This is a genomic window from Metapseudomonas otitidis, assembly GCF_900111835.1.
In the GTDB taxonomy this organism is placed as follows: domain Bacteria; phylum Pseudomonadota; class Gammaproteobacteria; order Pseudomonadales; family Pseudomonadaceae; genus Metapseudomonas; species Metapseudomonas otitidis.
Map to the genome: position 1 here is coordinate 1 of NZ_FOJP01000019.1, position 109,815 is coordinate 109,815.

At 70.1% G+C, this 109,815-nt stretch carries 103 protein-coding genes, 1 tRNA gene, 1 pseudogene and 3 riboswitches (1 of these 108 only partly in view); of the genes and pseudogenes, 49 read left to right on the plus strand and 56 right to left on the minus strand.

Annotated elements, in window-relative coordinates; all coding sequences use genetic code 11:
• Window positions 1-167 (minus strand): annotated as a pseudogene (locus BM198_RS30560) (outer membrane protein OmpK); the annotation flags it as partial.
• Between the two features lie 309 nt (window positions 168-476).
• On the minus strand, window positions 477-1,889 hold the full coding sequence (pdxR, locus tag BM198_RS22980; RefSeq protein WP_074972713.1) for a MocR-like pyridoxine biosynthesis transcription factor PdxR: 1,413 nt from the start codon (window positions 1,887-1,889) through the stop codon (window positions 477-479).
• Window positions 1,890-1,976: 87 nt separating this feature from the next.
• Between pdxR and BM198_RS22985 the strand changes: the two genes are divergently transcribed.
• Genes BM198_RS22985 through BM198_RS22995 form a run of 3 tightly spaced genes read left to right on the plus strand, consistent with a single transcriptional unit; the run spans window position 1,977 to window position 3,475 of the window.
• The gene (locus BM198_RS22985; protein ID WP_074972715.1) at window positions 1,977-2,420 is read left to right on the plus strand and encodes a GNAT family N-acetyltransferase; all 444 of its coding nucleotides are present in this window, start codon (window positions 1,977-1,979) and stop codon (window positions 2,418-2,420) included.
• Between the two features lie 12 nt (window positions 2,421-2,432).
• Complete coding sequence (locus BM198_RS22990; RefSeq protein ID WP_044411190.1) at window positions 2,433-3,047, plus strand: FMN-dependent NADH-azoreductase; 615 nt, start codon at window positions 2,433-2,435, stop codon at window positions 3,045-3,047.
• Entirely contained in the window at window positions 3,044-3,475 is a 432-nt protein-coding gene (locus tag BM198_RS22995) for a carboxymuconolactone decarboxylase family protein (protein WP_044411193.1), read from the plus strand. Before BM198_RS22990 ends, BM198_RS22995 begins: the two co-directional genes overlap by 4 nt.
• A gap of 4 nt (window positions 3,476-3,479) precedes the next feature.
• Here the strand turns inward: BM198_RS22995 and BM198_RS23000 are convergent, their stop codons facing one another.
• Window positions 3,480-3,935, minus strand: coding sequence for a DUF2214 family protein (locus tag BM198_RS23000; RefSeq protein WP_044411196.1), 456 nt, complete (start codon window positions 3,933-3,935; stop codon window positions 3,480-3,482).
• A gap of 11 nt (window positions 3,936-3,946) precedes the next feature.
• On the minus strand, window positions 3,947-5,326 hold the full coding sequence (locus BM198_RS23005; RefSeq protein ID WP_074972717.1) for an MATE family efflux transporter: 1,380 nt from the start codon (window positions 5,324-5,326) through the stop codon (window positions 3,947-3,949).
• A 200-nt stretch (window positions 5,327-5,526) separates the two neighbouring features.
• Here BM198_RS23005 and BM198_RS23010 point away from each other — a divergent pair, with 200 nt between their 5' ends.
• The 3 genes from BM198_RS23010 to BM198_RS23020 all read left to right on the plus strand — a co-directional run bounded on the left by BM198_RS23010 (window position 5,527) and on the right by BM198_RS23020 (window position 15,100).
• Window positions 5,527-10,443, plus strand: coding sequence for an alpha-2-macroglobulin family protein (locus tag BM198_RS23010; RefSeq protein WP_074972719.1), 4,917 nt, complete (start codon window positions 5,527-5,529; stop codon window positions 10,441-10,443).
• Window positions 10,444-10,580: 137 nt separating this feature from the next.
• Window positions 10,581-12,899, plus strand: a complete 2,319-nt coding sequence (gene pbpC / locus BM198_RS23015) for a peptidoglycan glycosyltransferase PbpC (RefSeq protein WP_394328356.1) — start codon at window positions 10,581-10,583, stop codon at window positions 12,897-12,899.
• Between the two features lie 269 nt (window positions 12,900-13,168).
• On the plus strand, window positions 13,169-15,100 hold the full coding sequence (locus BM198_RS23020) for a methyl-accepting chemotaxis protein (RefSeq protein ID WP_074972725.1): 1,932 nt from the start codon (window positions 13,169-13,171) through the stop codon (window positions 15,098-15,100).
• 21 nt (window positions 15,101-15,121) lie between these two features.
• Here the strand turns inward: BM198_RS23020 and BM198_RS23025 are convergent, their stop codons facing one another.
• The 3 genes from BM198_RS23025 to BM198_RS23035 all read right to left on the minus strand — a co-directional run bounded on the left by BM198_RS23025 (window position 15,122) and on the right by BM198_RS23035 (window position 17,737).
• A complete protein-coding gene (locus tag BM198_RS23025) occupies window positions 15,122-16,243 on the minus strand; it encodes a GGDEF domain-containing protein (RefSeq protein WP_074972727.1) in 1,122 nt (373 codons plus the stop codon).
• A gap of 98 nt (window positions 16,244-16,341) precedes the next feature.
• On the minus strand, window positions 16,342-16,788 hold the full coding sequence (locus BM198_RS23030) for a DMT family transporter (RefSeq protein WP_044411209.1): 447 nt from the start codon (window positions 16,786-16,788) through the stop codon (window positions 16,342-16,344).
• A 64-nt stretch (window positions 16,789-16,852) separates the two neighbouring features.
• Complete coding sequence (locus BM198_RS23035; protein WP_074972728.1) at window positions 16,853-17,737, minus strand: MBL fold metallo-hydrolase; 885 nt, start codon at window positions 17,735-17,737, stop codon at window positions 16,853-16,855.
• 106 nt (window positions 17,738-17,843) lie between these two features.
• Here BM198_RS23035 and BM198_RS23040 point away from each other — a divergent pair, with 106 nt between their 5' ends.
• Complete coding sequence (locus tag BM198_RS23040) at window positions 17,844-18,743, plus strand: LysR family transcriptional regulator (protein WP_044411213.1); 900 nt, start codon at window positions 17,844-17,846, stop codon at window positions 18,741-18,743.
• Between the two features lie 283 nt (window positions 18,744-19,026).
• Here the strand turns inward: BM198_RS23040 and BM198_RS23045 are convergent, their stop codons facing one another.
• Window positions 19,027-21,036 (minus strand): NADPH-dependent 2,4-dienoyl-CoA reductase, encoded by a 2,010-nt coding sequence (locus tag BM198_RS23045; protein WP_074972730.1) that lies wholly within the window; start codon window positions 21,034-21,036, stop codon window positions 19,027-19,029.
• 199 nt (window positions 21,037-21,235) lie between these two features.
• Between BM198_RS23045 and fdnG the strand changes: the two genes are divergently transcribed.
• From fdnG to BM198_RS23085, 7 genes are all read left to right on the plus strand, one after another.
• Entirely contained in the window at window positions 21,236-24,310 is a 3,075-nt protein-coding gene (gene fdnG / locus BM198_RS23055; RefSeq protein ID WP_139233695.1) for a formate dehydrogenase-N subunit alpha, read from the plus strand.
• Window positions 24,311-24,320: 10 nt separating this feature from the next.
• Window positions 24,321-25,247, plus strand: coding sequence for a formate dehydrogenase subunit beta (gene fdxH, locus BM198_RS23060; protein WP_044411222.1), 927 nt, complete (start codon window positions 24,321-24,323; stop codon window positions 25,245-25,247).
• Window positions 25,248-25,322: 75 nt separating this feature from the next.
• Window positions 25,323-25,952, plus strand: a complete 630-nt coding sequence (locus BM198_RS23065; protein WP_074972735.1) for a formate dehydrogenase subunit gamma — start codon at window positions 25,323-25,325, stop codon at window positions 25,950-25,952.
• A 36-nt stretch (window positions 25,953-25,988) separates the two neighbouring features.
• Window positions 25,989-26,918, plus strand: coding sequence for a formate dehydrogenase accessory protein FdhE (fdhE, locus tag BM198_RS23070; protein WP_074972736.1), 930 nt, complete (start codon window positions 25,989-25,991; stop codon window positions 26,916-26,918).
• 167 nt (window positions 26,919-27,085) lie between these two features.
• Window positions 27,086-28,492 carry an L-seryl-tRNA(Sec) selenium transferase gene (selA, locus tag BM198_RS23075; protein ID WP_074972737.1) on the plus strand — a complete coding sequence of 469 codons (1,407 nt, stop codon included), beginning with the start codon at window positions 27,086-27,088 and terminating at the stop codon, window positions 28,490-28,492.
• Window positions 28,489-30,399, plus strand: coding sequence for a selenocysteine-specific translation elongation factor (selB, locus tag BM198_RS23080; RefSeq protein ID WP_074972739.1), 1,911 nt, complete (start codon window positions 28,489-28,491; stop codon window positions 30,397-30,399). The genes selA and selB overlap by 4 nt, the downstream gene beginning before the upstream one ends.
• 114 nt (window positions 30,400-30,513) lie before the next feature.
• Window positions 30,514-30,996 (plus strand): hypothetical protein, encoded by a 483-nt coding sequence (locus tag BM198_RS23085; protein ID WP_074972741.1) that lies wholly within the window; start codon window positions 30,514-30,516, stop codon window positions 30,994-30,996.
• Window positions 30,997-31,045: 49 nt separating this feature from the next.
• Here BM198_RS23085 and BM198_RS23090 read toward each other — a convergent pair whose 3' ends face one another.
• Both BM198_RS23090 and BM198_RS23095 read right to left on the minus strand, forming a co-directional pair.
• Window positions 31,046-31,369 (minus strand): type II toxin-antitoxin system RelE family toxin, encoded by a 324-nt coding sequence (locus tag BM198_RS23090; protein WP_074972742.1) that lies wholly within the window; start codon window positions 31,367-31,369, stop codon window positions 31,046-31,048.
• Complete coding sequence (locus BM198_RS23095) at window positions 31,335-31,607, minus strand: type II toxin-antitoxin system Phd/YefM family antitoxin (RefSeq protein WP_169708322.1); 273 nt, start codon at window positions 31,605-31,607, stop codon at window positions 31,335-31,337. The genes BM198_RS23090 and BM198_RS23095 overlap by 35 nt, the downstream gene beginning before the upstream one ends.
• Window positions 31,608-32,009: 402 nt before the next feature.
• Here BM198_RS23095 and BM198_RS29840 point away from each other — a divergent pair, with 402 nt between their 5' ends.
• The 5 genes from BM198_RS29840 to BM198_RS30320 all read left to right on the plus strand — a co-directional run bounded on the left by BM198_RS29840 (window position 32,010) and on the right by BM198_RS30320 (window position 34,697).
• Window positions 32,010-32,237 (plus strand): hypothetical protein, encoded by a 228-nt coding sequence (locus BM198_RS29840; protein WP_139233696.1) that lies wholly within the window; start codon window positions 32,010-32,012, stop codon window positions 32,235-32,237.
• A 185-nt stretch (window positions 32,238-32,422) separates the two neighbouring features.
• The gene (locus BM198_RS23100; protein ID WP_074972744.1) at window positions 32,423-32,947 is read left to right on the plus strand and encodes a hypothetical protein; all 525 of its coding nucleotides are present in this window, start codon (window positions 32,423-32,425) and stop codon (window positions 32,945-32,947) included.
• Between the two features lie 300 nt (window positions 32,948-33,247).
• Window positions 33,248-33,343, plus strand: a tRNA-Sec gene (locus tag BM198_RS23105).
• 461 nt (window positions 33,344-33,804) lie between these two features.
• On the plus strand, window positions 33,805-34,056 hold the full coding sequence (locus BM198_RS23110; RefSeq protein ID WP_044411235.1) for a hypothetical protein: 252 nt from the start codon (window positions 33,805-33,807) through the stop codon (window positions 34,054-34,056).
• Entirely contained in the window at window positions 34,053-34,697 is a 645-nt protein-coding gene (locus tag BM198_RS30320) for a hypothetical protein (protein ID WP_074972746.1), read from the plus strand. The genes BM198_RS23110 and BM198_RS30320 overlap by 4 nt, the downstream gene beginning before the upstream one ends.
• Window positions 34,698-34,725: 28 nt before the next feature.
• On the opposite strand, the gene BM198_RS29845 is transcribed toward BM198_RS30320, so the two are convergent.
• From BM198_RS29845 to BM198_RS23155, 8 genes are all read right to left on the minus strand, one after another.
• Window positions 34,726-35,190, minus strand: a complete 465-nt coding sequence (locus BM198_RS29845) for a hypothetical protein (protein WP_139233697.1) — start codon at window positions 35,188-35,190, stop codon at window positions 34,726-34,728.
• Window positions 35,191-35,215: 25 nt separating this feature from the next.
• Window positions 35,216-35,716 (minus strand): GNAT family N-acetyltransferase, encoded by a 501-nt coding sequence (locus BM198_RS23125; protein ID WP_074972750.1) that lies wholly within the window; start codon window positions 35,714-35,716, stop codon window positions 35,216-35,218.
• Entirely contained in the window at window positions 35,713-36,207 is a 495-nt protein-coding gene (locus BM198_RS23130; protein ID WP_074972752.1) for a GNAT family N-acetyltransferase, read from the minus strand. Before BM198_RS23130 ends, BM198_RS23125 begins: the two co-directional genes overlap by 4 nt.
• Window positions 36,208-36,215: 8 nt before the next feature.
• A complete protein-coding gene (locus tag BM198_RS23135; RefSeq protein ID WP_074972754.1) occupies window positions 36,216-36,776 on the minus strand; it encodes a DUF4136 domain-containing protein in 561 nt (186 codons plus the stop codon).
• A 95-nt stretch (window positions 36,777-36,871) separates the two neighbouring features.
• The gene (locus BM198_RS23140; protein ID WP_074972756.1) at window positions 36,872-37,471 is read right to left on the minus strand and encodes a DUF4136 domain-containing protein; all 600 of its coding nucleotides are present in this window, start codon (window positions 37,469-37,471) and stop codon (window positions 36,872-36,874) included.
• A 50-nt stretch (window positions 37,472-37,521) separates the two neighbouring features.
• The gene (locus BM198_RS23145) at window positions 37,522-38,274 is read right to left on the minus strand and encodes a methyltransferase domain-containing protein (RefSeq protein ID WP_074972758.1); all 753 of its coding nucleotides are present in this window, start codon (window positions 38,272-38,274) and stop codon (window positions 37,522-37,524) included.
• Window positions 38,271-38,576, minus strand: coding sequence for a nucleotide pyrophosphohydrolase (locus tag BM198_RS23150; RefSeq protein WP_044411248.1), 306 nt, complete (start codon window positions 38,574-38,576; stop codon window positions 38,271-38,273). Before BM198_RS23150 ends, BM198_RS23145 begins: the two co-directional genes overlap by 4 nt.
• A 78-nt stretch (window positions 38,577-38,654) precedes the next feature.
• Window positions 38,655-39,512 (minus strand): MaoC family dehydratase, encoded by an 858-nt coding sequence (locus tag BM198_RS23155; protein WP_074972760.1) that lies wholly within the window; start codon window positions 39,510-39,512, stop codon window positions 38,655-38,657.
• A 183-nt stretch (window positions 39,513-39,695) separates the two neighbouring features.
• Here BM198_RS23155 and BM198_RS23160 point away from each other — a divergent pair, with 183 nt between their 5' ends.
• Window positions 39,696-40,700, plus strand: a complete 1,005-nt coding sequence (locus BM198_RS23160) for an AraC family transcriptional regulator (RefSeq protein WP_044411304.1) — start codon at window positions 39,696-39,698, stop codon at window positions 40,698-40,700.
• Between the two features lie 871 nt (window positions 40,701-41,571).
• Here BM198_RS23160 and cobJ read toward each other — a convergent pair.
• Genes cobJ through cobG form a run of 4 tightly spaced genes read right to left on the minus strand, consistent with a single transcriptional unit; the run spans window position 41,572 to window position 45,900 of the window.
• Window positions 41,572-43,218: a precorrin-3B C(17)-methyltransferase gene (cobJ, locus tag BM198_RS23165; RefSeq protein ID WP_074972762.1), complete on the minus strand. Its 1,647-nt coding sequence runs from the start codon at window positions 43,216-43,218 to the stop codon at window positions 41,572-41,574.
• Window positions 43,218-43,964 (minus strand): precorrin-2 C(20)-methyltransferase, encoded by a 747-nt coding sequence (locus BM198_RS23170; RefSeq protein WP_074972764.1) that lies wholly within the window; start codon window positions 43,962-43,964, stop codon window positions 43,218-43,220. The genes cobJ and BM198_RS23170 overlap by 1 nt, the downstream gene beginning before the upstream one ends.
• Window positions 43,964-44,590, minus strand: coding sequence for a precorrin-8X methylmutase (locus BM198_RS23175; protein WP_074972766.1), 627 nt, complete (start codon window positions 44,588-44,590; stop codon window positions 43,964-43,966). The genes BM198_RS23170 and BM198_RS23175 overlap by 1 nt, the downstream gene beginning before the upstream one ends.
• A complete protein-coding gene (gene cobG / locus BM198_RS23180; RefSeq protein WP_074972768.1) occupies window positions 44,587-45,900 on the minus strand; it encodes a precorrin-3B synthase in 1,314 nt (437 codons plus the stop codon). The genes BM198_RS23175 and cobG overlap by 4 nt, the downstream gene beginning before the upstream one ends.
• An 88-nt stretch (window positions 45,901-45,988) precedes the next feature.
• Window positions 45,989-46,186, minus strand: a riboswitch (cobalamin riboswitch).
• Window positions 46,187-46,418: 232 nt separating this feature from the next.
• Here cobG and cbiE point away from each other — a divergent pair.
• From cbiE to BM198_RS30565, 4 genes are all read left to right on the plus strand, one after another.
• Window positions 46,419-47,621 carry a precorrin-6y C5,15-methyltransferase (decarboxylating) subunit CbiE gene (cbiE, locus tag BM198_RS23185; RefSeq protein WP_074972770.1) on the plus strand — a complete coding sequence of 401 codons (1,203 nt, stop codon included), beginning with the start codon at window positions 46,419-46,421 and terminating at the stop codon, window positions 47,619-47,621.
• Window positions 47,618-48,349 (plus strand): cobalt-precorrin-6A reductase, encoded by a 732-nt coding sequence (locus BM198_RS23190; RefSeq protein WP_074972772.1) that lies wholly within the window; start codon window positions 47,618-47,620, stop codon window positions 48,347-48,349. The genes cbiE and BM198_RS23190 overlap by 4 nt, the downstream gene beginning before the upstream one ends.
• On the plus strand, window positions 48,346-49,053 hold the full coding sequence (locus BM198_RS23195) for a (2Fe-2S) ferredoxin domain-containing protein (protein WP_074972774.1): 708 nt from the start codon (window positions 48,346-48,348) through the stop codon (window positions 49,051-49,053). Before BM198_RS23190 ends, BM198_RS23195 begins: the two co-directional genes overlap by 4 nt.
• Window positions 49,054-49,205: 152 nt before the next feature.
• Window positions 49,206-49,331, plus strand: coding sequence for a type II toxin-antitoxin system CcdA family antitoxin (locus BM198_RS30565; protein ID WP_074972776.1), 126 nt, complete (start codon window positions 49,206-49,208; stop codon window positions 49,329-49,331).
• A gap of 16 nt (window positions 49,332-49,347) precedes the next feature.
• Here the strand turns inward: BM198_RS30565 and BM198_RS23205 are convergent, their stop codons facing one another.
• From BM198_RS23205 to BM198_RS23215, 3 genes are all read right to left on the minus strand, one after another.
• Window positions 49,348-50,490, minus strand: a complete 1,143-nt coding sequence (locus tag BM198_RS23205) for an MFS transporter (RefSeq protein ID WP_074972778.1) — start codon at window positions 50,488-50,490, stop codon at window positions 49,348-49,350.
• 395 nt (window positions 50,491-50,885) lie between these two features.
• The gene (locus BM198_RS23210; protein WP_083422462.1) at window positions 50,886-51,614 is read right to left on the minus strand and encodes a vWA domain-containing protein; all 729 of its coding nucleotides are present in this window, start codon (window positions 51,612-51,614) and stop codon (window positions 50,886-50,888) included.
• Complete coding sequence (locus tag BM198_RS23215; protein ID WP_074972780.1) at window positions 51,539-52,546, minus strand: magnesium chelatase ATPase subunit I; 1,008 nt, start codon at window positions 52,544-52,546, stop codon at window positions 51,539-51,541. The genes BM198_RS23210 and BM198_RS23215 overlap by 76 nt, the downstream gene beginning before the upstream one ends.
• A gap of 513 nt (window positions 52,547-53,059) precedes the next feature.
• Here BM198_RS23215 and BM198_RS23220 point away from each other — a divergent pair.
• A complete protein-coding gene (locus BM198_RS23220) occupies window positions 53,060-54,151 on the plus strand; it encodes a 3-deoxy-7-phosphoheptulonate synthase (RefSeq protein ID WP_074972782.1) in 1,092 nt (363 codons plus the stop codon).
• A 51-nt stretch (window positions 54,152-54,202) separates the two neighbouring features.
• On the opposite strand, the gene BM198_RS23225 is transcribed toward BM198_RS23220, so the two are convergent.
• The gene (locus tag BM198_RS23225; RefSeq protein WP_044402578.1) at window positions 54,203-54,544 is read right to left on the minus strand and encodes a zinc ribbon domain-containing protein YjdM; all 342 of its coding nucleotides are present in this window, start codon (window positions 54,542-54,544) and stop codon (window positions 54,203-54,205) included.
• Between the two features lie 297 nt (window positions 54,545-54,841).
• Between BM198_RS23225 and BM198_RS23230 the strand changes: the two genes are divergently transcribed.
• Together BM198_RS23230 and cysC are read left to right on the plus strand one after the other, a co-directional pair.
• A complete protein-coding gene (locus tag BM198_RS23230) occupies window positions 54,842-55,552 on the plus strand; it encodes a sulfotransferase family 2 domain-containing protein (RefSeq protein WP_074972784.1) in 711 nt (236 codons plus the stop codon).
• Window positions 55,539-56,147 carry an adenylyl-sulfate kinase gene (cysC, locus tag BM198_RS23235; protein ID WP_074972786.1) on the plus strand — a complete coding sequence of 203 codons (609 nt, stop codon included), beginning with the start codon at window positions 55,539-55,541 and terminating at the stop codon, window positions 56,145-56,147. Before BM198_RS23230 ends, cysC begins: the two co-directional genes overlap by 14 nt.
• 102 nt (window positions 56,148-56,249) lie before the next feature.
• On the opposite strand, the gene BM198_RS23240 is transcribed toward cysC, so the two are convergent.
• Window positions 56,250-56,726 (minus strand): LEA/WHy family protein, encoded by a 477-nt coding sequence (locus tag BM198_RS23240; protein WP_373467116.1) that lies wholly within the window; start codon window positions 56,724-56,726, stop codon window positions 56,250-56,252.
• Window positions 56,727-56,959: 233 nt separating this feature from the next.
• Between BM198_RS23240 and BM198_RS23245 the strand changes: the two genes are divergently transcribed.
• Entirely contained in the window at window positions 56,960-57,859 is a 900-nt protein-coding gene (locus BM198_RS23245) for a YihY/virulence factor BrkB family protein (RefSeq protein ID WP_083422463.1), read from the plus strand.
• A gap of 4 nt (window positions 57,860-57,863) precedes the next feature.
• Here BM198_RS23245 and cobN read toward each other — a convergent pair whose 3' ends face one another.
• Both cobN and cobW read right to left on the minus strand, forming a co-directional pair.
• A complete protein-coding gene (cobN, locus tag BM198_RS23250; RefSeq protein ID WP_074972790.1) occupies window positions 57,864-61,598 on the minus strand; it encodes a cobaltochelatase subunit CobN in 3,735 nt (1,244 codons plus the stop codon).
• Window positions 61,599-61,658: 60 nt separating this feature from the next.
• On the minus strand, window positions 61,659-62,711 hold the full coding sequence (gene cobW / locus BM198_RS23255) for a cobalamin biosynthesis protein CobW (RefSeq protein ID WP_074972792.1): 1,053 nt from the start codon (window positions 62,709-62,711) through the stop codon (window positions 61,659-61,661).
• A gap of 91 nt (window positions 62,712-62,802) precedes the next feature.
• Window positions 62,803-62,996: riboswitch (cobalamin riboswitch) on the minus strand.
• 98 nt (window positions 62,997-63,094) lie between these two features.
• On the opposite strand from cobW, the gene BM198_RS23260 reads away from it, so the two are divergent.
• The 4 genes from BM198_RS23260 (at window position 63,095) to BM198_RS23275 (ending at window position 66,299) form a co-directional block, all read left to right on the plus strand.
• A complete protein-coding gene (locus BM198_RS23260; RefSeq protein ID WP_074972794.1) occupies window positions 63,095-63,535 on the plus strand; it encodes a cobalamin biosynthesis protein in 441 nt (146 codons plus the stop codon).
• Window positions 63,532-64,284 (plus strand): precorrin-4 C(11)-methyltransferase, encoded by a 753-nt coding sequence (gene cobM / locus BM198_RS23265; protein WP_074972796.1) that lies wholly within the window; start codon window positions 63,532-63,534, stop codon window positions 64,282-64,284. The genes BM198_RS23260 and cobM overlap by 4 nt, the downstream gene beginning before the upstream one ends.
• A gap of 211 nt (window positions 64,285-64,495) precedes the next feature.
• Complete coding sequence (locus tag BM198_RS23270; RefSeq protein WP_074972798.1) at window positions 64,496-65,380, plus strand: sugar nucleotide-binding protein; 885 nt, start codon at window positions 64,496-64,498, stop codon at window positions 65,378-65,380.
• Window positions 65,373-66,299: an NAD-dependent epimerase/dehydratase family protein gene (locus BM198_RS23275; RefSeq protein ID WP_074972800.1), complete on the plus strand. Its 927-nt coding sequence runs from the start codon at window positions 65,373-65,375 to the stop codon at window positions 66,297-66,299. Before BM198_RS23270 ends, BM198_RS23275 begins: the two co-directional genes overlap by 8 nt.
• Window positions 66,300-66,433: 134 nt before the next feature.
• Here BM198_RS23275 and BM198_RS23280 read toward each other — a convergent pair whose 3' ends face one another.
• The 5 genes from BM198_RS23280 to BM198_RS23300 form a co-directional block, all read right to left on the minus strand.
• Window positions 66,434-67,126: an OmpW/AlkL family protein gene (locus BM198_RS23280; protein WP_074972802.1), complete on the minus strand. Its 693-nt coding sequence runs from the start codon at window positions 67,124-67,126 to the stop codon at window positions 66,434-66,436.
• Window positions 67,127-67,412: 286 nt separating this feature from the next.
• A complete protein-coding gene (locus BM198_RS23285; RefSeq protein ID WP_044402546.1) occupies window positions 67,413-67,934 on the minus strand; it encodes a DUF3299 domain-containing protein in 522 nt (173 codons plus the stop codon).
• A gap of 7 nt (window positions 67,935-67,941) precedes the next feature.
• On the minus strand, window positions 67,942-69,204 hold the full coding sequence (locus BM198_RS23290; protein WP_074972804.1) for an ABC transporter permease: 1,263 nt from the start codon (window positions 69,202-69,204) through the stop codon (window positions 67,942-67,944).
• Window position 69,205: 1 nt separating this feature from the next.
• On the minus strand, window positions 69,206-69,913 hold the full coding sequence (locus tag BM198_RS23295) for an ABC transporter ATP-binding protein (protein WP_074972806.1): 708 nt from the start codon (window positions 69,911-69,913) through the stop codon (window positions 69,206-69,208).
• A gap of 40 nt (window positions 69,914-69,953) precedes the next feature.
• Entirely contained in the window at window positions 69,954-70,550 is a 597-nt protein-coding gene (locus BM198_RS23300) for a DUF2796 domain-containing protein (RefSeq protein ID WP_074972808.1), read from the minus strand.
• A gap of 104 nt (window positions 70,551-70,654) precedes the next feature.
• Between BM198_RS23300 and BM198_RS23305 the strand changes: the two genes are divergently transcribed.
• Window positions 70,655-71,008 carry a hypothetical protein gene (locus BM198_RS23305; protein ID WP_074972810.1) on the plus strand — a complete coding sequence of 118 codons (354 nt, stop codon included), beginning with the start codon at window positions 70,655-70,657 and terminating at the stop codon, window positions 71,006-71,008.
• A gap of 48 nt (window positions 71,009-71,056) precedes the next feature.
• Here BM198_RS23305 and trxA read toward each other — a convergent pair whose 3' ends face one another.
• The 3 genes from trxA to BM198_RS23320 all read right to left on the minus strand — a co-directional run bounded on the left by trxA (window position 71,057) and on the right by BM198_RS23320 (window position 73,108).
• Window positions 71,057-71,926: a thioredoxin gene (gene trxA, locus BM198_RS23310; protein WP_074972812.1), complete on the minus strand. Its 870-nt coding sequence runs from the start codon at window positions 71,924-71,926 to the stop codon at window positions 71,057-71,059.
• Window positions 71,927-72,026: 100 nt separating this feature from the next.
• Window positions 72,027-72,680, minus strand: a complete 654-nt coding sequence (locus tag BM198_RS23315; protein WP_074972814.1) for a class I SAM-dependent methyltransferase — start codon at window positions 72,678-72,680, stop codon at window positions 72,027-72,029.
• Window positions 72,677-73,108 carry a YbaY family lipoprotein gene (locus BM198_RS23320; protein ID WP_232060794.1) on the minus strand — a complete coding sequence of 144 codons (432 nt, stop codon included), beginning with the start codon at window positions 73,106-73,108 and terminating at the stop codon, window positions 72,677-72,679. Before BM198_RS23320 ends, BM198_RS23315 begins: the two co-directional genes overlap by 4 nt.
• Before the next feature lie 128 nt (window positions 73,109-73,236).
• On the opposite strand from BM198_RS23320, the gene nrdR reads away from it, so the two are divergent.
• The 13 genes from nrdR to BM198_RS23385 all read left to right on the plus strand — a co-directional run bounded on the left by nrdR (window position 73,237) and on the right by BM198_RS23385 (window position 82,939).
• A complete protein-coding gene (nrdR, locus tag BM198_RS23325; RefSeq protein ID WP_044402522.1) occupies window positions 73,237-73,701 on the plus strand; it encodes a transcriptional regulator NrdR in 465 nt (154 codons plus the stop codon).
• Between the two features lie 3 nt (window positions 73,702-73,704).
• The gene (ribD, locus tag BM198_RS23330; protein ID WP_044402519.1) at window positions 73,705-74,829 is read left to right on the plus strand and encodes a bifunctional diaminohydroxyphosphoribosylaminopyrimidine deaminase/5-amino-6-(5-phosphoribosylamino)uracil reductase RibD; all 1,125 of its coding nucleotides are present in this window, start codon (window positions 73,705-73,707) and stop codon (window positions 74,827-74,829) included.
• An 85-nt stretch (window positions 74,830-74,914) separates the two neighbouring features.
• Window positions 74,915-75,071, plus strand: a riboswitch (FMN riboswitch).
• Window positions 75,072-75,254: 183 nt separating this feature from the next.
• A complete protein-coding gene (locus BM198_RS23335; RefSeq protein WP_044402516.1) occupies window positions 75,255-75,917 on the plus strand; it encodes a riboflavin synthase in 663 nt (220 codons plus the stop codon).
• A gap of 17 nt (window positions 75,918-75,934) precedes the next feature.
• Window positions 75,935-77,029 (plus strand): bifunctional 3,4-dihydroxy-2-butanone-4-phosphate synthase/GTP cyclohydrolase II, encoded by a 1,095-nt coding sequence (gene ribBA, locus BM198_RS23340; protein ID WP_074972816.1) that lies wholly within the window; start codon window positions 75,935-75,937, stop codon window positions 77,027-77,029.
• A 62-nt stretch (window positions 77,030-77,091) separates the two neighbouring features.
• On the plus strand, window positions 77,092-77,568 hold the full coding sequence (ribH, locus tag BM198_RS23345) for a 6,7-dimethyl-8-ribityllumazine synthase (protein WP_044402509.1): 477 nt from the start codon (window positions 77,092-77,094) through the stop codon (window positions 77,566-77,568).
• Complete coding sequence (gene nusB, locus BM198_RS23350; protein ID WP_044402506.1) at window positions 77,565-78,053, plus strand: transcription antitermination factor NusB; 489 nt, start codon at window positions 77,565-77,567, stop codon at window positions 78,051-78,053. Before ribH ends, nusB begins: the two co-directional genes overlap by 4 nt.
• A 13-nt stretch (window positions 78,054-78,066) precedes the next feature.
• Complete coding sequence (thiL, locus tag BM198_RS23355) at window positions 78,067-79,035, plus strand: thiamine-phosphate kinase (RefSeq protein ID WP_074972818.1); 969 nt, start codon at window positions 78,067-78,069, stop codon at window positions 79,033-79,035.
• The gene (locus BM198_RS23360; RefSeq protein WP_074972820.1) at window positions 79,028-79,543 is read left to right on the plus strand and encodes a phosphatidylglycerophosphatase A family protein; all 516 of its coding nucleotides are present in this window, start codon (window positions 79,028-79,030) and stop codon (window positions 79,541-79,543) included. Before thiL ends, BM198_RS23360 begins: the two co-directional genes overlap by 8 nt.
• A 19-nt stretch (window positions 79,544-79,562) precedes the next feature.
• Complete coding sequence (locus tag BM198_RS23365; RefSeq protein WP_074972822.1) at window positions 79,563-80,318, plus strand: type 2 periplasmic-binding domain-containing protein; 756 nt, start codon at window positions 79,563-79,565, stop codon at window positions 80,316-80,318.
• Window positions 80,305-80,982 (plus strand): retropepsin-like aspartic protease family protein, encoded by a 678-nt coding sequence (locus BM198_RS23370; protein WP_074972824.1) that lies wholly within the window; start codon window positions 80,305-80,307, stop codon window positions 80,980-80,982. The genes BM198_RS23365 and BM198_RS23370 overlap by 14 nt, the downstream gene beginning before the upstream one ends.
• A 120-nt stretch (window positions 80,983-81,102) precedes the next feature.
• Window positions 81,103-81,717 carry a GTP cyclohydrolase II gene (ribA, locus tag BM198_RS23375; protein ID WP_069561510.1) on the plus strand — a complete coding sequence of 205 codons (615 nt, stop codon included), beginning with the start codon at window positions 81,103-81,105 and terminating at the stop codon, window positions 81,715-81,717.
• Window positions 81,714-82,133, plus strand: a complete 420-nt coding sequence (locus tag BM198_RS23380) for an MFS transporter (RefSeq protein WP_074972826.1) — start codon at window positions 81,714-81,716, stop codon at window positions 82,131-82,133. The genes ribA and BM198_RS23380 overlap by 4 nt, the downstream gene beginning before the upstream one ends.
• Window positions 82,133-82,939 (plus strand): cobalamin-binding protein, encoded by an 807-nt coding sequence (locus BM198_RS23385; protein ID WP_083422464.1) that lies wholly within the window; start codon window positions 82,133-82,135, stop codon window positions 82,937-82,939. The genes BM198_RS23380 and BM198_RS23385 overlap by 1 nt, the downstream gene beginning before the upstream one ends.
• Before the next feature lie 12 nt (window positions 82,940-82,951).
• On the opposite strand, the gene BM198_RS23390 is transcribed toward BM198_RS23385, so the two are convergent.
• From BM198_RS23390 to BM198_RS23400, 3 genes are all read right to left on the minus strand, one after another.
• Entirely contained in the window at window positions 82,952-84,919 is a 1,968-nt protein-coding gene (locus BM198_RS23390) for a TonB-dependent receptor plug domain-containing protein (protein WP_074972827.1), read from the minus strand.
• A 165-nt stretch (window positions 84,920-85,084) separates the two neighbouring features.
• On the minus strand, window positions 85,085-87,007 hold the full coding sequence (gene dxs / locus BM198_RS23395; protein ID WP_074972829.1) for a 1-deoxy-D-xylulose-5-phosphate synthase: 1,923 nt from the start codon (window positions 87,005-87,007) through the stop codon (window positions 85,085-85,087).
• 37 nt (window positions 87,008-87,044) lie between these two features.
• On the minus strand, window positions 87,045-88,262 hold the full coding sequence (locus BM198_RS23400) for an MFS transporter (RefSeq protein WP_074972831.1): 1,218 nt from the start codon (window positions 88,260-88,262) through the stop codon (window positions 87,045-87,047).
• Between the two features lie 91 nt (window positions 88,263-88,353).
• Between BM198_RS23400 and BM198_RS23405 the strand changes: the two genes are divergently transcribed.
• Window positions 88,354-88,803 (plus strand): winged helix-turn-helix transcriptional regulator, encoded by a 450-nt coding sequence (locus tag BM198_RS23405; protein ID WP_074972833.1) that lies wholly within the window; start codon window positions 88,354-88,356, stop codon window positions 88,801-88,803.
• An 86-nt stretch (window positions 88,804-88,889) separates the two neighbouring features.
• On the opposite strand, the gene BM198_RS23410 is transcribed toward BM198_RS23405, so the two are convergent.
• From BM198_RS23410 to BM198_RS23420, 3 genes are all read right to left on the minus strand, one after another.
• Window positions 88,890-89,426 (minus strand): hypothetical protein, encoded by a 537-nt coding sequence (locus BM198_RS23410; RefSeq protein ID WP_233473418.1) that lies wholly within the window; start codon window positions 89,424-89,426, stop codon window positions 88,890-88,892.
• A gap of 286 nt (window positions 89,427-89,712) precedes the next feature.
• Entirely contained in the window at window positions 89,713-92,982 is a 3,270-nt protein-coding gene (locus BM198_RS23415; protein ID WP_074972835.1) for a carboxyl transferase domain-containing protein, read from the minus strand.
• Complete coding sequence (locus BM198_RS23420) at window positions 92,979-94,670, minus strand: AMP-binding protein (protein ID WP_074972837.1); 1,692 nt, start codon at window positions 94,668-94,670, stop codon at window positions 92,979-92,981. Before BM198_RS23420 ends, BM198_RS23415 begins: the two co-directional genes overlap by 4 nt.
• A 190-nt stretch (window positions 94,671-94,860) precedes the next feature.
• Here BM198_RS23420 and BM198_RS23425 point away from each other — a divergent pair, with 190 nt between their 5' ends.
• Window positions 94,861-95,808, plus strand: coding sequence for a LysR family transcriptional regulator (locus BM198_RS23425; RefSeq protein ID WP_074972839.1), 948 nt, complete (start codon window positions 94,861-94,863; stop codon window positions 95,806-95,808).
• Between the two features lie 26 nt (window positions 95,809-95,834).
• A complete protein-coding gene (locus BM198_RS23430) occupies window positions 95,835-96,740 on the plus strand; it encodes a phosphatase PAP2 family protein (protein WP_074972841.1) in 906 nt (301 codons plus the stop codon).
• A gap of 4 nt (window positions 96,741-96,744) precedes the next feature.
• Here BM198_RS23430 and BM198_RS23435 read toward each other — a convergent pair whose 3' ends face one another.
• The 13 genes from BM198_RS23435 to BM198_RS23495 form a co-directional block, all read right to left on the minus strand.
• A complete protein-coding gene (locus BM198_RS23435; RefSeq protein ID WP_074972843.1) occupies window positions 96,745-97,131 on the minus strand; it encodes a cupin domain-containing protein in 387 nt (128 codons plus the stop codon).
• 129 nt (window positions 97,132-97,260) lie between these two features.
• Window positions 97,261-98,628, minus strand: coding sequence for an OprD family outer membrane porin (locus BM198_RS23440; protein ID WP_074972845.1), 1,368 nt, complete (start codon window positions 98,626-98,628; stop codon window positions 97,261-97,263).
• A gap of 29 nt (window positions 98,629-98,657) precedes the next feature.
• On the minus strand, window positions 98,658-99,446 hold the full coding sequence (locus tag BM198_RS23445; RefSeq protein WP_074972847.1) for an inositol monophosphatase family protein: 789 nt from the start codon (window positions 99,444-99,446) through the stop codon (window positions 98,658-98,660).
• A 13-nt stretch (window positions 99,447-99,459) separates the two neighbouring features.
• Window positions 99,460-100,452, minus strand: a complete 993-nt coding sequence (locus tag BM198_RS23450; RefSeq protein ID WP_074972849.1) for an extracellular solute-binding protein — start codon at window positions 100,450-100,452, stop codon at window positions 99,460-99,462.
• A gap of 20 nt (window positions 100,453-100,472) precedes the next feature.
• Entirely contained in the window at window positions 100,473-102,104 is a 1,632-nt protein-coding gene (locus BM198_RS23455; protein WP_074972852.1) for an ABC transporter permease, read from the minus strand.
• On the minus strand, window positions 102,101-103,171 hold the full coding sequence (locus BM198_RS23460; protein WP_074972854.1) for an ABC transporter ATP-binding protein: 1,071 nt from the start codon (window positions 103,169-103,171) through the stop codon (window positions 102,101-102,103). The genes BM198_RS23455 and BM198_RS23460 overlap by 4 nt, the downstream gene beginning before the upstream one ends.
• A 175-nt stretch (window positions 103,172-103,346) precedes the next feature.
• The gene (locus BM198_RS23465; protein WP_044402460.1) at window positions 103,347-104,093 is read right to left on the minus strand and encodes an AraC family transcriptional regulator; all 747 of its coding nucleotides are present in this window, start codon (window positions 104,091-104,093) and stop codon (window positions 103,347-103,349) included.
• A gap of 225 nt (window positions 104,094-104,318) precedes the next feature.
• Window positions 104,319-105,206 (minus strand): (2E,6E)-farnesyl diphosphate synthase, encoded by an 888-nt coding sequence (ispA, locus tag BM198_RS23470; RefSeq protein WP_074972856.1) that lies wholly within the window; start codon window positions 105,204-105,206, stop codon window positions 104,319-104,321.
• Window positions 105,203-105,445, minus strand: coding sequence for an exodeoxyribonuclease VII small subunit (locus BM198_RS23475; protein ID WP_044402455.1), 243 nt, complete (start codon window positions 105,443-105,445; stop codon window positions 105,203-105,205). Before BM198_RS23475 ends, ispA begins: the two co-directional genes overlap by 4 nt.
• A gap of 534 nt (window positions 105,446-105,979) precedes the next feature.
• Window positions 105,980-106,738, minus strand: a complete 759-nt coding sequence (locus BM198_RS23480; protein ID WP_074972858.1) for a sulfite exporter TauE/SafE family protein — start codon at window positions 106,736-106,738, stop codon at window positions 105,980-105,982.
• A 59-nt stretch (window positions 106,739-106,797) separates the two neighbouring features.
• Window positions 106,798-107,049: a DUF2790 domain-containing protein gene (locus tag BM198_RS23485; protein ID WP_044402449.1), complete on the minus strand. Its 252-nt coding sequence runs from the start codon at window positions 107,047-107,049 to the stop codon at window positions 106,798-106,800.
• 108 nt (window positions 107,050-107,157) lie between these two features.
• A complete protein-coding gene (locus BM198_RS23490; protein ID WP_074972860.1) occupies window positions 107,158-108,219 on the minus strand; it encodes an HD domain-containing phosphohydrolase in 1,062 nt (353 codons plus the stop codon).
• A 273-nt stretch (window positions 108,220-108,492) separates the two neighbouring features.
• A protein-coding gene (locus BM198_RS23495) for a methyl-accepting chemotaxis protein (RefSeq protein ID WP_074972862.1) crosses the window boundary here: on the minus strand, window positions 108,493-109,815 show its 3' portion. Its footprint extends 291 nt past the window's final position; 1,323 of the gene's 1,614 nt are visible here — the last part of the coding sequence; its start codon lies off the right edge, out of view; its stop codon occupies window positions 108,493-108,495.

Below are 109,815 nucleotides of genomic sequence, written 5' to 3' on the forward strand. Positions count from 1 at the left end.
GCGTGCTCGAAGGTGAAGGTCTGCTGGATCTCGGGGTTGACCTTGAAGTCTTGCCCGTAGAGGTAGGTGACGCTGTTGTTCTGCCACAGCAGGGGACCGTCGGCCAAGGCTTGGCCAGCGGTCAGCAGGCCGCCGGCGAGCGCGAGAGCGGAGAGGGTACGGTTCATTCGGGATGGGCTCCTGGTGCTGGTTTTATTGGCTTCCCTCTGTGTGGAAGCTGTCTGATTGGTCAGGCTTGCCTGCCAGAGCAAGAAAGGAGCCAGTTTTTCGCGACGCCTTCCCCGGGCGCGGGATTATCGGGATAGGCCCCGATGTTTCAAGGGGTTATCGGTGTTTCGAGGTCAAATTCCGACTTGCGGAGGGGCGGGGGCTGCACGGTTATGGGCGGCCGGAGCTGACCGATCGAACAGGCCTGCATCAGTTTGGGGCGACCCAACAAGCCGTCCCGCCGCCCCGTAGGGTGTTCGTTGGTCGGTCTACCCGGTCTCTTCGACGGCGGCCCGCAACCGCTGGGCCAGGTGCCGGGCCTCGTCGGGGGTGGCGATGTTGGTGAAGCCCAGCGCCAGCCCCGGTGCGCCCCGGCTCTCCAGGCGCCAGCGCGACAGCGGCACCACCGCCAGCCCCGCCTGGCGGGCGCGCTGGGCGATGGCGGTGTCGTCCTGGCCGTCCGCCAGGTAGGCCAGCAGGTGCATGCCGCCGGCCTGCTGGTCGATCCGCAGGCCCTCGCCAAACGCGGCCAGCAGCGCCTCCCGCGTGTGGGCGCGGCGCTCGGCATAAAGGCTGCGCATGCGCTTGAGGTGGCGGGCGAAATGCCCCTGCTCGATGAAGTCCGCCAGGGCCGCCTGCATCAGCTCCGGGCAGCCGCTGGGGAACAGCCGCGCACTGTGGCGGAAGGCCTCCACCTGCGCCGCCGGCACCACCAGGTAGGCCATGCGCAGACCGGGGTAGAGCACCTTGCTCAGGGTCCCGGCGTAGAGCACCCGACCGCCCTCGTCCAGGCTCTTCAGCGCCGGCAGCGGGCGGCCGTGGTAGCGGTACTCGCTGTCGTAGTCGTCCTCGATGATCCAGGCCTCGGCCCGGCGCGCCCAGTCCAGCAGGGCCAGGCGGCGGGGCAGGGACAGCGCCACCCCGGTGGGGCTCTGGTGGGTCGGGGTGACCAGGGCGAAGCGCGCGTCGGCGGCCCGCCGGCAACCGGCCTCCACCACCAGCCCCTCGCCGTCCACCGGCACCGGCACGCAGTCCAGCGGCAGCGCCGCGAGCATCTCGCGGGCGTGGTGATAGCCCGGGTCCTCCAGCCAGATGCGGTCCCCCGGGCGCATCAGCGTGCGCTGCACCAGCGCCAGGCTTGCGAGGTGGCCGGTGGTGATGAACACCTGCTCGGGCGAGCAGCGGATCCCCCGGGACACCCCCAGGTACGCCGCCAGGTTTTCCCGCAGCGGGCGGTGGCCCACCGGGTCGGGCGTCATCATCGCCGGGCCGGCCAGGGCCCGCAGGTGGCGTTGCACCAGGCGCGTCCACAGCTTGCGGGGGAAGGCGTCCAGGGCCGGCAGGCCAAGCTGGAACGGCTCCAGCCGGGGTGCCTCGGCTGGCGCCGCCGTGCGGGCCGGCCCCGGCGTGGCCGGGCGCTCCGGCAGGCTGCCGCCCAGGCGTGGCGACACCCGCGTGCCGGCCGGGCCGTGGGCCTCCGCATAGCCCTCGCCGATCAGCATCTGGTACGCCGCCTCCACCGTGCCCCGCGCCAGGTTCAGCTCGCTGGCAAGTGCCCGCAGCGAGGGCAGCCGCGCCCCCGGCGCCAGGCGGCCCTGCTCGATGGCCTCGCGCAGGCGTTGGTAGAGCTGCAGGAACAGCGGCGTATCGAGGGTGCGGTCCAACGACGGGCGGGTGGTCATGGCCTGGTCATTTCCTCGAATCTTGGCTCTGTAGGCTGGGACATGAGCGCCCTAGAGTAGCGCCCAACCACCCAGCGGACAGCCCCCATGAGCGACGCCTCCCTGCAGTTGCACCACCTCGAAGCGGACGAACCCGCCCTGCGCGCGGCCTTCGGCCTGATGCACCAGCTGCGCCCGCGCCTGGTCGACGCCGACGCCTTCGTCCAGCGTGTCGCCCGGCAGCGCCAGCAGGGCTACCGGCTGCTGGCCGCCAGCCAGGACGGCCGCCTGCTGGGGCTGGCCGGCTACCGCACCCTGGACAACCTGATCCACGACCGCTTCGTCTACGTCGACGACCTGGTCACCGCCGAAGGCGCCCGCAGCCAGGGCGTCGGCGCCGCGCTGCTGGCGGAGGTGGAACGGCTGGCACGCGCCGACGGGTGCGCCAAGCTGGTGCTGGACACCGCCTTGGCCAATGCCCTGGCCCAGCGTTTCTACTTCCGCCAGGGCCTGCTCGCCACCGGCCTGCACTTCAGCCGTTTTCTCACCTGACCGGAGGACCCCATGCCCCGAACCCTGCTCATCGACTGCAGCCCCAACGGCGAGGCCTCCCTCGGTGGCCGACTGGCCCGCGAGATGGCCGAGCGCCTGCAACCGCGCAGCGACTTGCAGCTGCGCGACCTGGTGGCCGAACCGCTGCCGCCGCTGACCGGCGACTACGCCCGCGCCCTGATGACCCGCGCCGCGAAGGACGACCCCGCCTTCGCCGTATCGGAAACCCTGGTGCGCGAAGTGGAGGCCGCCGACCACCTGCTGATCGCCACCCCCATGCACAACTACATGGTGCCGGCCTGCCTCAAGCTCTGGCTCGACTACGTGGTGCGCATCCAGCGCACCTTCACCCTGCGCAACGGCACCAAGGAAGGGCTGCTGGAAGACCGGCCCTGCTTCGTGGTCATCAGCTCCGGCGGCACCTACCTGGGGGCGCGGGCCAGCCAGGCCGACTTCCTCACCCCCTACCTGCGCCACATCCTCGGGGTGATCGGCCTGCACCACGTCGAATTCTTCCACCTCCAGGGGCTCGCCCAGGGCCCCGAAGCCGTCGCCCAGGCCGAGCAGCAGATCCGCGCCCGGCTGGACACCCACCCCTACTTCAACCCCATCGGAGTTTTCCCATGAGTGCACTCAGACTGCCGTTCAGCGAACTGTCCCCCCGTGTCTACCAAAGCCTGCTCAGCGCCAAGAACGCCCTGCAGGACAGCCCCCTGGGCAACGCCCTGATCGAACTGGTGTACCTGCGCATCTCGCAGATCAACGGCTGCGCCTTCTGCCTGGAGATGCACAGCCGCGCCCTGCGCGCCGGCGGCGAGCAGCAGGCGCGCCTGGATGCCCTGGCCGGCTGGCGGGTGAGCGGGTTGTACAGCGAGCGCGAGCGTGCCGCGCTGGAATGGGCCGAGTCGCTGACCCGGCTGGAAGGCAGCGGCGCCCCCGACTCGGCCTACGAGCCGCTCAAGGCGCATTTCAGCGACACCGAGATCAGCGACCTCAGCTTCGTCTGCGCCCTGATGAACGCCTTCAACCGGCTGGCCGTGGGGATGCGCCTGTAAGGGCTCAGCCGATCACCCCGAAGCCCCGCGCCATCAGCGCGCCCAGCAGCGGCAGCACCAGCAGCAGGGTCAGCTCGGCGCGCAGGGTGATCACCAGCAGCTTGCCGGTGCGCGGCGACAGCACCGGCACCTGGCCGGCCTTGACGCTGTTGCGCCAGCCGAGGAACACCACCGTGGGGAAGGTGGAGAGCAGCGCCACCAGCACGAACAGCCCGACCTTGGCGTGGAACAGGCTGTTGTGCAGGTAGTAGGCGCTGCCCTTGCCGAACCACAGCACCCGCGCCAGCCCCGTGGCCAGCACCAGGCTGGCGGTGATGCCGTAGGCGATGTCGATGCGCATCAGGCTGCGGGCCCGGTCCAGGTCCAGCGGCAGCTTGAACAGGCGGTGCTCCAGCACCAGCAGCGCGAACAGCAGGAAGATCGACAGGTAATGCAGGTAGGCAGCGATCGCGTCGGCCATGACAGGCTCCTTCAGGGTGCGGGGGAGGGGGAAGCGTTCGAGGGCGCAGGCGCCCCCGCGAACCAGGCGTCGCGCCGCTGCAGGCGCCAGGCCAGGCCCGCCAGGCTGAGGCCGCGCAGCGCCATGAAGCCCAGGAAGGCCAGCCACAGCCCGTGGTTGCCCAGGCCCGCCAGGGCCAGCCCCAGCGGCAGGCTCAGCAGCACCGCCAGCAGCATCGCGTTGCGCATCTCGCGGGCGCGGGTGGCGCCGATGAACAGGCCGTCCAGCAGGTAGCTCCACACCGCCACCAGCGGCAGCAGCGCCAGGTAGGGCAGGTAGCGGTGGGCCACCGCGCGCACCTCGGCGATGTCGCTCTGCAGGTCGATGAACAGCCCGCCGCCGAGCAGGAAGAACAGCGCAAAGCCCAGGCTGGCGATCAGCGACCAGCCCCCCGCCACCACCAGGGCCCGGCGCAGCTCCGCGCGGTTGCCGGCGCCGATGGCGTGGCCGCACAGGGCCTCCACCGCGTGGGCCAGGCCGTCCAGCGCATAGGCGGTCACCAGCAGGCCGTTGAGCAGCAGCGCGTTGGCCGCCACCGTGGCATCGCCCAGCCGCGCGCCCTGCACCGTGAGCAGGAAGAACACCAGCTGCAGCGCCAGGGAACGGATGAAGATGTCGCGGTTCACCGCCAGCAGCGGCCGCCAGCTGGCCCAGCGGCGCAAGGCACCCGCCACGATGCGCCCCGGGTGGCGCCGCAGCGCGCCCCGGGTCAGCGCCAGGCCGATCAGGGCGCCGAACCACTCGGCCGTCACCGCCGCCTTGGCCGCGCCGGCCACGCCCCAGTCCAGGCCGAGCACGAACCACAGCGCCAGGGCGATGTTCGCCAGGTTGGTCCCCAGCAGGATCGCCAGCGGCGCCCGGGCGTTCTGGGTGCCGAGGAACCAGCCCACCAGCGCGTAGTTGGCCAGGGCCGCCGGCAACCCCAGCAGGCGCAGGTGGAAGAATTCGCGGGTCAGCTGGTCCAGCTCCGCCGAGGGCGCCATCAGCCCCAGGGCCAGGTGCCCGAAGGGCAGGGCCAGCAGCCCCAGGCCCAGCGCCAGGACCCCGGCCAGCAGCAGGCCCTGCAGCAGCACCTGGCGCAGCGCACCGCCATCGGCCCGCCCGGCGGCCTGGGCAGCGAAGCCGGTGGTGCCCATGCGCAGGAAGCCGAGCACGCCGATCATCAGCGTGTAGAGCATGCTGCCCACCGCCACGGCGCCCAGCTGGTGGGCATGGGGCAGGTGGCCCACCACTGTGCTGTCCACCAGCGCCACCAGGGGCACGGAAACGTTGGAGAGGATCATCGGTGCGGCCAGTCCCCACACCCGTCGGTGGGTGGGGCGGTGCCGCCAGGCGTCGCGAATCGGGCTCATTCTCGGGCTCCGCAAGGGCAGCACAGTATAGCGGCGCAAGCGCGTGAGGCGTCGACTGGAGGGAACTGCCTGCGTGGATTGAGAGCAGACCCAAGCGGAACATGTACGCCGTCCAAAGCGTGAAGGCGGCGACTTTACTGGCATCACGGCTCGTCTATAGTTGCCGCGCGCGCAGCCGCGCGTCCCGCCCCGGAGTCACCATGTCGTCGTACAAAGGATTGTTACTGGCCCTCTCGCTGGGGCTGCTTGCCGCCTGCGATTCTTCCACCCCCGAACACACCGCCGAGAAGGCCGCCGCCGAACCCGCTGCCCAGGTCCAGGCGCCCCGCGCGCCGGTGGACACCGCGGCGCTGGCCAAGCGCTACGCCGGCCGCGAGCTGAAGGTGGTGGACATCTCCGAAGTCCAGCTCGACGGCGCCAGCGCCCTGTCGGTGACCTTCTCCGTGCCGCTGGACCCGGAGCAGCCCTTCGCCGAACGCCTGCACCTGGTGGACAAGGCCAGCGGCAAGGTGGATGGCGCCTGGGAGCTGGACGACAACCTCATGGAGCTGCGCCTGCGCCACCTGCAGCCCAAGCGTGACCTGGAGCTGACCATCGACGCCGGCCTGCGCGGGGTGAACGACGCCCGCCTGGCCTCCGCCAGCGTCAGCCAGCTGCGCACCCGCGACCTGCAGCCCTCGGTGGGCTTCGCCAGCCAGGGCTCGCTGCTGCCCAGCCGCCTTGCCGAAGGCCTGCCGGTGATCGCCCTCAACGTCGACGCTGTGGACGTCGACTTCTTCCGCGTGCGCCCCGCCGAGCTGCCCAAGCTGCTCGCCCGCTGGGGCCGCCGCAGCCAGATGAGCTACTGGGACAGCGACGCCCTGCTGCGCACCGCCGACCTGGTCTACTCCGGACGCTTCGACCTCAAGCCCGCGCCCAACACCCGCGAGAACCTGCTGCTGCCCATCGCCGGTATCGAGCCGCTGAAACCGGCCGGCGTGTACCTGGCGGTGATGCGCCGCGCCGGCCGCTACAGCTACAGCAACCCCGCCACGCTGTTCACCCTGAGCGACATCGGCCTCTCCGCCCACCGCTTCGGCGGCCGCCTGGATGTGTTCGCCCAGGCCCTGGAGGGCGGCAAGCCCCAGGCCGAGGTGAACCTGCAATTGCTCGACCCCGAAGGCACCGTGCTGGCCGAGGGCAAGACCGACGACAAGGGCCACCTGCAACTGCCGCTGACCGACAAGGGCCGCGTGCTGGTGGGCCACCAGGGCGACCAGATCAGCCTGCTGCGCCTGGACACGCCGGCCCTGGACCTGTCCGAGTTCGACATCGCCGGGCCGGCCCAGCAACCGCTGCAGTTCTTCGTCTTCGGCCCGCGTGACCTCTACCGCCCCGGCGAGACCGTGCTGCTCAACGCCCTGCTGCGTGACCGCGACGGCCACGCCCTGGCGCCCCAGCCGGTGAACGTCGAAGTGCGCCGCCCGGACGACCAGGTCAGCCAGAGCTTCGTCTGGAGCCCCGACGCCAACGGCCTCTACCAGCACCAGCTGGCCCTTTCGGGGGACGCCCCCACCGGTCGCTGGCAATTGCTGATCGACCTCGGCAACGGCCACAAGCAGCTCTACGAATTCCAGGTGGAGGACTTCCTCCCCGAACGCATGGCCCTGGAGATCAAGGGCAGCGACACGCCCCTGGAACCCGGCGACGTCGCCCGCTTCCAGGTGCAGGGGCGCTACCTCTACGGCGCCCCGGCTGCCGGCAACCGCCTCACCGGCCAGCTCTACGTGCGGCCGCTGCGCGAAGCGGTGAAGGCACTGCCCGGCTACCAGTTCGGCTCCGTGACCGAAGAGGAGCTGAGCCAGGACGTGGAGCTGGACGAGGTCAAGCTCGACGAAGCCGGCAAGGGCGCCCTGGAGCTGGAAAGCCGCTGGGCCAGCGCCCGCTCGCCGCTGTCGCTGACCCTGCAGGCCAGCCTGCTGGAGTCCGGCGGTCGCCCCGTCACCCGGCGCCTGGAGCAGCCGGTGTGGCCCGCCGCCCGCCTGCCCGGCCTGCGCGGCGTGTTCACCGACGACCAGGTGGACATGAACGGCATGGCCGAGGTGGAACTGCTGATCGCCGACCCCGAGGGCAACAAGCTGGCTGCCCAGGGCGTCAAGGTGCGCCTGGTGCGCGAGCGCCGCGACTACTACTGGAGCTACGACGACGACGGCGGCTGGAACTACCACTACAACGCGAAATTCCTCATCAGCGACGAACGCCTGGTGGACGTCGCCGCCAACGGCACCACCCGCGTCAGCTTCCCCGTGCAGTGGGGCCCCTACCGGGTCGAGGTGGAAGACCCGCAGACCGGGATGGTCAGCAGCCTGCGCTTCTGGGCCGGCTACCGCTGGCAGGACAACACCGAGGGCGGCGCCGTGCGCCCCGACCAGGTCAAGCTGGCGCTGGACAAGCCCGCCTACAACGAAGGCGACGTGGCACGCATCAGCGTCACCCCGCCGGCGGCCGGCAGCGGCTACCTGCTGGTGGAATCCGCCGACGGCCCGCTGTGGTGGCAGAACATCGACGTGCCCGCCGAAGGCCGCACCTTCGAGGTCCCGGTGGGCCGCGAATGGGCCCGGCATGACCTCTACGTCAGCGCCCTGGTGGTGCGCCCCGGCGAGCGCAAGGAGCGGGTCACCCCCAAGCGCGCCGTCGGCCTGCTGCACCTGCCCCTGGAGCGCGCCCCGCGCAAGCTGGCGCTGACCCTGCGCGCCGCTGAGAAGATGCGCCCCAACCAGCCCCTGGCGGTGCACGTGCAAGCGAAGAACGCCGACGGCACCCCGGCGCGCCAGGCCCATGTGCTGGTGGCGGCGGTGGACGCCGGCATCCTCAGCATCACCGACTACGCCACCCCCGACCCCTTCGCCGCGCTGTTCGGCCGCAAGGCCTACGGCGCCGACCAGTTGGACGTGTACGGCCAACTGATCGAAGCCGGCCAGGGGCGCCTCGCCTCCCTGGCCTTCGGCGGTGACGCCGGCCTCGCCGCCGGTGGCAAGCGCCCGCCGAGCAAGGTGCGCCTGGTGGCCCTGCAGAGCGTGCCGGTGACCCTCGACGAGCAGGGGGAGGGCGACGTTAGCCTGGACATCCCCGACTTCAACGGCGAGCTGCGGCTGATGGCCCAGGTGTGGACTGACGAACGCTACGGCATGGCCGAAGGCAAGACCGTGGTGGCCGCGCCGCTGGTGGCCGAACTGGCCGCCCCGCGCTTCCTCGCAGGCGGTGACGAGACCAGCGTCGCCCTCGACCTGACCAACCTCTCCGGCCAGCCCCAGGCCCTCGACGTGAAGCTGGAGGCCGACGGCCTGCTGCGCCTCGCCGAGGCCCCCGCCGGGCAGACCACCCCGCTGCAACTGGCCGACGGCCAGCGCACCACCCTGCGGGTGCCGGTGCGCGCCCTCAGTGGCTTCGGCCAGGGCAGCATCCGCGTCACGGTCAACGGCTTGGCCCTGCCCGGCGAGGCCCTGGCACCGCTGACCCGTGATTGGACCCTGGGTATCCGCCCGGCCTGGCCGGCGCAGACCCGCAGCTTCCGCGCGGTGCTCAAGGGCGACAGCTGGAGCCTACCCGCCGGCACCCTGGCGGCCTTCGAGACCATCGGCCGCGAGGCCCGGCTGTCGGTGTCCGCGCGTCCGCCGCTGAACATCGCCGAGCACATCCGCGCCCTGCGCGCCTACCCCTATGGTTGCGCCGAGCAGACCACCAGCGGGCTCTACGCCTCGCTCTACCTCGACGCCGCCACCCGCCAGCGCCTGGGCCTGGAGGACGAGCCCGACGAGCAGCGGCGCAAGGCCATCGCCATCGGCATCGAGCGCCTGCTGGGCATGCAGCGCTTCAACGGCAGCTTCGGCCTGTGGAGCAACGAGAGCGACGAGGAACCCTGGCTGACCGCCTACGTCACCGACTTCCTCCAGCGCGCCCGCGAGCAGGGCTTCGACGTGCCCGCCGCCGCCCTCGCCAAGGCCAACGAGCGCCTGCTGCGCTACCTGCAGGACCGCAACCAGATCGACGTGAACTACACCGACAACAGCGACTACAGCCGCTTCGCCGTGCAGGCCTACGCCGGCTACGTGCTGGCCCGCACCCAGCAGGCACCCCTCGGTGCCCTGCGCAGCCTGTTCGAGCGGCGTGCCGAATCGCGCTCGGGCCTGGCCCTGGTGCAACTGGCCGTGGCCCTCAAGGCCATGGGCGACCAGCCCCGCGCCGACCAGGCGCTGGAGGCCGGGCTGGCGGCCCAGGCCGTGCGTGGCGACGGCTGGTACGCCGACTACGGCAGCACCCTGCGGGACGAGGCGCTGATCCTCGCCCTGCTGGAGGAAAGCGGCCTGGCGCCGGATCAGGTCGACGCCCGCCTGTTCCCGCTGTCGGATCGCCTGGCCGGCCGTGACTGGCTGTCGACCCAGGAGCGCAACGCGCTGTTCCTCGCCGGCCGCCACCTGATCGGCAAGCCCGAGCCGGACTGGCAGGCCAGCCTGGACATCGCCGGGCAGGCCCGCACCCTGGACCGCGACCACGCCAACCTGCGCCTCGACGAGCAGGCCCTGGCCGAACCGCTGACCCTCACCAGCCGCAGCCCGGCGCCGCTGTACCAGCGCCTGACCCTGTCCGGCTACCCGACGGAGGCACCGAAGGCGGGCGGCGAGAACCTCTCGATCCAGCGCGACTACCTGGGCCTGGACGGCACGCCCGTGGACATCCGCGACCTGCGCAGCGGCCAGCTGGTGCTGGTGCACCTCAGTGTGCAGGCCCGCGAGCGCACCCCCGACGCCCTGGTGGTGGACCTGCTGCCCGCCGGCCTGGAGCCGGAGAACCAGAACCTGGCCCACAGCGCCGCCAGCCTGCAGGACGCCAGCCAGGAAGTGCGCGGCCTGCAGGAGTCCATGCAGGGGGCGGCCATCAAGCACCAGGAGTTCCGCGACGACCGCTACGTGGCCGCCGTGGACGTCAGCGGCTACGACACCACGCACCTGCTCTACCTGGCCCGCGCCGTGACGCCCGGCACCTACCGCGTGCCGCCGCCCCAGGTGGAGTCCATGTACCGGCCGCAGTGGCAGGCCCTGGGGGATGCGCCGGAGGTGATGGTGATCCACGACCGCTGATGGCCTCGCCCCCGGTCTTGGCGATGCCCTGAAGGCCGGCCCCACCCCTTTGCGGTGGCGGGGCCGGCCGTTGTCCGATGCTGCCTGGAGTGCCGTTCGTGTCGTTGCTTTCCACCTGCCACCGTGGCGCCCGCCGCCTGGCGCGGCGCCGCTGGATCAGCGTGCCGCTCCTGCTGCTGGCGCTGCTGTGGCTGGCCGACCGCCTGTTCCCGCTGCCACTCCCGGCCGACGACCGCGCGCGGGTGGTGCTGGCCGAGGACGGCACCCCGCTGTGGCGCTTCGCCGACGCCGACGGCGTGTGGCGCTACCCGGTGAGCCCGGACCAGGTCTCGCCCTATTACCTGGAGGCATTGCTCACCTACGAGGACCGCTGGTTCTACCGCCACCCCGGGGTCAACCCGCTGGCCCTGGGGCGCGCCGCCTGGCAGAACCTCAGCGGCGGCCGGGTGCTCTCCGGCGGCAGCACCCTGTCGATGCAGGTGGCGCGGCTGCTCGACCCCCACCCGCGGACCTTCACCGGCAAGCTGCGCCAGCTGTGGCGCACCCTGCAGCTGGAATGGCACCTGTCCAAGACGCAGATCCTCACCCTCTACCTGGACCGCGCACCCTTCGGCGGCACCCTGCAGGGGGTCGCGGCGGCCAGCTGGGCCTACCTCGGTAAACCGCCGTCGCAGCTGACCCGCGCCGAGGCCGCCTTGCTCGCAGTGCTGCCCCAGGCCCCCAGCCGCTTGCGCCCGGACCGCCACCCCGAGCGCGCCACCGCCGCGCGGGACAAGGTGCTCAAGCGCCTCGCCGACTACGGCGTGTGGCCCCAGGCGGTGGTGGACGAAGCCCTGCAGGAGCCGGTGCTGCTGGCGCCGCGCCAGGAGCCGAACCTGGCGCCACTGCTGGCGCGGCGGCTGAACCGGCCGGGCAGCCCGCCGCTGATCCGCACCACCGTCGACGCCGCCCTGCAGCGGCGGCTGGAAAGCCTGCTGCTGGGCTGGCGGGCGAAGCTGCCGGAGCGCACCTCGGCGGCGATCCTGGTGGTGGAGCACCCGAGCATGGCGGTGCGCGCCTACCTGGGGTCGGTGGAGCTGGACGACGCCCGCCGCTTCGGCCACGTCGACATGGTCACCTCGCTGCGTTCCCCCGGCTCCACCCTCAAGCCGTTCCTCTATGGCCTGGCCCTGGACGCCGGGCTGATCCATTCCGAATCGCTGCTGCAGGACGTGCCGCGCCGCTACGGCGACTACCGCCCCGGCAACTTCTCCTCCGGCTTCAGCGGGCCGGTGGCGGCCAGCGAGGCCCTGGCCACCTCCCTCAACCTGCCGGCCGTGCAGCTGCTGGAGGCCTACGGGCCGAAGCGCTTCGCCGGTGAGCTGCGCAGCGCCGGCCTGCCCCTGGTGCTGCCGGCCGGCGCCGAGCCGAACCTGGCGCTGGTGCTGGGCGGCGCCGGGGCGCGGCTGGAGGACCTGGTGGGCGCCTACGCCGCCCTGGCCCGCCAGGGCCGTGCCGCCACGCCGCGCCTGCAGCCGGACGAGGGGCTGCGCGAGCGGCGCCTGCTGTCCCCCGGAGCGGCGTGGATCGTGCGACGCATCCTCGCCGGCCAGTCCCGCCCGGACCTGGACCCCCAGGCCCCGGCGCCGCTGGGCCCGCTGCTGGCCCTGAAGACCGGCACCAGCTACGGCTTCCGCGATGCCTGGGCCATGGGCGTGGGGCCGCGTTACCTGGTGGGCGTGTGGATCGGCCGCCCCGACGGCACCCCGGTGCCGGGCCAGTTCGGCCTGGCCTCTGCGGCGCCGCTGCTGATGCAGGTGCACGACGTGCTGCTCAACCGCGACGCCCAGCGCGGCGTGCTGCCCCCGGCGGACCCACGCCCGGACTCGGTGGGCATCGCGGCGATCTGCTGGCCCCTCGGCCAGCCCCTTGCCCGGGACGACCCCAACTGCCGCCGGCCGCGCCTGGCCTGGACCCTCGACGGCACCACCCCGCCGACCCTGCTGGCGGCCGACCAGCCGCTGGGCCTGGGCCTGCGCCAGACCTGGTGGGTGGACGCCCAGGGCCGGCGCACCGCGCCGGGCTGCCCCGGCGCCCAGCCCCGCGAGGTGGCGCTGTGGCCCGCCCCGCTGGAACCCTGGCTGCCCCGGCGCGAACGCCTGGCCGGGCGCCTGCCGCCGCCCTCGCCGACGTGCCCGCCGGTGCTGCTGCCCGGCGCCGCGCCGCTGTCCATCGTCGGCCTGCGCGAAGGCGAGCAGGTGCGCCGCCCGGCAGCCAGCGCGGGCCCGCTGCGGGTGCGCCTGTCGAGCCTGGGGGGCAGTGGCCGGCGTTGGTGGTTCCTCGACGGCGCGCCCCTGGGCGAGAGCAGCCCGCACGGCGCCCTGGACGCATGGCCCGGTGACGTGGGGCGCCATCAGCTGAGCCTGCTGGACGAGGCCGGGGCGACCGCTCGTCTGGAGTTCCGAGTGATCGACTAGCCACCGCTCAAGCAACTTGACCCCGCGGTCGAGAAAACAGGGTGGGCGGGCTGCCGGATTGTCCGGCTTCATGTATACAATCCGCCGTCCCGCCCGGCCCCCGTGCATTCGCGCGCGGTCGGGCCCGTAACCGGACAGGCACGTCCGAACGCCTCGCCCCTCCCAGGAGCCCCACCTGCCCGCCCCGGATCGTGGCGGCTCGCCGGCGCGTGCCGGCGGGGCAGGGCGGTCGCGTGCCTTTCAGCCACCCAGTCCCAGGAGACAGGCCCATGCGCCTCTGGCAACGCAGTATCCAATGGCAGCTGATCCTCAGCATGGGCGCGGCCCTGCTGGTGAGCATCCTCATCGTGGTCGGCCTCTACTCGGCGGTGGTCTTCCGCCTGAGCGACCGCTACCTGGTGGGCGAGGCGTTGCCCAAGAGCACCCTGGCCATCCGCAACGACCTGGAGCGGGTGCTGGCCGAGCCGCTGACGGCGGCGCGCTCCCTGGCGGACAACAGCCTGGTCCATGACTGGCTCGGCGCCGGCGAGGACCCGGCACGTCAGGCGGACTTCGTGCGTTACCTGGGCGGCGTGCAGGCGCAGCACAACGCCCTGGTCACCTTCCTGGTCAGCCAGGACAGCGGGCACTACTACACCGGCAAGGGCCTGGACCGCACCCTGACCCGGGGGCCGGCGGAGAACGCCTGGTTCTACGGCTTCCTCGATGGCGGCAAGCCGCGCTCGCTGGACATCGACGTGGACAAGAGCACCCGCCAGCCGACGCTGTTCATCAACCAGCGGGTCAGTGCCGGTGGCCGCACCCTGGGGGTGGCGGGCCTGGGCTACGGGCTGGGGGCGATGTCGGCGATGATCCGCGACTTCCGCTTCGGCAAGAGCGGGCGGGTGTACCTGGTCAGCGCCGACGGCAAGGTGAAGATCCACCCGCAGTCGGACTACAACGACAGCCGCACCCTGGCCGACCTGACCAGCGGCGACGCCGCCCGCGCGCTGCTGGGCGGCCAGGGCCAGGCGGTGCGCTTCGAGCGTGACGGTCAGCCCTTCCTGGCGCTGGCCCAGCCGCTGCAGTCGGTGGACTGGGTGCTGGTGAGCGAGGTGCCCGAGGGCGAGATCTACGCCGAGGCGCGCCAGGCGCTGATCACCACCTGCCTGGTGGGCATCGGCGTGGCGCTGCTCTCGCTGTTGCTGGTGGTGCTGCTGGCCCGTGGGCTGGTGCGGCCGATCCGCCAGGTGACGGCGGCGCTGGTGGAGATCGGCGGTGGCGGTGGCGACCTGACCCGGCGCCTGGACGACAGCCGCGCCGACGAGCTGGGCGACCTGGCGCGGGGCTTCAACCGCTTCCTGGAGAGCCAGCGCGGGCTGATCGCCGACGTGCTCGGCACCAGCCGCAGCCTGCGCGACGCGGTCGGCCAGGTGACCACCGTGGTGGAGAACACCGCCCAGCGCGCCGGCCGCCAGCAGGAGATGACCGACATGGTGGCCACGGCGGTGCACGAGATGGGCCTGACCGTGCAGGAGATCGCCCGCAACGCCGGCAGCGCCGCGCTCAGCTCGCAGAAGGCGCGGGACGAAGCGGTGCAGGCGCGCCAGGTGGTGGGGGATTCCATCCGCCACATCGAGCGCATGTCCGGGGAGATCGGCGAGGCGGCCACGGCGGTCACCGAGCTGGCCGAGCAGGTGGCGTCCATCGACCAGGTGCTGGCGGTGATCCGTGGCATTTCCGAGCAGACCAACCTGCTGGCATTGAACGCTGCCATCGAAGCGGCGCGGGCCGGCGAAATGGGCCGCGGCTTCGCCGTGGTGGCCGACGAGGTGCGCACCCTGGCCAGCCGCACCCAGGCGTCCACCGACGAGATCCAGCAGATGATCCAGCGCCTGAAGAGCGGTGCGGAGACGGCCGTCAGCTCCATGCGCGCCGGGCAATCGGCCACCGGCACCGGCGTCGAGGCCAGCCAGCGCACCGGCCAGTCGCTGTCGGCGATCACCGACCAGGTGGAGGCCATCAGCGACATGAACCACCAGGTGGCGGCGGCCACCGAAGAGCAGTCCTCGGTCACCGAGGAGATCAACCGCAACGTGCAGGGCATCGCCGACCTGGCCGGTGCCACCGCTGGCGAGGTGCGCGGCTGCCGCGAGGAGTGCCAGGCACTCAGCCGGCTGGCCGACGACCTGGCCGGGCAGATGGGGCGCTTCCGCCTCTGAGGCCGGGCGGCGGGTGGCGGCCTAGGCGGTCTCCACCCGGTCGCGGCCGTGGCTCTTGGCGCGGTACAGGGCATCGTCCACGCGCTTGAAGAAGGCCTCGGCACTGGCGTCGCGCTGCGGGTCGAAGCAGCCGACGCCCAGGCTCGTGGTCATCGGCAGGGTGTGCCCGTCATAGGTCAGGCCCTCGCGGGCCAGGGCGGCGCGGAAGCTCTCGCCCAGCTGCACGGCCTGCTCCCGCGTGGTGCCGGGCATCAGCACGCCGAACTCCTCGCCACCCAGGCGCAGCAGGGCGTCGCTGTCACGGCGGAACACCTGGCGCATGCGCTCGGCGAACTGCTCCAGGCAGCGGTCGCCGGCGGCGTGGCCGTACTCGTCGTTGATGCGCTTGAAGAAGTCGATGTCCAGCAGCACCAGCGACAGCGGCGAGCCCTCGCGGGCGGCGTGGGCGACCATGGCCGGGAACAGGTTGTTGAACTGGTGGCGGTTGCCCAGCAGGGTCAGCCCGTCGGTGCGGCTGAGGGCATCCAGGCGCTGGCGCTGCACCAGCAGCTCCATCTCCAGGTTCAGGGTGCCCTGGTACTCGCGGTGGCTGCGGTTGAGGGCCAGCAGCAGGTAGCTGAGGTAGAAGGCCAGGGTCACCAGCTCGGCGGTGAGCCGCTCGGGGGAAAGCAGCATGGCGGCCAGGCCCGGCAGGTACAGCAGCATCAAGGCGAGGATGGCCCAGGCCCGGCGCATGGCGAAGTTGAAGGCCATGGCGGTGCCGAAGGCGACGGTGCTGAGGGTGCCGATGATGCGGGCGTCCCGGTAGTCGGGCGCGAGGATCATGTAGGCGTGGGCCAGGCCCCAGGCCAGGCAGGTGAGCAGGATCAGCCCCCAGTGGGTGTCCAGCCAGCGCTTGAGCTGCGCCTGCGTGGCGGCCGCGCCCGGGCAGTGGCGGAGGCGCGCCACCAGCAGGGCACCGAACAGCAGGGTGCCGCCCAGGCCCAGCAGCAGGTGCTCGCCGGGTGCGGCGCTGAAGGCCCAGGCAATGGTCCAGGCCAGCAGGTAGTAGAGGCCGCCAAGGCGGGTGCGGGTGCGGGTGTCCTGGATCTCGCGCCAGAGCGGGAAGGTCTCCGGCTGGTGGGGCAGCTCTGTGTCAGTCATGCGTTGTGATCACAAATACGGCTGGTGGGCAGAGCTTACCCGGTTCCGCATTGACATCAACTGGCCACTGTCCTGGCCGACCTTTGTCTGACGGCCGGTCAGCCGCGGCGGATCATCCACACGCCGGCAATGATCAGGCCCAGGCCGGCCAACTTGCCGACGCTGATGGGGGCCTCGCGGTAACCGGCCCAGCCGAAGTGGTCGAGCGCCAGGGCCATGCTCAGTTGCCCGGCGAGCACCAGCACCATGAACAGCAGCGCACCGATGCGTGGCCCGGCGAAGGCGGCGGTGGCGATGAACACGGCCCCCAGTAGGCCGCCGCTCCAGTGCCACCAGGTGAGGCCCTTGAGCGCGGTGAAACTGGGCAGTTCGCGTTGCGCGGCGGCGACGATGAACAGCGCCACCGTGCCCACCAGGAAGGAGATCAGCGCCGCACTCATGACGCTGGAGACCTGCCTGGCCAACTGGCCATTGATGCCCGCCTGGAGCGGGAGGAAGGAACCGGCGACGAAGGGCAGGGCAAGCAGCCACCAGGCATTGGGCATGGGGGAATCTCCTGAAACGAAGGGGGCGGCGATTATGCCGCCGCCCCCTGGTCGCTGTCTCAGATCAGGGCCACTGCATCTCGCCCTTGAGCACCTTGGCGCTCAGTTCCAGGTCTTCCACGCCGTGCAGGTCGGGGTAGCGCTTCTTCATCGCGGCGACCAGGGCCTTGGCGTCCTTGGCGCGGGGCAGTTCCTGCTCCAGGGCCTTGAGGTAGTCGCGGGTGAACTGCAGGTCGCCCAGGCCCTTGGCCGGTTCGCCCAGGTAGTGGCCGGGGACCACGCGTTGCGGTTGCAGCGCTTCCAGGGCGTCCAGTGCGCCGACCCAGTTGCGGCGGGACTCGACGGTCTGCGAGTCGGCGGTCCACACGTGCATGTTGCCGCTGACCAGCACGCCACCCAGCACGGTGCGCAGGGACGGCACCCAGAGGCTGGTGTGGCTCGGGTCCGGACCGTCCAGGCCGATCACGCGGATGCGCTCGCCTTCCAGGGTCAGGCTGTCGCCCTGCAGCGGCTGCGGCACCACCAGGTTGCGCGGCGCGCCGTCCTTGAGGATCGGGCCCCAGTGGGCCAGCTTCAGGTCCTTGGTGGCCTGGATGTGGGCGATGGTCTGCGGGGTGGCCAGCACCTTGGCGTCCGGGAAGGCGCGCAGCAGGGTGTCCAGGCCGAAGTAGAAGTCCGGGTCGCCGTGGCTGATGAAGATGGTGGTCAGGCGGCGGCCGCTGTCCTTGATGCGTTTGACCAGGTCATCGGCCTGGTGGCTGGAGAACTGCGCGTCCACCAGCAGGGCGTCCTTCTCGCCCAGCAGCAGGGAGGAGCTGACCGGGAACACGGCCTGCTCGCCGGGGTTGTAGACCTGCAGTTCCAGGGGTTGCTGGGCCAGGGCGCTGCCGGCGGCGGCGCTGAGCAGGGCGCCGGCCAGCAGGCGGCGGATGAGAGCGAACGGGGCCATGGTGGGCTACCTCGGTGAGTGAGTGACGGCGTGCAGGATAGTTGCGTGATAGACGGCAAAAAACGCCATAATCCGCGCTTCTTTGTTGCACATAGCGAGCATAGACATGGATCGGATCACTGCCATGCGGGTCTTCGTCGAAGTGGTGGAGCGGGGCAGCCAGACCGCCGCTGCCGATGCCCTGGACATGTCGCGGGCGATGATCTCGCGCTACCTCGCCGCGCTGGAGGAGTGGGCCGGCGCGCGCCTGCTGCACCGCAGCACCCGGCGCCTGAGCCTCACCGGCACCGGCGAGCAGATGCTGCCGCAGTGCCGGGAGGTCTGCGCCCTGGCCGAATCCATGCAGAGCCTCGGGCGTGACCACCGCGAGGCGCCCAGCGGCCGCCTGCGGGTCACCTGCAGCCAGTCCTTCGCCCAGGCCTGGCTGGTGCACGAGATCGGCCGCTTCCAGCAGCAGTATCCGGCCGTGGGCATCGACCTGCTGGTGAACAGCCAGGCGGTCAACCTGATCGAGGAACGCATCGACCTGGCCCTGCGCATCACCAACCAGCTCGACCCCAACCTCATCGCCCGGCGCCTCGGCACCTGCCGCTCGGTGGTCTGCGCCACCCCGGCCTACGTCGCCCGCCACGGCCTGCCGCGCACCCCCGAGGACCTGGTGCGCCATGACTGCCTGACCTACTCCTACTTCGGCCGCAGCCTGTGGACCTTCTTCCGCGACGGCGAGCCCAGCGCCGTACCGGTCAGCGGCCGGCTCAGCGCCAACGAATCCATGGTGCTGCTGGAGGCCACGCTGGCGGGGCAGGGCATCAGCCTGCAACCGCGCTACTCGGTGGCCGCCCTGGTGCGCAGCGGCGACCTGGTGCAGCTGCTGCCCGACCACGAACCCCAGGTGCTCGGCATCTACGCCCTCTACGGCAGCCGCCGGCAGATGCCCCACGCCCTGCGCCTGCTCCTCGACCACCTCGCCGAACGCCTGCAGGACGACACCGACTGGGATGCGTGAAGCACCCGGCGGCCTATGAGCGCGGCATCGGTGGATCGATGAAGCGCGATCCACCCTACCGATCCCACATGCCACGCAACCCGATGGACTTCGCACAGCTCAGCCCATCCTACGGACGGAGCGGGGCCGTAGGATGCGGTGAGCTCGGCGAACCGCATCGATGTTGAAAGGCTCCCACAGGGCGCAGCCAAACAGCTTGAGGCAACGGTCGTAGGGTGGGCCGGGCGGCGTTCCGCTTCAGCCCACCGGTTCCTATCCGCATGCCCGGGAATGTCGACGCCCCTCACAACCGCGCCGCCAGCTCGGCGCCTTCGCGGATGGCGCGCTTGGCGTCGAGTTCGCCGGCGCGGCGGGCGCCGCCGATGAGGTGCAGGCGCAGGTGGTCGGAGCCCTGCACCGGGTGCAGGTCGCGCACGGGTTCCTGGCCGGCGCAGATCACCACGTTATCCACAGGCAGCACCTGCTCGCGTCCGTCGTGGCGGATGTGCAGGCCGTCGTTGTCCACGCGCAGGTATTCCACCCCGCCCAGCATCCGCGCGCCCAGGCGTTGCAGGTGGGCGCGGTGGACCCAGCCGCTGGTCTTGCCCAGCCCCCGGCCGAGGGGCGCCGGCTTGCGTTGCAGCAGCCACAGCTCCCGCTGCGGCTGCAGGGCGAGCGGCGGAACCAGCCCGCCGGGCGTGGTGCCTTGCAGGTCGATGCCCCACTCGGCACGCCAGCGTGCCGGGTCCGGCGTGTGCGGCTGCAGCAGGAAGGCCGCCAGGTCGAAGCCGATGCCACCGGCCCCCACCAGCGCCACCCGTTCGCCCACCGGCGCGCCCAGCAGCACCTCGGCGTAGCTGAGCACCTTGGGGTGTTCGCCGCCCGGCAACGCCAGTGCGCGGGGGCGCACCCCGGTGGCCACCACCACCTCGTCGTAATGGCCGCTCAGCTCGCCGGGGCCGATGCGGCGGTTCAGCACCAGCTCCACCCCCAGCTCCGCCAGGCGGGTGCGGAAGTAGCGCAGCGTCTCGTCGAACTCCGCCTTGCCGGGGATACGCCGGGCCAGGTTGAACTGCCCACCGATCTCGGCCGCCGCCTCGAACAGCGTCACCCGGTGCCCGCGCTCGGCGGCCACGCAGGCGGCGGAAAGCCCCGCCGGCCCGGCACCGACCACGGCGATGCGCTTGGGCTGGCGGGTGCGGCGGTAGCGCAGCTCGGTCTCGAAGCCGGCCCGTGGATTGACCAGGCAACTGGCGCGGCGGTTGGCGAAGGCGTGGTCCAGGCAGGCCTGGTTGCAGGCGATGCAGGTGTTGATCGCCTCGGGCCGGCCCGCCGCGGCCTTGGCGACGAACTGCGGGTCGGCCAGCAGCGGCCGGGCCATGGACACCAGGTCCGCCTGGCCGTCGGCGATCAGCGCCTCGGCCAGCTCCGGGGTGTTGATGCGGTTGCTGGCCACCACCGGCACCCGCAGCACGTGCCGCAGCCGTGCGCTGACCTCGGCAAAGGCCCCGCGCGGCACCGAGGTGACGATGGTGGGCACCCGCGACTCGTGCCAGCCGATGCCGGTGTTGAGCAGGTCGATGCCGGCCTCCTGCAGCGCCAGGGCGATCTGCTGCACCTCTTCGGCGGTGTTGCCGCCCTCCACCAGGTCCAGCAGCGACAGGCGGAAGCCGATGGCGAAGCCGTCCCCGGCCATGCGGCGGATGCGCCGGACGATCTCCACCGCCAGGCGCATGCGGTTCTCCAGCGAGCCGCCCCAGCGGTCGCGGCGCTGGTTGGTGCGCGGGCAGAGGAACTGGTTCAGCAGGTAGCCCTCGCTACCCATGATCTCCACCCCGTCGTAGGCCGCCGCCTTGGCCAGCCGCGCGCAGCGCACGAAGGCCCGCAGGGTGCGCTCGATGCCCCGCTCGCTCAGCTCGCGCGGGGCGAACCAGCTGATGGGGGACTTCAGCGGCGATGCCGACACCACCAGCGGGTGATAGCCGTAGCGCCCGGCATGCAGGATCTGCAGCAGGATGCGCCCGCCCTCGGTGTGCACCGCCTGGGTCAGGCGGCGGTGGGCCGGCACTTCCAGGCCGCGGGTCAGGCTGCTGCCGAAGGGCAGCAGCCAGCCTTCCCGGTTGGGCGCGAAGCCGCCGGTGATAATCAGCCCGACGCCGCCCCGCGCCCGCTCCCGGTAGTAGGCCGCCAGCTTGTCGAAGTCCCGCAGGCGGTCTTCCAGGCCGGTGTGCATGGAGCCCATCACCACGCGGTTGCGCAGGTGCAGCGGGCCGACGTGCAGGGGCGAGAGCAGGTGGGGATAGGCTGTGTTCATGGCGGACCGGGGCGGGGAGAAGGGCCTTCACCATAGGAAGTTGCGCCCGGCGGGATAACGGCCCGGTTGACGTGCCGCTCGGGCATTTCGGTCAAACCATTGCTCTGGATCCATGCGCGGTGCGGTTCGCTTGACTAAGCTTCCGGGGCTGAAGAGTCGCCAAAGAGCGACTCCCTTGCCTGATGCAGGAGAACCCACGATGGACATGAACCGTCGACAGTTCTTCAAGGTCTGCGGTGTAGGCCTTGGAGGATCGAGCCTGGCGGCGCTGGGGATGGCACCCCCGGTCGCCTTCGCCGACCAGGTGCGCCATTTCAAGCTGGCGCGAACCGTCGAAACCCGTAACACCTGCCCCTACTGCTCGGTCGGCTGCGGCCTGATCATGTACAGCCAGGGCGATGCGTCGAAGAACGTGGCGCAGAACATCATCCACATCGAGGGCGACGCGGACCACCCGGTCAACCGCGGCACCCTCTGCCCGAAAGGCGCCGGCCTGCTGGACTTCGTCCACAGCCCCAACCGCCTGAAGTACCCCGAGGTCCGCGAAGCCGGCTCCAGCGAGTGGAAACGCATCGAATGGGACGAGGCGCTCGACCGCATCGCCCAGCTGATGAAAGCGGACCGCGACGCCCACTTCGTGGCCAGGAACGACGCCGGACAGACGGTCAACCGCTGGCTCACCACCGGTTTCCTCGCCGCGTCGGCATCCTCCAACGAAGCCGGCTACATCACCCACAAGGTGGTGCGTTCACTGGGCATGCTGGGGTTCGATAACCAAGCACGTGTCTGACATGGCCCGACGGTGGCAGGTCTTGCCCCGACGTTTGGCCGTGGCGCCATGACCAACCACTGGACCGACATCAAGAATGCCGATCTGGTGCTGATCATGGGCGGCAACGCTGCCGAAGCCCACCCCTGTGGCTTCAAATGGGTGACCGAAGCGAAGGCCCACAACAAGGCCCGGCTGATCGTGGTCGACCCGCGTTTCACGCGCTCGGCTTCCGTGGCCGACTACTACGCACCCATCCGTACCGGGACCGACATCGCGTTCCTGGGGGGGCTGATCAACTACCTGATCACCACCAACCAGATCCAGCATGAGTACGTCCGGCACTACACCGATGCGTCGTTCATCGTGAACGAAGGCTTCAGCTTCGAAGACGGCCTGTTCAACGGCTACGACGAGGCCAAGCGCGCCTACCCGGACAAATCCGCCTGGAGCTACGCCAAGGGCGAGGACGGCTACGCCCGCGTCGACCCGACGCTGGAAGACCCGCGCTGCGTGTTCCAGCTGATGAAGAAGCACTACAGCCGCTACACGCCCGAGGTGGTCAGCCGAACCTGCGGCACCCCGCCCGAGCAGTTGCAGAAGGTCTGGAGCCAGATCGCCGAGACCTCCGCGCCCGGCAAGGTCATGACCATCCTGTACGCCCTCGGCTGGACGCAGCACTCGGTGGGCTCGCAGATCATCCGCACCGGCGCCATGGTGCAGTTGCTGCTGGGCAACATCGGCATGCCCGGTGGCGGGATGAACGCCCTGCGCGGCCACTCCAACATCCAGGGCCTGACCGACCTGGGGCTGCTCTCCAACTCCCTGCCGGGCTACCTCACCCTGGCCGGTGACGCCGAGCAGGACTACGCCGCCTACATCGCCAAGCGCGCCGCCAAGCCCGCGCGGCCGGGGCAGCTGTCCTACTGGCAGAACTACGGCAAGTTCCACGTCAGCCTGATGAAGGCCTGGTTCGGCAAGTCCGCCACCGCCGAGAACAACTGGTGCTACGACTGGCTGCCCAAGCTCGACGTGCCGGCCTACGACGTGCTGCGCTACTTCGACCTGATGCACCAGGGCAAGGTCAACGGCTACTTCTGCCAGGGCTTCAACCCCATCGCCTCGTTCCCCAACAAGGGCAAGGTGGTGGAGAGCCTGGCCAAGCTGAAGTACCTGGTGGTGATGGACCCGCTGGCCACCGAGACGTCCGAGTTCTGGCGCAACGCCGGCGAGTACAATGACGTCGACACCGCCAGCATCCAGACCACCGTGTTCCGCCTGCCCACCACCTGCTTCGCCGAAGAGGACGGCTCCCTGGTCAACAGCGGTCGCTGGCTGCAGTGGCACTGGAAGGGCGCCGAGCCGCCGGGCCAGTGCCGCACCGACATCGCCATCATGGGCGCACTGTTCCACCGTCTGCGCGCGGCCTACACCCGCGACGGCGGCGCCTTCCCCGACCCCATCCTGGGGCTGGACTGGAACTACCTGCGCCCCGACGAGCCGGCCCCGGACGAGATCGCCCGCGAGTTCAACGGCAAGGCCCTGGCCGACCTCAACGACCCGGCCACGGGCGCGCCGCTGCTCAAGGCCGGCGAGCAACTGCCCGGCTTCGCCCTGCTGCGGGACGACGGCAGCACCGCCAGCGGCTGCTGGATCTTCGCCGGCTGCTGGACCGCCGCCGGCAACCAGATGGCCCGCCGCGACAACGCCGACCCCTACGCCATGGGCCAGACCCTCGGCTGGGCCTGGGCCTGGCCGGCCAACCGGCGCATCCTCTACAACCGCGCCTCGGCCGATCCCAACGGGCAACCCTGGGACCCGAAGAAGAAGCGCCTGGTGTGGTGGAACGGCAAGGCCTGGGGCGGCACCGACGTGCCCGACTACAAGCCCGACGTGCCGCCGGAGCAGGGCATGAACCCGTTCATCATGAACCCCGAGGGCGTCGCGCGATTCTTCGCCCTCGACAAGATGAACGAAGGGCCCTTCCCCGAGCACTACGAGCCGTTCGAGACGCCCATCGGCCGCAACCCGTTGCACCCGGAGAACCGCAAGGTCACCAGCAACCCCGCCGCCCGCCTGTTCCCGGGGGACCGCGAGATGCTCGGCACCGCCGACGAGTTCCCCTATGCGGCGACCACCTACCGCCTCACCGAGCACTTCCACTTCTGGACCAAGCACTGCCGGCTGAACGCCATCGCCCAGCCCGAGCAGTTCGTCGAGATCGGCGAAGCGCTGGCGCGGGAGCTGGGCATCGTTGCCGGCGAGCGGGTCAAGGTGTCGTCCCAGCGGGGCTACATCAAGGCGGTGGCCGTGGTCACCAAGCGCATCCGCCCGCTCGAGGTGGACGGCAAGACCGTCCACCAGATCGGCATCCCGCTGCACTGGGGCTTCTCCGGCGTGGCGCGCAACGGCTACCTGACCAACACGCTGACGCCCTTCGTCGGGGATGGAAACACCCAGACGCCGGAGTTCAAGTCGTTCCTGGTCAAGCTTGAAAAGGCATAGGAGCAGCGCCATGGCCTCACAAGACATCATTGCCCGCTCCGCCACCACCACGCCCAGCCCGTCCGTACGGCAGCTGGGCGAGGTGGCCAAGCTGATCGACGTGTCCAAGTGCATCGGCTGCAAGGCCTGCCAGGTCGCCTGTTCCGAATGGAACGACCTGCGTGACGAGGTCGGCCACAACCACGGGGTGTACGACAACCCCATGGACCTGACGGCCGACTCCTGGACGGTCATGCGCTTCACCGAGCACGAGCCCGAGGAGAACAAGCTGGAGTGGCTGATCCGCAAGGACGGCTGCATGCACTGCGCCGAACCTGGCTGCCTCGCGGCCTGCCCGAGCCCCGGCGCGATCATCCAGTACGCCAACGGCATCGTCGACTTCAACCAGGACAAGTGCATCGGTTGCGGCTACTGCGTCACCGGCTGCCCCTTCAACATCCCGCGCATCTCGCAGAAGGACCACAAGGCGTACAAGTGCACCCTGTGTTCCGACCGCGTGTCCGTCGGGCTGGAACCGGCCTGCGTGAAGACCTGCCCCACCGGGGCCATCGTCTTCGGCACCAAGGAGGCCATGAAGGAGCACGCCGCCGAGCGCATCGTCGACCTCAAGTCGCGCGGCTACGACAACGCCGGGCTGTACGACCCGCAGGGCGTCGGCGGCACCCACGTCATGTACGTGCTGCACCACGCCGACAAGCCCGCCCTCTACGCCGGCCTGCCCGAGGCGCCAGCCATCAGCCCGCTGGTCGGGCTGTGGAAGGGCATCACCAAGCCCCTTGGCCTGCTGGCCATGGGCGCGGTGGCGCTGTTCGGCTTCTTCCACTACGTGCGGGTCGGCCCCAACCGCGTGGAAGAGGACGAAACGCCCCCCAGCGAGCCGGCGGTGCACAAGGTCGACCCCTCGGTCCACGAGTTCGACCCCAGGGCGCCGCGTTGACAGACAACCCCCTCGCCCAGCGGGCGAGGGCCGGTCAGGGGCGCAGGGACGCGCCCCCGGGTTACGGAGTACGACATGAACAAAGACATCCAGCGCTACACCGCCTCCGAGCGCAGCAACCACTGGGCGGTGGCCATCCTGTTCTTCCTCGCCGGGCTGTCCGGCCTGGCCCTGTTCCACCCCTCGCTGTTCTGGCTCACCCACCTGTTCGGCGGCGGCCCCTGGACGCGCATCCTGCACCCCTTCATGGGCGTGGCGATGTTCCTGTTCTTCAGCGTCCTGGCCCTGCGTTTCGCCCACCACAACCGCTGGGAGAAGGGCGACGGCCAATGGCTGCGGCAGATGAAGGACGTCATCAACAACCGTGAGGACCGGCTCCCCGAAGTCGGCCGCTACAACGCCGGGCAGAAGATCCTCTTCTGGGTCCTGCTGGCCTCCATGATCACCCTGCTGCTCACCGGCATCGTCATCTGGCGCCAGTACTTCAGCCACTTCTTCGGCATCGACCTGATCCGCCTCGCCGCCCTGCTGCACGCCTTCGCCGCCTGGGTGCTGATCCTCAGCATCCTCGTGCACATCTACGCCGGCATCTGGGTCAAAGGCTCCATCGGCGCCATGCTCCACGGCTGGGTCAGCCGGGGCTGGGCGCGCAAGCACCATGGCGGCTGGTTCAAATCCATCGAGAAGGGCGACGGCAAGCACTGACCTCGCCCCATCCAGCACCTTCACAAGGAGTCCTGCGTGTCAGGCCAATTGCTCGAACCGGAACAGATCGCCGCCGCGGCGAACATCCCGCCCTTCCTCCACCTGCCGCAGCGCGACCTCTTCGCCACCCGCGCCGAACGCCTGCGCCAGCTCGCCGACGGCCACCCGCTGGCCGCCTACCTGCTGCTGATCGCCGACCTCTGCGACGCCCAGCAGCGCGTGCTCGACAACCCGCCCGCGCTGCCCGGCCCCGCACCGGAAGCCGTCGCCCGCAGCCGCGAGCACCGCATGCCGCCGCTGCCCTTCGAAACCCTGGTGCGCGCCGACGGCTGGCTGGCCGCCGTGGATGCCCTGCTGGACCAGCTGCCGGCCCCCGGCAACCCCGCCGTCGCCGCCGCCCTCCAGCAGCTGCGCCAGGCCGACGCCGGCCAGCGCAAGGCCTGGGGCATCAGCCTGCTCAGCGGCCAGTTCGACCTGCTGCCGCCCGCCGTCGTCCCCTTCCTCGGGGGCGCCCTGCAGGTCGCCTTCAGCCACTGGCTGCTGGCACTGCCCGCCGGCAGCGTGCAGGACGGCGAAGCCAAGGTAGTCTGCCCCGCCTGCGGCTCCCCACCCGTGGCCGGCATGGTCCGCCACCTCGGCCAGCACAACGGCCTGCGCTACCTCAGCTGCTCCCTGTGCAACTGCGAATGGCACTACGTGCGGGTCAAGTGCAGCCACTGCCAGGAGAGCAAGCGCCTGGCCTACCTCAGCGTCGAACGCGACGACCGCCCGGCCGACAAGGCTCCCCTGCGCGCCGAGACCTGCCCCAGCTGCCAGGGCTACCTCAAGCACTGCTACCTGGAGCACGACAGCCACGCCGACGCCCAGGCCGACGACCTCGCCAGCCTCGACCTCGACCTGCGCCTGGCGGAGGAGGGGTATCTGCGACGTGCGCCGAACCTGTTGCTCGCGCCTGGGAGCGAATGAGCACCTAGACTCAGCAACCAACCCCAATGGACTCGGCCGGCCACGGGAGGGTGCGCGATGACGATGGCGGGACGCGCTCGCAACAGGCATTGCCCCAGCGCAATCCCTTGCCAGCCGCGCTACCGAACCCGCACGTGCTAACCCGGACGCCGCTCAAGGAATCCCCCATGTCAGCCCCCCGCCTACCCTCCGTCGACCGTCTGCTGCGCAGCCCCGCCTGCACGCCGCTGCAGCAGCGCTACGGCCGCGAGCCCCTGTTGAAAACCCTGCGCGACCTGCTCGACGAACTGCGCGAGCCCGCCCGCCAGGGCCAGCTCGCCGCCATCGAACTCAGCGAAGCCGTGCTCGCCGGCCGTGCCGGTGAACGCCTCGCCGCCTGGCACGCCAGCCGCGTGCGCCGGGTGTTCAACCTCACCGGCACCGTGCTGCACACCAACCTCGGCCGCGCCCTGCTGCCCGAGGAGGCCATCGAAGCCATCACCCTGGCCGCGCGCTACCCGCTCAACCTCGAATTCGACCTCGCCAGCGGCAAGCGTGGCGACCGCGACGACCTCATCACCGGCCTCATCCGCGAGCTGACCGGCGCCGAAGCCGTCACCGTGGTCAACAACAACGCCGCCGCCGTGCTGCTCGCCCTCAACAGCCTCGGCGCGCGCAAGGAAGGGGTCATCAGCCGGGGCGAACTGATCGAGATCGGCGGCGCCTTTCGCATCCCCGACATCATGGCCCGCGCCGGTGTGAAGCTCGTCGAGGTGGGCACCACCAACCGCACCCACGCCAAGGACTACGAGGCCGTCATCAGCCCCCGCACCGGCCTGCTCATGCGCGTGCACACCAGCAACTACAGCGTCCAGGGCTTCACCGCCAGCGTCGCCACCCCCGACCTCGCGCGCATCGCCCACGCCCACGGCCTGCCCCTGCTGGAAGACCTCGGCAGCGGCACCCTGGTGGACCTCACCCGCTGGGGCCTGCCCAAGGAACCCACCGTGCAGGAAGCCCTGCGCGACGGCGCCGACATCGTCACCTTCAGCGGCGACAAGCTCCTCGGCGGCCCCCAGGCCGGGCTCATCCTCGGCAGCAAGGAACTCATCGGCCGCATCAAGAAGAACCCCCTCAAGCGCGCCCTGCGGGTAGACAAGCTCACCCTCGCCGCGCTGGAAGCCGTGCTCGCCCTCTACCGCGACCCCGAGCGCCTCGCCGAACGCCTCACCACCCTGCGCCTGCTCAGCCGCCCGCAGCCCGACATCCTCGCCCAGGCCCAGCGCCTCGCCGCGCCCCTGGCCACCCAGCTCGGCGCCACCTGGCAGGTCAGCGTCGAGCCCGCCCTGGGCATGATCGGCAGCGGCGCCCAGCCCGTCGCCCGCCTGCCCAGCGCCGCCCTCTGCCTGCGCCCGCAGCAGCCCAAGCGCCTGCGCGGCCGCGCCCTGCGGCAACTGGAGGAAAGCCTGCGCACCCTGCCCATCCCGGTGATCGGCCGCCTCGACGACGACGCCCTCTGGCTCGACCTGCGCCAGCTCGACGACGAGCCCGCCTTCCTCGCCCAGCTGCCCCACCTCGACGGAGCCCTGCCGTGATCGTCGGAACCGCCGGCCACATCGACCACGGCAAGACCGCCCTGCTCACCGCCCTCACCGGCCAGCAGGGCGACCGCCGGCCCGCCGAGCGCGAGCGCGGCATCACCATCGACCTCGGCTACCTCCACGCCGACCTCGGCGACGGCCAGAGCACCGCCTTCATCGACGTGCCCGGCCACGAACGCTTCGTCCACAACATGCTTGCCGGCGCCTGCGGCATCGACCTGTTGCTGCTGGTGGTAGCCGCCGACGACGGCGTCATGCCGCAAACCCGCGAGCACCTCGCCATCGTCGAACTGCTCGGCATCCACCGCGCCCTGGTGGCCCTCACCAAGATCGACCGCGTCGAGCCCGCGCGCATCGCCCAGGTCCGCGCCGAAATCACCGCCCTGCTGGCCCCCGGCCCCTTTGCCGGCGCCCCGGTGTTCCCGGTGGACAGCCTCGGCGGCCAGGGCATCGACGCCCTGCGCCAGGCCCTGCTGGGCGAATCCCTGCTGGCCGCCACCCGCCGCGACGACGGCTTCTTCCGCCTGCCCATCGACCGCGCCTTCAGCGTCTCCGGCGCCGGCGTGGTCGCCACCGGCACCGCCTTCGCCGGGCAGGTGCGCATCGGCGACGAACTGGTGCTCAGCCCCTCCGGGCGCCTGCTGCGGGTGCGCGGCCTGCACAGCCGCAACCAGCAGGTGGAGAGCGCCCGCGCCGGCCAGCGGGTCGCCATCAACCTTGCCGGCGAGCGCCTCGCCGTCGACGACCTGCACCGGGGCGACTGGCTGCTGGCGCCGGCCCTCGCCGCGCCCACCACCCGCATCGACATCGACCTGCACCTGCTGCCCGGCGAGCCCCATCCGCTCGCCCACTGGACGCCCGTGCACGTCCATCTCGGCGCCCAGGACGTCACCGGCCGCGTCGCCCTGCTGCAAGGCAACAGCCTCGCCCCCGGCCAGCAGGCCTTCGCCCAGCTGCTGCTCAACGCCCCCGCCCACGCCGTGCACGGCGACCGGCTGGTGCTGCGTGACCAGTCCGCCCAGCGCACCCTCGGCGGCGGCCGCGTCCTCGACCCCTTCGCCCCCGCGCGCAACCGCCGCAGCACCGAACGCCTCGCCCAGCTCCAGGCCCTGCGCAGCGCAAGCCTGGAACAGGCACTGCCGGCCCTGCTCGACGCCGCCGACAACGGCCTCTACCCGCAACTGCTCGAACGCCAGTTCAACCGCCCCCGCAGCGGCTGGCAGCTGCCGCCCGACACCCTGCAGATCGACACCCGCCTCGGCCCCCGGCTGTTCACCCGCGCCCGCTGGCAGGCCCTGGAAAACCGCCTGCTGGACGGCCTCGCGCGCTTCCACGCCGAGCAGCCCGACGAACTCGGCCCCGACCGCGACCGCCTGCGCCGCTATGCCCTGTCGGAACTAGAGCGCCCGGTCTTCATCGCCCTGCTGGAACAGCTCATGGTGCGCGAGGCCGTCCAGGCCAGCGGCCCCTGGCTGCACCTGCCCGGCCACCGCGTGCAGCTCAACGACGCCGACGAAGCCCTGCGCCAGCGCATCTGGCCGCTGCTGGAGGCCGGCCGCTACGACCCGCCCTGGGTCCGCGACCTGGCCCGCGAACTGAACGTGGACGAAAGCGCCATGCGCCTGCTGCAACGCAAGCTCGCCCGCCTCGGGCACCTGCACCAGGTGGTGAAAGACCTCTTCTACCCCGACGCCACCCTGCGCGAACTCGCCCAGCACGCCCGCCAGCTGCAGGCCGCCCACGGCACCATCAAGGCCGCCCACTGGCGCGACCGCATCGGCCTCGGCCGCAAGCGCAGCATCCAGCTGCTGGAGCACTTCGACCGCATCGGCTACACCCGCCGCATCGGCGACGAACGCAAGATCCGCGAAGACTCCGCCCTGGCCCTGCTCACCCCCTAGCCCCCGGCGCACCGCGAGCGCCCCGGCCGGCAAGGCCTGTAGGACGCACCGCGCCGGGCACACTGGCGGCCTGATCGGCGACGACGTCGCCCCGCCTGGTGAAGGAGCCAAAAGATGAAACCCTGGATCGTCGGGGCCGTGGATGCGGCCCTGTTCCTGTTCGGCTGGAGCGCCATCGCCCTGGCAGCCGCCCCTGACGCACAGGCCGCGCTGCTGTTCTCCACCTGCTGGCTGCTGCCCGTTTCCGTCGCCGTGTGGGCACTGGGCACCCGCCAGGCCCGCGCCATCCTGGCCGGCCGGGGCGGGCTACGCCGCGCGGCGTGGGAGGGGTTCTGCTGGGGCGCGGGGCTTGGGCTGGCCGTCGTACTGCTCAGCAACGCCCCGGATGCCCTGGCGGCAGGTGGCGCGCTGGAGGGGCAGCCGTTGTTCAGTGGGCATACGGCGCGGTTTCTGCTGGATGGCTGGCCGTTCTATCTGGTGACGGGGGGTTCTGGGTGGTGGTCATGCGGTGGGCTTTCAAGTGCTCAACACATGGCTGCTGCGGCGGTAGGTGCCCTTGGAGAAATGGTCAGGTCTCACCCCGGCAGCAGCGTGTAGGTGCACCGCCGCCCAGGTATGAAGCCACCTGGGTGCGGCGTGTGACGGATCAAGGCGCTTGCAAGCGCTTGACTGCAGCGCCATAGACCTTGCTTCGCTCCCGCTTGCCCACAGCGATCACGGTGACTACCACGCGACTGTCGATCACCTCATATACCAGCCGGTAGCCGATGGCGCGCAGCTTGATCTTGTAGCCGTTGGGCATATCCCGGAGCTTGTCGGCCTCGACTCGGGGACTGTCGAGCCGCTCCTTGAGCTTCCTGGCGAACTGCAACTGAATGGTCTTACCCAGCTTTCCCCACTCCTTGAGCGCTTGAGTGTTGAACTCCAGGGCGTACTTAGTCGGCTCCGCCGGCTTGTGCGATGAGGTCATCGATATCCACTCGTACAGTAGGTTCACCAGCCCGAGCGCGTACGGCTTCAGCCAGCTGCAGATCGTCAATCAGTTCCAGCATGGCTTCGTAGCGTGCCGGGGGTACGGCATAGAACGCCGGTTCATTTCGATTGAGGATCACGACCGTTTCGCCGCCACCTTCACGGATGGTGCCCATAGGGTCTTTTTTCAGTTCTGTCACCGACGCCGCAATGTCAGCCAGAACCACGTAGGTCATCGCCATATCTGCCTGTTCTCCGCTATCTGGGTTTCTAAATGTGCCTGAGCTCATTTCTAAGGGCCGAACCATCAAGCGCCGATGTCTGGGTTCTGTGCTGTGGGCCGAGCTGTCTTGGTTAAGGTCTTTTCTTCAATAAGGTCATGTGTGCGAACAGAAGATCGGCGCACCTTAGCACCTATAAAAGTGCTTTTGAAGGTGCTTTTTTGAGTGTCTGGATGAGCGGTTTCGAGCAAGGTGGGATGTGCTTCGAAAGGGCAGGTGATCTGGCGTCCATCTCCACGGGCGATGACGGATTGTCACGTTTGGCTGGCTTTCAACTGCTGGGGGCGGTGCTCTTGTTTCTGGTTGCGCTCACCTCGTCAGAGGGAAAGGGCATGTCTTCACCTGTTGGGAAAGGTCATGGAGCGTATACGCAGAGGATTAGGCAAACTGCCCCAGCAATTAGAAACCTTCCCTTTGGCAGTACTCAGGCGTGACGTAAAAACCCTCTATGTCGCCCTGATCGATACACACGAAAAGAACCATGGACGGGGTATTCGAATACTCGAAGAGGGTGGCGTCAAAGTCGAAGTTGGCCTGCAAGAGAACGTTGTCGGGGCGTTCCTGAAGCCCTATCTGCTTGGCTGACTCTGCTGGGTTGCGGCTGGCCAGGTATCGGCGGAAATAGATCCTTGTCTAGTTCCGGCAAATGGGGGGAATTCATTTCCTTTTTAGCGAGCCCCGATTTCAGTTGAAAGCGGCTACTGATCTAGCTTGGAGAGCTACGACTGGTAAACTCTACGGCTTTTGATCGGACACTCAGGGAGGACTTGATGACTTTTCGTCTGCTGGGAGTAGCTGCGGCGCTATTGCTGACATCCGCATGCTCTAACTATCAATACAAAACCTATGCTGGGAACGTAGACGATCCCACCGTCCAAATTCTGGACCTATCCGGTGGTGCGACAAATGCTCCTGTCATCTACTTCGATACGGTGCAGTATCGAGCTCTGGGAGTCCCTTACCATCGCCTGCTTCTCGCGGTCCGAGTTGATGGTGAGCCCCTCCCTAATGCCGGAAAGCACTCGATTCTGAATTACTCCGGTTACCAAGCCATTCGGCTGGCTCCAGGGCAGCACTCCTTGGAGTGGTGCTGGGTCTCTATGAATAAATTGGGTACGGGCGGAGGCCAGTGTGGCTTCAATGCCCCCAACCTCAGCCTGGAAGCTGGCAAACGCTATATCGCTACGTGGTCATCCACTACCGATATCAAGGGGGTCAGCGGGCGCGAGCACATGGAAATCAACGTCACCTCTTTCGTACTCGACCGGGATACCAAAAAGCAGATATTTCCCTAATCAGCGAGAAACCCGAACCGGGAGCAGGCTCTAGGGGTAGCCGCTGCTCAGATGCCACGCCGCCCGGTTCCTGCTGGTATTTGTCACGGTTGCGGACGCTTCTGCGACGTTCATGTGTTGGGCTTCCAGGCCCTCAATGCATGGCAGCAGCGGTACCCATCAGCGCCTGACGTTTCACACCTAATTTCGCATCGCGCTTTGCGAACAATGGTGGCAACATCCTGGCCCTGCATAAGCGGTAGCCCAAGTCTGGGCACCGCACGCCCTGTCTCGTTGCTTTTTGACCTGTCGGGCAAACAAGGAAGGCAATCACGCCCGGTGGCGTGGCCGGGCTTCAAACCCGGTGGGGGACGGCAGCCGTTCCTGGGTGGGTTCGACTCCCACTGCCTTCCGCCACGTTCCCTCCCTTCTTCACTGTCCTTACCGGATGCACTGCGCGGATGTCCGACCAGAAGAGTTCTTCCGGGAACATCTGCGAGCCGTTGTATTGGAAGGTGAGGAAGTGCGGGGCGTCGTAGACGCCCTCCATCGCCATCACCACGCCGACGATATGCACGCAGGTGAAGGTGGGCTCCGGGACGTCGGGCCAGTTCAGTTCTATCCAGGCGGTGCGGCCCATCAGCGCGCAGGCGGTATCGAACGTGAAGTCAGCCATGCTCAATCTCCTTTCAAGCGGGTCCATTAGGTACTCCATAGCGCCGCTCGGATTCCTAGCCGTGCAGGAGTAACCCTTCCAGTTCTAGGAGGGTTCCTTCAGTATTCCGGCCGTTCCAGGCGATGCGGCTTATGGACTATTTCCATCGCTGCATTATCCACAGATTTTGATTTATGGCAATGGTCCATATTGGTGTGATTCCATGGCTGAAGGGATGGCTGATCGAGCGCTTCATCTGCTCGAGATAACCAGTTTGAAAGACCTCGCCGAGGTCAACAGCAAGGAATACGTGCGCTGGCAGAGCATCAAGCGCGGCAAGGCACGTTTCGGCGCAGATGAGCTGGAGAAATTGAGTCGGTTTTATCCACAGTTCCGCTGGTGGCTGCTGACCGGGGAGGTGCTGCCCGAGGCCGGCCAGACCAGCCCCATCGACGCCCCCCCGCCGGACGCATGAGCCGCCTTACCCACCTGATCGAAGCCGCCCGTGGTGACCTGCCGCCCTGGGTGTCGACACCGGCCGAGCGCTGGGACGCCATCGCGAGCGAGTGCGGGCCGGATGAGCTGCTGGAGATCGAGCAGCGCCTCTACGCCTTGCGCTTGGAATTGGATGCGGTGGAGGACTGGGACGGCGACACCCGGGACGATATCCACAAGGCCATCGAACAGTTCCGTCGTCTGCTGCAGCTGGCGTTGCTGCGTGTGGGGGCGGCATGGACGTATTCCATTGAAACGCTGGCGGGGCCACTGGAGGGCGACGCTCTGCAGGCTGCAAGGCGCTGGTTGGCGGGGTTGCCCGAAGGCGAGCGGCTAGAGGTGTTGAAGGGCCTCTGGCACCTGCACTTTCGCCGGGCGTTGGCATTGATGCAGGGGGCGCAACTGTCGCGTGCCTCGGCACGGGCGCTGTGCCGCTACTGGCTGCAATACGGCGGTCACAACGCCGCGCAGATGTTGATCAAGGCTTTTGTGCCGGTGCTGGGGGAGGCGCGCTTCTGGCAGTTGGCCGCCGAGGTGCCGCTGCTGCCGGCCATGGCGGAGTTTCTCGACTACGCCAGCAACGGTCGCTTGAGTGAGACCCGGGCGGCTAAACGTACCTAGCGCGGCTGTGGATAAGCCGCTTCCCGCCTTACGACGCGCCCACCATCCCAACCAGACGCGCCAGCACCAACAGCACCAAAGCCCCTGCAAACAGCCCAAGGCTGGGCGCGGGCAACCGCTGGCCATCCCGCAGGCTTTGCAGAAGCCGGCCGCGCACGACTTGCGGGGCGAGGGCGAGCCCGGCGAACAGGCTGCATATGGCAGCGGTTTCGAGCAGGGCCTGTGCGTTGAAGGGCTGGGTAATCAGCAGGCTGAGCGGCATCAGCAGCACGATCAGTGCGGTGCCGCGTTGGCGGGCAGTGAGGGTGGTCCATTCGAGCATGGTGGGGCCGTCCAGAAAATATTCGGTGCGCAGCTTAGCAGGCCGTCGAAAAACTAACTGCGTTGCCGCTGCGGCGTTGAAAACGCCCTCAAAATGCTCATTTACCCCACGTAAACTGCGCTTTTTCGGCCGTTTTCGCCTTGCATCGGCTGCCTCGTCTACGTTTTTCAACAGCCTGCAATCGATGGCTCCGCCCTCAGCCAACAACCCGCCGCATGGCCACGCGCCCGCTGAGGCCGGCTTCACGCTCGGCGGCAAGGTGTGCGGCGAGGGCGCTGTCGCAGGCGGCTTCGGCCAGTACCTGGAAGCCCGCGCGTTCGTAGAAAGGGCGGTTCCAGGGCACGTCAGCGAAGGTGGTGAGGGTGAGGCAGGGCAACCCTTCGGCGCGGGCGCGTTCGGCGGCGGCCTCCAGCAGGGCGCGGCCGTGGCCCTGGCCGCCGTGGTCGGGGTGCACGCTGACTTCGGCGATGTGCAGCCCCTGGCCTTCACGCTCGGCCAGCAGGAAGCCGACGGCGTGCCCGGCGTGCTCCACCACCCACAGCAACCCGGCCTCTAACCCGCGCTGGAGTACGTCGCGCGGCAGTGTGTGGCCGCGCAGGTGCGCGGGCAGGTGGGTGGTGCTGAAGCGTTCGGCGGCGAGCCGTTCGATGTCGCCCAGGGCGGGCAGGTCGGCGGGGTGGGCGAGGCGAAGGGTCATGAAGCGGCATCTACCAAGGGTTTATCCATCTGCACCAGGGCCACGCGCTGGCCGCCCGGTGCCTGGCGCTCGACGATGGCGCGGGGCTGGTAGCCGAGGCGGGTGTAGAGCAGCAGGCCGCCGGTGTTGGCGTTGAAGCAGGAGATTTTCATCAGCCGGGCGTCGTAGCCGGCGCGGGCCTGCTGTTCCATCACGCCGATGAGGTACTGCGCCACGCCCTGGCCTCGGGCCCAGTCGGCCACGAGCATGTTGCCGAGGGCGCAGTAGGCGCCCGGTTCCCATTGGTAGAAGTTGGCGAAGCCGGCGATGCGCCCGTCCAGCAGGGCGACGGTGCTGCCCTGGCGCTGGGCGATGGCGTCGGCCAGTTGCTCGACGCTGAAGGGCCAGGTGGCGCGGGGGTAGGCGAAGAAGAGTTCGTCGGCATCGCGGGGGAAGCGGACGACCTCGGCGAGGTCATCCGCGCCCACGGGGCGGTGGCTGAGTACGGACATGGAGGGACTCATCGGGGCGGGTAGTGGTCGAGGATGCGGCCGATGGTGTCGCGGATGGCAGCTTCGCGCTCGGCGGGGCTGGGTGGGGTGGCGGGGAGGATCTGGGCGGCGCTGCCGCGCCAGACGAGCTTGCCGTCCTTGCTGTCGTAGAGGTCCACCTGCAGGGTGCCCACCTGGTAGTCGTAGGTGCGGGTTTCGGTCAGGCCGGGGCCGCCCCAGTAGTTGCCCCAGCTGCCGCCCCAGTAGCCGCCGTAGTTGGTGCTGACCTGCTGTTGGCGGTCGTCGACGATCAGCCAGCTCTGCACCAAGAGGTCGGCACGGGCGCCGGGTGCGGCGGGGCGCAGGCCGCGCTGGTCGAGCTGCTGGGTGAGGGCGTCGCGCAGGCGTTGTTCGGTGAGGTCGCTCTTCAGGCGCGGGTCGTCGGGGCGGTACTGCAGGGCGGGCTCTTTCCAGGCCCAGCTGCGGTAGGCGCCGAAGTCGCGGGTGCGGTCGTAGTCGCGGTCAATCTCCACGCTCTGGCAGGCGGCCAGCAGCAGGATGGAGGCGAGCAGGAACAGGCGGCGGATCATGGTGGGTCTCCTGGGCCGGGGGGCCTATCCAATCCCATGCCGGGGTGGCCGGCAAGGGTCTGGGTCAAGGTTTTGCACGCGGTCGGGGGTTCGTTTCAGCGCGGGGGGTACTCGCCGAGGGCTTCGGCGGTGGCCTCGCGCAGGGCCTGGTTGCGGTCGCTGCGCTCGCCGCTGGCGTCGGTTTCGGCGCTGCCGGTCCACACCACCTGGCCGTCGCAGGCGTCGCGGAACTCCAGGTAGACCACCGCCACCTGCACCTCGTAGGTGCGCACCAGCGGGGCGCTGGCCCAGCCGCCGTAGCGGTCGCCCCAGGGGTCGTTGCCGTAGTAGACGCCGCTGCGGTCTTCGTATTGGCGCAGGCGTTTCTCGAAGCGCAGGCTGGCGCTCACCCGCAGGTCGGCGCCGGCCGGGTCGTGGGCCTGGCGCAGGCCGCGCTGGTCGAGCCCGGCGTTGACGATCTCGGCCATCTGCTCGGGGGTGACCCAGGTGTTGCCGGCGGGCAGGCGGCCGTCCTGCCAGCTCCAGCTGCGGTAGCGGCCGAAGTCGCGCGGGGCGGCGGGGTAGGCGCTGCGGTCGAAGTGGGTGGCGGCGCCGGGCGGGGCCGGCGGCATGGGCAGGGACTGGGCCTGGTAGGGGTTGGGGCTCTGGCAGGCGCTGAGCACCAGCAGGCTGGCGATGAGGGTGGCGCGGTGCATGGTGGCCTCCGTCGAGGCGGGTTCTGGGTGCCCCGTTTCCGGGGCGCTGCTCATAGCGGGCGGCAGATCCAGTGTAGATAGCGCCCCAGGCCGGCGAAGGCCGGGTGACGCCGGTGGGCCAGTTCCATCTCCAGCAGGTCGGCCAGTTCGGCACGGGCCTGGAACTCGCTGGGCATGTAGTCGTGGAACACGCGGATGCCGCTCTGCGCTTGGACACGCCAGTGCGTGCCGAGTTGCGCGGCCAGCTCGCGCGGGTCCAGCGGGCGCTGGGGGGTGAGGCTCTGGCCTTCGCCGGCGAAGCGGTTGCGCCGCAGCTTGCGGAAATGCCCCTTGAGCAGGTTGCGGTAGATGAGCGCGTCGCGGTTGTAGAACGCCAGGGACAGCCAGCCCTCCGGGGCGGTAAGGGCGTGCAGGGCCGGGAGGATGGCGTGGGGCTCGGCGAGCCATTCGAGCACGGCGTGGCAGATGACCAGGTCGAAGCGGCCGTCGAGCTGCTCCGGCAGGGCCTGCCAGGGGGCCTTGATGAAGGTGGCCTGGCAGCCGGCTTCGGCGAAGCGCTCGCGGGCGCCGTCGAGCATCGGTTCGGCCGGTTCGGCGAGGGTCACCTGGTGGCCGCGCTGGGCCAGCCAGAGGCTCATGTGGCCGAGCCCGGCGCCGACGTCGAGCACCCGCAGGGGGCGTTCGGGCAGGGCTTCGCCGAGGTCGGCCTGGAGCACTGCGAGGCGGATGGCGCCCTTGGCGCCGCCGTAGATCTTCTCCGCGAAGCGCGCGGCGAGGGCGTCGAAATGGCGGTCGTCGGTCATGGCAGGAAGCGCCGTTCGCTGTCGGCCAGCTTGTCCAGCACGGCCTGGTTCATGTCGATGCCCAGTTCGCTGCACATCAGCAGCAGGTAGAGGATCACGTCGCCCACTTCCTGGCCGGCGTGGTGGAGGGTATCGGCGTCGAGCTGGCGGGACTGGTCTTCCGTCAGCCACTGGAAGATTTCCACCAGCTCGGCCATCTCCACGCTGGCGGCCATGGCCAGGTTCTTGGGGCTGTGGAATTGGCGCCAGTCGTTGTGGTCACGAATGGCGTGCAGGCGGCGGGTAATGGCGTCGAGGTTCATGCGGCTCTCCTGGGAGGCCGCATAGCTTGGTGCCGGTGGCGGCGGGGTGCAAGCGCCGCGCAGGGGGCGGCGCTGGTGCTAGTCGGCCAGCGGTGCCCAGCTGCCGGCCATGTGCGGCAGGTCGTCCTTGCCGCGCAGGGCGAACTGGCCGCTGGGGCCAGCGGCGCTGGCCAGCAGGCGAACCTCGGCAGGCAGCAGGACGGGCTTCTGGAAGCGCACCTCCACCTCGTAGCCGGCATCCGGCAGGTGGGCGCCGAGGGCGGCCAGGGTGCGCGCCTTGTTCCACAGGCCGTGGGCGATGGCGCGGGGGAAGCCGAACAGCTTGGCGCTGGGGGCGCTGAGGTGGATGGGGTTGTAGTCGCCGGCGACGCGGGCGTAGCGCCGGCCGATGTCCTTGGCGGCGCGCCAGTGGTCCAGCTCGGTCAGCGGCAGGGCGTCGACCTCCTCGCGGGGGGCGGGGGCGCCGTCCAGGCGCAGGCCCCGGTAGAGGATGCGGCTGTCGCCCTCCCAGAGCAGGCCGAGCTGGTCCTCCAGGCGGGTGATGAGGCTGAAGGTGGCGCCTTTGTCGTGGGAGCGCAGGTCCTGCACGGCGACGCTGACGCGGAACGGCCCGAGGCCGCCGAGGGTGCGCAGCACGCGGATGCGGTTCTCCAGGTGCACCAGGCCGAGAAGCGGGAAGGGGAAGCGCTTGTCGGTCAGCAGTTGCATCTGCAGCGGGAAGGCGAGGATGTGCGGGTAGGTGGCCGGCAGCCGGCCGTTGTCGCCAAAGCCGCAGACCTGGCGATAGCGCGCCAGGTGGCGGGCATCCACCTCCACCTGGGTGCGCAGGCCGAGGTCGGGCAGGGTGCGCCCGCTGGCACCACGGCGCAGGGCGGCACGCAGGAACAGGCCGGGCAGGGCCGGGAGGGTGGGCAGGTCGAGCCAGTCGGTGGCCATGGGCGATCTCCTCGTTGCGAACGCGATGCAGCTTAGCCGCCCCGTCCGGCGGCACATTGGCCGCGCCGCATGGCGTCCTGGCAGGGCAGTCAATCCGTCCGGGCGGCTCAAGCGCGCCTTGAGCGCACGGTAAAAAGCTGCATAAGATGGCCCCCGCCTCGCATGACAAGAATTCGGAAAATGATGCGTGACCTGACCGACGACGTGGCGCTGATGCGCGCGGTGATCGACGCCCTGCGCGCCAGCGGCGCCGACCCTGACAAGGTGTTGGGGCGGCTCGGCCTGCCAGCGGGCGGCCTGCCCGCCGGACGCTTCCCCCATGCTGCCCAGGCCCAGTTCTGGCGGGCCGCGGCGGAAGAGTGCGGGGAGGAGCATGTCGGCCTTTACCTGGCCGGCCACCTGCCGGCCTTCCACGGCCTGCTGCTGGAATACCTCTTCCTCTCCAGCGAAACCTTCGGCGATGGCCTGCGCCACGCCCTGCGCTACGTGCGCCTGCTCTCCGACACCCTCAATGCCCGCCTGGAAGTGGACGGCGACCGCGCCGTGCTGTCCCTGGGCCAGAGCATCGGCAGCAACCGGCACTTCCCGGAGATGCTCGCCGGGGCGGTGATCCGCCTGTTCCATGCGCTGACCGAAGGTGACTTCATCCCCCGCGAGGTGCTGCTGATGCACGCCGAGGGCGCGCCGGCCGAGCGCTACCAGGCGGTCTACGGCTGCCCGGCACGCCTGGGCGCCGAGCGCTACGCGCTGGTGTTCGACGCCGCCGTGCTGGACAAGGCCTCGCGCCATGCCGCGCCGGAACTGCTGCGCATGCACGAGTCCCTGGCCCGTCGACAACTGGCGGAAGTGGAGCGGCTGGACCTGGTGCGCAAGGTGCGCGAGCTGATCGGCGAACTGCTGGTGGACGGCGGCGCCACCCTGGAACAGGTCGCCGCCCGCCTCAACATGCCCGCCCGCCGCCTGCGCGAACGCCTGGCCATGGCCGGCGTGCGCTTCAACGATCTGGTCACCGACTACCGCTGCCGCCTGGCCAAGGAGTTGCTGCTCAAGACCGACGAACGCATCGAAGTGATCGTCGAGCGCACCGGCTTCTCGGAACCCAGCACCTTCTACCGCGCCTTCAAACGCTGGGTCGGCGAAACCCCCGTGGAATTCCGCCGCCGAGGCCGCCCCCAGGCTGACGCCTGACCCGCCCCTGCCAGTCCGTAGGATGCGGTGAGCTCGGCGAACCGCATCAATCCGCCCCCGGCCCACCATGATGGGCTTCGCACAGCTCAGCCCATCCTACGGGGGCCTCGGCGCTACCCGGTGAGCGCCGATCTAGGGGGGGTATCCCCAAGGCCTGGGTGCCGGGAGTTGGTGGATGAAAAGAGCGTCATCCCCCCTACGCGAGCCTGCGCCGGGTGGATCGCACTCCACCGATCCACCGTCTCGACGCCGGAACGGAGTGAGTCCGTAGGATGCGGTGAGCTATGCGAACCGCATCAATCCAAGCCCAGCCCGCCATGATGGGCTTCGCACAGCTCAGCCCATCCTACGGGGGTCTCGGCGCCATCCGGTGAGCGCCGATCTATGGGGTTATCCCCAGGCCTGGGTGCCGGGAGTTGGTGGATGAAAAGAGCGTCATCCCCTCTACGCGAGCCTGCGCCGGGTGGATCGCGCTTCATCGTCTCGACGCCGGAACGGAGTGAGTCCGTAGGATGCGGTGAGCTCGGCGAACCGCATCGATCCACACCCGCCCGCGATGATGGGCTTCGCACAGCTCAGCCCATCCTACGGGTGCCGCCGTGCCATCCGGTGAGAGCCGATCTAATGGGTTATCCCCAGGTCTGGGCGCCGGGAGTTGGTGGATGAGAAGAGCGTCATCCACCCCACGCGAGCTTGCGCTGGGTGGATCGCGCTCCATCGATCCACCGTCTCGACGCCGGAACGGTGTGAGTTCGTAGGATGCGGTGAGCTATGCGAACCGCATCATTCCGCGCCCAGCCCGCGATGCCATCCGGTGACTACCGATCCACCACCGTAGCCCGGGAACTGGGGTTATCCCGAAGGACGAGGCTCAGCGATACCAGCGCGGGGTGTAGACCCATTCGTGGCCGTTGGGGCGGGGGATGCGGCGGGTGAGGGAGGAGCCGATGATCACCAGGGTGCGCATGTCCACCTGGTCGGGGGTGAGGTCGCCGAGGGTCGTCACGGTGAGCTTCTCCGCCGGGCGGCCGATGTCGCGGCCGAGCACCACCAGGGTCTCGGGCGTGCGGTGCTGGCGGACGATCTCCAGGGCGCGGGCCAGTTGCCAGGGGCGGGCCTTGGAGATGGGGTTGTAGAAGGCCATGGCGAAGTCGGCGGCGCCGGCGTGGTCGAGGCGCCGTTCGATCACGTCCCAGGGTTTGAGATTGTCCGAGAGCGAGATCAGGCAGAAGTCATGGCCCAGGGGCGCACCGGCCTTGGCGGCGGTGGCCAGGGCGGCGGAGACGCCCGGCTGGATCTGCAGGTCCACCTGCTGCCAGGCCGGGGCGCGGGAGTCGTCGAGGGCTTCCAGCACGGCGGCGGCCATGGCGAACACGCCCGGATCACCGGACGACACCACCACCACCCGGCGCCCGCTGGCGGCCAGCTCGAAGGCGTGGCGGGCGCGTTGCAGCTCTTCGCGGTTGTCGGTGCAGTGGGCCACCTGGTCGGCGCGCAGCGGGCCGGCCATGCGGATGTAGGTTTCGTAGCCCAGCAGGTCCTGGGCTTCGTCGAGGGCCTGGCGGGTGGCGGGGGTCATGAAGGCCGGGTCTCCGGGGCCGAGGCCGATCACCGTCAGCCGGCCTCGGGCCTGGCCGATGCGGGTCGGGTCCAGGGGCGCGTCGGCGCGGTACAGCTGCAGCGCGCCGAGACGGGCGACCGGCGCGGGCAGGTCGGCGTCATCACGGGCGAAGCGCAGCGGCACGCCCAGTTCGGCGGCCGTGGCGGCCAGCCCGGCGTCGCTCATGCGCGCCGGGTCGGCCACCAGGCAGGCCAGGGCCTGGGGGGCCAGGCCGGCCGTGGCGAGGGCCTGGCGGATGGACTCGGCCGAGGCCTCGCCCTCCACGCGCAGCACCAGCACGCGGGGGTGGATCAGCAGTTCGTCGCGGGCGGCAGGGCGTTGTTCGGGGGTGATGTGCAGGGTCAGCTTGGCGGCGCTGTCGCGGGGCAGGGCGACGGCTTCCAGCCAGGGGGCTTCACCGGCCACGTGCAGTGTCTGGCCGCCGAGCAGGTCGGCGACGAAGCGCTTGCCCTGTTCCAGGTCGGCCAGGGCGTAGCCCTCCGGCGGGTCCAGCAGGCAGGTGCCGAAGCGCAGTTCGCCACTGGTGGTGATGGCCGGGGCCACGTCCAGCCAGGCGGCGATCTCGCGGGCCAGGCTGTTGACCCCGCCCAGGCCGCCGAGCAGGGGCACCACGGCGCTGCCGTCTTCGGCCAGGGCCAGCACCGGCGGTTCGGCGCCCTTGTGGGCGAGCAGCGGCGCGAGGGTGCGGATGACGATGCCGGCGGCGCACAGGGCGATGATCGGGGTGTCGTTGCGGTACAGCTCGCGCAGGGTCTCGCCGAACTCGCTGTAGCGTTCGTCGGCACCGTCGACGCGCCCGGCGAGGCCGAGCACCCGGGCCTGTGGATAAAGCGCCTGGAGTCGACGGGCGACGGCCAGGCCGCCGTTGCCGAGGAGGACGATGGCGGGGGCGTTCATCAGCCCCTCCATTTCTGGCCGGGGACCAGGATCATCGAGAAGTACGGCGAGGCCATCGGGTCCACCTCGTCCAGCGCCACGATGCGCTGGTTGGCCATGGTGGCGCGTTCGACGTAATGGGCGCGGTCGGCCAGGCCCAGCTCGCCCAGCACGCGGCGCACCTTGTCGAAGTTGCGCCCGAGTTTCATCACCACGGCGGCTTCGGCGGTGGCCAGGCGGGCCTTGAGTTCAGCCTCGGGGAGCACCCCGGAGAGCACCGAGAGGCTCTGGTTGCGGTACACCAGCGGCAGGCCGAGCACGGCGGCGCTGCCGAGCATGGAGCAGACGCCGGGCACCACCTCCACCTCGTAGCGGTCGGCCAGGCGGTCGTGCAGGTACATGTAGGAGCCGTAGAAGAACGGGTCGCCTTCGCAGATCACTGCCACGTCGCGGCCGGCGTCGAGGTGCTCGGCCACCTGTTGGGCGGCGGTGTCGTAGAAGTCGCTGATCACCGTTTCATAGGACAGCGGCGGCTCCAGCTTCTCGGTGGTCACCGGGTACACCAGCGGCATGCGCACCTGGGCGTCCGCCAGGTGCTGCTCGATGATGCCGAAGGCGTTGCCGCCCTCGCCGCGATTGGCCTTGGCCTTGGCGACGAAGTAGCCCACCACCTGGGCCGATTGCAGCAGGCGCAGGGCCTTGAGCGTGATCAGTTCCGGATCGCCCGGTCCCACGCCGAGGCCGATCAGCCGTCCCTTGCCACTCATCACTCCACCTCCGTGGCCAGGGCGTTGATGGCGGCGGCGGCCATGGCGCTGCCGCCGCGACGGCCGCGCACCACCACGTAGGGCACGCCGCGGCTGTCGGCGGCGAGCATGTCCTTGGACTCGGCCGCGCCGACGAAGCCCACCGGGAAACCGAGGATCAGCGCCGGTTTCGGGGCGCCGGCGTCGAGCATTTCCAGCAGGTAGAACAGCGCGGTGGGGGCGTTGCCGATCACCACCACGCTGCCTTCCAGGTGCGCGCGCCAGTGCTCCAGGGCCACTGCCGAGCGGGTATTGCCCAGTTCGCGGGCCAGCTCCGGCACGCCGGGGTCGTTGAGGGTGCAGATGACCGGGTTGTTGGCCGGCAGGCGGGCGCGGGTGATGCCTTCGGCCACCATGCGCGCATCGCAGAGGATCGGCGCGCCAGCGGCCAGGGCGGCGCGGCCGGCGGCACCTGCTCCGGGGGAGAAGGCCAGATCCTGCACCACGTCGACCATGCCGCAGGCGTGGATGATGCGCACGGCGAGCTTCTCCAGGTCCGGCGGGATGGCGCTGAGGTCCGCCTCGGCGCGGATGATGGAGAAGGAATGGCGATAGATCTCCTGACCATCGCGGATGTAATCGATCATTCGGTGGAGCTCCAGCTGTCAGGAGTGGCGGCCAGTCGGGCGCTGGCCTGTTCGAGGTCGAGGTCGCTCGCCAGCAGCAGGCCGAAGCCGCTGCGGGCGCGCTGGTAGAGGTCGTAGCGGCCCGGTTCGCGGGCCAGCAGGGTGAAGGGCGCGACGTGGGCGGCGGCGCAGGAGCGCGGGCAGCCGGTCAGGTGCAGCTGCACCCGGGGCGGCAGGTGCGGCGCCAGGGCCAGGGCGTCGGCCTTGGTGTCGGCCAGGCTGCGTGGGCAGCCGCTGGAGCCGGTGCAGGCGATGAGCCGGGCCAGGGGGGCGTCGGGGTCGGTGACCAGGCCCAGGGCGGCGAGGGCGGCGAGGGCACCGTCGAGATCGCGGGGGGCCGGCAGCAGCACCGATTGCCAGGGGGTGAGGCGCAGGTGGCCGTCGCTCTGCTGGTCTGCCAGGTCGGCCAGGGCCATCAGTTGTTCGGCATCGAGCCGGCCGAGGGGGGCGGCGGCGCCGGCATGGCGGCCAGCCACGGCGCCCAGGTGGCCGAGGGCGCCGGCGGTGTCGCGGCGCCAGTCCGGCACGGCATGCAGGGGCGCGCCGAGGCGGGCTTCCAGCTCTGCCAGCAGGGCGGCGGGGCCGAGGTCGGCCAGCAGGTGGCGCATGCGCGTCTGCTCGGGGCGGGCGCGGTCGAGGAACAGATGCAGCAGCGCCTCCACCAAAGCCGGCACCTGGGCGGCGGGCACGGCGCCCAGGGCGGGGGCGTCGTACGCCTGTTGCGGCGGGCACCCTGCCAGGCCGAAGGCGAAGAGGGCGTCGGCCTGCGGCCCGAGGGCGCAGAGCCAAAGGTCGTGGGGATGCTCCAGCATGGCCAGGGCTTCGCCGCCGTCCAGCAGCAGGGCGAACTTGGGCGACAGGGCGTGGAAGCGCGGGGTGTCCTGCAGCAGGGTCAGCAGGCGATCGGCCAGGGCGGCGGTCGTCTCGTGGCCGGGCACCAGGCCCAGCAGCGGGCTGACCATCAGGTTGCGCACGTCGTCGGCGCCCGGCGAGGGGGCGCCCAGGTCGGCGGCCAGCAGCGCGTCGATCAGTGCCGCTTCGGCACCGATCCGAACGCCGCGGATCTGCAGGTTGGCGCGGTTGGTGGCCTCGATCACGCCGCTGGCGTATTGCCGGGCGGCTGCGGCCACGGCGCGGGCCTGGCGGGCCTGGAGGCGGCCGCAGGGCAGCTTGATGCGGCAGATGCCGCCATCGCCGGATTGCACGATGCGCAGCAACCCCGGGCAGGCCGAGGGGCGGACGGTGGCGGCAGCGGATTCGGCCTGTTTCAACGGGTCACCCTGGTTGGCGTCGCGGCGACCGGAATATCCCTAGCCCAGGGACACGTTTGCATCGATACACCCCGCCCGATGCGCTCACACGCGACTGGTTTCACCGGCAGGTCTCCTGGCTGGCAGGTCGTCATCCTCCGCGGCCTTCCCGAGCGCTGCTCAGTGGCCAGGGTGCGTGGACTCGCTGCTTACAGTTGCGGGGGCAGCCACGGTGCGACCGTGTTCCCTCAGTGTCCGGATGGACGCTGGCCAGCGCCGTGTGGGCACCTCTAAAAACGTAGGCGAGGCGGTCAGCGCAAGGCGAAAACAGGCGAAAAAGCGCAGTTTACGTACGGTAAATGAGCATTTTGAGCCTGTTTTTAACGCTGCGATGACAACGCAGGTAGTTTTTAGAGGTGTCCTTGTGGGGCGCCGGCAACCAATGAAGGACGCTATTATGCCCGCTTTGCGCGACATGAGGAAAAGGCTGCCTGTCGGAACGGCAAGCGGCTGACACCTCGCTAGAGACGGGAGTTTCCATGCAGCCCTGGCTGACGGTTGTGGGTATCGGTGAGGACGGCTATGCGGGCCTCGGCAAGGCGGCGCGCCATGCGCTGCTGGGGGCCACTGAAGTGGTGGGGGCGCCGCGTCAGCTGGCGCTGCTGCCGCGCTGCGTCCGTGCCGTGCGTACGCCCTGGCCGAGCCCGTTCTCCCTGGAGCCGGTGCTGGCGCGGCGGGGCACGGCCCTGTGCGTGCTGGCCAGTGGCGATCCGATGCTGTTCGGCGTGGGCGCCAGCCTGGCGCGGCAGGTGCCGGCCGAGGAGATGCAGGTGCTGTCGGCGCCTTCGTCCGCAGCCCTGGCGGCGGCACGGCTGGGCTGGCCGCTGCAGGAGGTGACGCTGCTGTCCACCGTGGCGCGGCCCCTGGCGGTGCTCAACGGCCACCTGCACCCCGGCGCGCGCCTGCTGGTGCTGAGCAACGATGGCCGTACCCCGGCGGCCCTGGCCGCGCTGCTGGCCGAGGGCGGCTTCGGCGCCAGTCGCCTCACCGTGCTGGAGCACCTGGGCGGCCCCTTGGAGCGCCGGCTCGACGGCCTGGCCAACGCCTGGAGCGACGTGGCGGTGGCCGACCTCAACCTGGTGGCGGTGGAGGTGGCGGCCGACCCCGGCACCCGCGCGCTGCCGGTCACCTGCGGCCTGCCCGACGACGCCTATCGCCACGACGGCCAGCTCACCAAGCGTGATGTCCGTGCCGTCACCTTGGCCCGCCTGGCGCCGCGCCCCGGCGAGCTGCTGTGGGATGTGGGCGCCGGCTGCGGTTCCATCGGCATCGAGTGGATGCGCGCCCATCCGGCGTGCCGCGCCCTGGCCATCGAGGCCAACGCCGGGCGCCAGGCGCACATCCAGCACAACCGCGACGCCCTCGGCGTGCCCGGCCTGCAACTGGTGGCCGGCGAAGCCCCGGCCGCGCTGGAGGGCCTGCCGGTGCCGGATGCCATCTTCATCGGCGGCGGCGTCACCGACCCCGGCGTGCTGGCGCAGTGCTGGGCGCGGCTCAAGCCGGGCGGTCGCCTGGTGGCCAACGCCGTGACCCTGCAGAGCGAGGCGACCCTGGTGGCCTTCCGCGCCGAGCACGGCGGCAGCCTGACCCGCATTGCCGTCGCCCAGGCCCAGCCGCTGGGGGACTTCGACACCTGGCGCTCGGCCCTGCCCATCACCCTGCTGGAAGCATTCAAGCCATGAGCCGCCTCCTGCTGCTGGGCGGCGTGACCGAGGCCCTGGCCCTGGCCCGTCGCCTTGGCCCCGCCCATGTGTACAGCCTCGCCGGCCTCGGCAAGGTGCCCCAGGACCTGGCCTGCCAGGTGCGCGTGGGCGGCTTCGGCGGGGCGGACGGGCTGGCGCAGTACCTTCGCGAGGAAGGCATCGACCTGCTGCTGGACGCCACCCACCCCTATGCCGCGCAGATCAGCCACAACGCCGCCCGCGCCGCCGAACTGGCCGGGGTGCCCTGCTGGGCGCTGCGCCGCCCCGGCTGGCAGGCCGGCCCTGGTGACGATTGGCGCGAGGTGGACGACTGGGCCGGCCTGATGGCCGCGCTGGCGCCGTTCCGCCGGCCCTTCTTCACCCTCGGCCGCGAGCCGCTGGAGCACCTGCACAGCGTGCCCGAGCACCAGCACTGGACGGTGCGCTGCCTGCAGGGGCAGGCCCCCGGCGAGCGCTTCGAGGTGATCGGCTCGCGCGGGCCGTTCCACCTGGACGAGGAGCGTGCGCTGTTCGAGCGCCTCGGCACCGACGTGCTGATCAGCAAGAACAGCGGCAGCCAATCCACCGAGCCCAAGCTGCAGGTGGCCCGCGAGCGTGGCCTGCCGGTGCTCATCCTCAAGCGCCCGGCATTGCCGCCGGTGACCCGCGAATTCGACTCGGTCGAGGCCCTCTGGCAGGCCCTCGGCCCCTACCTGGACACACCATGACCGCCACCGTTTACGCCCGCGTGCTGTTCGCCGGGCCCGACCTCGCCGAGGGCGCCTTCGCTGAGCTGTTCCGCCGCCAACTGGTCGCCCTGCGGGGCGAGGCTGCATTGGCCGATGTGATCGATACCGGCACCGGCCTCGACGCCCTGCGCGAGGCCGTACAGGCCAGCCCGCGCCCGCTGCTGGTGATCGACCTCGATCCGCAGAGCACGCCGCCGCACCTGGACTGGCTGCGCAGCGAACTCGGCCAGTACCCGGCGCCGGAGCAGCTGTTCATCGCCAGCCTGCTGGGCCAGTACGACAGCGACCCGGCCGGCGCCGCCTGCGCCCTGGTGGCGCGTACCGAACTGCACCTGGCCTGCGCCGAGGTGCCGGCGTTGCCGGAGAGCCACGCCTGGTCCTGCATTCCGCCCCATGCCCGGCGCCTGCTGCTGTGCAACGGCCCGCGCTGCACCCGCCGGGGCGCGCTGCCGCTGTGGAAAAAGCTGCGGGAGACCCTCAAGGCCGCCGGCAAGCTGGAATGCGCAGGCGGCGTGCACATCACCCGTACCCAGTGCCAATACCCCTGCGACCTCGGCCCCACCGCCAGCCTCTACCCGGAAGGCGAGTGGTACCGCCTGGAGAGCGAAGAGCAGGTGCTGCGCTGGGTGCAGGCGCGCATCGTCGAAGAGCGGGCGGTGCCGGAGTTGTTGATGAAGGGGTGAGTACCTGCGCACGCGCTCATGGAGGTCAACCCATGCCTGTCCTGTATGACCCTCGGGCTCCGAAGAAACCTGTCCGCCTTGGCGTCAACGGCGACCTCCTGGGACAAGCCCGAGCGCTCGGCATCGACCTGCCCACGACCTAGGAGCAGGCCCTGGTCGAGGTTTTGCGGGCGCGCCAGCGTGAGGCCTGGCTGGCGGAAAACGGCGAGGCCATTGCGGCCTACAACCAGCACGTGGAAAACAACGGTGTCTTCAGTGACGGGCTGAGGCGCTTCTGATGCAGGCCGCTCCCGCTCAGCGCACGAACCAGCGCGCCGTCAGCGGGGCCGAGAGCATCAGCACCCCGAGGATCACGAAGGCCGTCACCAGCCCCAGCCCCTGGGCGACGAAGCCCACCAGTGCCGGCCCGGCGAGCACGCCGGCGTAGCCCACGGTGGTCACCGCCGCCACGGCGAGATTGGCCGGCATGGTGCCCTGGCGACCGGCAGCGCTGAACAGCACCGGCACGATGTTGGCCGCGCCCAGCCCCACCAGCAGGAAGCCCGCCAGCGCCAGGACGGTGTGCGGTGCCAGCAGCATCAGCGCGAAGCCGGCCGTGGCCAGCAGGCCGCCGCCCACCAGTACGCGGTATTCCCCCAGCCGGGCGATCACCCGGTCCCCGGTGAGCCGACCGCTGAGCATCGCCAACGAGAACAGTGCGTAGCCGATCCCGGCCTTGGCCGGATCGAACTGGCGCGTCTCCACCAGCAGGATGGCGCCCCAATCCAGCAGCGCGCCTTCGGCCAGGAACATGGCGAAGGTCAGCGCCCCCAGCAGCAGGACCAGCCCGCGCGGCACCACGAACAGCGGCCCGCTGCCGCCCGAGCGGGTGCGCAACAGGCGCGGGGCGGCGAGGGCGAGGCCGGCGATCACCACCAGCAGGGCGACGAGGATCGCCGGCAGCGGTGCCAGGCCGGCCGCCAGCAGGCCGGTCATGCCCAGGGAACCGACGAAGCCACCGAGGCTGAACAGGCCGTGGAAGCCCGACATCAGCGGCACCGGCGCATCGTTCGCTACCTCCACGGCGTGGATGTTCATCGCCACGTCCATGGCGCCCAGGGAGGCGCCGAACAGCGCCAGCGCGAGGGCCAGCAGCAGGCTGGAATCCGCGCCGGCCAGCAGCGGCATGGCGCAGCACAGGCCCACCCCGCCCACCAGGATCACCGGGCGCGCCCCGATCCGCCCCGCCAGCACACCGGCCACCGGCATCGACAGCATTGAGCCGGCACCCAGGCACAGCAGCAACAGCCCCAGCACCGCTTCGCCGATGTCCAGGCGCGCCTTCGCATAGGGCACCAGCGGCGCCCAGCAGGCCATGCCGAAACCGGAGACGAAGAACGCCAGGCGCGTGGCCAGGCGGGTGGCAGGGCTGTCGGCACAGGGCACGGCGTGGGTCATGGGCGCTTCCGAACGGGAAAAAGGGGTGGACCCTATCACGGACGCGCGCGCCTTGTGGCTCCACCAGGCGGTTGATGGACGAGGTCGTGTGGTCGTGAGTGGGGCTCGCCTTGGGGGGATGGAGCTCCTTTCACCCAACCGTTCCGGGCACTCCGGCTTTGGGGATAAACCCGATCCCGGGATGAAGACCGTGCAACGAAAGGTGGATCGGTGGAGCGCGATCCACCCTACGGGGCTGGGGGGCTCGCGTAGGGTGGATGGCGCTCTTTTCATCCACCAATTCCAGGCACGCAGCTTTGGGGATAACTCCGGTCCTGGGCTGAGGCCCGGGCTACGAGCTGGTGGGCTGAAGGCCACCCTACGGGTGGTGTCTCAATCCGTGTACCCCTGATGGATCAATCCGCCAGCGCCTGGTACTCGGCTTCGAGGAGGGTGGCGAGCTGGCGGGCGCGGCCGAGGCGGATGGGGCCGGACTCGATGTCCACCAGCAGGGTGGTGCAGCCCAGGGGTTGCAGGGCTGGCAGGTCCTTGAGGCGGCCGTCGGTGAGGATCAGCACGCGCTGCTCTTCGCCGGGCCGTTGCCGCTGGCGTGTGGCCAGCCAGCGCGCGGCCTGGGCCAGGGCGTCGGGCAGGGGCGTGCCGCCGCCGGCTCCGAGGCCCTGCAGCCAGGGTTGCAGGCGGGCGTCGGCCTTGCGGCCCTGCCAATGCCACTGGGCCTGGCGACCGCTGGCGGCGAGCACGGCGAGGCGTGCGCGTGCCCGGTAGGCGTCATCGAAGAGCTGGGCCAGCAGCCCCTTGGCACGGGACAGGGCGCCGTGGCGGCGGGTGGAGGCAGAGGCGTCGACGATCACCAGCCAGAGCTGTTCCGCTGCGCGGCTGCGGGGTGTGCGGATGAGGTCTTCGGCCCGGCGCGGGCGGCCGCGCAGCAGGGTCGGCAGCCAGGCGATGGCGCCCCCTTGGCCGGGACTGCGGGCGCCGCTGCGGCCTTGGCCGAGGCGCCCTGGCCGGGGCTTGGCACCCGTCCCCTTGGCGTGGTGCGGGCGGGTGCTCAGGGCTTTTTTGGCCAGGCGGGCAGGGCCCTGCGTTCCCCGGTGGGCATGGGTTGGGCGGGCAGTTCGCCCCATTGGCCTTCGCCGCTTGCGTCCTGCTGGGGGCGGGGGGGCTGGGCAGGCGCTTCGCGGGGTGGCTGTGCGGCCGGCGGCGGCGCGTGGTGGCGACGGTGGGCGAGGGCGAAGTGCTCGACGGCGTCGATATCCTCGGGGGCGATGGCGGTCGCGCCGCGCCAGGCGGCGTGGGCGCGGGCGGCGCGCAGCCAGACCAGGTCGGCGCGCAGGCCGTCGACGCCGGCGTCGAAGCAGCGCTGGGCGATGGCGTCCAGGGCGTGGTCGTCCAGCGGGATGGTGGCGAGGTGTTCGCGGGCGTCCTGGCAGCGGTGGGCCAGGGCCTGCTGGTCGGCGCTCCAGCGGGCGATGAAGGCGGTCGGGTCGGCGTCGAAGGCCAGGCGACGGCGGATGATCTCGGCGCGTTCGGCCGGAGCCGGGGCGTGGTCGAGGCTGACCTTGAGGCCGAAGCGGTCCAGCAGCTGCGGGCGCAGGTCGCCTTCTTCGGGGTTCATGGTGCCGATCAGCACGAAGCGCGCCGGGTGGGCGTGGGACAGGCCGTCCCGCTCGACACGGTTGGTGCCGCTGGCGGCGACGTCCAGCAGCAGGTCTACCAGGTGGTCCGGCAGCAGGTTCACTTCGTCCACGTAGAGCACGCCCTCGTGGGCACGGGCCAGCAGGCCGGGGGAGAAGCGTGCGCGGCCTTCGCCGAGGGCGGCGTCCAGGTCCAGGGTGCCGACGATGCGGTCCTCGCTGGCGCCCAGGGGCAGGGTGACGAAGATGCCGCGCGGCAGCAGGTCGGCGATGCCCCGGGCCAGGGTGGACTTGGCCATGCCGCGCGGGCCTTCGATCAGCACGCCGCCGATGGCGGGGTCGATGGCGGCGAGGTAGAGCGCGAGCTTCAACGCGTCGGCGCCGACCACGGCGCTGAGGGGATAGTGACCAGGTTCGGACATGGTGGGTTCCTGCTCAGACATGCCGCGCATGGTAGCGAAAGGCCGATGCAGCCGATAGAAATCCGTGATTGAACGGCGCCACGGGATGCAGTAGGTTAGCCAGCATTCGCTTTGGAGATCGTCATGTCGCACCGTCCGTCCACTTCGCTCATCGCTGCTCCGGCCCTGGCCGTGGCGGGTGCGCGCGTGGCCGCTGCGACCGGCTATTTCTACGGGTATTGGTTTAGCCACGGGCTGACCTGATACCCATCAGGCGGCCCACTCCAGCAGGGTCGCCGCCAAAGCTCCACGAAACCCCCGGTCGGCAACCCGACCGGGGGTTTTTGTTTTCCGACGGTCCACAAGACCACCACGACGTTACCGAGGATCGCACCATGATCAGCTACCGCACCTATCGCTATTACCGCACCGACTGGCGATTTAGCCGCTCCACCCGCACCCCCACACCGACAAGTCGAACACCCAGTTAGTGCGCCGCGCGCGGACCTGCCGCGCCGGCCGAGGAACCCAGCCATGAATTCGTCCGTTTCCGCCCTGTCCACCGCCGCCCAGCCCCTGCACGTCGTTGCCCTGGATGCGCCGGTATCGTCCTCCCGCACCACCCGCCCCCTGCCCACTCCTGCCGAGCTGCGCCGCCGCTTGCCGCTGTCCGTCGAACTGGCCCGCCAGATCCAGGCCCAGCGCGAAGCCGTGCGTGCCGTGCTGGATGGCGAGGACCAGCGCTTGCTGGTGGTGGTCGGCCCCTGCTCGATCCACGACCCGGAGGCCGCCCTGGACTACGCCCGCCGCCTGGCGGCCCTGGCCCCGCTGGTGAGCGACCAGTTGCTGCTGGTGATGCGCGCCTACGTCGAGAAGCCGCGCACCACCGTCGGCTGGAAGGGCCTGGTGTACGACCCGCACCTGGACGGCAGCGGCGACATGGCCGAGGGCCTGGCCCTGAGCCGTCGGCTGATGCTGGAGATCGCCGGGCTCGGCCTGCCGGTGGCCACCGAGCTGCTGCAGCCGCTGGTGGCCGGCTACCTGGACGACGCCCTGAGCTGGGCGGCCATCGGCGCGCGCACCAGCGAGTCACAGATCCACCGCGAGATGGTCAGCGGCCTGGACCTGCCGGTGGGCTTCAAGAACGGCACCGACGGCAGCCTCGGCATCGCCACCGATGCCATGCGCTCGGCGGCCCACGCCCACCAGCACTTCGGCCTCGATGCCCAGGGTCGCCCGGCGCTGGTGGAAACCGCCGGCAACCCGGACACCCACCTGGTGCTGCGCGGTGGCCACAAAGGCCCGAACCATGATGCCGCCAGCGTGCAGGCGGCCCGCGAAGGGCTGGAGAAACTGGGGATCGCGCCGCGCATCCTGGTGGACTGCAGCCACGCCAACAGTGGCAAGGACCCGCTGCGCCAGCCGGCGGTGCTGACGGACGTGATCGATCAGCGCCTGGCCGGCCAGAGTGCCCTGCGCGGGGTGATGATCGAGAGTCACCTGTTCGACGGTGCCCAGTCGCTGTCGTGCGAGCTGCGCTACGGCGTGTCCATCACCGATGGCTGCCTGGGCTGGGAGGGGACGCAGCGGATGCTGCTGGAGGCGGCCGCGCGGCTGCGCGGTTGAAACGAGCCGGGCGCACCGCGAGGGTGCGCCCGTGACGCGGAGGTGCGGGGGTCAGACCTTGCGCACGAACTCCGACTTGAGCTTCATGGCGCCGATGCCGTCGATCTTGCAATCGATGTCGTGGTCGCCGTCCACCAGGCGGATGCCCTTCACCTTGGTGCCCACTTTCACCACCAGGGACGACCCCTTGACCTTCAGGTCCTTGATCACGGTGATGGTGTCGCCGTCCTGCAGCACGTTGCCGACCGAATCCTTGATCACGCGGCCTTCTTCAGCGGCGGCTTCGCCAGCCTCGGCGGACCATTCGTGGGCGCATTCGGGGCAGATCAGCAGCGCGCCGTCTTCGTAGGTGTATTCGGAATTGCACTTGGGGCAGGGTGGCAGGTTGCTCACGGGGTACTCACTGTGTGGCACGAAAAAGGCCGCATAGTGTATAGGGTTTTAGCCCCGGATTGGCGGTGGCTATGCGGGCCGGGCTTTGTATCGGTTTGCTGACACTCTTTACCAACTGGGCATAAGCCGTGGCATCGCGGTTGATAAGGTTTTCGCAGGGAGCATGACTGCTCTTGCGTACAGGGATGTGGCGACCTTAATCACAGAGCACCTCTAAAAACGTCGGCGTTTACAGCGCAGGTCTTTTAAAGAGGTGTCTCACCGGGCCGTGAGGCTCCGCACTACCAGGACCACCCGATGCTGCAACGCTTCCTCTGGAAACTCCTGCCCAAGGCGCAACGGCGCTTCCTGCTGGACCGCCTCTCGGTGGTGGACCGCCAGGCCGTGAACAAGGCGATGTCGGCCAACCTCGCGTTTCCCGAGCCGTTCCAGCAGCGCGCCTGCCTGTTCATCCACGTGCCCAAGTGCGCCGGCAGCAGTGTCTGCCTCAGCCTGTTCGAGGGCTGGTACCCCGGCCACCTGCCGCTGTACTGGTACGAGCGGCAGTTCCCGGAGCAGTACGCCGAAAGCTTCAAGTTCACTTTCGTGCGCGACCCGCTGGAGCGGGCCTATTCGGCCTATGCCTTCCTGCGGGGCAACCCGCTGTCGACCCGCGATGCCGAGGCCCAGCGCCTGGTGCGGAGCTTTCGCGACTTCGACGAGTTCGTCGCCCGCTGGCTGCACCCGGACAATCTCCACCGCCAGCTACACTTTGCGCCGCAGACCGATTTCCTGGTCGATTCGCTCGGGCAACTGGCCGTGGATTTCATTGGCCGCCAGGAAAACATGGCGCATGATTTCCACCGTCTCTGCCAGCGGCTCGGGGTCCAGGCCGACCTGCCCCGCGCCAACGTCTCATGCGAGCGCCAGGCGGCGCCGGTGAGGCAGTTCTGTACCGCTCGAACCCGCCGCCTGGTGCGACGGGCCTATCAACGCGACTACGAGATGCTTGGCTATGCCCAGTCCTGACTCCTCCGCCGTGCCGGCGTGGATCCGCCCCTACAACCTGGCCCTGTCCAAGTCCGCGCGCGCCGCGATCAAGCACCAGCGCCCCTGCTGCATCTGGTTGACCGGCCTTTCCGGTGCCGGCAAGTCGACCCTGGCCAACGCCCTGGAGATGGAGCTGAACGCTCGTGGCCTGCACACCTTCGTGCTGGACGGCGACAACGTGCGCAACGGGCTCTGCCGTGACCTGGGCATGGACGATGCCTCGCGCCGCGAGAACATCCGCCGCATCGCCGAGGTGGCCCGGCTGATGGTGGATGCCGGGCTGGTGGTGATCGTCTCCGCCATCTCGCCGTTCCGAGCCGACCGCGAGGCGGCGCGGGCGCTATTCCAGCTGGGCGAGTTTCACTGCGTGTACGTCAGCACCTCCTTCGAGACCTGCGCCCGGCGCGACCCGAAGGGCCTGTACAAGGCCGCGCAGGAAGGGCGCATCCGCAACTTCACCGGGCTCGACAGCCCCTACGAGCCGCCGCTGGACGCCGAATGCGTGATCGACACCGAGGAGGTGGAGGTGCCGCAGGCGCTGGAGCTACTGGTGGACCTGGCGCTGGGGCGTTAGGCGCTCGGCGGTTCCCGGCGGGGCCGTTCGGCCTCGCCCGCCACCTCGCTCCATGGGGCGCCGCTCCGTCCCGCCCCGCCTGTGCTTCCAGCTACCCACCGCTCAATACACCTGCACCGGTTCGGCCAGGTTCAGCACGCCGCTGTCGTTGAAGCGCACGGTGCCCCAGAACCCGCCGCCGAGTTTGCCGCGCACGCTGTAGGGAATGCCTGCGCGGGTGTTGCGGCTGCTGGTGGCGCCCCAGGCCTGACGCAGGGCGGAGAAGGCCGAGATGGTCACCGGCACGCTCACCACGGTTTCGCTGAAGCGGGGGATTTCCCCGGCCTGGTCGGAGACGCCGCTGGCCAGCGGCTGGTCGTTGATGTCCAGGTCCAGGGCGATGCCGTTGTAGCGGATGGGCGTGTCGTTGGGGTTCTGCACCCGCAGCTTCACCACGAAGCGCATCTCCAGCCCCTGGCCGGGGACCGGCTCCATGCCCACCAGGTCGATGCGCACCGGGTCCCGTGGGGCCAGGTTGGCGCAGCCCGAGAGCGCCAGCAGGAGCAGGGTGCAGAGCAACGCGTGGAGGGGGTGGCGAATCGTGTGCATCGGGGCGGTCCATCGACAACGGGAGCTGTGTGTACAGACCGGTCGTGGCGCCGATCATTCCCCGCCGGCCGCAAAGCGCAGCGCGGCGCAACGCTGCGACCCGCCGGGATGCCGCGGCCCAGGCGCGGCGGCGCCGGGCTGACCGCCGGTCGGAAAATCCCCCTGAACTCCTGCCTCCGCTGCGCCGTCCATTGCCTTGCCAAGGAACTAGAGCGAGCCGAGCCATGATCCGCTACCTGGGCCTGAAGGGCGTCAAAGGGCGCACCCTGCTGGTCAGCACCGTCAACGAGTTCATCGACGATGAGCTGCCGACCTATGCCTCGGCGCTGGCCTTCCAGATGTTCTTTTCCCTGTTCCCGTTCCTGCTGTTGCTGATCGCGCTGATCGGCTTCCTGCACCTGCCGACCTTCTTCGAGTGGTTGCAGACCCAGGCGGCGCTGGTGCTCCCGGTGGAGGCGATGGACCTGGTGCGCCCGGCCATCGAGCAGTTGCAGACGCAGAAGCCGGGGCTGTTCTCCCTGGGTGCGGTGGTGGCGCTGTGGTCCGCCTCGTCGGCGGTGCGTTCGAGCATGGATGCGATGAACCGGGTCTACGACGTGGTGGAGAGCCGCCCGGCCTGGAAGCGCATTCCGCTCTCGGTGCTCTACACCCTGGGCGTGGCGGCCTTCCTGCTGGCGGCGGCGGGCTTGATGATCACCGGGCCGCAGGCCATGGGCTGGCTGGCGCAGCGGGTGGGCATCGAGGAGGCGGTGGTGATCCTGTGGAACTGGCTGCGCATTCCGGCCGCGATCCTGCTGATGATGGCGGTGGTGGCGACCCTCTATTACCTGCTGCCGGACGTGAAGCAGGAGTTCCGCTTCATCACCCCCGGCTCGGTGCTGGCGGTGCTGGCCTGGCTGCTGGCCTCGTTCGGCTTCAGCTACTACGCCCAGCACTTCGCCACCTACAACGCCATGTACGGCAGCATCGGCGCCATCATCATCCTCCTGCTGTACCTCTACCTGTCGGCGGCGGTGCTGCTGCTGGGGGCGGAGCTGAACGCGGTGATCGAACACCACTCCCGCGAGGGCAAGAACCCCGGCGAACGCCGGCCGGGGGAAGACGGCAGCGTGGCGCAGGGCTGAGCCCTCACTGTTCCTCGATGTCCAGCAGCAGGTCTTCGAGGGCCTCGCGGTATTCCCCCGGTTCTTCCCACAGGCCGCGTTGCTGGGCTTCCAGCAGGCGTTCGGTGATGTCACGCAGGGACTCGGGGTTGTGCTGCTGGAGGAAGGCGCGGGTGTCGGCATCCAGCAGGTAGGCGTCGGCCAGCAGGGCGTACTGGTGGTCGTCCACCAGGTGGGTGGTGGCGTCGAAGGCGAACAGGTAGTCCACCGTCGCGGCCAGTTCGAAGGCGCCCTTGTAGCCGTGGCGCTTCATGCCGGCGATCCACTTGGGGTTGGCGGCGCGGGCGCGCACCACCCGGCCCAGTTCCTCCCGCAGGGTGCGGATGCGCGGCAGGTCCGGCTGGCTGTGGTCGCCGTGGTAGCTGGCGACCGCCTGGCCGCGCAGGGTCTCGGCGGTGGCGAGCATGCCGCCCTGGAACTGGTAGTAGTCGTTGGAATCGAGGATGTCGTGCTCGCGGTTGTCCTGGTTCTGCAGCACCGCCTGCAGCCCTTCCAGGCGCTCGCCGAAGCGTTGCCGGGCGGGGGTGCCGGCATCGCTGGCCCCGTAGGCGTAGCCGCCCCAGTTGAGGTAGGCCTCGGCCAGGTCGGTGCGGGTTTCCCAGGTGCGGGCCTCGATCACCCCTTGCACGCCCGCGCCGTAGGCACCGGGCTGGGCGCCGAACACCCGCCAGCCGGCTTCGCGGCGCGCGGCCTCCGCTGGTAGGCCTTCGCCTTCCAGGCGGGCGCGGTCCTGGCGCACGCGGGCGGCGAGGGGGTTGAGGTCGTCGGGCTCGTCCAGCTCGGCGACGGCCTGCACGGCGGCGTCGAACAGGCGGATGAGGTTGGCGAAGGCGTCGCGGAAGAAGCCCGACACCCGCAGCGTCACGTCCACGCGCGGGCGGTCCAGCAACGACAGCGGGAGGATCTCGAAGTCCTCCACGCGCTGGCTGCCGGCCTGCCACACCGGGCGTACGCCCAGCAGGGCCATGGCCTGGGCGATGTCGTCGCCGCCGGTGCGCATGGTGGCGGTGCCCCAGACGGACAGGCCGAGCTGGCGCAGGTGGTCGCCTTCGTCCTGCAGGTGGCGCTCCAGCAGCAGGCTGGCGGACTGGAAGCCCAGGCGCCAGGCGGTGGGCGTGGGCAGGTTGCGCACGTCCACGGTGAAGAAGTTGCGCCCGGTGGGCAGCACGTCGAGGCGCCCGCGGCTGGGAGCACCGCTGGGGCCGGGGGGCACGAAGCGCCCGTCGAGGGCGGCCAGCACGCCGCCGATTTCCGCTGCGCCGCAGGCGTCCAGGGCGGGGGCGATTACCTGCCGCAGGTTGTGGATAACGGCGTCGCTGGCGGGGCCGATGGCTTCGGCGGCCGGGTTGGCGATCAACTGGCGGGCCAGCAGTTCCAGGCGCTCGCGGGTGTCGCCGTTACTGCGCCAGGGCGCGTCGTCGACGCCCTGGAGCACAGCGGGGCGTGGCCCCTCCCAGGGTTCGGCCCAGGCCAGGTCGAGCGGGTCGCGGCCGAGCGCCAGGTCGCGGGCGAGGGCGCGCAGCAGGCTGGCGTTGCCGCCCTTGCCGTCGGCACGGGGGATGCGCACCAGGGACAGCAGGGTGTCGTCGCGCAGGCCCGTCACGGGGGATTCGCCGAACACGTGCAGGCCGTCGCGGATCTGCGATTCCTTGAGGTCGCAGAGGTAGGCGTCCAGCTGCGGCAGCCAGCTGTCGGCGTCGTCGTTGAGGCTGAGGCCCAGCTCGCGGTCGAGGGCGGTGGCCCTGACCAGTTCGAGAATTTCGCCGCGCAGCTGCACGGCCCGGCGCGGGTCGAGCAGGGAGGCGTCGTAGTATTCGTCGGCCAGGCGCTCCAGGTCGCGCAGCGGGCCGTAGGTTTCGGCGCGGGTCAGCGGCGGCATCAGGTGGTCGATGATCACCGCCTGGGCGCGGCGCTTGGCCTGGGCGCCTTCGCCAGGGTCGTTGACGATGAAGGGGTAGATGTTCGGCAGCGGGCCCATCACTGCGTCCGGCCAGCATTCGGCGGACAGGCCGACGCCCTTGCCGGGCAGCCATTCGAGGTTGCCGTGTTTGCCGACGTGCACCAGCGCGTCGGCGCCGAACACCTCGCGCAGCCAGAAGTAGAACGCCAGGTAGCCGTGGGGCGGCACCAGCGACGGGTCGTGGTAGATGGCCGCCGGGTCCAGCTGGTAGCCCCGCGCCGGCTGGATGCCGACGAAGGCGAGGCCGAAGCGCAGGCCGGCGATCATCATCCGTCCGCTGCGGAACATCGGGTCCTGTTGCGGCTCGCCCCAACGCTCCGTCACCGCCCGCTGGTTGGCTTCGGGGAGGCGGGCGAAGCAGGCGAGGTAGTCGTCCAGGGCCAGGCTCTGGGCGCAGGGGCGGGCGTCGAGGCTGTCGAGGTCGTTGCTGACGCCGCCCAGCAGGCTGTGGATAAGGGCGGTGCCGCTCCCCGGCAGGCCGGCCACGGGGTAACCCCGGGATTCCAGGGCGCGGAGGATGTTCAGCGCGCCGGCCGGGGTGTCCAGGCCCACGCCGTTGCCGATGCGGCCGTCACGGGTGGGGTAGTTGGCGAGGATCAGCGCCACGCGCTTGTCGGCGTTGGCCTTGCGCGCCAGCAGCAGCCAGCGCCGTGCCAGTTCGGCGACGAAATCCATGCGCTCGACATGGGGCAGGTAGCAGACCACGTCGCTCTGGCTGCGCTCGCTGCGCCAGGCCAGGCCCTTGAAGCTGATGGCGCGGGTGATGAGGCGGCCGTCCAGTTCCGGCAGGGCGACGTGCATGGCCAGGTCACGGGGGCCCAGGCCCTGGGCGTTGGCCTCCCACTGGGGCTGGTTGTCCAGGCTGCAGATGGCCTGGAACACCGGCACGTCGCGGCGGAACGGGCGCAGGCTGGGGGCCTCCGGCGAGGACTGGGCGAAGCCGGTGGTGTTGATGATCAGCTCGACGCCGGCCTCGTCCAGCCAGTCTTCGAGGGTGGCCAGGCAGGCGGCCTCCTTGAGGCTGGCCACGGCGATGGGCAGCGGGTTGAGGCCCTGGGCGGCGAGGCGTTCGCAGAAGGTGTCGAGGAAGCCGGTGTTCGCCGCCTGCAGGTGGGTGCGGTAGAACACCAGCGCCACCACCGGTTGCTCGGGTTGCCAGTCGGCGCGCCAGTGGGCGAGCCCGGCGTTGGGCTGGCGCGGGTGGTAGACCGCGACGCGGGGCAGTGCCCTGGGGGCCTCCCAGTGCATCGCGTGGCCCAGGCAGCGGCTGGCGAGGCAGGCGAACAGCTGCCGGGCGTTGTCCAGCCCGCCCTGGCGCAGGTAGTGCCAGTAGCGCTCGGCATCCTCTGCGGGAACGGTGCAGAGCCGTGCCAGCTCGGGGTCGGGGCGGTCGTCGCCGGGCACCAGGATCAGCGTGGCGCCGCGCTCGGCCAGCGCCACCAGTTGCTCGATGCCGTAGCGCCAGTAGCCGACGCCGCCGTGCACGGAGATGAGGATGACCTTGGCGTGTTGCAGCACCTCGTCGACGTAGAGGTCCACCGAGGCGTGGTTCTGCAGCTGCATCGGGTTGGCCAGGCGCAGGCTCGGGTAGTCCTCCGGCAGCGTGCGGGCGGCTTCGGCCAGCAGCGCCAGGTGCGAGTCGCCGCTGCAGAGGATGACCAGCTCGGCGGGCGTCTGGGCCAGGTGGGCGATGCCGTCGTCGGGGACGAAGCCGCCGGGCTGGGTGCGCAACAGGTGCATGGCTCGGGCCTCGGCTCGGTGGAGCGGCCCTCTCCCGGGGGAGAGGCGCCGGTTCGGCGGTTACGCCAGGGCGGTGCGCAGTTCGTTGGCGATGGTGGCCTGGTCCAGCTCCTGGCCGATCACCACCAGGCGGGTGGCGCGGGGCTCGTCGCTGCGCCAGGCGCGGTCGAAGTGCTTGTCGAAGCGCTTGCCGACGCCCTGCACCAGCAGGCGCATGGGCTTGCCGGTGACGGCGACGAAGCCCTTGATGCGCAGGATGGCGTGGCGTTCCACCAACTGGCCGAGGGCCGCGAGCAGGGCGCGCTCGTCCACTTCCGGGAGGTCGACGTGGAAGGAGTCGAACTCGTCGTGGTCGTGGTCCTCGTGTTCTTCGTGGTCGTGGTGGGTGGGGCGGCTGTCGATGTGCAGCTCGGCTTCGGCGTTCAGGCCCAGCAGCACGTCCAGCGGCAGCTTGCCGGAGGCGGCCTCGACCACCTTCACCGCCGGCGGCAGCTCTTCGCTGACTTCGGCGCGCACGGCGGCCAGGGCGTCGGCATCCAGCAGGTCGGTCTTGTTGAGGATCACCAGGTCGGCGCTGGCCAGCTGGTCTTCGAAGAGTTCGTGCAGGGGCGATTCGTGGTCGAGGTTCGGGTCCTGCTTGCGCTGCTCGTCCACCTGGTCGGGGAAGGCGGCGAAGGTGCCGGCGGCGACGGCGGGGCTGTCCACCACTGTGATCACCGCGTCCACGGTGCAGGCATTGCGGATCTCGGGCCACTGGAAGGCCTGCACCAGGGGCTTGGGCAGGGCCAGGCCGGAGGTCTCGATGAGGATCTGGTCGAGGTCGCCACGGCGCGCCACCAGCTCGCGCATGACCGGGAAGAACTCTTCCTGCACGGTGCAGCACAGGCAGCCGTTGGCCAGTTCGAAGACGCGGCCCACGGCCTCTTCCTCGCTGCAGCCGATGCTGCATTGCTTGAGGATGTCGCCGTCGATGCCCAGCTCGCCGAACTCGTTGACGATCACCGCAATGCGGCGACCCTGGGCGTTGTCCAGCATGTGGCGGAGGAGGGTGGTCTTACCGGCACCGAGGAAGCCGGTGACGATGGTGACGGGGAGCTTGGCCAGGGTTTTCATGCGCGCCTCTCAGGTGCTCTGTGGCGGGCATGACGAATGCAGCGGGCCGGGCCCGCTGGAGGTATTCGCCACCGGATCACCCCGCCCGGTTGTCTGGAAATTCGCCGAGGCAGGTCTCCTGGCTCGCAGCCTGGCGCGGGGCGCCGCCGGGTCCGCCTTCCCGCCCGTGGGCAGTGGCTGTGGACAGGGCATCAGCTGCTTACAGTTGCGGGGGCAGCCGTGGCTTGGACCACGTTCCCTCTTAGCTCCAGCGCTCGCTGGAGAACCTCGAAAGTACGGAAGGCTACGCAGGGCCCGGGCGGCGGTCAATCGCGTTGGTTGACGCCTCGTCGGGCCCGTGCTGTCCTTGCGCGGATTTTTCCCGCCCGGTCACCTGCCACGCCATGAACCCCGCTGCTCTTTCCCTGACGCCGCCTTCGCTGGTGGCCGGTTTCGGCTGCCGCCAGGGCTGCACGGCGGCGGAGCTGGGGGCCTTGCTGGATGCCTGCCTGGCCGAGGCCGGGGTGCCGCCGGCGCGCCTGGCGGCGTTGGCGACCCGCGAGGACCGCGCCCTGGAGGCGGGTCTGCGGGCGCTGGCGGCGGAGCGCAACCTGCCGTTGCAGGGCGTTTCCCCCGAGGCGCTGAACGCCCTGGAAGCGCGCCTGAGCCAGCCGTCCGAGCGGGTCCGCGCCCTGGCCGGCAGTGCGGGGGTGGCCGAGGCGGCGGCCCTGGCGCTGGCCGATCGGCTGGGGCAGGGGCCTTCGCACCTGCTGCTCGACAAACGCCGCAGTGCCCGCGCGACCTGCGCGCTGGCCTGCATCCACCTGGAGGCTGAACGGCCATGACGGTCTATTTCATTGGCGCCGGCCCGGGCGACCCGGAACTCATCACGGTGAAGGGGCAGCGGCTGATCCACCGTTGCCCGGTGATCCTCTATGCCGGTTCGCTGGTGCCGGAGGCGGTGCTGGAGGGGCACCAGGCGCAGCAGGTGGTGAACACCGCCGAGCTGCACCTGGAGCAGATCGTTGCGCTGCTGGCCGAGGCCCATGCCCGGGGCCAGGACGTGGCGCGGGTGCATTCGGGCGATCCGTCGCTGTATGGCGCCATCGGCGAGCAGATCCGCCACCTGCGCGAGCGCGGCATTCCCTACGAGATCGTGCCGGGCGTCACCGCCACGGCGGCCTGCGCGGCCCTGCTGGGCTGCGAGCTGACGCTGCCGGAGGTGTCGCAGACGCTGATCCTCACCCGCCACGCCAGCAAGACGCGGATGCCCGAGGGCGAGTCCCTGGGGGACCTGGCCCGTCACCGGGCGACCCTGGCGATCCACCTGGGGGTGAGCCGGATCGAGGAAATCGTCGCCGAACTGCTGCCGCACTACGGGTCGGCCTGCCCGGTGGCGGTGATCCACCGCGCCAGCTGGCCGGACCAGGCCCAGGTCACCGGCACCCTCGCCGACATCGCCGAGAAGGTACGGGCCGTGGGCTTCCGTCGGACGGCGCTGATCCTGGTGGGGGAGGTGCTGGCGGCCGAGGGCTTTGCCGACTCGTCGCTGTACCGCGCCGGGCATGCGCACCTGTACCGGCCGGGCGAGTGACGGCCCGGTCGCGGGAGGATCGCTGCATATCGCCGGGTGTTGCCTTCCGGATGCCGGCTTTTTCGCCTGCGTTCGCCTTGCCCGCCCCGACCCGCCCGGGCTTTTCGGCGGGCCTGTAGTGACGTACCGCTGTGAAACCCGCAGAATGCAGCCTTTCCGGCCTTTGGCCGGCCCGTCCGTATGACTTCGGCCTTGAGCGACCTGACTCCTTATGCGAATGCGCTTGATGCTGCTGGGCGGTGGCAATGCCCTTGGACAGGCGCTGATTCGCCTGGGTGCCGAGGATGATGTGGGGTTCCTCGCCCCGCGCCCGCCCGAGCAGGGTTGGGACGCCGCCAGCCTGACGCAGTTGCTCGACGACACCCGCCCCGACGCGGTGGTGAACCTCGCCTACTACTTCGACTGGTTCCAGGCCGAAGACGTGAGCGCTGAGCGCTTCGCGGCCCAGGAGCGGTCGGTGGAGCGCCTCGCCGAGCTGTGCCAGCACCACAACATCGTGCTGCTGCAGCCTTCCAGCTACCGGGTCTTCGATGGCGCCCGCGCCACGGCCTACAGCGAGAAGGACGAGACCATTCCCCTGAGCCTGCGTGGCCAGTCCCTCTGGCGCATCGAACAGAGCGTTCGCGCCCTGTGCCCGCGCCATGTGCTGCTGCGCTTCGGCTGGCTGCTGGACGACAGCCGCGAAGGCACCCTGGGCCGCTTCCTGGTCCGCGCCGAGCGGGACGACGAGATCTGCCTGGCGGACGACCGCCGTGGCAACCCGACCCCGGCCGACGATGCCGCGCGGGTCATGCTGGCGGTGCTCAAGCAGCTGGACTGCGCCGCGCCGCTGTGGGGCACCTACCACTACGGCGCCCACGAAGCGACCACCACCCTGGCCCTGGGCCAGGCGGTGCTCACCGAGGCACGCGCCCTGCACCCGCTGAAGGTGCAGGACATCACTCCGCAGGCCCACGCGGCCCGCCCCGACGCGGCGGACGAACCGCAGCACGCCGTGCTGGCCTGCAAGAAGATCTTCCACACCTTCGGCATCAAGCCGCGCGCCTGGCGTGCGGCCCTGCCGGCCCTGCTGGACCGCTACTACCGACATGGCTGATCCCATCCTCATTACCGGCGGCGCCGGCTTCATCGGTTCGCACCTGGCGGACCAGTTGCTGGCCCGCGGGCACGCCGTGCGCGTGCTGGACAACCTCTCCACCGGCAAGCCCGGCAACCTGGCACTGGACAACCCGCGCCTGGAGCTGATCGAGGGCGATGTGGCCGATGCGGCGGTGGTCGCGCGTGCCATGGCCGGCTGCAAGGCGGTGGCGCACCTGGCCGCCGTGGCCTCGGTACAGGCCTCGGTGGATGACCCGGTGGCGACCCACCAGGCCAACTTCATCGGCACCCTGAACGTCTGCGAAGCCATGCGCACCCACGGGGTGAAGCGTGTGCTGTTCGCCTCCAGCGCGGCGGTCTACGGCCAGAACGGCGAAGGCCAGGCCATCGACGAAGACACTGCCAAGGCACCGCTGACGCCCTACGCGTCGGACAAGCTGGCCAGCGAGCACTACCTGGATTTCTACCGGCGCGAGCACGGCCTGGAGCCGGCGATCTTCCGCTTCTTCAATATCTACGGCCCGCGCCAGGACCCGTCGTCGCCCTACTCGGGGGTGATCAGCATCTTCACCGAGCGGGCGCTGGCCGGTTCGCCCATCACTGTGTTCGGCGATGGCGAGCAGACCCGTGACTTCCTCTACGTCGGCGACCTGGTGCAGGTGCTGGCCGAGGCGCTGGAGATGCCGGCTGTGGAGGTGGGGGCGGTGAACGTCGGCCTGCGCCAGTCCACCAGCCTCAACCAACTGCTGGCGGCCATCAGCGAGGTGGTGGGTGGCCTGCCGGAGATCCGCCATGCGCCCGGGCGTGCGGGGGACATCCGCCACTCCCTGGCCGACAACCAGCGCCTGCTGGCACGCTTCGACTTCCCCGAGCCGACGCCCCTGGCCAAGGGGCTGGCCGAACTGCTCGGCCGCTGAGCCGCTCCATGAGAAAGGCGCCTCCGGGCGCCTTTCTTCTTTCCGCTCGCTTTCACCCTAGGGCTTCACCCCGGGACCGCAGCAGCCCAAACGAAAAAGGCGCCCGAAGGCGCCTTTGTTCTGTGCAGCAGGGCTTAGAACTTGTAGCCCAGGCCGACCATGTAGACCCACGGGTCGACGTCGACGTCGACGTTGGCACGTACGCCCAGGGCGTTGTTGTCCACGTAGGCGCGGGTGTCGATGTCGATGTAGCGGACCTGGGCGTTCAGCATGACGTTGTCGGTCAGCATGTAGTCGGCACCGACCTGCCAGGCCAGGCCCCAGGAGTTCTTCACGTTGAAGTTGTCGAAGCCGGCGGCGGTTGCCTGGCTGCCGACGTGCTCGTCATAGATCCAGGTGTAGTTGATGCCACCGCCCACGTAGGGCTGGAAGGCGGACTTCGGATCCAGCGGGTAGTACACCAGGCTCAGGGTCGGCGGCAGGTGCTTCAGGGTACCCAGCTTGCCGTTGGCGGCGTCGAGGGCGGTGCCCTTGATCTTCACGTCGTGCTCGAACGGGGTGGCCGCCAGCAGTTCGATGGCCAGGTTGTCGGTCAGCATGTAGGCGAAGTTCAGGCCGAGCTGGGTGTCGCTGCTCATGGTGGCCTTGCCGCCCAGGTCAGCGCCGGCCAGGCCGCCGCGATCCACCTTCACGCTGGAGGAATCGGCTTCCGGGTTGACGGTGATGGCGCCGGCGCGGATCAGGATGTCACCGGCCTGGTGGGCCTGGGCCATGGGTGCAGCCACGGCCAGTGCGAGAAGAGAGGCAGCGAGGAACGACTTTTTCATGGAGGGCTCCAGGTCTTGAGCTGTGTTGGCTGTGGCGCAGTTTCAGGGAACCGGCCCCCCATTCGCCTTGATCTAGCTCAATGCCAATGCGGATTCGTTAGCAGGCTTGCTAAACAGGCTGCTGAAAAACGGGCTGCGTTGCCGCTGCGGCGTTGAAAGCACCCTCGTGCGCGAGTCCGATCAAAATGCTCATTTACACCACGTAAACTGCGCTTTTTCGGCCGCTTTCGCCTCGCATCGGCGGCCTCGCCAACGTCTTCAGTGGCCTGTTAGCCACCCTCCGTTTTCACTGGGATTCGTACGGATAGATCTTGCTCGCTTCCATCTGGTAGCCGGCTTCGGCCAGTTCGCTGGTGGAGGCTTTCACCTGCAGCGGGCCTTCGATCCAGAACGGTTGGTAGAGCGCATCCATCAGCACGCCCAGCTCGGTGGTGACGTGGACGATCTGGTTGGACGGCGGCGGCGGGACGTGGATGCAGGCGCCGAAGTAGGGCACCAGCAGGAACTCGGTCACGCGGCCTTCCTCGGTGACGTCCAGCGGGACGATGTAGCCGGGCAGCTTCACCTCCTGGCCGTCCAGTTCCTTGACCACCGGGGCGGCCGGGGATTGCTGGGTGGCCGCCGGGCCGGACTCGCTGGCCAGGGAGTCGGCCAGCTGCGACAGGTCGTGGATCGGAGCGGGCGGCGGAGGTGGCGGGGCGTCGGCGGGGATCATCTCCGACCAGGTCAGTTCACGCACATCCCCCGCCCAGAGGGCGGTGGTGGCCAGCAGCAGGAGGGCCGGCAGGGTCAGCAGGGCACGTTTCATTCGCAGCTCACAGGCGGATGGAGAGGCCGTCGGCCAGGGATTGTCGATAGGCGCGCCAGGCCGGCACGCTGCCCATCAGCAGGGCGGCGGCCAGGATACCGCCCAGCAGTGTCCACTCATAGTTGGAGGGCAGCGCCAGGGGCAGGTAGAGGCCGTAGTTGGCCTGCACGTAGCCCTGGCTGACGGCGATGCCGAGGTACAGCAGGCCGAGCCCGAGTACCGCGCCGGCCACGGCCAGGGCGAAGGCCTCCAGCACCAGCAGGCTGCCGATGTGCCAGGGGCGCGCGCCCACGGAGCGGAGGATGGCCATTTCCCGGCGGCGTTCGTTGAGGCTGGTGAGGATGGCGGTGAGCATGCCGATCAGCCCGGTGAGCACCACGAACAGCGAGACCACGAACAGCGCCTTCTCGGCCGTGCCCATCAGGCTCCACAGTTCCTGCAGGGCGACGCCGGGGAGCACCGCCAGCAGCGGCTCGACCCGGTATTCGTTGATCTGTCGCTGCAGGGCGAAGGTGGCGATCTTGCTGTTGAGCCCCAGCAGGAAGGCGGTAATGGCCTTGGGCTGCAGGTCCATGGCCCGGGCCTGGTCGGCGCTGACCTTGCCGGTACCGCGCGCGGGCACGCCGTTCTGCCAGTCCACGTGCAGCGCTTCCATGCCGGCCAGGGAGATGTGCAGGGTGCGGTCCACCGGGGTGCCGGTGCGTTCGAGGATGCCGACCACGGTGAACGGCTTGTCGTCGTGCTGCACCAGGCTGACGGTGCTGACGCCGTGGGCCAGCACGATGTGATCGCCCAGCTTGTACTTCAGCGCCTCGGCCACTTCGGCGCCGAGCACCACGTCGAACAGGTCGGCGAAGGGCTTGCCTTCGGCCAGCTTCAGCGGCTGGGCGCGGCCGTAGCGGTAGTGCTCGAAGTAGGCCTCGCTGGTGCCCATCACCCGGTAGCCCTTGTGGGAGTCGCCGAGGGAGATCGGGATGGCCCATTTCACCCGCTTGTCCTGGGCGATGGCTTCGAAGCTCTCCCAGCGGATGTTGTTGGTGGCGTTGCCGATGCGGAACACCGAGTAGAGCAGCAGGTTCACCGACCCGGAGCGGGCGCCGACGATCAGGTCGGTGCCGCTGATGGTGCTGGCGAAGCTGGCGCGGGCTTCCGTGCGCACCCGCTCCACCGCCAGCAGCAGGCAGACCGAGAGGGCGATGGCGAAGACCGTGAGCAGGGCGGTGAAGCGACGGTTGGCGAGGCTCGCCAGGGCCAGGCGTAGCAGGTGCATCTCAGGCCTCCAGCGGGCGGGCTGCGCGGTTCAGGTCCAGCAGCGAGAGGCTGCGGTCGAAGAGGGGGGCCAGGCTCTGGTCATGGCTGACGAAGAGCAGGCTGGTGCCGGCGTCGCGGCATTCGTCGAAGAGCAGGCGCAGGAAGCTCTCGCGGGCATCGGCGTCCAGGGCCGAGGTGGGCTCGTCGGCGATCAGCAGCTCCGGCTGGCCGATCAGCGCGCGGGCAGCGGCGACCCGCTGCTGCTGCCCGATCGACAGGGCGTCGGCGCGGCGCTCCAGCAGGGCCTCGCCGAGGCCGAGGTGGCCGAGCAGGGTCACGGCGGCGGCCGACACGCTGCCGTGGCGTTGGCTGGCACGCTGGGCGCGCAGGCGGGAGAAGCGGCAGGGCAGCTCGACGTTCTCGCGCACCGAGAGGAATGGCAGCAGGTTGAACTGTTGGAAGATGTAGCCGGTGTGGTCCACCCGGAAGCGGTCGCGAGCCCCGGAGGAGAGGGCGCCGAGGTCCTGGCCGAGCAGGCGGACATGCCCGCGCCCGGGCGCCTGGACGCCGCCCAGCAGGCCCAGCAGGGTGGTCTTGCCGCTGCCGCTGGGGCCTTTGAGGAAGAGGGTTTCACCGCTGTTGAGGGTGAAGGCGGGGATGTCCAGCAACTCGGCCTGGCCGGGCCAGGCGAATCCCAGGTCGGTGATGTCGATCAGTGTCTGGCTCATGTACGGACGGCCGGGTTGCCCCGGCCGGCTCATCGGGGGATCAGAAGCTCAGGGAGGGGGCTGCGGGGGTCAGTTCGGCGCCCTGCTGGCCCTTCGGGCCGATCAGTTGTACCTGAATTTTCTGGGTGGCGGGGAAGCGCGTGAACAGGCCCTTGAGGTCCAGCCCGGTCAGCTTGGCCGGCGTTGCGCATTCCAGGTGGTAGCGCGCATGGATCTCGCTGTGTTCGTGGTGGTGCTCATCGCCGTCCTCGTGCTTGTGCTCATGCTCGTGGGCCTCTTCCGGGGCGTTGCCGAACAGCGGGCTTTCCAGTTCCTGTTCGGACACCTTGCAACCGGCGGCTTCGGGGAGGGCGAACAGGGCCAGGGGTTTTTCCAGCTCGGCGCGGGCCTTGGCCACGGCGGCCTTGTCGGCATCGCTGCGGGCCTCGTGCTCGAAGCCCACCAGGTTCATGGCCGGGCTTTCCAGTTCCAGCTCCAGGGTGCTGCCGTCCAGGGCGGCGTTGAGGCGGGCCACGCCGTGCTCGTGGGCACCCAGGCTGCCGTGGCCTTCGTGGTCGTGATCGTCGTGTTCATGGGCCTGAACGGAGAAGGCCAGGGGGAGCAGTGCGAAGGGCAGGGCGAGCAGCAGGCGGCGCATGGGAGTCTCCAGATGCGGGTGAAAAGCGGCGTTACGTTATAACAACTGTGGGCCGGCTTCCAGAGGCGTGAGAGCATGGCGCGTCGTTTATCGAGGAACCTTGCATGCTGCGCATTCGCGGACGGATCGGTGATTGGCCGGTGGACCTGACGGTGGAAATGGACGAGGAGGACTGGCAGCGCCTGGGCGCTCAATTGCACGTTGCCCCGGCAGCATCGCCCGAGCCGGTTGCGCCACCGGCAGCCGCCCCTTCCCGGCAGGCGGACCCACGCTGGGAGGCCGCCCTGGGGCTGCTGCGCGAGGCCGGCCGTCTGGAGGGCCCGCGCCTGCTGGCCGACCTGGAGGCCCTGGCGGGCAGTGCGGCAGCCGGCAAGCGCCTGCTGGTGCGCCTGCGCCATTGCGAGCAGGTGCAGCTGGAAGCCGGGGCGGACGCGCCGGTGTATGTCTGGAAGGGCTGAGGCGGGAGAGGCGGCCAGGCAGCCCTGTTGGGCGGCCTGGCAGGGCGATCAGTAGATCGCCTGGTACAGCTTGCGGCGGTAGGTGGTGACCAGCGGGTGGTCGTTGCCCAGCAGGTCGAACACCTGCAGCAGGGTCTTGTGGGGCAGGCCTTCGCCGTAGTTGCGGTTGCGCACGAACAGCCGCAGCAGGGCATCCAGGGCCGGTTCGTACTGCTGGCGGGCCAACTGGTGGATGGCCAACTGGTAGCTGGCTTCGTCGTCGCCCGCGTCCTGGGCCAGGCGGCTCTTCAGGGTGGCGGCCTCGGGCAGGTCGTTCACCTGGCGCAGGAAGGCCAGCTGGGCGCGGGCGCCGGCCAGGGCCTGCTTGTGCTCGTCGCCCTTGACCGCATCCAGCACCAGTTGGGCTTCACCCAGCTCGCCGCGCTCGGCGAGGCAGCGGGCGTAGAGGATCAGTGCCGGGGCGTTGCTGTTGTCTTCGCCCAGCAGTTGCTTGAGCACGGCCTCGGCATCACCGATGCGGCCGTCGTCGAACAGGGCCTGGGCCGCTTCCATCGGGTCGGCGGCTTCCGGTGCCGGTTCGGCAACGTGGGGGGCGAGCATGGCGCGGATCTGGGATTCCGGCTGGGCACCGGCAAAGCCGTCCACCGGCTGGCCGTCCTTGAACAGCACCACGGTGGGCAGGCTGCGGATGCCGAAGCGCATGACGATGTCCTGCTCGACGTCGCAGTTGACCTTGGCCAGCAGCAGCTCGCCCCGGTAGGACTCGGCGATCTGTGCCAGCAGCGGCATGAGGGCTTTGCAGGGGGCACACCACTCGGCCCAGAAATCCACCAGCACGGGTTTGTGGAAGGAGTTCTGGATCACCGACTGGTCGAAGTCGAGGGCGGTGGCATCGAAGATGTAGGGCGTGTCGCTCATCGTGGATTCCGTAAGCGCAGGGAAGAGAGTGGGCGAATCATACGGCCGCTAACGCCGCGCGCCTACCAGGTGGGGCGAGCGGCGTGGCGCATCCGCCGGTTCAGCGGGCGGCGTGGTACAGGCTCACGTGGCGGAATTGCTCGGGCTCGGCCAGGTCCGGCCAGGTGCAGGCTTCCAGCATGGCCAGGCGGCGGTACAGCGGGTGGGCGAAGTCGCGCACGCGGGAGTCGGCCACCAGCGCTTCGCGGCCCCGGCTGAGGAAGTGGTCCAGCAGCGGCAGGTTGGCGCGGTCGTAGAGCACGTCGGCCACCACCACCAGGTCGAAGCGATCGGCCTCGGCGAAGAAGTCGGCGCTGTAGCCGAGCGTCACGCCGTTCAGTGCGGCATTGGCGCGGCAGGCCTCCAGGGCCAGCGGGTCGAGGTCGCAGGCCACCACTTCCGCCGCGCCGGCCTTGGCGGCGGCGATGGCCGCCACACCGGAGCCGGCACCGAAGTCCAGCACGCGCTTGCCGGCGACCCAGTGGGGCTGCTCGGCGAACCAGCGCGCCAGGGCCAGGCCGCTGGCCCAGCAGAAGCACCAATAGGGCGGCTCTTCGAGGATGCGCCGGGTCTCGTCGGCGTCGAAGGCGCGATCCATGTTCTCGGCGTCGATCAGCCAGAGGCGCAGGTCGGTGCCCGGCAGCGTCTCGGCGCGCAATTGGGCATCGCCGAGCAACTGGGCGAGCGGGGCCTGCAGTGTCGAGGGCGGCGTCATGGCACGGTCTCCAGCTGCAGGGCGCCCAGGGACTGGCTTTCCGCCGCCGGGATGCGCCGTGGGGCGAGACGCTGGATCAGCTGGCCGGACTGGCTGACCCGGGCGCGCAATTCCACCCGCAGGTCCCGGGGGAAGGCCTCGGGGTTGAAGGTCAGGCGGAAGGGCAGGGCCGTGCCGGTGCCATCGAGGCGGAGGCTGCCGAGCAGGCGCAGCGGGCGGTCGCGGGTGTCCACCGCCAGCAAGGCCAGCTCCACGTCGCTGCCGGCGGGGGCGCCCAGCAACTGGCCGTCCAGCGCGCGCATGTAGGCGGGCAACGGCTGCTCGGCAGCGGGCTTGGCGACCGGTTTCGCCGGTGCAGGTTCGGCGGGCGGCTCGCCAGCGCAGGCGGCCAGCAGGGCGGCAAGGGAAAGGATGTAGAGCGGACGCATCATGACTCCTGGCCAAGGGGGTACAGGCGGTGTGCGCGGCCTTATAGCTCAAACCCCGGTTGCTTGTCTTGCCAGGGAGATGCGCTCTACCATGTGGCCTTCTTTTCCGCCATAGCCCCCTCCCTGCCATGCACTGTCCCTTCTGCGGCGCCCATGACACCAAGGTGATCGACTCGCGACTGGTCGCGGAAGGCGATCAGGTCCGCCGTCGCCGCGAGTGCCTGGCCTGCGAGGAGCGCTTCACCACCTTCGAGACCGCCGAACTGGTGATGCCACGCCTGATCAAGCAGGACGGCAGCCGCCAGCCCTTCGACGAGGACAAGCTCCGTGCCGGCATGCAGCGGGCGCTGGAGAAGCGCCCGGTGAGCATCGAGCGTCTCGAAGAGGCCATCGCCCACATCAAGCACAAGCTGCGCGCCACCGGCGAGCGCGAGGTGAAGTCGCGGGTGCTGGGCGAGCTGGTGATGGTCGAGCTGCAGAAGCTCGACGAGGTGGCCTACATCCGCTTCGCTTCGGTCTATCGCCGTTTCCAGGACCTCAACGAGTTCCGCGAGGAAATCGAGCGGCTGGCCCGTGAGCCCTCCAAAGACTAAGGCATGACCGCATCCGACCAGGCCTTCATGGCCCGTGCGCTGGAACTGGCTCGCAAGGGCCTCTATTCGACCCACCCCAATCCCCGCGTCGGCTGCGTGATCGTCCGTGACGGCCAGGTGGTCGGCGAAGGCTGGCACGCCCGCGCCGGCGAGCCCCACGCCGAAGTGCACGCCCTGCGCCAGGCCGGTGAGCGCGCCCGGGGGGCTACCGCCTACGTGACCCTGGAGCCGTGCAGCCACCACGGGCGGACCCCGCCCTGCGCCGATGCGCTGGTGAACGCCGGCGTCGCCCGGGTGGTCGCCGCCATGCAGGACCCCAATCCCCAGGTGGCCGGCCGTGGCCTGCTGCGCCTGATGGACGCCGGTATCGCCGTGCAGTCCGGGGTGCTGGAGAGCGAGGCGCGCGCGCTCAATGCCGGCTTCATCAAGCGCATGGAAACCGGGCTGCCCTTCGTCCGCGTCAAGCTCGCCATGAGCCTGGACGGCCGCACCGCCATGGCCAGTGGCGAAAGCCAGTGGATCACCGGCCCGGCCGCCCGTGCCGCCGTGCAGCGCCTGCGGGCGCGGGCCAGCGTGGTGCTGACCGGTGCCGACACCGTGCTCACCGACGGCGCCCGCCTGACCGTGCGCCCCGACGAGCTGGGCCTGAACGCCGAACTGACCGCCCTGGCCGTGACCCGCCCGCCGCTGCGCGTGCTGGTGGACGGCCGCCTGCGGGTGCCGCTCTCCGCGCCTTTCTACCAGGCCGGCAAGGCCCTGGTGGCCACCTGCGCCGTGGCCTCGGCGCGGGATCGCTTCCAGGAGGAGGGCCACGAATTGCTGGCTGTGCCGAGCAGCAACGGCCATGTCGACCTGCGTCGCCTGCTGCTGGAGCTGGGCTCGCGCGGGGCCAACGAGGTGCTGGTGGAGGCCGGGCCGCGCCTGGCCGGTGCCTTCGCCCGGGCGGGCCTGGTGGACGAATTCCAGATCTTCATGGCCGGTCGCCTGCTCGGCTCCAGCGCCCGTCCCCTGCTGGACTGGCCCCTGGCGCGGATGGCCGAGGCGCCGCAGCTGAAGATCACCGACGTGCGTGCCGTCGGTGACGACTGGCGCATCATCGCCGTGCCGCTGCCTCCGGTTGCTCGATAGCTGATCATTTCCATCGAAACGACTGGCTTGGAGCAGGCCGCGCCCTGTGTTAAAAACGCGCTCGGTCTTCTGGAATGGAAGGCCGAAACGTTCTCAGGGCGGGGTGGAAGTCCCCACCGGCGGTAATTGCGCCACGCGCATAGCCCGCGAGCGCTTCCCGGTCGCCACGGCGAGGGGAAGGTCAGCAGACCCGGTGTGATCCCGGGGCCGACGGTCACAGTCCGGATGAAGAGAGAACGGGATTGCCCGCCTGGGTGCGCGTTCGCGCGTCCGCGAAGTCCCATTCGATCCAGAGCCCTGTTTCTCACCAAACAGGAGATCGACATGCTCAACCCCCTTCGACCGAACCGCGCGGCCCTGGCCGTTCGCGTGCCGGTCCTCGCCCAGGCTGCCCATGGCGGCCGCTCCATGACTCGGGAGGCTCCATGTTCACCGGCATAATCGAAGCCATCGGCACCATTCGCGCCATCACCCCCAAGGGCGGTGACGTCCGGGTCCTGGTGGAGACCGGCAAGCTGGACCTGGGCGACGTCAAGCTCGGCGACAGCATCGCCGTCAACGGTGTCTGCCTCACCGCCGTGGAACTGCCTGGCAACGGCTTCTGGGCCGACGTCAGCCGCGAGACCCTGGCGCGCACCGCCTTCGACGACCTCAAGCCGGGCAGCCCGGTGAACCTGGAAAAGGCCCTGACCCCCACCAGCCGCCTTGGCGGCCACCTGGTCAGCGGCCACGTCGACGGCATCGGGGAAGTGATCGCCCGGGAAGACAACGCCCGCGCCGTCCAATTCAGGATCCGCTCGCCGCGTGAACTGGCCAAGTACATCGCCCTGAAGGGGTCGATCACCGTCGACGGCACCAGCCTGACGGTGAACGCGGTCAATGGCGCCGAGTTCGAGCTGACCATCGTCCCGCACACCCTGGCGGAAACCATCATGGTGGATTACCGGCCCGGCCGCCGGGTGAACCTGGAGGTGGACCTGCTGGCCCGCTACCTGGAGCGCCTGCTGCTGGGCGACAAGGCCGCCGAGCCCCAGGCGTCAGGCATCACCGAAGGTTTCCTCGCCGAACACGGCTACCTCAACCGCTGAATTCATAAGGAGGGCCCATGGCTCTCAATACCGTTGACGAACTGATCGAAGACATCCGCCAGGGCAAGATGGTCATCCTCATGGATGACGAGGACCGCGAGAACGAAGGCGACCTGATCATGGCCTCCGAGTGCGTGCAGGCCGAGCACATCAACTTCATGGCGCGCTTCGCCCGTGGCCTGATCTGCATGCCGATGACCCGCGAGCGCTGCGAACTGCTCAAACTGCCGCTGATGGCGCCGCGCAACGGCTCCGGCTTCGGCACCAAGTTCACCGTCTCCATCGAGGCGGCCGAAGGCGTCACCACCGGCATCTCCGCCGCCGACCGCGCGCGCACCGTGCAGGTGGCCGCCGCCAAGGGCGCCAAGGCCGAGGACATCGTCAGCCCCGGCCACATCTTCCCGCTGATGGCCCAGCCCGGCGGCGTGCTGGCCCGTGCCGGCCACACCGAGGCAGCCTGCGACCTGGCGCGCATGGCCGGCTTCGAGGCGTCCGGAGTGATCTGCGAGATCATGAACGACGACGGCACCATGGCCCGCCGCCCCGAGCTGGAGGCCTTCGCCGCCGAGCACGGGATCAAGATCGGCACCATCGCTGACCTCATCCACTACCGCCTGATCCACGAGCGCACCGTCGAGCGCATCGCCGAGCAGCCGCTGGACAGCGAACTGGGGCACTTCAACCTGGTGACCTACCGCGATGCCGTGGAAGGCGACGTGCACATGGCGCTGACCCTGGGCGAGATCAGCCCGGAAGAGCCGACCCTGGTGCGCGTGCACAACATGGATCCGCTGCGCGACCTGTTCATGGTCAACCAGTCCGGTCGCTGGAGCCTGCGTGCGGCGATGAAGGAAGTGGCCGCCTCCGGCAGTGGCGTGGTGCTGCTGCTGGGCAACCCGCTGACCGGCCCGCAGCTGCTGGCGCACCTGGAGCGCCAGCTGGGCACCGAGACCAAGGTCACCACGCCCTCCACCTACAGCACCGTCGGTGCCGGCTCGCAGATTCTCCGCGACCTCGGGGTGCGCAAGATGCGCCTGATGAGTTCGCCGATGAAGTTCAACGCGATATCCGGTTTCGACCTGGAAGTTGTAGAATACCTGCCCGCTGAATGACCCGAAGGGCCCTGGCCGTGAACGGCCGGGGCCTTCGCTCTTTAATTGACGAGAACCCGCCCATGCCCCTGAAGACCATCGAAGGTACCTTCATCGCCCCCAAAGGCCGCTATGCCCTGGTGGTCGGCCGCTTCAACAGCTTTGTCGTGGAAAGCCTGGTAAGTGGCGCCGTAGACGCCCTGGTCCGCCATGGCGTGTCCGAGGACGACATCACCATCATCCGTGCCCCCGGTGCCTTCGAGATCCCCCTGGTCACCCAGAAGGTCGCCCAGCGTGGCGAGTTCGCCGCCATCATCGCCCTGGGCGCCGTCATCCGTGGCGGCACCCCGCACTTCGAATACGTCGCCGGTGAGTGCACCAAGGGCCTGGCCCAGGTGTCCATGGAATTCGGCGTACCGGTCGCCTTCGGTGTCCTGACCGTCGACTCCATCGAGCAGGCCATCGAGCGCTCCGGCACCAAGGCCGGCAACAAAGGCGCCGAAGCCGCACTCTCCGCCCTCGAAATGGTCAGCCTGCTGGCGGCCTTGGAGGCCAAGTGAGTTTCAACAGCGACAACGACGCCCCCGAGGCGCCGAAGAAGCCCGCCAAGGGCAAGATCGCCACGCGTCGCCAGGCCCGCAGCCTGGCCATGCAGGCGCTCTACTCCTGGCACATCGCCGGCCAGCCCCTGAACGAGATCGAGGCGCAGTTCCGCGTCGATAACGATTTCAGCCAGGTGGACGGTGCCTACTTCCACGAGATCCTCCACGGTGTACCGCGCCAGAAGACCGAGATCGACGAGGCCTTCCTGCCCTGCCTGGATCGCCCCCTGGAAGAGGTCGACCCGGTCGAGCTGGCCATCCTGCGCCTCTCCACCTACGAGCTGATGAACCGCGTCGACGTGCCGTACCGCGTGGTCATCAACGAAGGCATCGAGCTGGCCAAGGTCTTCGGTGCCACCGACGGGCACAAGTTCGTCAACGGCGTCCTCGACAAGCTGGCGCCTCGCCTGCGCGCCGCCGAGGTTCGTGGCGGCAAGCGCTGAGCCCCCGCCACGGATGGGTGAGTTCGAGCTGATCCGTCGCTACTTCGCCTCCGCCGCCTGTGCGGCGGGTGGCGAAGGCATCGCCCTCGGCATCGGCGACGATTGCGCCTTGCTGCAGCCCGCACCGGGCGAGCAGCTGGCCGTGTCCACCGACACCCTGGTGGCCGGCGTCCATTTTCCCCGGGTGTGCGATCCCTTCCTGCTGGGCCAGCGCGCCCTTGCCGTGTCCGCCAGCGACCTGGCTGCCATGGGCGCCGCGCCCCTGGGCTTCACCCTGGCCCTGACCCTGCCCGCCGCCGATGCCGACTGGCTGCAACAGCTGGCCGCCGGCCTCGACGCCATGGCCCGTCGTTGCGGCCTGGCCCTGGTGGGTGGCGACACCACCCGTGGTCCCTTGAGCCTGACCCTCACCGTGTTCGGTCGCCTGCCGGCCGGTGCCGCCCTGCGGCGTTCCGGTGCCCGTCCCGGCGACCTGCTCTGCGTGGGCGGCAGCCTGGGCAATGCCGCCGGTGCCCTGCCGCTGGTGCTTGGCCAGCGGTCGGATGAAGGCGCCGAGGCCGCCGCCCTGCTGGATCATTACTGGGCCCCGCCGCCGCAGTTCGCCCTTGGGCTGGCCCTGCGTGGCCGTGCCAGCGCCGCGCTGGACGTGTCCGATGGCCTGCTGGCCGACTGCGGGCACATCGCCGCCGCCTCCGGCGTGGCCCTGTGGCTGGAGGCCGGGCGTGTCCCGCTGTCCCCGGCCCTGCAAGCGCTCTACCCCCACGACCAGGCCCTGGGCCTGGCCCTGTCCGGCGGTGACGATTACCGCCTGGCGTTCACCCTGCCGCCGCACCAGCTCGACGCCGTGCAGGCCGCCTGGCCGGCACTGGCCGTGATCGGCCGTGTCGAAGCCGGCCACGGTGTCCACCTGCTGGATGCCGACGGCCGCGAGCGACCGCAGCCGGCCCAGGGTTACCAACATTTCGGGAGTCACGGTGACTGATCATCCGCAACAAGCGCCGGCTCAGCCGGTCCCGCACTCGGTCTGGCGCAACCCCTGGCACTTCCTCGCCTTTGGTTTCGGCTCCGGCACCCTGCCCAAGGCCCCCGGCACCTGGGGCTCGCTGGTGGCCCTGCCGTTCATCCCGCTGTGGCAGATGCTGCCCGACTGGGGCTACTGGCTGATGCTCGGGCTGACCATGCTGTTCGGCTTCTGGCTGTGCGGCAAGGTCGCCGACGACCTGCGCGTGCACGACCACGAAGGTATCGTCTGGGACGAAATGGTCGGCATGTGGATCACCCTCTGGCTGGTGCCCGAAGGCTGGCACTGGCTGCTGCTAGGCTTCGTGGTGTTCAGGGTCATGGACATCCTCAAGCCCTGGCCGATCCGCTGGATCGATCGCCATGTGCATGGCGGCGTCGGCATCATGCTCGACGACGTGCTGGCCGGCGTCTTCGCCTGGCTGGCCATGCACCTCATCGTCTGGGGCGTCGGCCTGGCAGGCATCTGATCTGAAAGGAGACGGGACGATGCTCCGCAGGTTGCTCGGCATGCTGTCGCTACTGCTGGTTTCTCCCGCCTGGGCGGCGGACGGCCACCCGCCGGTGGCGGAGATCGTCATCGCCTCCGAGGTCTGGGCCGGCCACACCAACGCCGACGGCAGCGGCCTGGGCTGGGACATCCTGCGCAAGGTCTACGAGCCCGTGGGCGTTCGCCTGAAGATCCGCAGCGTCCCCTACACCCGCTCCGTGGGGCTGGTGCAGCGCCAGGAGGCCGATGCCTGGATGGGCGCCTACCACGACGAGATCGCCGGTGCCGTCTACCCCCGCTGGCACTACGACGCCGACCAGATCAGCGCCCTCGGCAAGGCCGGCGCGCCCGCCCCCAGCCTGCAGACCCTCGGTGACTACCGCCTGGTGTGGATCCGCGGCTACGACTACCAGCACCAGTTGCCAAACCTGAAGCACTTCGAAGAAATCCAGCGTCGCGGCGGTATCCTCTCCATGCTCGACCTGGACCATGCGGACTACTACATCGATGCCCGCACCGAGGTTGACGATGTGCTCGCCCAGGCTGCCCATCCGGAGCGTTACCAGGTCACCTTCCTGACCCCGCTCCCGCTCTACGTCGGTTTCGCTGCCAACGAGCGCGGTCGCGAGTTCGCCGCCCTGTTCGACGAGCGCATGACGCGCCTGGTGCAGAGCGGCGAGTTGCGCCCGCTGTACGCCCGCTGGAAGCAGCCCTATCCCTTCGACCCACCGGAGAAGCACCATGCGTCGCCTTGAGCTGCCCTGTCTCGGCCTGTTGCTGATGGCCTGTACCAGCGCCTGGGCCGAGCCCGTGGTGCAGGTGGTGGGGCTGTTCCCCAACGCGGCGGTGATCAGCGTCGACGGCCAGCGCAAGCTGGTGCGGGTCGGCCAGACCGGCCCCGGTGGCGTGCAGGTGGTCAGCGCCGACAGCAAGGGCGCGGTCCTGCGCATCGGCGGCGTCGAGCGGCCCTACGCCCTCAGCCGCGAATACAACAGCGCCGCCCCGCCCCCGGGGAGCACCGACGCCGCCGCATCCGCCCCACGCAAGGCGCAGATGAGCATCGCCCGGGGCAACAACGGGCACTACATGGTGGCCGGCTCCATCAACGGCCACCCGGTGCAGTTCATGGTGGACACCGGCGCCACCAGCGTGGCGATGAACGAGAACCAGGCGCGCATGCTCGGCCTCGACTACCGCGTCGAGGGCAAGCCGATGACCGCCAGCACCGCCGGTGGCAACGTGCGTGCCTGGCGGGTGCGCTTCGACCGGGTCAAGGTTGGCCCGCTGGAAGTGCTCGGTGTCGAAGGCGCGGTGGTCGAGGGCGATGCCCCGGTGGACGTGCTGCTGGGCATGAGCTTCCTCAACCAGGTGCGCTGGCGCGAGGACCAGGGCGTGCTGCGCCTGGAGTCCAAGTTCTAGGGCGTGCGAGCGGAGCCCACCGTCCAAGCCTTTCGATCCTTATCCCCAACTATTCAGTCTGACGGGCCGGCAGACGCTGCTGATACAATGCCGGCCTTTCGCAATCCCAGGAGAACCGTGGTGTCCGTCGTTTTCGTCGCCGCCTCCCAACTGCCCACGCCCTTTGGCCTGTTCACCATGCACGGCTTCCTCGACGAGGAAAGCGGCAAGGAACACGTCGCCCTGACCATGGGCGACATCGCCGACGGCCAGCCCGTGCTGGGGCGCCTGCACTCCGAGTGCCTGACCGGCGATGCCCTGTTCAGCCTGCGTTGCGACTGCGGCTTCCAGCTCGAGGCCGCCCTGCGCGCCATCGCCGAAGCCGGCCGTGGCGTGCTGCTGTACCTGCGCCAGGAAGGCCGTGGCATCGGCCTGTTGAACAAGATCCGCGCCTACGAGCTGCAAGACGGCGGTGCCGACACCGTCGAAGCCAACGAGCGCCTGGGCTTCGGCGCCGACCAGCGCGAGTACGCCTTCTGCCTGCCGATGCTCGAACACCTGGGCATCAGCAGCATCAAGCTGATGACCAACAACCCGCGCAAGGTGAAGGCCCTGGAAGGCTTCGGCATCCGCGTCGCCGAGCGCGTGCCGCTGCAGACCGGCCTCAACCCGCACAACAAGAAGTACCTGGCCACCAAGGCCGGCAAGCTCGGCCACATGCTGGGCAGCCTGCACCAGGGCGAAGTCGAGCTATGACCCGCAGCCAGGTCCGCCGCCTGCTGGCCCTCGAATGGTGGGCACACCTGGGCGCCGCCCTGGGCCCGCTGTTCCTGGTCAACCTGTTGTTCGGCTCCGGCGACCCGGTGTTCCCGGCCCTGGAAATGCCCCTGTTCATCGCCGCGTTGATCTCCATGTTCATCAGCCTGCCGCTGTTCCGGGGCTACAAGCGCGCCCTGATCGCCACCGAAAAGGCGCTGGACGGCGACCACGAGCGCGAAGCCTGGATCGAGCTGCGCCGGGTGCGCCGCGTCGCCCTGCTGGGCGCCGGCCTGCCCGCCTGGGTCGGTGCCGTCGCGGTGTTCGCCGGGCTCAATGCCGTGGCCCTGGTGCTGCTGGCCCTGAGCAGCGCCGTGGTGCTGTCGCTCTACCGCATTCCCCGCCAACTGGCCTGATGCACCGCCTGCTCGGCCTCCTGCTGCTGGGCCTGGTGCTGCCGGCGCTGGCCGATGACGGCGCACGGCGGGTGGTCAGCCTGGCCCCCTCCCTCAGCGAAATCATGCTCGAACTGCATGCCGAGGACCGCCTGGTGGGCGTCCTCGACGGCGGCGAGCGCCCGGCGGCCCTGGCCGCGCTGCCCAGCGTCGGCCACTACGGCCAGGTGCAGCTTGAGCGCGTGGTGGCTCTGGCCCCCGATCTCATCCTGCTCTGGCCCGACAGCGTCGGCGCGCCCATGCAGCAGCGCCTGGAGCAGCTCGGCATCCCCTTGCTGGTGATCGAACCGCGTCGGCTGGACGAGCTGGCGGACGTCTTCGAACAGATCGGCCCCCGGGTCGGCCACGGCGCCGAAGGCCAGGCCCTGGCCCGGCGCTTCCGCGACGGCCTGGCCGAGCTGCGCCAGCGCTACCGTCGCGAGCCGCCGCTGCCGGTGTTCTACCAGGTCTGGGACCACCCGCTGTACACCCTGGGCGGTCGGCAGATCGTCAGCGATGCCCTGGCCCTGTGCGGCGCGCGCAACCTGTTCGCCGACCTCGACCTGCCCGCGCCCCAGGTCGGTATCGAGGCCGTATTGCAGCGCCAGCCCCGCGTCATCCTGGTCAGCGAGCCGGCCCAGGCCGCCGCCTGGCAGGCCTGGCCGCAACTGCCTGCGGTGGCCGCCGGCCAGGTCTGGGCAGTGCCCGACCGGGGCCTGGAACGGCCCAGCTTCCAGATGTTGGGGGCCACCCGCGCGCTGTGCGAACGCCTGGCCCAGGCGCGCTGATGGCCGCGTTCGTCAGAACTGCGGCGACCACTTCAGGCTGACCACCACCCGCCGCCCGGCATCCCGGTAGCCGCCGCGCGCCTCGTAGGTCGGGTCGTCGATGTAGACGTTGTTGTTTTCGTAGGGCAGGGCGTCGCCGTAGGGCGAGCTGGAGAAACCGGACTGGTCGGCGTAGCGCTTCTCCAGGTAGCGGTTGTCCCCCAGGTTCTCCACCCGCGTTTCCACCTTCAGCCCTTCCAGCAGGTCCCAGCCGGCGCGGATGTCGAGGCGGCCGTAGCCGGGGCTGTGCACGGTGTTGTCGGCGTCCTGGTAGCGGCTGGAGACCCCCAGCCAGCTGAAACCGAAGCTGTACTCGCCAAAGCGGCGGTCCACGTCCAGCGCCAGGTTGCGCCGCGAACGGCCCGGCAGGGTGTGCCCGGTCTCGCGGTCGCGCGGGTCGACGAAACCGGCGGAAAGGCGGGTGGTCCAGCCAAGCAGTTCGCGGGACAGGCTGATGTCCAGCCCGTTGATCCGCGCGCGGCCGACGTTGCGCCAGGTGCGCACGTAGTCGGGGTCGAAGGTTTCCACATCGGTGATCAGGTCGCGGATATCGGTGCGGTACACCCCCAGGGACCAGTCGGTGCCCAGGTGGTTGCCGCGCAGCTGGGCTTCCCAGGTGCGCGAGCGTTCGGGTTGCAGGTCCGGGTTGCCGCTGGGGAAGAATTCCTTCGGTACGTAGAGTTCGAGGAAGGTGGGCGTGCGGAAGCCCTCGGCGTAGCTCAGCACCAGTTGCGTCTGGGCGGGCAGGTCGATGTCCAGGGCTGCGTTGAGGCTGTCCTCGTTGCCGAACTGGCGGTCCTGATCATGGCGTAGGCCCAGTTCGGTGCCGAAGGGGGCTGCGCGGTAGCGGTGCTGGATGAACCAGGCCTGGTTGCGGCGCTCGCGCTCCTCCAGCGGCACGTTGGCGCGCAGGCGTTCCTCGGTCCATTCGGCGCCCAGCAGCAGCTGGTTGGCGGCGTCCAGGTGCAGGGTGTTCTGCCAGAGCAGCGAGTCCCGGTAGCTGGCGTACTCCTCGAAGGTGGTGAAGTAGTTGTAGACGGTGTCGACACGGCTCTTGTCTTCGCTGTGGCCAGCCTCCAGGCGGCTGCTCCAGAGTGGGCTCGGGTCCACCTGGAGGAAGGCCGAGGTGCTGCTGAGGGCGAAGCGGTCCCGGGGCTGGTCGGGAAAGGCGCCGCTGTCGCCGTCCAGTTCGCTCTTGCCGCGCTGGTCCAGCAGGTTCAGGCCGGCGCGCCAGGTCTCGGCGAAGCGGTGCTCCAGGCTCAGGTTCAACCCTCGGTTGCGGTAGGCATCCTTGTCCGTGTTGGCGCCGTCGCGGTCGTCGCTGCGGTCCTGGCGCAGCTCCACCAGGCTCATGCCCAGGTCATAGCGGGTGTTCGCGTCGCCACCGGCCAGGCCGAGGCTGTTCTCGCTGTCGTCGCCGTCCCCCAGGCTGAAGTCGAAGCGCGGGTCGAGGCCCGCCTTGCCACGCCGTGTGAAGACCTGGATCACTCCGCCCATGGCATTGCCGCCGTACAGGCTGGAGCGTGCGCCCCGGGTCACTTCCACCCGCTCCACCTGCTGCATGTTCAGGTACTGCAGGCGCGCCAGACCGTTGCTCAGCTGGCCGATGCGCATGCCGTCGAGCAGCACCAGCACCTGGCTGGGGTTGGTGCCGCGCAGGTACAGCGCCGTAGGGCTGCCACGGCCGCCGGTCTGCTGCACCGACATGCCCGGCACGCGCGCCAGCAGGTCGGGCAGGCTCTTGACCTTGAGCCGGGCGATGTCGGCGCGGGTGAAGACGCTGGTGGCCGCCGTGGCCTGGGAGCGGGGCTCCAGACTGCGCCCCGAGGTGCCTACCAGGTAGGGACTCTTCAGGGCGTCGAGGCTTTCCGGGGCGATCTCCTCCGCCGGTGTGGCGCAGGGGAGCAGGACAATGGCCAGGGCCAGGGGGGAACGCAGCATGGATGACTCCTCAAAAGATCCGAATGACTTTCGAGGAGGGCCGGGCAAGAGCCGGACTGCACGGCAGGAAGCGCCGCCTGCGCTTGACGGAGGGGCCCTCCGCCACACACGTACACGTGAAGCACCGGCCCGGGCGCGCCGCTAGCGGCGCAGCCCGGTTCCGGGTTACAGCCCCGCGGCCTTCGAAGGGGCCTGTGGGTCCAGCAAGGCCAGGCGCTGGCGCACGGCGGCTTCGATGCCCGCCTCGTCCAGGCCGCACTCGGCCAGCATCTGCGCCGGCTTGGCGTGTTCCACGTAGTAGTCCGGCAGGCCCAGGTGCAGCACCGGCACCTGCAGGTTCTCGTGGGCGAGGAACTCGCTGACGGCAGCACCGGCGCCGCCCATCACGCTGTTCTCCTCGATGGTCACCAGCAGCCCGTGGCTGCCGGCCAGTTCCCGCAGCAGCGCTTCGTCCAGGGGTTTGACGAAGCGCATGTCCACCACCGTGGCGTCCAGGCGCTCGCCCACCTGCAGGGCTTCGGCCAGTTGCACGCCGAAGGCCAGCAGGGCGACGCCGCTGCCGCGACGACGAACCACCGCCTGGCCGATCGGCACTGTCGCCAGTTCCGGCTCGATGACCGCGTTGGGGCCGCTGCCACGGGGGTAGCGCACCGCTGCCGGGCCCTGGAAGTGGTAACCGGTGGTCAGCAGCAGGCGCAGTTCGTTCTCGTCGCTCGGGGTCATCACCAGCATGCCGGGGATGCAGCGCAGGTAGGACAGGTCGAAGCTGCCGGCGTGGGTCGGGCCGTCTTCGCCCACCAGGCCGGCGCGGTCGATGGCGAACAGCACGTCGAGGTTCTGCACCGCCACGTCGTGCACCAGCTGGTCATAGCCGCGCTGGAGGAAGGTGGAGTAGATCGCCACCACCGGCTTCACGCCATCGCAGGCCATGCCGGCCGCCAGGGTCACGGCGTGCTGCTCGGCGATGGCGACGTCGAAGTAGCGCTCCGGGAAGCGCTCGGCGAAGGCCACCAGGTCCGAGCCTTCCTTCATCGCCGGGGTGATGCCCACCAGGCGCGGGTCCTGTGACGCCATGTCGCACAGCCACTGGCCGAAGACGTTGGAGTACTTCGGCCCGGACGGCTTCTTCGGCGCTGCCGGAGCGTCCAGCGGCTCCAGCTTGGTGATGGCGTGGTAGCCGATGGGGTCGAGCTCGGCCGGGGCGAAGCCCTTGCCCTTCTTGGTCACCACATGGAGGAACTGCGGGCCCTTGAGGTCGCGCATGTTGCGCAGGGTGGCCACCAGGGTGGGCAGGTCGTGGCCATCGATGGGGCCGATGTAGTTCCAGCCCAGCTCCTCGAACAGCGTGCCGGGGACCAGCATGCCCTTGGCGTATTCCTCGGTGCGGCGGGCGATCTCCCAGGCGCCGGGCAGGCGCGAGAGCACCTTCTTGCTGCCCTCGCGCATGCTCGCGTAGGTGCGGCTGGAGAGGATCTTGGCCAGGTAGTTGGACAGCCCGCCGACGTTGTGGGAGATCGACATGTCGTTGTCGTTGAGGATCACCAGCATGTCGGCCTGCACGTCCGAGGCATGGTTCAGCGCCTCGAAGGCCATGCCGGCGGTGAGCGCGCCGTCGCCGATCACGGCGATGGACTTGCGCCCCGAGCCCTGCATGCGGGCGGCGATGGCCATGCCCAGCGCGGCGCTGATGGAGGTGCTGGAGTGGCCGACGCCGAAGGTGTCGTACTCGCTCTCCGAGCGGCGCGGGAAGGCGGCGATGCCGTCCTTCTGGCGCAGCGTGCCCATGCGCTCGCGGCGACCGGTGAGGATCTTGTGGGGGTAGGCCTGGTGGCCCACGTCCCAGACCAGCCGGTCGTCGGGCGTGTCGTAGACGTAGTGCAGGGCGATGGTCAGTTCGACCACCCCCAGCCCCGCGCCGAAATGCCCGCCGGTCCGGCCGACGGTGTAGAGCAGGTACTGGCGCAGTTCGTCGGCCAGGGTTTCCAGCTCGGCCTCGCCCAGCCGACGCAGCGCGTCCGGCGTCTCCGCGCGGTCGAGCAGGGGCGTGAGCGGGCGCTCGCGGGGAATCTCATGGAACGTCGTGGGCATCAGGCTAATCGTTATGGGTGCAAAAAGATGCGGCAGTTTACCTGATGCCGCTTTGCCTGCCCAAGACATGGCGTCGGATGCCCGGGCGACCCGGCAGCGTCACCCACCACAGGCCCAGTGCCGCCAGGCTCAGGGCTCCGCCGCAGAGGCACACACCGGCCCAGCCGGCCAGGGCGTAGAGGTGCGTGGCGATGAAACCGCCCAGCGCGCTGCCGACGGCGTAGAACAGCATGTAGAGGCCGATCAGCCGGGCATGGGCCGAGCTGCCGCTGCCCAGCACCAGGCTCTGGTTGAGCACGTGCAGCGCCTGGCCCGCCGCATCCAGCAGGAAGATGCCCAGCAGCAGCGCCCACAGCGACTGCCCGGTGAATGCCAGCGGCACCCAGGCCAGGGCCAGCACGCCGAGGGCCAAGCCGCTGGCACGCTGGGCCTGGCCGCGATCGGCCCAACGGCCGGCACGCGCCGCAGCCAGGGCGCCTACCGCGCCCATCAGCCCGAAGGCGCCGATGGCACCGGGCCCAAGCGACAGCGGCGGGGCGCTCAGCGGCATCACCAGGGCGGCCCAGAACAGGTTGAACACCATGAACAGCAGCAGCGCCAGCAGGCCACGCACCTGCAGCACCCGGTCCTCGCGCAGCAGATGCAGCATCGAGAGCAGCAGCGCCAGGTAGCCCAGGCGAGACGCGTTCCGCTGCGTCGGCAACCGCCGCCAGAGCACGACCAGCAGCATCGCCATCAGCAGGGCCGACAACAGGTAGACCGCCCGCCAGCCGCCCAGCTCGGCCATCGCCCCGGACAGGCTGCGGGCCAGCAGCAGGCCCACCACCACGCCTCCTTGCACCACGCCCAGCACCTGACCGCGCTCCGCGTCGCCCGCCAGGCTCGCGGCAAAGGCCAGCAGGCCCTGGGTCATGGCCGTACCCAGCAGGCCGAGGCCGAACATGCCCAGCAGGATGAGCGCCGGTTGCCGTGCCGCTGCCACCAGCAGCAGCGAACCCACCAGCAGCACCAGCTGCGCCGCCATCAACCGCCGACGCTCCAGCAGATCGCCCAACGGCACCAGCGCCAGCAAGGCCAGGGCGCTGCCCGCCTGGGTCACGCCGATCACCGCGCCGATGGCGGCACGGCTGATGCCCAGGTCCCGGGCCATGGCATCCAGCAGGGGCTGGGCGTAGTAGACGTTGGCGACGCAGAGGCCGCAGGCCAGGGCCAGCAGCCAGACAAGGGCGGGTGACAGGGAACCGGTAGCAGGCATGAGGCAGTCCTTCTGGTTTCAAAATGAAACCATTTGAAGGCTAATCCTGCTGGTTTTAAACTGCAACCAGTTTTGGGGCGGGAGAAGACTGATGAAGAACGACGAAGCCGTCGAGCACTGCCCGGTGGCCCGGGCCCTGGAAGGGGTCGGGGACCGTTGGTCGCTGATGATCGTGCGCGACCTGTTCGACGGCCAGCAGCGTTTTGGTGAACTGCAGAAAAGCCTCGGCGTGGCCAAGAACATCCTCAGCGACCGCCTGCGCAAGCTGGCGGCCGAAGGCATCCTGTGCCTCGAACCGGCCGCCGACGGCAGCGCCTACCAGGCCTACGCGCTGACGCCCAAGGGGCGCGACCTGTTCACCCTCATCGTCAGCCTGCGCCAGTGGGGCGAGGCGCATTGCTTCGCGCCGGGGGAGGTGCACTCCGAACTGCTCGACAGCACGGGCCAGCCCCTGGCACGGCTGGAGGTCCGCGACGCCAATGGCCGCCCGATCAGCGCCACCGATACCCGCGTGCGCAAGGTTGAAACCCCGGCACAGTGATCCCTTCCATGCCACCGTTGCCGCTTTACCTGCCCTGGTCATGGTGTGGATGCCCGGCCTCGTGGCGTTGGGCACCCGATGGCGTGTCATTTCGGCTTTAGGTCATGGCCCCAGAGCCGGATGAGGTGGGGGGCCTCGCTGGAGGCCTCGAAGTGGAAGACCTGGCGCACGCCGACGTTGGCGGGAACGGTCAGCTCGTCCGGGTTGCTGCCGACGGCAAGCGGGCTGGAGTAGCCGTCTGCATCGATGGCGATCAGGCTGCCACCGTCCAGCAGGTTGATGATCCGCAGTGGTTTCGCGGTGCTGTTGCGGAACCCCAGGGTGACCGCCAGGCTGCTGCCACGCGTTTCCATCTTGAGCAGTTCGACGCTGCCCACCTGGGTCAGCTGCGCGTAGTCGGCGACCACGGCCGCACCATCGATGCCCTCGGTATTGATCCGGCCTTCGGTAATGCCTTCGGACACGCCACCCAGCAGGTTCTTGCCCGCTGAAATGGCCGAGGAAACCGCTGCCTTGGTCGATTCCTTGAGGGAGTTGCCGGCTGCCGGCTCTTCCGCCAGGCATGGCAGGGCCGCGGCGAGGGGCAGGATCAGCAGGGCCGAGCAGAGGATCGGGTGGCGCACAGGGAGTCTCCTTCTAGTCGTGCAATGACCCGCGGACGCTAGGCGCCTGTCTCCCAGGCAACAAGACCGGCGGCGCCGCTTGGGAAATTTCCGCGAGCCGGAACGGCCACCCCGCGCTACTGCCGGCTCAATCCAGCTGCGGTCAGGGCTGGCAGACGTTTCGCGCCCATTTGGCTCCGTAGCCCGGGCTTCAGCCCGGGGCCGGCTCGATACCTGGATTGCTTCGCGAGCAGGGCTCATTCCTACGGCAGGGCCTGTAGGAGCGAGCTCTGCTCGCGAAGGCGGCCTACCAGGTATCCACGAACGACCGCTTGCGGCCTTCTGGTGCGGCGGAAGGCGCGGTGGCGTTGAGGCCGCGCAGGAGCCAGGCGCGGGTCTGCTCCGGGTCGATGACGGCGTCGATCTCCAGGAAGCTGGCCATGTTGATCGCCTTGCCGTTCTGGTAGGCCTTGTCGACCATCTTGCGGAACAGCCGCTCGCGCTCCCCGGCATCCTCCACGGCGGCCAGCTCCTTGGCGTAGCCCAGGCGCACCGCGCCTTCCAGCCCCATGGCGCCGAATTCGCCGCTGGGCCAGGCGACGGTGAACAGCGGCGAATGGAAGCTGCCGGCGGCCATGGCCTGGGCGCCCAGGCCGTAGCCCTTGCGCAGCACCACGGTGAACACCGGCACCTCCAGCGCGGCGGCGGCGACGAACATGCGCGAGACGTGGCGCACCGTGGCCTGCTTCTCCGACTCCGGACCGACCATGAAGCCGGGGGTGTCGCACAGCGACAGCAGCGGCAGGCCGAAGGCGTTGCACAGCTGCATGAAGCGCGCGGCCTTGTCGCCGGCCTGGGCGTCGATTGCGCCGCCGAGGTGGGCGGGGTTGTTGGCGATCAGCCCGAAGGGGCGCCCCTCGATGCGGATGAAGGCGGTGATCAGCCCCGGTGCGAAGGCGCGGCGCAGTTCCAGCACCGAGTCCGCGTCGGCCAGGGTCTCGATCAGCGCGCGGATGTCATAGACCCGCAGGCGGTTCTCCGGGATGGCGTGGCGCAGCGCACGCTGGTCGGCGCAGCGCCAGTCCGCCAGGCGGCCCTGGAAGTAGGACAGGTAGCGCTTGGCGGCGGCCACCGCTTCGGCCTCGTCCTCCACCAGGATGTCGATCACCCCGTTGGGCGCCTGCACGGCGGTCGGACCGACCTCCTCGGCGCTGTAGCGACCCAGGCCGCCGCCCTCGATCATCGCCGGGCCGGCCATGCCGATGCTGGCGTTGCGGGTGGCGATGATCACATCGCAGCAGCCCAGCAGGGCCGCGTTGCCGGCGAAGCAGCGGCCTGAGACGACGCCCACCAGCGGCACCTGGCCGGAGAGCCGGGCCATGGCGACGAAGGTGTGGCAGTCCAGCCCGGCGACGCCGACGAAGTCCGAGTCCCCCGGCCGACCGCCGCCGCCCTCGGCGAACAGCACCAGGGGCAGGCGCCACTGTTCGGCGAGGCCGAGCATGCGGTCGGTCTTCTTGTGGTTCATCACCCCCTGGGTGCCGGCGAACACCGTGTAGTCGTAGGCGATGGTCATGCAGCGGGCGGCCTCGGCGCCGAAGGCGTCGGCGTTGACCGTGCCGATGCCGGCCACCAGGCCGTCGGCCGGGCTCTGCTCGATCAGCTCCTCCAGGCTGCGGCGCCGGCGCTGGGCGGCCAGGGCGAGGGCGCCGTATTCGATGAAGCTGCCGGCGTCGAGCAGGTCGTCGAGGTTCTCGCGGGTGGTGCGCTGGCCGGTCTTGCGGCGCTTGGCCACCGCTTGCGGGCGGCGTTCGTCGCGGGTGATGGCGTGGCGTTCGAGCACTTCCGCGAGGTCGGCGCGGATGTGCGCCAGGTCCAGGCTTTCCTCGCTGGCCACTGCCTCGCCGTCCACCTCCGCAGGCTCCAGGTAGAGCAGCGGCGCGCCTTCGAACAGGCTGTCGCCGGGCTGCACCGCCAGGGCGCGGACGCGGCCGCTGTGGCTGGCCTTGACCACGAACTCCATCTTCATCGCCTCCAGCACCGCCACCGGCTGGCCCAGGGCCACGCTGTCGCCTTCGGCCACGTCCAGGCTCACCAGCACGCCCTGGCTGGGGGCCAGCAGCGGCAGGCAGCCGGGCGGGGCGTCGATGCCGCCTGCCGGTTCGACCTGCGGGGCGGCGCTGCTGACGAACAGGTGCGGGTGGGCGCTGGGCTGGGGCGCCAGCAGCTCGGGCAGGTGGCGTTCGAGGAAGCGGGTGTCCACCGGCGCCGCCAGTTCGGGGCGGCGCAGCAGGTTCTGCAGCAGGTGCAGGTTGCTCGCCACCCCTTCCAGGCGGAATTCGCAGAGGGCGCGGTAGGCCCGGCGCAGGGCGGCGGGCAGGTCGTCAGCCTGGACGATCAGCTTGGCCAGCAGCGCGTCGTAACGCGGGTTGGTGGTGCAGCCGGCGTAGCCGTGGCCGTCCACCCGCAGGCCCGGGCCGCTGGGCGGCTCGTAGGCGCTGATGGTGCCGCCGGCGGGGCGGGTGCTGCCGTCGGCGAGCTGGGTCTCCAGGTTTACCCGCAGCTGCACGGCGACCCCGCGCGGGGCCACCGGCTCGTCCAGGCCGAGGTCCTCCAGGCGGGCGCCGGCCGCCAGGTGCAGCTGGGCCTGGACCAGGTCGACGCCGGTGATGGCCTCGGTGATGGTGTGCTCCACCTGGATGCGCGGGTTGGCCTCCATGAACACGAAGTCGCCCCGGGCCGGGTCCACCAGGAACTCGAAGGTGCCCAGGCCCCGGTAGCCCGTTTCGCCGGCCAGGCGCAGGGCCGCATCGAGCATCCCCTGGCGCAGGGCCGGGGCGAGGTCGACGGCGGGGGCGATCTCCACCAGCTTCTGCTGGCGCCGTTGCAGGCTGCAATCGCGCTCCCACAGGTGGCTGACGCGCTCGCCATCACCCAGCACCTGCACCTCGATGTGCCGGGCGCCTTCGATCAGCCGTTCGACGTAGAGGTCGTCACGGCCGAAGGCGGCGCGGGCTTCGGACTGGCAGCGGGCGTAGGCCTCGTCCAGCTCCTCCGCCCTATGCACCGGGCGCATGCCACGCCCGCCGCCGCCGGCCAGGGCCTTGAGCATCAGCGGGCCGTGGCTGGCGAGGAAGGCGCGGGCCTCTTCCAGCGAGGTGGGGCGGTTGGTGCCGGCGGCTAGGGGCACGCCGCAGCGCTCGGCCAGGGCGCGGGCGCGGGCCTTGTCGCCGAACAGATCGAGGGCCTCGGGCGCCGGGCCGACGAAGCGGATGCCGGCGGCCTCGCACTGGCGCGCCAACTCGGCGTTCTCGCTGAGGAAGCCGTAGCCGGGGTGCAGGGCGTCGCAGCCCTCGCGGCGGGCGATGGCCACCAGCTGGGCGATGTCCAGGTAGGCCGCCGGGCCCTGGCCGGCGAGGGCCACGGCGCGGTCGGCCTTGCGGGTGTGCAGGGCCGCGTGGTCGTCCTCGGCGTGGACGGCGACGCTGTCGATGCCCAGCTCGGCGGCGGCGCGGGCGATGCGGATGGCGATCTCGCCACGGTTGGCGATCAGCAGGCGTGCGAAGGGTCGGTTCACAGCAAGGCTTCCAGTTCGTTCTTCTTGATCTTCCCGGTGGCGGTCATCGGCATCGCCGGCAGCAGCCGCACCTCCGGTACTTTGTAGACGGCCATGGCGTCCTGGCACCAGGCGACCAGGCTTTCCGGCGTCTCCTCGGCGCCCGGCTTGAGCACGATGAACGCCACCGGCTGCTGCCCGCGCTGCTCGTGGGGGCGGCCCAGCACGGCGCTGGCCAGCACGGCCGGGTGCTGGCCGAGCAGCGCCTCCAGCTCGCTGGGGAACACGCTCATGCCGTTGACCTTGAGCATCTCCTTGCGCCGGCCCAGGTAGCGGATGAAGCCGCGTTCGTCGATCACCCCCAGGTCGCCGGTGTGCAGCCAGCCGTCGCGCAGCACCTCGGCGCTGGCCTCCGGGCGCTGCCAGTAGCCCTTGAGCAGCGAGGGCGAGCGCAGGCACAGCTCGCCTTCGCGGCCCAGGGGCAGCAGGGCGCCGCTGTCGAAATCGCAGACCTTGAACTCGGTGCCCGGCACCGGCAGACCGACGAAGGTGGGCGCCTGGCTGAGGTCGAAGTCGCCGTCCTGCAGGCCGTAGGTGAAGGTGTCGCAGGTGTGGGTCTCGGTCATGCCGAAGGCGAATTCGTAGAGGGTGCAGCCGGTGAGCTGGCGCCAGCGCGCGCGGTAGTCGCGGGTCAGTTTCTTGACGAGGGAGATGGCACCGACCCGGCGCAGGCTGGCGAAGTCGAATTCGCCGACGCGGGGGTGGTCCAGCACCTCGGCGGCGCTGTCCACCAGCAGGCCGCAGTGGCTGACGCGGTAGTGCTGCACGGCGGCCATGAAGGCGTCCGCATCCCAGCGGGCCAGCAGCACTAGGGCGCAGCCGGCGTAGACCGGGAACAGCAGGCCGGCGTTCTCCCCGGCGATCCAGAATTCGGGGAGGAAGTTGAGCATCACCGACTGCGGATCCAGCCCGAGGGCCACCGGCACGAAGCTGGCGCAGGTGTAGAGCATGTCGCCGTGGGTGTGGATGCAGCCCTTGGGCAGGCCGGTGGTGCCGCCGGTGTAGTTCAGCGCGGCGGCGTCCTCCAGGCGCGGCTGGTGGCTGGGCGTCGGCGCCTGGCAGGCGGCCAGGGCGGGGTAGAAGTCCAGGCAGTCCTCGGCGCTGGCCTTGGGCGCCATCAGCAGGTCGGGCAGCGGCAGGCTCGGCGTGGCCGGGCGCAGTTCGCCGAGGCTGGTGGCGATCAGCAGGCGCACCGGGGTTTCCGCCTGCACCGCGCGCACCACCGGCAGCAGCTGGTCGAAGCACAGCAGCACGGCGGCGCCGCTGTCATTGAGCTGGTAGGCCAGCTCCAGCCCCTTGGACAGCGGGCTGACCGGCGCATAGAGCGCGCCGCACTTGAGGATGCCCCAGAAGGCGATGTGCAGCTGCGGGCAGTTGGGCAGGAACACCGCGACCCGGTCCCCCGGCACCACGCCGCGCTCCACCAGCAGGGCGGCGAAGCGGTCGCTCAGGCGGTCCAGCTCCGCCCAGTCCAGGCGGTGGCCGTAGAAGTGCACGGCAGCGGCTTCGGGCTGGCGCCGCGCCCATTCGCGCAGGTAGTCGGTGAGCGGGCGTTCCCCCAGCGGGTACTGGGGCGTACGGGGCAGGCCCTGGGGCCAGGCGAGCTTGCGGCGTTCGGCGAGCGCCTGCAGGTAGGCGTGTTCGTTCATGGGGCCTCGCTAGGGTTTGTTCTTGTGGTGCGGGGTCCGGGCATCCTAGGCAGCCCCCAGGGGCGTGGGAACTGATGGTTGTTCATTCACGATCATGAATTTGCTGCATGGTTGGTGTAGGTGGCGCTAGGGTGCCGTGCATGACCGGTGCAGAGGGGCGGGCACCCTCCGTGAGCGTGGAGGCGCAACCATGAATAAGGAACATGAATGGCCAGCCCTTGGCCGTGTTGATCTGAACCTGTTCCGCGTCTTCGACGTGATCCACCGCGAACGCAACCTGACCCGCGCGGCGGCGGTGCTGCACCTCAGCCAGTCGGCCATCAGCCACGCCCTGGCGCGCCTGCGCGAGCAACTGGGGGACCCGCTGTTCGTCCGCGAGGGGCGCGGCGTGGCCCCCACCCCGGTGGCCCTGCGCCTGGCCCCGGTGGTGAGCGAGGCCCTGGCGCTGCTGCAGGGCGGGGTGGACCGGCTGCAGCAGTTCGACCCGACGCGGGACTCGCGCACCTTCATCCTCAACATGCCCGAGCAGCTGGAGCCGCTGCTGCTGCCGCCCATCGTTGCCGCCCTGCGCCCGCACCTGCCCCGGGTCGGCGTGCGCAGCACCAGCGTGCGCTGGGGCGAGCTGAAGCTGGAGATGGCCGCCGGGCACATCGACCTGGCCGTGGAGGTGGCGCGCCCGGCGGATGCCGAGCTGCGCCAGTGCCAGTTGCTGCGGGAGCCGCTGCGGGTGCTGGCCGGCCCGGCCTTCGTCGGCGAACTGGACACCGAGCGCTACCTGGCGGCGCGGCACATCGCCGTCACCTCGAGGCGGCGCAGCATCTCGGTGGAGGACCTGGCCCTGGACAGCCTCGGCCTCTCGCGCCACGTGGTGCAGCGTTGCCAGCACTACCTCACCGCCGCGCAACTGGCCGCCGGCAGCGACGGGCTGCTGACCGTGGCCGCGGCCTACTGCCCGATGCTGACGCGCATCGCACCGCTGCGGGAACTGCCGATGCCGCTGCCCCTGCCGCCGGTGACGCTGAACCTGTACTGGCACGAACAGGCGGCCGGCGAGCCGGGCAACCGCTGGCTGCGCGAGCGCTTGCTGGCCCAGCTCGGCGAGGGGCTTGCCGCTCCGCAGGTCCTCGCGTATCAGTAGGCGCCTTCCTCCGGAAAGGACTCGCCATGAACGAGCTGCTGCACAGCCTGGACTGGGTGCTGCCCCTGCGCAGCGACGCACTGACGCCGCTGATGCGCTTCTTCACCCTGCTGGGCTACGAGAAGTTCATCCTCTTCTTCCTGCCGCTGGGCTACTGGGCCTGGCAGCGCACGGTGTTCTTCCGCCTGCTGGTGCTGGTGGCGGTGACCGCGCTGCTCAACGCCTGGCTCAAGGACTACTGGCAGGACCCGCGCCCGGACATTGCCCTGCGCATGGACCACGAGGTGGGCGAGAGCTTCGGCCTGCCCAGCGGCCACGCGCAGCTGTCGGTGGTGTTGTGGTTCTGGCTGGCGCTGGAAGTGCGCCGCCTGTGGTTCTGGGGGCTGGCCTGCGTGCTGGTGACGGGCATCCTGTTCAGCCGCCTGTACCTGGGTGCCCACGACATCGAAGACCTGCTCGGCGGCAGCGCCCTGGGCCTGGCGACCCTCGGCCTGTTCGCCCTGGCCAGGCGCTGGCGCTTCTGGCGCGAGGGCCCGGCGCTGGCCCACCTGGCGCTGGTGGTGGCGGTGTCGGCGGCCTTCGCGCTCACCTGGCGCGGCGAGCCGCCGAGCTACGTACCGTTGCTGGCAGGGCTGATGCTGGTGGTGATCATCGGCTACCGGCGCGTGGGGTTCAGCGTGGCGGTGCCGCTGTGGCGACGGGTGACGGCGGCGGTGCTGGGTGCGCTGGCCTTCATCGGCCTGCAGTGGGGGTTGAAGCACACGGGGCTGGCGCTGCATCTGGAGGGTCCGGCCTGGCAGGCCTTCCGTGGCCTGGCCATCGGCACCTTCGTCGCGGTGCTGGCGCCCTGGGTGCTGGTGCGCCTGGGCCTGTTGGCCCCCGCGCCGGCACGGGACGAGGCGCCGGTCGACGCCTTGCCCCGCGCTGCCTGAGCCCTCAGGCGCTGCGTTCCACCCGCAGCGGGTAGGCCGAGCGCTCGCTCTCGCCCTTCTCCGGCAGCACCGCCAGGATCGACGCGGCCTTCGCCTCCAGGCGGTACCAGAGCCCGCGCGGGACCACATAGAGCGAGCCCGCCGGCAGGGGCTCGCGTACCAGCCCGATCACCGCCAGCAGGCTGATCTCCATTTCACCTTCCAGCACCTGCAACAGCGCATCGCCCTCGGGGTGGCGCTGCCACGGGCCTTCGCCGTCCAGGTGGCCCAACTGCACCGAGGCCGGGCCCGGCTGGAAGGGCGCGACCGGCTGCAGCTCGGCACAGGCCGGCGCGAAGGGATGGGGTTTGGGGATGCCGTCGAGCACGGCCTGGATGGGGATCGCTTTCATGGGGGCCTCCCGGTGCGTGGGTCCGGGGACGTTAGCAGCCCGGGTGCCTCGGACGTTTCTGAAAGACCTGTACGGCCAGGCGATGCCATGCCCTCCACCGCCTGGCCGTCAGGGCATTTCAAGCACCCGTCAGAACAACGCCAGGCTGTAGGTGAGGAAGACCCGGTTCTGGTCGACGTCGGTGCTCGCCTGGCTGCGCAGGCTGGCGTTGCGCCAGGTGATGCCCAGGCCCTTGGCCGGCCCGGCCTGCACCACGTAGGCCAGGGTGAAGTCCCGCTCCCACTCCTGCAGGTGCCCGCGTTCGGAGCGGATGCCGCTGCCCTTGAGGTAGGCGATGTTGCTGGTCAGCCCCGGCAGCCCCCAGGTGCCGAAGTCCAGCCCGTACTGGGCCAGCCAGGTGCGTTCGCCGGCGCGGGCGAAGCTGTTCAGCTGGCGGTCGGTGATCAGGTAGACGTCGCTGCCGTTGCCCTGGTTGGGCTGGATGAAGTGGCTGTCGCCGCTCAGGCGCTGATAGCCGGCGCCGAGGGTGTGGGCGCCGAGGCTCCAGCTGAACAGGGCGCTCCAGGCGCGGTTGTCCACCTTGCCGCGATGGGCGCCGCTCTCGCCGTTGCCGGGGCCGTAGTAGCCGGCAGCGGTGTAGCCCTCGGCGCGGCCGCTGCGGCTGGCGTTGCGGCCCGTGGCGCGGGTGTCGAAGTGGCGCAGGTCGGTCTTCAGCGTGCCCTGGGGCAGCGCCTGCTCGTGGTTGAGGCCGACGAAGTGCTGGCGATAGAAGTCCTCCAGCTGGCCCAGGTAGTACTGCACCTGCAACTGCTCGTTGACCTGGTAATCCAGGCCGAGGAAGTCGAAGGCGTCGCTGTGGCGGGCCGGCGCCGCGCTGACGGCGTTGCCGGGCTTGCGCGGGCTGTTGGCGCCGTTGATGGAAAGGTCGTCTCGGTGGCTCTGGGCGCGCCCCTTGGCCTGGCGCAGGCGGCCAGCCAGCAGGGTGAGGTCGTCGAACTCGCGCACCGTCAGCTGGGCGCCTTCGAAGGTCTGCGGCAGCAGGCGCCCGTCGTTGGCCTTGATCACCGGCAGGCGCGGGATCAGGGTGCCGACCCGCGCCTCGCTGGCGCCGACCCGCAGCTTGGCGGTGAGCCCGAGGCTGCTGAATTCATCGCGGGCGCGGCCGTTGTGCTCCAGGGGGAACAGCGTGCTGGGGGTGCGGGCCTGGCCGGCCTTGCCGGCGCGGCCACCGCCGTCCAGGCGAAGGCCGAGCAGGCCGAGGGCGTCGAGGCCGACGCCCACCGTGCCTTCGGTGTAGCCGGACTGGTAGTCCAGGCGCAGGCCCTGGCCCCATTCCTCGGTCTGGCCGGCGTGGCCGTCGCGGTTGTCCTGGTTGAAGTAGAAGTTGCGCAGCGACAGGGTGGCGTGGCTGTCGTCGAGGAAGCCGCCCGCCTCGGCCAGGCCCAGGGCGAGGGCCAGCGACAGGGCGAGGGGTAGGCGGAAATGGATGGCGGTCATGGCGTGTCCTCCTTGTGACCTCGGGCGGTTCAGGCCTGGTGCAGGCGCTCCAGGGCCTGGCGGTGCAACTGGGGATCGCCGGCGGCCAGTACGCTGCTGCCAGAGCCAAGGCCGAGCGGGCGGCCCTGCCAGTCGCTGATCACCCCGCCGGCGCCTTCGATGACCGGCACCAGGGCGCAGTAGTCCACCGGCGCCATGCCGCCGCCGTCGGCCACCAGGTCGATGCGCCCCCGGGCGAGGTTGGCGTAGGCGCTGCAGGCGGCGCCGTAGAGACGCCAGCGGGTGGCGTCGCGCAGCCGGACGAAGGCCACCAGGTGAGTGTCCGGCAGGCTTTCCGGGTTGCTGCTGGCCAGCAGCGCGCGGGCCAGCTCGGTGCAGGGGCGGGTGCGCACCGGCTGGCCGTTGAGCCGGGTGGGCTGGCCTTCCACACCGACCCAGCGCAGGCCGGCGATGGGCAGGTCGACCACCCCCAGCACCGGGCGCCCGTCGCGGCACAGAGCGATCAGCGTGCCGTACACCGGGACCCCGGCGATGAAGGCCTTGGTGCCGTCGATGGGGTCGAGCACCCAGCTGTATTCGGCGTCGCGCTGGTGGTCGGGGTACTCCTCGCCCACCACGCCGAAGCTGGGTGTGTGGCGGGCGATGGCCTCGCGCAGTTCGTGCTCGATGGCGCGGTCGATGGCGGTGACGGGGCTGGCGTCGTCCTTGTCCTCGAAGGGCTGGCCGTCCTCCAGGGCGGTCTGCCAGTGGGCCTGCAGGCGGGCGCGGGCGAGGTCGGCGAGGTGTTCGGCGGTGGCGCGGTGGTGGTGGGCGGTCATGTCCGGCTCCGTGTCAGAGGGCTTTGTCGAGGCCTTTCCAGGCGCTGAGGAAGGCGTCGCGGCCGGCGATGGCGGCCTGCTCGTCGGTGGGGAAGACGGCGATGTCCTTCAGCTCCGGCAGCTCGACATGGGTGCTGACCTCGATGTCGCTGCGGCTCGGCCGGCGGTAGGCCTGCTCCAGCAGGGCGATCTGGGTGTCGCGGCTCAGCAGCAGGTCGTAGAGGCGCTTGCCGGCCTCGGGGTTGGGGCCGTTCTTCACCAGCACTAGGGCCTCTTCGGTGACGAAGGTGCCGTCGGCCGGGTAGACCAGGCGGATCTCCCGCTGGCCGCCGGCGACATAGGCATAGGCGTTGCCTTCGAAGGTCAGGCCGACGGCGTATTCGCCCTGGGCCACCTGGTTGAGCACGGCGCTGGAGTTGCGCGAGACCACCAGGTTGGCGGCCAGGCGGCGGAAGTCGTCCTCGCCCAGCAGCTGGCGCAGGCCCCAGAGCGCGGTGTAGGCGGTGGAGGTGGCGGTGGGGTCGCCGACGATGATCCGCCCCTTCCAGGCCGGGTCCAGCAGGTCGCGCCACCGGGTGGGCTCCTTGAGCCCGCCGAGCTGCTTGCGGTTCACCATCATCACCACCACCTGGATGTTGGCGGTGCTCCACAGGTGCTGCGGGTGCTGGTGCGCCTCGGGGATGGCCTGGGCCTGGGGCGAGCGGTAGGGCGCGTAGAGCGCGGTGAAGGCGCCCAGGGTGTTGGGCTGGGAACTCCAGAACACGTCGGCCCGAGCGGCCTGGCCCTCGGCCTCGATGCGCTTGAGCAGGGCGGCGCTGGAGCCGTTGACCACGCCGATCTTCAGGCCCGGGGCGAGGTGCTGGCCGCTGTCCAGCAGGGCCTGCACCGCCGAGTCGTTGTTGGTGGTGTAGAGCACCGCCTGCTCGCGGGCGAGGGCGGGTTGCAGCAGGTTGAGGGCGAGGGCGGCCAGCAGGGCGGGCAGCCGGTGCTTCCAGGTGGCGTTCATGGCGAGTCCTTCCTTGCGGTTCAGAAGACCTTGATGCGGAACACCCGGGTGGCGATGACCACCGGGACGAGGGTGAGCAGGACCAGCACCAGCCCGTAGGCCGCTGCCTGGCCCTGGAGGCCGGTTTCCACCAGGCGGAAGACCTGGATGGTGATGGTCTCGCGGCCGGCCGAGTACACCACCAGCGAGGCGCTCAGCTCGGCGACGATGGTGGTCCAGGTGAGCACCACCGCGGCGGCGACGGCGGGCGCCATCAGCGGTAGCACCACCTTGAAGAAGGAGCGCAGCGGCGGCACGCCGAGGCTGATGGAGGCCTCCTCGATGGAGTCGGGGATGTTGTAGAGGGTGGCCGAGGCGCTGCGCACGCCGAAGGGGAAACGGCGGATGACGAAGGCGACGACGATGATCGCCGCCGTGCCGCTGAGGGCCAGCGGGCCGCTGTTGAAGGTCATCACCAGGCCGATGCCGAGCACCGTGCCGGACATGGCCAGGGGCAGCATGGCGAGGTAGTCGATGGCCGGGGTGAGCAGGTTCTTCTTCTTGATCACCAGGTAGCTGATGACCACGCTGAGCAGGATACCCACCAGGGTCGCCAGGGCGCCGTAGGCCAGTGTGTTGAGGATGGGTTCCGGGCTGCGCAGCAGGACCCGCTCCAGGTTCTCCAGGGAGAACTGGCCCCAGTGCATCACCGGCCCCCGCGAGCGGGTGAAGGCGCTGGCCAGCACCGTCAGCAGCGGCAGCGAGGAGAGCAGGATGAACAGCGCCGTGGCCGCGCCCAGCAGCGCGCCGCGTACCCCGCGCAGGCGCTGGGCCGGGGCGCTGCGGCCCTGGACGATCTCGTAGCGCTTGCGCCCCACCAGCCAGCGCTGGAGGAACAGCACCCCGGCGACGATGGCGATGGACAGGGTGGCCAGGGCGCTCTGCAGGCCGGCGTTGGTGCCCATCTCGGAGACGAAGCTGAGGTAGGTGAGCACCGAGAGCAGCTGCACCTTGCCGCCCAGCAGGGTGGCGATGGCGAAGTTGCCCACCACCAGGGTGTACACCAGCAGCCCGGAGGTCAGCACGGCGGGCAGCACCACCGGCAGCATCACCTGCAGGCGCGCCTTGGCCGGCGGCACGCCGAGGCTCTGGGCGGCTTCTTCCAGCTGGGCGTCGAAGCCGCGGATGGCGGCCAGGGTGCCGAGGTAGATGTAGGTGTAGTAGACCAGGCTCATCACCAGTACCAGGCCGGGCCAGCCGTAGAAGCTGGGCAGGGCGAGGCCGAGGTGGTCCTCCAGGGCGCGGGTGAGCAGGCCGTTGTTGCCGAGGAGCATCAGCCAGGTCTGGCTGACGATCACCTCCGGGACCACCAGGGTGCACACCGGCAGCACCGCCACCAGCGCCTTGCCGGGGAAGTCGAAGCGCGCGGTGACGTAGGCCAGGGACACCCCGAGCACGCTGGCGCAGCCGGTCACCAGGGCGCCCAGCAGCAGGGTGTTGCCGAGGGCGCGCAGGTAGCGCGGGTCGTCCAGCAACTGGGTCCAGCCACTGCCGCCGGCACCGGCCACGCTGCCGTGCAGCAGGTTGGCCAGGGGCCAGAGCAGGAACACCAGCAGCAGCCCCAGGGCGAACAGGGCGAGAAGCAGCCAGGGGGAGGGCAGGCGCCGGTTCATTGGGCCACCACCCGGAGCTGTGCGGGGTCGAACTCCAGGCTCACCAGCTGGCCTTCGTGGAAGCCGTCGCCGTCGGTGCCGAAGCGGTCGACGCTGAGCTGCTGGGCGTCGGCCAGCTCGATGCGGTAGCTGGTGCGGTTGCCCAGGTACTGCTTGCGCCGCACCTGGCCGGCCAGGCAGTTGCCGAGGTTCTGCCCGGCGGGGCGCAAGCGGATGCTTTCCGGCCGTGCTACCAGGTGCACCTCGGGCTCGGGCAGCGCCGTCTCGGCCCGGGCCTGCAGCGGTTGGCCGGCCACCAGCACGCGGATGCCGTCGTCGCCGGCCTGTTCCAGCACCCGCGCGGCCAGCAGGTTGGCCGAGCCGATGAAGTCGGCGGCGTAGGTGCTGGCGGGGGACTGGTAGATGGCCTGGGGGCTGCCCAGTTGCTCGATGCGGCCCTTGCGCATCAGGGCGATGCAGTCGGAGAGCGCCAGGGCCTCTTCCTGGTCGTGGGTGACGAAGACGGTGGTGATGCCGATCTCCCGCTGCAGGTCGGCGATGGCGGCGCGGATCTGCAGGCGCAGCTGGGCGTCGAGGTTGGACAGCGGCTCGTCCATCAGCAGCACCTCGGGCTCGATGGCCAGGGCGCGGGCCAGGGCCACCCGCTGCCGCTGGCCGCCGGAGAGGGCGGCGGGGTGGCGCTCGGCGAAGCCGCTCATGCCGACCCGCTCCAGGTATTCGCCCACCTTGCGGCGCAGGGTCGCCGCGTCGGTCCGGCGGGCGCGCAGGCCGTAGGCGACGTTGTCGAACACGGTCTTGTCGGGGAACAGGGCGTAGTCCTGGAAGACCATGCCGATGCCCCGGCGGTGGGCGGGGACCTGGGTCATGTCGACGTCGCCGAAGGCCAAGCGCCCGCCGCTGGGGCGGATGAAGCCGGCGATCACCCGCAGCAGGGTGGTCTTGCCGCAGCCGCTGGGGCCGAGCAGGGTGAAGAAGCTGCCGTCGGGGATGTGCAGGTTGAGGCCGTCGATGACCTTGATCCCGCTGCCGTAGCTGACGTCCAGCTGGCTGATGCTGATGGATGACATCGCATTTCTCCGTTCGCGTGTTTGTTCTTGTTGGCGCGGGGGCAGTGCCTGGGCGGGCCGCCCCGGGGCGTCGTTGCACCCCGTGGATGGGCCTACTGTGAACGGGGCGCGGGCGGGTGGCTTGATCGATTCGCCCGGTTGCGGTGCGCGGTTCGGCACAGCCGGGCGGCCGGCCTCAGGCGCGGCAGCGCTCGCGGTACTGGCTCGGGGAGAGCCCGGTGAGGGCCTTGAACTGGCGGCTGAAGGCGCTGTGGTCGGCATAGCCGCAGCGGTAGGCGATCTCGGTGATGGGCAGCTCGCCGGCCAGCAGCTGGGTGGCGGCGCCCAGGCGCGCCTTGTGGATCATCTGCCGGGGGCTGAGCTGGAAGATGCGCTTGCACAGGCGGCCGAGCTGGGAGGCGGAGAGCCCGGCGATGGCGGTGAGTTCATCGAGGCTGATGGGCTCGGCGAAGTGCTCGCGGATGTGGGCGTCCACCGCCGCCAGGCGCTGGAAGGCCGGGTGGCTGGACTGCGGCGCCTGCAGGTCGTAGGAGATGCCGGCCATGCCGATGACCCGCTGCGCCGGGTCGCGCAGGGGCAGCTTGTGGGTCAGGCACCAGCCGGGTTTGCGGCCGGGGTAGAGGTGCAGTTCCAGCTGGTCGCTGAGTTGGTCGCCGGCCTCCAGCACCTGGCGGTCCTGCTCGGTGTAGAGGTGGCCGAAGCGACGCGGGAACACGTCCTCGGCGGTGCGCCCCAGCAGCGGCGCCTTGTCCCTGAAGCCGCAGCGCTGTGCGAGGGTCTGGTTGACCAGCACGTAGCGGGCGTCCAGGTCCTTGACGAAGAACACCACGTCCGGCATCGCGTCCAGCAGCGGCGCGACCTGCTCCAGGCAGCGCAGCAGGCTGGGCAGGTCCGGGGCGTGTGAAAGGCATTCGAGCTGCATCGTGCATACGCCGGAGGCTGGCTGTCGGGAGGGTTCGGCCCGTCGGCCGCCGGTCCCGGGCGGCCTTGGGCTGTGAACCTAGCCCGGCCCGTTCGGCGGGCGCCAGAGGCCGGGCGCCCCGGGGAGGGGCGCGCAATTGCGTATTCACGAGGGGGAAGGTGACCGGTTGGTCAGTCGCCATTTCCTGCCGGGCCAGGTCCCGCACCGTGCGTGCGGGGCGCCGGGTCAGCTGCGGCGTTCGACGATGTAGCGGGCCAGGGCGCGCAGCGGCTCGGCGGCCTCGCCCAGGGGGCGCAGGGCGTGCAGGGCCTGGTCGCGCAGCTCCAGGGCGTAGTCCTTGGCGGCGTCGAGGCCGAGCAGGGCGGGGTAGGTGGGCTTGTCGGCAGCCTGGTCCTTGCCCTGGGTCTTGCCGAGGGTGGCGGTGTCGCTTTCCACGTCGAGGATGTCGTCCTGCACCTGGAAGGCCAGGCCCACGGCGCGGGCATAGACCTGCAGGGCACGCAGCAGGGTGTCGTCGGCACGGCCGCTGGCCAGGGCGCCGAGGCGCACGCTGGCTTCGATGAGGGCGCCGGTCTTGTGCCGGTGCATGGTTTCCAGGGCGGCCTGGTCGAGACGGATGCCCACGGAGCCGAGGTCGATGGCCTGGCCGCCGACCATGCCGGCGGGGCCGGAGGCCCGGGCCAGGGCGGTGATCATGGTCAGGCGTGTGTCGCCGTCCTGCGGGTTGCGGCGGCGGTCGGCCAGCACTTCGAAGGCCAGCGCCTGCAGGCCGTCGCCGGCGAGGATGGCGCAGGCTTCGTCGAAGGCCTTGTGGGTGGTGGGCTTGCCCCGGCGCAGGTCGTCGTCGTCCATGGCCGGCAGGTCGTCGTGCACCAGGGAGTAGGCGTGGATCAGCTCCACCGCGCAGGCGGCGCCGTCGGCCTGGTCGAGGTTGCCGCCGAGGGCTTCGCAGGCGGCGTAGACCAGCAGCGGGCGGACGCGCTTGCCGCCGTTGGTGACGCTGTAGCGCATGGCCTGGTAGAGGCGGTCCAGCTCGTTGGAGGGGGCGTCGAAGAGGGTTTCCAGGGCGGCGTCGACGCGTGCCTGGCAGCGGGCCTGGTAGGCGGCGATCATGCCGGCTCGTCCGCGTCGAAGGGGGCTTCCTCCAGCTCGCCGTCGCGCTCTAGCAGCATCTGCACCTTCTGTTCGGCCTGGCTCAGGGCGCCCTGGCATTCCCGGGTCAGGCGGATGCCCTGCTCGAAGGCGCTCAGCGAGTCTTCGAGCGAGAGTTCGCCGCTTTCCAGGCGTTCGACCAGCGCTTGCAGGTCGGCGAGTGACTGTTCGAAGTCGGGGGTGGCTTTCTTGCGGGCCATGGAGGGGTCTCGGGGGATTTCAGAACGGGCGGACACTAGCAGAGGCGCGGCCTTGCGGGCAATCGACGGTGGTCGTAGCGGGGTGGTTTCGTGGCTTAGGGACGGTGTTGTGGTAGGTGCCGGTGCCTTCACCATGGCGCTGCCCGAAAGCGGTGTCTCAACGCCAGGTTGGTTATCGAGCTTTGCTGATGTCGCCTGTTTCGCCTTGCCTGGCGAGTTTCTTTTTTCAATCGTCGGAATGCCGCCCACAAAAAAGAAACCAAAAAGGCTCGCCCCGCCATCCGGGTCCCGCTGCGCGGGACTTCCCTCGCTCCGTCGCCGCTACGGGGGCCGGCGCGATGGGCCATCCATGGCCTGGCGCGCCTCTCGCGGCATCCATGCCGCTCGTCCCCCTGCGCAACGACTGCGCTCGGCCTCCTGAAGGGGCCGTTTCCCTGCCCCACCTTCTATTGCCTGGGACGATCACCGTGTGCGCGTCGTGCACGATCTGAGGGGCATCGCCTACTCGGCTCAGCGGTCACGCAACGCCGGGTTTCAGGGGTTGAGGAAGTAGTAGGCGGTCATCCCGGTGCCGACGGCGATGACCCAGGCGCGCAGCCAGGCGGTGGGCAGGCGTTTGGCCAGGGCGCCGCCGGCGTAGCCGCCTGCGCTGGCGGCGGCCAGCAGGACGGCCAGTTCGGCCCAGCTGACCCGGCCGGCGAGGACGAAGGTGATCACGGCGGTGCTGTAGATGGTGCTGGAGAGCAGGTTCTTCAGGGCGTTGGCGCGCAGCAGGGGGTGCCCTTCGATGGAGAAGGCCGCCAGCTGAAGGATGCCCATGCCGGCGCCGAAGTAGCCGCCGTAGACGGCCACCAGGGCGTGGGCCAGGCCGCCGCCGAGGCCGTGGGGCGGCAGGCTGTCGGCGCTGCGGTGGCGGTTCACCCAGCGGCTCAGCCAGGGGCTGGCGGCGAACAGCAGGGTGGCGGCGGCCAGCAGCCAGGGGATGAGCCGGCGGAACACCGCATCGCCGCCGGCCAGCAGGAGCAGCCCGCCGGCCACGCCCCCCAGCACCGAGAGCAGCACCAGGGGGATCACGTAGCGCCCCAGCGGGCGCAACTGCTCGCGGGCGGCCCAGCTGGCGGCCAGGCTGGCGGGCCAGAGGGCGACGGCGTTGGTGGCGTTGGCGGTGACCGGCGGCAGGCCGGTGGCCATGAGGGCGGGGAAGGAGAAAAAGGTGCCGCCCCCGGCCAGGGCGTTCATGCCGCCGGCGGCGAAACCGGCGAGCAGCAGGAGGAAGCAGTCGGCAAGCGTCATGGGGCCCCGCAAAAAGGCGCGAGCTTACGCACCTGGGCGGCCCGGGGCAAAGCGCAAGGTCACTCGGCGAGGCAGGCGTCGGACTGCTTGGTGTAGGTGACGGCGCGGGTCTGTCCGTGGGTGTCGAGGTAGGTCATGGTCGCTTCCACCAGTTGGCAGGTGAGCGGGTGGGGCTCCTCGATGCTGAGCACCTTGGCGACGTCCAGGTCCATGCCGTAGGTGTAGGGCACAGGCTTCGGCGGTGCGGCGAGGGCGCTGGTGGCGAGGCCGGCGAGCAGGGCGCCGATGAGAAAGGTGGGTTGGGTGCGCATGGCGTTCTCCAGGCTGTGGAACAGGCCACTATGAGAACCCGCGCGCGGCTGCGGAAAAAGCCGTTGGCGGAGGAAGGGCTTTTCCGCAGGGCGTAACAATCGCGGCGGTCAGAGGCGGATCTGCTCCTGCTGGCGTTCGGCTTCGATCTGGTCGAAGCAGGCGCGCATGGCTTCCACCAGGCGCGGTTCGAAGTGCCGCCCGGATTGTTCGAGGATGTGGGCCTGGGCACGTTCCAGGTCCCAGGCCTGCTTGTAGGGGCGGGGGGAGCGCAGGGCATCGTAGACGTCGCAGACGGCGACGATCCGTGCCGCCAGGGGGATGTCCTCCCCGGCCAGCCCGCGCGGGTAGCCGCTGCCGTCCCACTTCTCGTGGTGGCCGTAGGCGATCTCGGCGGCCATGTCGATCAGCAGCGTGCCGCGCTCCTCGTGGAGGATGCCGTAGCCGATGTCGGGGTGTTTCATCATGGTCCGGCGCTCTTCGTCGGTGAGGGGGCCGGGTTTGCGCAGGATGTGGTCGGGGATGCCGATCTTGCCCAGGTCGTGCATGGGGGCGGCGAGGCGGATGGTTTCGCACCAGGTTTCCGACATGCCGATCGTGCGGGCCAGCAGGGCGGCGGAGCGGCCGATGCGCAGGATGTGCTCGCCGGTCTCGTCGTCGCGGTAGCTGGCGGCCCGGCTGAGCCCGCGTATGGCGGCGCGGTAGCTTTCGTTCAACTGCTCGGTGCGCTCGCGCACCTCTTGTTCGAGGTGCTCGTTGAGGTGCTGCAGGCACTCGGTGGCCTGTGCCAGGTGCAGGCAGTTGCGGATGCGCAGCAGCAGCTCGGGCAGGTCCAGGGGCTTGGTGACGTAGTCGTTGGCCCCCAGTTCCAGACCACGGCGGCGGTTCTCCGGGTCGTTGAGGGCGGTGAGGATGATCACCGGGGCCCTTGCCCGATCGCGGTTGGCCAGGGCCTCGAGGATGGCGAAGCCATCGGGCTGGGGCATGTCCAGGTCCAGCAGGAGCAGGTCCCAGGATTCGCGCTGCAGCCAGTTCAGCGCCTCCGCGGAGTCGGAAAAGCACACGACGTTGCGCAGCTTGAAGGCCTTCAGGCTGCACTCCAGCAACTTCAGGTTGTGGGCCACATCGTCGACGATGACGACCCGTGCATCGGAGGGGATCTCGGAAAACATCAGGTTGCTCCACGGCCCTTCGAATCGGGGCTTCGCCTGCTGATCATCCCGCCGGCTCGCAGGGCGGTCAGGTAGACCTTGGTCGCGCCCGGGCCAGCGGTACAGAAGGTATAGGCGGAAAATCCACGGCCATCCGGTCACCGTTTCGCTTTGCAGAGGCTGATTAATGGCTCTTTGATGGCATGTTGCGCGTGGTTGCAGTGAAAGGGCGCGCACCCCGGCCGCTGTTGGGCGGGCCGGGGCGTAGGAGGTTTCCGACGAATGGCGCGGTTGCTAGAGGCGGAACGAGGACACCACCCGGTTGAGGTCGACGGCCAGGCGCGACAGGTCCTGGCTGGAGGCGCTGGTCTGCTGGGCGCCGGCGGCGGTCTGGGCGGAGAGGTCGCGGATATTGATCAGGCTGCGGTCCACCTCGCGGGCCACGGCGGCCTGCTCTTCGGCGGCGCTGGCGATCATCACGTTCTGCTCGTTGATGGCGGCGATGGTGCGGGAGATTTCCTGCAGGCTCTGGTTGGCGCGCTCGGCGAGTTGGGCGGTGTCGCGGGCCAGTTCGGTGCTGTCCTGCATGGTCTGCACGGAACTGGTGGCTTCCTGCTGCAGGCGGCCGACCATCTGCTCGATCTCCAGGGTGGATTCCTGGGTGCGCTGGGCCAGCAGGCGCACTTCGTCGGCCACCACGGCGAAACCACGGCCCTGCTCGCCGGCGCGGGCGGCCTCGATGGCGGCGTTGAGGGCCAGCAGGTTGGTCTGCTCGGCGATGGAGCGGATCACGTCCAGCACCTTGCCGACGTTCTGCATCTGCTGCGCGAGGTTTCCGACCCGCTCGGCGCTGGTGTTCACCTCGCCGGCCAGGGCGCTGATGGCATGCACGGTTTCGGTCATCTGCCGGCTGCCCTCTCGTGCGGCGGTGTCGGCCTGGCGCGAGGCGTCGAGGGTGATGGAGGCGTTATGGGCGACGCCATCCACGGCAGCGCTCATCTCGTTGCACGCCGTGGCGGCCTGTTCGATCTCGTGGTTCTGCTGCTGCAGGCCACGGGTGGAGTCCTCGGTCACCGCGTGCAGTTCCTCGGAGGCCGAGGCGAGCTGGGCGGAGGAGTCGATGATATGGCTGATGGTGCGGCGCAGGCTGTCCTGCATGGCGCGCAGGGCTTCCATCAGTTGGGTGGCTTCGTCGCGGCCCTCGATGGGGATCGGCCGGGTCAGGTCGCCGGCGGCCACGGTCTGCGCAACGCCCACCGCCTGGGCCAGCGGGTGCACCACGCTGCGCGAAAGCACCACCGCCAGCACGATGGCCAATCCCAGGGCGCCGCCGAGGATCACCAGCACCAGGAGTTTGGCCTCGTGGTAAGCCGCGCCGCTGGCATCGGCGGCGGTACTCGCCCCCTGCTTGTTGATCTGCACCAGCGCCTGCAGGGCCTCGGTCATCTTCCCGCCGTGCTGGTTAAGCACCCCATTCACCAGCTGCAGGGCCTGGTCCTTCTGCCCGGCGTCGAGCATCTCGAAGATCTTCGTCTGGGTGTCCTGGTAAGCCTGGCGGGCGGCGGCGAAGCGTTCGTAGCTGGCTTTCTCCTCCGAGCTGGAGATCAGCGGGCGGTA

Bases quoted from the DNA above. Each gene is read 5' to 3' on its own strand.
- cbiE (WP_074972770.1), top strand. From the start codon at position 46,419: ATGCAGCCCTGGCTGACGGTTGTGGGTATCGGTGAGGACGGCTATGCG.
- BM198_RS23370 (WP_074972824.1), top strand. From the start codon at position 80,305: ATGCGTCGCCTTGAGCTGCCCTGTCTCGGCCTGTTGCTGATGGCCTGT.
- BM198_RS23465 (WP_044402460.1), bottom strand. From the start codon at position 104,093: ATGCAGCTCGAATGCCTTTCACACGCCCCGGACCTGCCCAGCCTGCTG.
- BM198_RS23290 (WP_074972804.1), bottom strand. From the start codon at position 69,204: ATGCACCTGCTACGCCTGGCCCTGGCGAGCCTCGCCAACCGTCGCTTC.
- ribBA (WP_074972816.1), top strand. From the start codon at position 75,935: ATGGCTCTCAATACCGTTGACGAACTGATCGAAGACATCCGCCAGGGC.
- BM198_RS23425 (WP_074972839.1), top strand. From the start codon at position 94,861: ATGAATAAGGAACATGAATGGCCAGCCCTTGGCCGTGTTGATCTGAAC.
- BM198_RS23190 (WP_074972772.1), top strand. From the start codon at position 47,618: ATGAGCCGCCTCCTGCTGCTGGGCGGCGTGACCGAGGCCCTGGCCCTG.
- BM198_RS23020 (WP_074972725.1), top strand. From the start codon at position 13,169: ATGCGCCTCTGGCAACGCAGTATCCAATGGCAGCTGATCCTCAGCATG.
- BM198_RS23035 (WP_074972728.1), bottom strand. From the start codon at position 17,737: ATGGCCCCGTTCGCTCTCATCCGCCGCCTGCTGGCCGGCGCCCTGCTC.
- BM198_RS23405 (WP_074972833.1), top strand. From the start codon at position 88,354: ATGAAGAACGACGAAGCCGTCGAGCACTGCCCGGTGGCCCGGGCCCTG.
- BM198_RS23170 (WP_074972764.1), bottom strand. From the start codon at position 43,964: ATGAGTGGCAAGGGACGGCTGATCGGCCTCGGCGTGGGACCGGGCGAT.
- BM198_RS23365 (WP_074972822.1), top strand. From the start codon at position 79,563: ATGCTCCGCAGGTTGCTCGGCATGCTGTCGCTACTGCTGGTTTCTCCC.
- BM198_RS23065 (WP_074972735.1), top strand. From the start codon at position 25,323: ATGAACAAAGACATCCAGCGCTACACCGCCTCCGAGCGCAGCAACCAC.
- BM198_RS23480 (WP_074972858.1), bottom strand. From the start codon at position 106,738: ATGACGCTTGCCGACTGCTTCCTCCTGCTGCTCGCCGGTTTCGCCGCC.
- dxs (WP_074972829.1), bottom strand. From the start codon at position 87,007: ATGCCCACGACGTTCCATGAGATTCCCCGCGAGCGCCCGCTCACGCCC.
- BM198_RS23045 (WP_074972730.1), bottom strand. From the start codon at position 21,036: ATGAACACAGCCTATCCCCACCTGCTCTCGCCCCTGCACGTCGGCCCG.
- BM198_RS30320 (WP_074972746.1), top strand. From the start codon at position 34,053: ATGAGCCGCCTTACCCACCTGATCGAAGCCGCCCGTGGTGACCTGCCG.
- BM198_RS23285 (WP_044402546.1), bottom strand. From the start codon at position 67,934: ATGAAACGTGCCCTGCTGACCCTGCCGGCCCTCCTGCTGCTGGCCACC.
- cobW (WP_074972792.1), bottom strand. From the start codon at position 62,711: ATGAAAACCCTGGCCAAGCTCCCCGTCACCATCGTCACCGGCTTCCTC.
- BM198_RS23005 (WP_074972717.1), bottom strand. From the start codon at position 5,326: ATGAGCCCGATTCGCGACGCCTGGCGGCACCGCCCCACCCACCGACGG.
- BM198_RS23085 (WP_074972741.1), top strand. From the start codon at position 30,514: ATGAAACCCTGGATCGTCGGGGCCGTGGATGCGGCCCTGTTCCTGTTC.
- BM198_RS23320 (WP_232060794.1), bottom strand. From the start codon at position 73,108: ATGCGTCCGCTCTACATCCTTTCCCTTGCCGCCCTGCTGGCCGCCTGC.
- BM198_RS23300 (WP_074972808.1), bottom strand. From the start codon at position 70,550: ATGCGCCGCCTGCTGCTCGCCCTGCCCTTCGCACTGCTCCCCCTGGCC.
- BM198_RS23140 (WP_074972756.1), bottom strand. From the start codon at position 37,471: ATGCACCGCGCCACCCTCATCGCCAGCCTGCTGGTGCTCAGCGCCTGC.
- cysC (WP_074972786.1), top strand. From the start codon at position 55,539: ATGCCCAGTCCTGACTCCTCCGCCGTGCCGGCGTGGATCCGCCCCTAC.
- BM198_RS23270 (WP_074972798.1), top strand. From the start codon at position 64,496: ATGCGAATGCGCTTGATGCTGCTGGGCGGTGGCAATGCCCTTGGACAG.
- BM198_RS23095 (WP_169708322.1), bottom strand. From the start codon at position 31,607: ATGACCTACGTGGTTCTGGCTGACATTGCGGCGTCGGTGACAGAACTG.
- BM198_RS23000 (WP_044411196.1), bottom strand. From the start codon at position 3,935: ATGGCCGACGCGATCGCTGCCTACCTGCATTACCTGTCGATCTTCCTG.
- BM198_RS23220 (WP_074972782.1), top strand. From the start codon at position 53,060: ATGAATTCGTCCGTTTCCGCCCTGTCCACCGCCGCCCAGCCCCTGCAC.
- thiL (WP_074972818.1), top strand. From the start codon at position 78,067: ATGGGTGAGTTCGAGCTGATCCGTCGCTACTTCGCCTCCGCCGCCTGT.
- BM198_RS23475 (WP_044402455.1), bottom strand. From the start codon at position 105,445: ATGGCCCGCAAGAAAGCCACCCCCGACTTCGAACAGTCACTCGCCGAC.
- BM198_RS23155 (WP_074972760.1), bottom strand. From the start codon at position 39,512: ATGGCCACCGACTGGCTCGACCTGCCCACCCTCCCGGCCCTGCCCGGC.
- trxA (WP_074972812.1), bottom strand. From the start codon at position 71,926: ATGAGCGACACGCCCTACATCTTCGATGCCACCGCCCTCGACTTCGAC.
- BM198_RS23090 (WP_074972742.1), bottom strand. From the start codon at position 31,369: ATGACCTCATCGCACAAGCCGGCGGAGCCGACTAAGTACGCCCTGGAG.
- BM198_RS23295 (WP_074972806.1), bottom strand. From the start codon at position 69,913: ATGAGCCAGACACTGATCGACATCACCGACCTGGGATTCGCCTGGCCC.
- BM198_RS23040 (WP_044411213.1), top strand. From the start codon at position 17,844: ATGGATCGGATCACTGCCATGCGGGTCTTCGTCGAAGTGGTGGAGCGG.
- BM198_RS23380 (WP_074972826.1), top strand. From the start codon at position 81,714: ATGACCCGCAGCCAGGTCCGCCGCCTGCTGGCCCTCGAATGGTGGGCA.
- BM198_RS23245 (WP_083422463.1), top strand. From the start codon at position 56,960: ATGATCCGCTACCTGGGCCTGAAGGGCGTCAAAGGGCGCACCCTGCTG.
- BM198_RS23490 (WP_074972860.1), bottom strand. From the start codon at position 108,219: ATGTTTTCCGAGATCCCCTCCGATGCACGGGTCGTCATCGTCGACGAT.
- BM198_RS23230 (WP_074972784.1), top strand. From the start codon at position 54,842: ATGCTGCAACGCTTCCTCTGGAAACTCCTGCCCAAGGCGCAACGGCGC.
- cobN (WP_074972790.1), bottom strand. From the start codon at position 61,598: ATGCACCTGTTGCGCACCCAGCCCGGCGGCTTCGTCCCCGACGACGGC.
- BM198_RS23460 (WP_074972854.1), bottom strand. From the start codon at position 103,171: ATGTCATCCATCAGCATCAGCCAGCTGGACGTCAGCTACGGCAGCGGG.
- BM198_RS23025 (WP_074972727.1), bottom strand. From the start codon at position 16,243: ATGACTGACACAGAGCTGCCCCACCAGCCGGAGACCTTCCCGCTCTGG.
- BM198_RS23305 (WP_074972810.1), top strand. From the start codon at position 70,655: ATGCTGCGCATTCGCGGACGGATCGGTGATTGGCCGGTGGACCTGACG.
- BM198_RS23260 (WP_074972794.1), top strand. From the start codon at position 63,095: ATGAACCCCGCTGCTCTTTCCCTGACGCCGCCTTCGCTGGTGGCCGGT.
- BM198_RS23390 (WP_074972827.1), bottom strand. From the start codon at position 84,919: ATGCTGCGTTCCCCCCTGGCCCTGGCCATTGTCCTGCTCCCCTGCGCC.
- BM198_RS23485 (WP_044402449.1), bottom strand. From the start codon at position 107,049: ATGCGCACCCAACCCACCTTTCTCATCGGCGCCCTGCTCGCCGGCCTC.
- ribH (WP_044402509.1), top strand. From the start codon at position 77,092: ATGCCCCTGAAGACCATCGAAGGTACCTTCATCGCCCCCAAAGGCCGC.
- BM198_RS23430 (WP_074972841.1), top strand. From the start codon at position 95,835: ATGAACGAGCTGCTGCACAGCCTGGACTGGGTGCTGCCCCTGCGCAGC.
- BM198_RS23125 (WP_074972750.1), bottom strand. From the start codon at position 35,716: ATGACCCTTCGCCTCGCCCACCCCGCCGACCTGCCCGCCCTGGGCGAC.
- BM198_RS23175 (WP_074972766.1), bottom strand. From the start codon at position 44,590: ATGATCGATTACATCCGCGATGGTCAGGAGATCTATCGCCATTCCTTC.
- BM198_RS22985 (WP_074972715.1), top strand. From the start codon at position 1,977: ATGAGCGACGCCTCCCTGCAGTTGCACCACCTCGAAGCGGACGAACCC.
- BM198_RS23275 (WP_074972800.1), top strand. From the start codon at position 65,373: ATGGCTGATCCCATCCTCATTACCGGCGGCGCCGGCTTCATCGGTTCG.
- BM198_RS23315 (WP_074972814.1), bottom strand. From the start codon at position 72,680: ATGACGCCGCCCTCGACACTGCAGGCCCCGCTCGCCCAGTTGCTCGGC.
- BM198_RS23385 (WP_083422464.1), top strand. From the start codon at position 82,133: ATGCACCGCCTGCTCGGCCTCCTGCTGCTGGGCCTGGTGCTGCCGGCG.
- BM198_RS23130 (WP_074972752.1), bottom strand. From the start codon at position 36,207: ATGTCCGTACTCAGCCACCGCCCCGTGGGCGCGGATGACCTCGCCGAG.
- BM198_RS23420 (WP_074972837.1), bottom strand. From the start codon at position 94,670: ATGAACGAACACGCCTACCTGCAGGCGCTCGCCGAACGCCGCAAGCTC.
- BM198_RS23445 (WP_074972847.1), bottom strand. From the start codon at position 99,446: ATGACCGCCCACCACCACCGCGCCACCGCCGAACACCTCGCCGACCTC.
- BM198_RS23400 (WP_074972831.1), bottom strand. From the start codon at position 88,262: ATGCCTGCTACCGGTTCCCTGTCACCCGCCCTTGTCTGGCTGCTGGCC.
- BM198_RS23215 (WP_074972780.1), bottom strand. From the start codon at position 52,546: ATGTCCGAACCTGGTCACTATCCCCTCAGCGCCGTGGTCGGCGCCGAC.
- BM198_RS23195 (WP_074972774.1), top strand. From the start codon at position 48,346: ATGACCGCCACCGTTTACGCCCGCGTGCTGTTCGCCGGGCCCGACCTC.
- selA (WP_074972737.1), top strand. From the start codon at position 27,086: ATGTCAGCCCCCCGCCTACCCTCCGTCGACCGTCTGCTGCGCAGCCCC.
- BM198_RS23030 (WP_044411209.1), bottom strand. From the start codon at position 16,788: ATGCCCAATGCCTGGTGGCTGCTTGCCCTGCCCTTCGTCGCCGGTTCC.
- BM198_RS23150 (WP_044411248.1), bottom strand. From the start codon at position 38,576: ATGAACCTCGACGCCATTACCCGCCGCCTGCACGCCATTCGTGACCAC.
- BM198_RS23450 (WP_074972849.1), bottom strand. From the start codon at position 100,452: ATGAACGCCACCTGGAAGCACCGGCTGCCCGCCCTGCTGGCCGCCCTC.
- BM198_RS23205 (WP_074972778.1), bottom strand. From the start codon at position 50,490: ATGACCCACGCCGTGCCCTGTGCCGACAGCCCTGCCACCCGCCTGGCC.
- BM198_RS23160 (WP_044411304.1), top strand. From the start codon at position 39,696: ATGCGTGACCTGACCGACGACGTGGCGCTGATGCGCGCGGTGATCGAC.
- BM198_RS23280 (WP_074972802.1), bottom strand. From the start codon at position 67,126: ATGAAAAAGTCGTTCCTCGCTGCCTCTCTTCTCGCACTGGCCGTGGCT.
- BM198_RS22995 (WP_044411193.1), top strand. From the start codon at position 3,044: ATGAGTGCACTCAGACTGCCGTTCAGCGAACTGTCCCCCCGTGTCTAC.
- nrdR (WP_044402522.1), top strand. From the start codon at position 73,237: ATGCACTGTCCCTTCTGCGGCGCCCATGACACCAAGGTGATCGACTCG.
- BM198_RS23010 (WP_074972719.1), top strand. From the start codon at position 5,527: ATGTCGTCGTACAAAGGATTGTTACTGGCCCTCTCGCTGGGGCTGCTT.
- fdxH (WP_044411222.1), top strand. From the start codon at position 24,321: ATGGCCTCACAAGACATCATTGCCCGCTCCGCCACCACCACGCCCAGC.
- BM198_RS23110 (WP_044411235.1), top strand. From the start codon at position 33,805: ATGGCTGAAGGGATGGCTGATCGAGCGCTTCATCTGCTCGAGATAACC.
- BM198_RS23100 (WP_074972744.1), top strand. From the start codon at position 32,423: ATGACTTTTCGTCTGCTGGGAGTAGCTGCGGCGCTATTGCTGACATCC.
- BM198_RS23210 (WP_083422462.1), bottom strand. From the start codon at position 51,614: ATGGGGCGAACTGCCCGCCCAACCCATGCCCACCGGGGAACGCAGGGC.
- BM198_RS23335 (WP_044402516.1), top strand. From the start codon at position 75,255: ATGTTCACCGGCATAATCGAAGCCATCGGCACCATTCGCGCCATCACC.
- BM198_RS23455 (WP_074972852.1), bottom strand. From the start codon at position 102,104: ATGAACCGGCGCCTGCCCTCCCCCTGGCTGCTTCTCGCCCTGTTCGCC.
- BM198_RS23435 (WP_074972843.1), bottom strand. From the start codon at position 97,131: ATGAAAGCGATCCCCATCCAGGCCGTGCTCGACGGCATCCCCAAACCC.
- BM198_RS22990 (WP_044411190.1), top strand. From the start codon at position 2,433: ATGCCCCGAACCCTGCTCATCGACTGCAGCCCCAACGGCGAGGCCTCC.
- BM198_RS23145 (WP_074972758.1), bottom strand. From the start codon at position 38,274: ATGACCGACGACCGCCATTTCGACGCCCTCGCCGCGCGCTTCGCGGAG.
- BM198_RS23135 (WP_074972754.1), bottom strand. From the start codon at position 36,776: ATGATCCGCCGCCTGTTCCTGCTCGCCTCCATCCTGCTGCTGGCCGCC.
- BM198_RS29840 (WP_139233696.1), top strand. From the start codon at position 32,010: ATGGAGCGTATACGCAGAGGATTAGGCAAACTGCCCCAGCAATTAGAA.
- cobJ (WP_074972762.1), bottom strand. From the start codon at position 43,218: ATGAACGCCCCCGCCATCGTCCTCCTCGGCAACGGCGGCCTGGCCGTC.
- ribD (WP_044402519.1), top strand. From the start codon at position 73,705: ATGACCGCATCCGACCAGGCCTTCATGGCCCGTGCGCTGGAACTGGCT.
- BM198_RS23440 (WP_074972845.1), bottom strand. From the start codon at position 98,628: ATGACCGCCATCCATTTCCGCCTACCCCTCGCCCTGTCGCTGGCCCTC.
- cobM (WP_074972796.1), top strand. From the start codon at position 63,532: ATGACGGTCTATTTCATTGGCGCCGGCCCGGGCGACCCGGAACTCATC.
- ispA (WP_074972856.1), bottom strand. From the start codon at position 105,206: ATGATCGCCGCCTACCAGGCCCGCTGCCAGGCACGCGTCGACGCCGCC.
- pdxR (WP_074972713.1), bottom strand. From the start codon at position 1,889: ATGACCACCCGCCCGTCGTTGGACCGCACCCTCGATACGCCGCTGTTC.